This is a genomic window from Kitasatospora sp. NPDC085895 (assembly GCF_040702125.1).
GTDB lineage: Bacteria > Actinomycetota > Actinomycetes > Streptomycetales > Streptomycetaceae > Kitasatospora > Kitasatospora arboriphila.
This window is the reverse complement of sequence record NZ_JBFBJY010000001.1, coordinates 1-95,623: the sequence shown is the minus strand read 5'-3', so window position 1 is coordinate 95,623 and position 95,623 is coordinate 1. Positions and strand designations below refer to the sequence as shown.

Annotated in this window: 89 protein-coding genes, 1 tRNA gene and 1 pseudogene; 74 read left to right on the top strand and 17 right to left on the bottom strand. The window is 71.5% G+C overall.

Going from position 1 to position 95,623, the window contains the following annotated elements; translation table 11 throughout:
- From AB0442_RS00455 to AB0442_RS00410, 10 genes are all read left to right on the top strand, one after another.
- Positions 1 to 2,599, top strand: a 2,599-nt coding sequence (locus AB0442_RS00455) for an SDR family NAD(P)-dependent oxidoreductase (protein WP_366159770.1), incomplete at its 5' end; no start/stop codon positions are given.
- Positions 2,600 to 2,682: 83 nt separating this feature from the next.
- Complete coding sequence (locus tag AB0442_RS00450; RefSeq protein ID WP_366159769.1) at positions 2,683 to 10,008, top strand: beta-ketoacyl synthase N-terminal-like domain-containing protein; 7,326 nt, start codon at positions 2,683 to 2,685, stop codon at positions 10,006 to 10,008.
- Positions 10,009 to 10,037: 29 nt separating this feature from the next.
- A complete protein-coding gene (locus AB0442_RS00445) occupies positions 10,038 to 11,669 on the top strand; it encodes a PfaD family polyunsaturated fatty acid/polyketide biosynthesis protein (RefSeq protein ID WP_366159768.1) in 1,632 nt (543 codons plus the stop codon).
- Positions 11,666 to 13,375 (top strand): acyl-CoA dehydrogenase family protein, encoded by a 1,710-nt coding sequence (locus AB0442_RS00440; RefSeq protein ID WP_366159767.1) that lies wholly within the window; start codon positions 11,666 to 11,668, stop codon positions 13,373 to 13,375. The genes AB0442_RS00445 and AB0442_RS00440 overlap by 4 nt, the downstream gene beginning before the upstream one ends.
- 63 nt (positions 13,376 to 13,438) lie before the next feature.
- Positions 13,439 to 15,238 carry an acyl-CoA dehydrogenase family protein gene (locus AB0442_RS00435; protein WP_366159766.1) on the top strand — a complete coding sequence of 600 codons (1,800 nt, stop codon included), beginning with the start codon at positions 13,439 to 13,441 and terminating at the stop codon, positions 15,236 to 15,238.
- 37 nt (positions 15,239 to 15,275) lie between these two features.
- Complete coding sequence (locus AB0442_RS00430) at positions 15,276 to 15,512, top strand: hypothetical protein (protein WP_366159765.1); 237 nt, start codon at positions 15,276 to 15,278, stop codon at positions 15,510 to 15,512.
- Entirely contained in the window at positions 15,499 to 16,203 is a 705-nt protein-coding gene (locus tag AB0442_RS00425; protein WP_366159764.1) for a 4'-phosphopantetheinyl transferase superfamily protein, read from the top strand. Before AB0442_RS00430 ends, AB0442_RS00425 begins: the two co-directional genes overlap by 14 nt.
- A gap of 17 nt (positions 16,204 to 16,220) precedes the next feature.
- Positions 16,221 to 17,516, top strand: coding sequence for an FAD-dependent oxidoreductase (locus AB0442_RS00420; protein ID WP_366159763.1), 1,296 nt, complete (start codon positions 16,221 to 16,223; stop codon positions 17,514 to 17,516).
- Positions 17,517 to 17,647: 131 nt separating this feature from the next.
- Positions 17,648 to 18,073: a DUF3291 domain-containing protein gene (locus AB0442_RS00415; protein WP_366159762.1), complete on the top strand. Its 426-nt coding sequence runs from the start codon at positions 17,648 to 17,650 to the stop codon at positions 18,071 to 18,073.
- A 128-nt stretch (positions 18,074 to 18,201) separates the two neighbouring features.
- Positions 18,202 to 19,680, top strand: coding sequence for an MFS transporter (locus tag AB0442_RS00410; protein ID WP_366159761.1), 1,479 nt, complete (start codon positions 18,202 to 18,204; stop codon positions 19,678 to 19,680).
- A gap of 85 nt (positions 19,681 to 19,765) precedes the next feature.
- Here AB0442_RS00410 and AB0442_RS00405 read toward each other — a convergent pair whose 3' ends face one another.
- Positions 19,766 to 20,401, bottom strand: a complete 636-nt coding sequence (locus tag AB0442_RS00405; RefSeq protein ID WP_366159760.1) for a MerR family transcriptional regulator — start codon at positions 20,399 to 20,401, stop codon at positions 19,766 to 19,768.
- A gap of 145 nt (positions 20,402 to 20,546) precedes the next feature.
- Between AB0442_RS00405 and AB0442_RS00400 the strand changes: the two genes are divergently transcribed.
- The gene (locus tag AB0442_RS00400) at positions 20,547 to 21,587 is read left to right on the top strand and encodes a UDP-N-acetylmuramate dehydrogenase (protein ID WP_366159759.1); all 1,041 of its coding nucleotides are present in this window, start codon (positions 20,547 to 20,549) and stop codon (positions 21,585 to 21,587) included.
- On the opposite strand, the gene AB0442_RS00395 is transcribed toward AB0442_RS00400, so the two are convergent.
- Both AB0442_RS00395 and AB0442_RS00390 read right to left on the bottom strand, forming a co-directional pair.
- Positions 21,492 to 22,631: an adenosine deaminase gene (locus tag AB0442_RS00395; protein ID WP_363540474.1), complete on the bottom strand. Its 1,140-nt coding sequence runs from the start codon at positions 22,629 to 22,631 to the stop codon at positions 21,492 to 21,494. The genes AB0442_RS00400 and AB0442_RS00395 overlap by 96 nt on opposite strands.
- A 109-nt stretch (positions 22,632 to 22,740) precedes the next feature.
- Positions 22,741 to 23,979, bottom strand: a complete 1,239-nt coding sequence (locus AB0442_RS00390) for a pyridoxal phosphate-dependent aminotransferase (RefSeq protein ID WP_366159758.1) — start codon at positions 23,977 to 23,979, stop codon at positions 22,741 to 22,743.
- Between the two features lie 244 nt (positions 23,980 to 24,223).
- On the opposite strand from AB0442_RS00390, the gene AB0442_RS00385 reads away from it, so the two are divergent.
- From AB0442_RS00385 to AB0442_RS00325, 13 genes are all read left to right on the top strand, one after another.
- Positions 24,224 to 24,296: transfer RNA gene (locus tag AB0442_RS00385), tRNA-Trp, on the top strand.
- Positions 24,297 to 24,440: 144 nt separating this feature from the next.
- Positions 24,441 to 24,791 (top strand): preprotein translocase subunit SecE, encoded by a 351-nt coding sequence (secE, locus tag AB0442_RS00380; protein ID WP_263104914.1) that lies wholly within the window; start codon positions 24,441 to 24,443, stop codon positions 24,789 to 24,791.
- A gap of 229 nt (positions 24,792 to 25,020) precedes the next feature.
- Positions 25,021 to 25,869, top strand: a complete 849-nt coding sequence (gene nusG / locus AB0442_RS00375) for a transcription termination/antitermination protein NusG (protein WP_363540472.1) — start codon at positions 25,021 to 25,023, stop codon at positions 25,867 to 25,869.
- 163 nt (positions 25,870 to 26,032) lie between these two features.
- On the top strand, positions 26,033 to 26,467 hold the full coding sequence (gene rplK / locus AB0442_RS00370; protein WP_030263630.1) for a 50S ribosomal protein L11: 435 nt from the start codon (positions 26,033 to 26,035) through the stop codon (positions 26,465 to 26,467).
- 76 nt (positions 26,468 to 26,543) lie between these two features.
- Entirely contained in the window at positions 26,544 to 27,266 is a 723-nt protein-coding gene (gene rplA, locus AB0442_RS00365; protein WP_263104917.1) for a 50S ribosomal protein L1, read from the top strand.
- A gap of 206 nt (positions 27,267 to 27,472) precedes the next feature.
- Positions 27,473 to 28,300: a hypothetical protein gene (locus tag AB0442_RS00360; protein WP_344621446.1), complete on the top strand. Its 828-nt coding sequence runs from the start codon at positions 27,473 to 27,475 to the stop codon at positions 28,298 to 28,300.
- A gap of 333 nt (positions 28,301 to 28,633) precedes the next feature.
- Entirely contained in the window at positions 28,634 to 29,188 is a 555-nt protein-coding gene (rplJ, locus tag AB0442_RS00355; protein ID WP_095874414.1) for a 50S ribosomal protein L10, read from the top strand.
- Between the two features lie 87 nt (positions 29,189 to 29,275).
- Positions 29,276 to 29,659: a 50S ribosomal protein L7/L12 gene (gene rplL / locus AB0442_RS00350; protein ID WP_366159757.1), complete on the top strand. Its 384-nt coding sequence runs from the start codon at positions 29,276 to 29,278 to the stop codon at positions 29,657 to 29,659.
- Positions 29,660 to 30,472: 813 nt separating this feature from the next.
- Complete coding sequence (rpoB, locus tag AB0442_RS00345) at positions 30,473 to 33,949, top strand: DNA-directed RNA polymerase subunit beta (RefSeq protein ID WP_344621448.1); 3,477 nt, start codon at positions 30,473 to 30,475, stop codon at positions 33,947 to 33,949.
- Positions 33,950 to 34,057: 108 nt separating this feature from the next.
- The gene (locus tag AB0442_RS00340; protein WP_366159756.1) at positions 34,058 to 37,951 is read left to right on the top strand and encodes a DNA-directed RNA polymerase subunit beta'; all 3,894 of its coding nucleotides are present in this window, start codon (positions 34,058 to 34,060) and stop codon (positions 37,949 to 37,951) included.
- 198 nt (positions 37,952 to 38,149) lie between these two features.
- Complete coding sequence (locus tag AB0442_RS00335; protein WP_366159755.1) at positions 38,150 to 38,830, top strand: DUF4097 family beta strand repeat-containing protein; 681 nt, start codon at positions 38,150 to 38,152, stop codon at positions 38,828 to 38,830.
- A 55-nt stretch (positions 38,831 to 38,885) separates the two neighbouring features.
- Entirely contained in the window at positions 38,886 to 40,082 is a 1,197-nt protein-coding gene (locus AB0442_RS00330) for a histidine kinase (RefSeq protein WP_366159754.1), read from the top strand.
- A gap of 17 nt (positions 40,083 to 40,099) precedes the next feature.
- Complete coding sequence (locus AB0442_RS00325; RefSeq protein ID WP_366159753.1) at positions 40,100 to 40,774, top strand: response regulator transcription factor; 675 nt, start codon at positions 40,100 to 40,102, stop codon at positions 40,772 to 40,774.
- Positions 40,775 to 40,816: 42 nt separating this feature from the next.
- Here AB0442_RS00325 and AB0442_RS00320 read toward each other — a convergent pair whose 3' ends face one another.
- Both AB0442_RS00320 and AB0442_RS00315 read right to left on the bottom strand, forming a co-directional pair.
- Complete coding sequence (locus tag AB0442_RS00320; protein ID WP_366159752.1) at positions 40,817 to 42,625, bottom strand: hypothetical protein; 1,809 nt, start codon at positions 42,623 to 42,625, stop codon at positions 40,817 to 40,819.
- Positions 42,622 to 43,686, bottom strand: coding sequence for a MoxR family ATPase (locus AB0442_RS00315; protein ID WP_366159751.1), 1,065 nt, complete (start codon positions 43,684 to 43,686; stop codon positions 42,622 to 42,624). Before AB0442_RS00315 ends, AB0442_RS00320 begins: the two co-directional genes overlap by 4 nt.
- A gap of 112 nt (positions 43,687 to 43,798) precedes the next feature.
- On the opposite strand from AB0442_RS00315, the gene AB0442_RS00310 reads away from it, so the two are divergent.
- The 3 genes from AB0442_RS00310 to AB0442_RS00300 are packed head-to-tail and all read left to right on the top strand — an operon-like array spanning position 43,799 to position 46,827.
- Positions 43,799 to 44,551: a Sir2 family NAD-dependent protein deacetylase gene (locus tag AB0442_RS00310; RefSeq protein WP_366159750.1), complete on the top strand. Its 753-nt coding sequence runs from the start codon at positions 43,799 to 43,801 to the stop codon at positions 44,549 to 44,551.
- 46 nt (positions 44,552 to 44,597) lie between these two features.
- Entirely contained in the window at positions 44,598 to 45,809 is a 1,212-nt protein-coding gene (locus tag AB0442_RS00305; protein WP_366159749.1) for a cytochrome P450, read from the top strand.
- A gap of 19 nt (positions 45,810 to 45,828) precedes the next feature.
- Complete coding sequence (locus AB0442_RS00300) at positions 45,829 to 46,827, top strand: ADP-ribosylglycohydrolase family protein (RefSeq protein ID WP_366159748.1); 999 nt, start codon at positions 45,829 to 45,831, stop codon at positions 46,825 to 46,827.
- Between the two features lie 28 nt (positions 46,828 to 46,855).
- On the opposite strand, the gene AB0442_RS00295 is transcribed toward AB0442_RS00300, so the two are convergent.
- From AB0442_RS00295 to AB0442_RS00285, 3 genes are read right to left on the bottom strand one after another with little or no spacing between them, the layout of a single operon-like run.
- Positions 46,856 to 47,575, bottom strand: coding sequence for a VWA domain-containing protein (locus AB0442_RS00295; RefSeq protein ID WP_366159747.1), 720 nt, complete (start codon positions 47,573 to 47,575; stop codon positions 46,856 to 46,858).
- 4 nt (positions 47,576 to 47,579) lie between these two features.
- Complete coding sequence (locus AB0442_RS00290; protein WP_366159746.1) at positions 47,580 to 48,701, bottom strand: ADP-ribosylglycohydrolase family protein; 1,122 nt, start codon at positions 48,699 to 48,701, stop codon at positions 47,580 to 47,582.
- 29 nt (positions 48,702 to 48,730) lie between these two features.
- On the bottom strand, positions 48,731 to 50,038 hold the full coding sequence (locus tag AB0442_RS00285; protein ID WP_366159745.1) for a DUF2786 domain-containing protein: 1,308 nt from the start codon (positions 50,036 to 50,038) through the stop codon (positions 48,731 to 48,733).
- A gap of 225 nt (positions 50,039 to 50,263) precedes the next feature.
- Between AB0442_RS00285 and AB0442_RS00280 the strand changes: the two genes are divergently transcribed.
- The 6 genes from AB0442_RS00280 (at position 50,264) to AB0442_RS00255 (ending at position 58,124) form a co-directional block, all read left to right on the top strand.
- Positions 50,264 to 50,824 (top strand): DUF1707 and DUF4190 domain-containing protein, encoded by a 561-nt coding sequence (locus tag AB0442_RS00280; protein WP_363540459.1) that lies wholly within the window; start codon positions 50,264 to 50,266, stop codon positions 50,822 to 50,824.
- 407 nt (positions 50,825 to 51,231) lie between these two features.
- Positions 51,232 to 51,603, top strand: a complete 372-nt coding sequence (gene rpsL, locus AB0442_RS00275) for a 30S ribosomal protein S12 (protein ID WP_014144289.1) — start codon at positions 51,232 to 51,234, stop codon at positions 51,601 to 51,603.
- Positions 51,604 to 51,605: 2 nt separating this feature from the next.
- Positions 51,606 to 52,076 (top strand): 30S ribosomal protein S7, encoded by a 471-nt coding sequence (gene rpsG, locus AB0442_RS00270; protein ID WP_030263556.1) that lies wholly within the window; start codon positions 51,606 to 51,608, stop codon positions 52,074 to 52,076.
- 39 nt (positions 52,077 to 52,115) lie between these two features.
- Entirely contained in the window at positions 52,116 to 54,221 is a 2,106-nt protein-coding gene (gene fusA, locus AB0442_RS00265; protein ID WP_263104938.1) for an elongation factor G, read from the top strand.
- Between the two features lie 222 nt (positions 54,222 to 54,443).
- Positions 54,444 to 55,637: an elongation factor Tu gene (tuf, locus tag AB0442_RS00260; protein WP_030263551.1), complete on the top strand. Its 1,194-nt coding sequence runs from the start codon at positions 54,444 to 54,446 to the stop codon at positions 55,635 to 55,637.
- A gap of 564 nt (positions 55,638 to 56,201) precedes the next feature.
- Positions 56,202 to 58,124, top strand: a complete 1,923-nt coding sequence (locus AB0442_RS00255; protein WP_366159744.1) for a hypothetical protein — start codon at positions 56,202 to 56,204, stop codon at positions 58,122 to 58,124.
- 165 nt (positions 58,125 to 58,289) lie between these two features.
- On the opposite strand, the gene AB0442_RS00250 is transcribed toward AB0442_RS00255, so the two are convergent.
- From AB0442_RS00250 to rfbA, 5 genes are all read right to left on the bottom strand, one after another.
- Positions 58,290 to 59,411: an acyltransferase gene (locus tag AB0442_RS00250; RefSeq protein ID WP_366159743.1), complete on the bottom strand. Its 1,122-nt coding sequence runs from the start codon at positions 59,409 to 59,411 to the stop codon at positions 58,290 to 58,292.
- 144 nt (positions 59,412 to 59,555) lie between these two features.
- Positions 59,556 to 60,500: an NAD(P)-dependent oxidoreductase gene (locus tag AB0442_RS00245; RefSeq protein WP_366159742.1), complete on the bottom strand. Its 945-nt coding sequence runs from the start codon at positions 60,498 to 60,500 to the stop codon at positions 59,556 to 59,558.
- Positions 60,501 to 60,544: 44 nt separating this feature from the next.
- Entirely contained in the window at positions 60,545 to 61,444 is a 900-nt protein-coding gene (locus AB0442_RS00240; RefSeq protein ID WP_366159741.1) for a glycosyltransferase family 2 protein, read from the bottom strand.
- Between the two features lie 129 nt (positions 61,445 to 61,573).
- Positions 61,574 to 62,173 carry a dTDP-4-dehydrorhamnose 3,5-epimerase gene (rfbC, locus tag AB0442_RS00235; protein WP_366159740.1) on the bottom strand — a complete coding sequence of 200 codons (600 nt, stop codon included), beginning with the start codon at positions 62,171 to 62,173 and terminating at the stop codon, positions 61,574 to 61,576.
- On the bottom strand, positions 62,170 to 63,045 hold the full coding sequence (gene rfbA / locus AB0442_RS00230) for a glucose-1-phosphate thymidylyltransferase RfbA (protein ID WP_366159739.1): 876 nt from the start codon (positions 63,043 to 63,045) through the stop codon (positions 62,170 to 62,172). Before rfbA ends, rfbC begins: the two co-directional genes overlap by 4 nt.
- A gap of 83 nt (positions 63,046 to 63,128) precedes the next feature.
- Here rfbA and rfbB point away from each other — a divergent pair, with 83 nt between their 5' ends.
- Both rfbB and AB0442_RS00220 read left to right on the top strand, forming a co-directional pair.
- A complete protein-coding gene (rfbB, locus tag AB0442_RS00225; protein WP_366159738.1) occupies positions 63,129 to 64,106 on the top strand; it encodes a dTDP-glucose 4,6-dehydratase in 978 nt (325 codons plus the stop codon).
- A complete protein-coding gene (locus AB0442_RS00220) occupies positions 64,099 to 65,433 on the top strand; it encodes a hypothetical protein (protein WP_366159737.1) in 1,335 nt (444 codons plus the stop codon). The genes rfbB and AB0442_RS00220 overlap by 8 nt, the downstream gene beginning before the upstream one ends.
- Before the next feature lie 62 nt (positions 65,434 to 65,495).
- Here the strand turns inward: AB0442_RS00220 and AB0442_RS00215 are convergent, their stop codons facing one another.
- The gene (locus AB0442_RS00215) at positions 65,496 to 66,800 is read right to left on the bottom strand and encodes an acyltransferase (protein WP_366159736.1); all 1,305 of its coding nucleotides are present in this window, start codon (positions 66,798 to 66,800) and stop codon (positions 65,496 to 65,498) included.
- 148 nt (positions 66,801 to 66,948) lie between these two features.
- Here AB0442_RS00215 and AB0442_RS00210 point away from each other — a divergent pair, with 148 nt between their 5' ends.
- Positions 66,949 to 67,350: a DUF2304 domain-containing protein gene (locus tag AB0442_RS00210; RefSeq protein WP_366159735.1), complete on the top strand. Its 402-nt coding sequence runs from the start codon at positions 66,949 to 66,951 to the stop codon at positions 67,348 to 67,350.
- Positions 67,350 to 68,120: a glycosyltransferase family 2 protein gene (locus AB0442_RS00205; RefSeq protein ID WP_366159734.1), complete on the top strand. Its 771-nt coding sequence runs from the start codon at positions 67,350 to 67,352 to the stop codon at positions 68,118 to 68,120. Before AB0442_RS00210 ends, AB0442_RS00205 begins: the two co-directional genes overlap by 1 nt.
- Positions 68,121 to 68,172: 52 nt before the next feature.
- Here the strand turns inward: AB0442_RS00205 and AB0442_RS00200 are convergent, their stop codons facing one another.
- Both AB0442_RS00200 and AB0442_RS00195 read right to left on the bottom strand, forming a co-directional pair.
- Entirely contained in the window at positions 68,173 to 69,408 is a 1,236-nt protein-coding gene (locus tag AB0442_RS00200; RefSeq protein ID WP_366159733.1) for an acyltransferase, read from the bottom strand.
- Positions 69,409 to 69,525: 117 nt separating this feature from the next.
- Positions 69,526 to 71,127: a glycosyltransferase family 39 protein gene (locus AB0442_RS00195; protein WP_366159732.1), complete on the bottom strand. Its 1,602-nt coding sequence runs from the start codon at positions 71,125 to 71,127 to the stop codon at positions 69,526 to 69,528.
- A 560-nt stretch (positions 71,128 to 71,687) separates the two neighbouring features.
- On the opposite strand from AB0442_RS00195, the gene rpsJ reads away from it, so the two are divergent.
- From rpsJ to glmM, 36 genes are all read left to right on the top strand, one after another.
- Positions 71,688 to 71,996 (top strand): 30S ribosomal protein S10, encoded by a 309-nt coding sequence (gene rpsJ / locus AB0442_RS00190; RefSeq protein WP_012785157.1) that lies wholly within the window; start codon positions 71,688 to 71,690, stop codon positions 71,994 to 71,996.
- A 14-nt stretch (positions 71,997 to 72,010) separates the two neighbouring features.
- Positions 72,011 to 72,658, top strand: coding sequence for a 50S ribosomal protein L3 (gene rplC / locus AB0442_RS00185; protein WP_030263524.1), 648 nt, complete (start codon positions 72,011 to 72,013; stop codon positions 72,656 to 72,658).
- A gap of 5 nt (positions 72,659 to 72,663) precedes the next feature.
- Positions 72,664 to 73,341, top strand: a complete 678-nt coding sequence (gene rplD / locus AB0442_RS00180; protein WP_363540453.1) for a 50S ribosomal protein L4 — start codon at positions 72,664 to 72,666, stop codon at positions 73,339 to 73,341.
- Positions 73,338 to 73,664, top strand: a complete 327-nt coding sequence (gene rplW, locus AB0442_RS00175; RefSeq protein WP_263108062.1) for a 50S ribosomal protein L23 — start codon at positions 73,338 to 73,340, stop codon at positions 73,662 to 73,664. The genes rplD and rplW overlap by 4 nt, the downstream gene beginning before the upstream one ends.
- Positions 73,665 to 73,700: 36 nt before the next feature.
- Positions 73,701 to 74,537 carry a 50S ribosomal protein L2 gene (rplB, locus tag AB0442_RS00170; protein ID WP_030263511.1) on the top strand — a complete coding sequence of 279 codons (837 nt, stop codon included), beginning with the start codon at positions 73,701 to 73,703 and terminating at the stop codon, positions 74,535 to 74,537.
- A gap of 11 nt (positions 74,538 to 74,548) precedes the next feature.
- Positions 74,549 to 74,830 carry a 30S ribosomal protein S19 gene (gene rpsS, locus AB0442_RS00165; protein WP_014136283.1) on the top strand — a complete coding sequence of 94 codons (282 nt, stop codon included), beginning with the start codon at positions 74,549 to 74,551 and terminating at the stop codon, positions 74,828 to 74,830.
- Between the two features lie 66 nt (positions 74,831 to 74,896).
- The gene (gene rplV / locus AB0442_RS00160) at positions 74,897 to 75,244 is read left to right on the top strand and encodes a 50S ribosomal protein L22 (RefSeq protein WP_095874452.1); all 348 of its coding nucleotides are present in this window, start codon (positions 74,897 to 74,899) and stop codon (positions 75,242 to 75,244) included.
- Positions 75,244 to 76,068 (top strand): 30S ribosomal protein S3, encoded by an 825-nt coding sequence (gene rpsC, locus AB0442_RS00155; RefSeq protein WP_030280775.1) that lies wholly within the window; start codon positions 75,244 to 75,246, stop codon positions 76,066 to 76,068. The genes rplV and rpsC overlap by 1 nt, the downstream gene beginning before the upstream one ends.
- Positions 76,069 to 76,073: 5 nt before the next feature.
- Positions 76,074 to 76,493: a 50S ribosomal protein L16 gene (rplP, locus tag AB0442_RS00150; protein WP_030300385.1), complete on the top strand. Its 420-nt coding sequence runs from the start codon at positions 76,074 to 76,076 to the stop codon at positions 76,491 to 76,493.
- Positions 76,493 to 76,717: a 50S ribosomal protein L29 gene (gene rpmC / locus AB0442_RS00145; protein WP_030263491.1), complete on the top strand. Its 225-nt coding sequence runs from the start codon at positions 76,493 to 76,495 to the stop codon at positions 76,715 to 76,717. Before rplP ends, rpmC begins: the two co-directional genes overlap by 1 nt.
- Entirely contained in the window at positions 76,717 to 76,989 is a 273-nt protein-coding gene (gene rpsQ, locus AB0442_RS00140) for a 30S ribosomal protein S17 (RefSeq protein WP_014136278.1), read from the top strand. The genes rpmC and rpsQ overlap by 1 nt, the downstream gene beginning before the upstream one ends.
- A gap of 115 nt (positions 76,990 to 77,104) precedes the next feature.
- Positions 77,105 to 77,476 (top strand): 50S ribosomal protein L14, encoded by a 372-nt coding sequence (rplN, locus tag AB0442_RS00135; RefSeq protein ID WP_145790774.1) that lies wholly within the window; start codon positions 77,105 to 77,107, stop codon positions 77,474 to 77,476.
- 16 nt (positions 77,477 to 77,492) lie between these two features.
- A complete protein-coding gene (rplX, locus tag AB0442_RS00130) occupies positions 77,493 to 77,804 on the top strand; it encodes a 50S ribosomal protein L24 (protein WP_033214113.1) in 312 nt (103 codons plus the stop codon).
- Entirely contained in the window at positions 77,804 to 78,373 is a 570-nt protein-coding gene (rplE, locus tag AB0442_RS00125; RefSeq protein ID WP_030263480.1) for a 50S ribosomal protein L5, read from the top strand. Before rplX ends, rplE begins: the two co-directional genes overlap by 1 nt.
- A gap of 3 nt (positions 78,374 to 78,376) precedes the next feature.
- Entirely contained in the window at positions 78,377 to 78,562 is a 186-nt protein-coding gene (locus AB0442_RS00120) for a type Z 30S ribosomal protein S14 (RefSeq protein WP_030263476.1), read from the top strand.
- A 263-nt stretch (positions 78,563 to 78,825) separates the two neighbouring features.
- Complete coding sequence (gene rpsH, locus AB0442_RS00115; RefSeq protein WP_030263474.1) at positions 78,826 to 79,233, top strand: 30S ribosomal protein S8; 408 nt, start codon at positions 78,826 to 78,828, stop codon at positions 79,231 to 79,233.
- A 22-nt stretch (positions 79,234 to 79,255) separates the two neighbouring features.
- A complete protein-coding gene (gene rplF, locus AB0442_RS00110) occupies positions 79,256 to 79,795 on the top strand; it encodes a 50S ribosomal protein L6 (protein ID WP_344621478.1) in 540 nt (179 codons plus the stop codon).
- Positions 79,796 to 79,798: 3 nt separating this feature from the next.
- Complete coding sequence (rplR, locus tag AB0442_RS00105) at positions 79,799 to 80,182, top strand: 50S ribosomal protein L18 (protein ID WP_030263465.1); 384 nt, start codon at positions 79,799 to 79,801, stop codon at positions 80,180 to 80,182.
- Positions 80,183 to 80,231: 49 nt separating this feature from the next.
- A complete protein-coding gene (gene rpsE, locus AB0442_RS00100; protein ID WP_263104954.1) occupies positions 80,232 to 80,852 on the top strand; it encodes a 30S ribosomal protein S5 in 621 nt (206 codons plus the stop codon).
- A complete protein-coding gene (gene rpmD, locus AB0442_RS00095) occupies positions 80,852 to 81,034 on the top strand; it encodes a 50S ribosomal protein L30 (RefSeq protein ID WP_014136270.1) in 183 nt (60 codons plus the stop codon). Before rpsE ends, rpmD begins: the two co-directional genes overlap by 1 nt.
- Before the next feature lies 1 nt (position 81,035).
- Complete coding sequence (rplO, locus tag AB0442_RS00090) at positions 81,036 to 81,488, top strand: 50S ribosomal protein L15 (RefSeq protein ID WP_095874457.1); 453 nt, start codon at positions 81,036 to 81,038, stop codon at positions 81,486 to 81,488.
- 325 nt (positions 81,489 to 81,813) lie between these two features.
- Positions 81,814 to 83,124 carry a preprotein translocase subunit SecY gene (secY, locus tag AB0442_RS00085; RefSeq protein WP_030263457.1) on the top strand — a complete coding sequence of 437 codons (1,311 nt, stop codon included), beginning with the start codon at positions 81,814 to 81,816 and terminating at the stop codon, positions 83,122 to 83,124.
- On the top strand, positions 83,124 to 83,783 hold the full coding sequence (locus AB0442_RS00080; protein ID WP_344621480.1) for an adenylate kinase: 660 nt from the start codon (positions 83,124 to 83,126) through the stop codon (positions 83,781 to 83,783). The genes secY and AB0442_RS00080 overlap by 1 nt, the downstream gene beginning before the upstream one ends.
- 128 nt (positions 83,784 to 83,911) lie before the next feature.
- Positions 83,912 to 84,748, top strand: a complete 837-nt coding sequence (gene map, locus AB0442_RS00075; protein WP_344621481.1) for a type I methionyl aminopeptidase — start codon at positions 83,912 to 83,914, stop codon at positions 84,746 to 84,748.
- Positions 84,749 to 84,845: 97 nt separating this feature from the next.
- Complete coding sequence (mscL, locus tag AB0442_RS00070; RefSeq protein WP_366159731.1) at positions 84,846 to 85,280, top strand: large conductance mechanosensitive channel protein MscL; 435 nt, start codon at positions 84,846 to 84,848, stop codon at positions 85,278 to 85,280.
- 197 nt (positions 85,281 to 85,477) lie between these two features.
- Positions 85,478 to 85,699 (top strand): translation initiation factor IF-1, encoded by a 222-nt coding sequence (infA, locus tag AB0442_RS00065; protein ID WP_003956442.1) that lies wholly within the window; start codon positions 85,478 to 85,480, stop codon positions 85,697 to 85,699.
- Between the two features lie 35 nt (positions 85,700 to 85,734).
- Positions 85,735 to 85,848 carry a 50S ribosomal protein L36 gene (gene rpmJ, locus AB0442_RS00060; RefSeq protein ID WP_003956441.1) on the top strand — a complete coding sequence of 38 codons (114 nt, stop codon included), beginning with the start codon at positions 85,735 to 85,737 and terminating at the stop codon, positions 85,846 to 85,848.
- Positions 85,849 to 86,025: 177 nt separating this feature from the next.
- Entirely contained in the window at positions 86,026 to 86,406 is a 381-nt protein-coding gene (gene rpsM, locus AB0442_RS00055; protein WP_030263448.1) for a 30S ribosomal protein S13, read from the top strand.
- A 72-nt stretch (positions 86,407 to 86,478) separates the two neighbouring features.
- Positions 86,479 to 86,886, top strand: coding sequence for a 30S ribosomal protein S11 (gene rpsK, locus AB0442_RS00050; protein WP_014136257.1), 408 nt, complete (start codon positions 86,479 to 86,481; stop codon positions 86,884 to 86,886).
- 142 nt (positions 86,887 to 87,028) lie between these two features.
- Positions 87,029 to 88,051 (top strand): DNA-directed RNA polymerase subunit alpha, encoded by a 1,023-nt coding sequence (locus tag AB0442_RS00045; protein ID WP_030263446.1) that lies wholly within the window; start codon positions 87,029 to 87,031, stop codon positions 88,049 to 88,051.
- 129 nt (positions 88,052 to 88,180) lie between these two features.
- On the top strand, positions 88,181 to 88,666 hold the full coding sequence (gene rplQ, locus AB0442_RS00040) for a 50S ribosomal protein L17 (protein ID WP_263104959.1): 486 nt from the start codon (positions 88,181 to 88,183) through the stop codon (positions 88,664 to 88,666).
- 92 nt (positions 88,667 to 88,758) lie between these two features.
- Complete coding sequence (gene truA / locus AB0442_RS00035) at positions 88,759 to 89,658, top strand: tRNA pseudouridine(38-40) synthase TruA (RefSeq protein ID WP_366159730.1); 900 nt, start codon at positions 88,759 to 88,761, stop codon at positions 89,656 to 89,658.
- Between the two features lie 83 nt (positions 89,659 to 89,741).
- Positions 89,742 to 91,400: an ATP-binding cassette domain-containing protein gene (locus AB0442_RS00030; RefSeq protein WP_366159729.1), complete on the top strand. Its 1,659-nt coding sequence runs from the start codon at positions 89,742 to 89,744 to the stop codon at positions 91,398 to 91,400.
- 209 nt (positions 91,401 to 91,609) lie between these two features.
- On the top strand, positions 91,610 to 92,053 hold the full coding sequence (gene rplM, locus AB0442_RS00025) for a 50S ribosomal protein L13 (protein ID WP_030263432.1): 444 nt from the start codon (positions 91,610 to 91,612) through the stop codon (positions 92,051 to 92,053).
- Between the two features lie 48 nt (positions 92,054 to 92,101).
- Entirely contained in the window at positions 92,102 to 92,605 is a 504-nt protein-coding gene (gene rpsI, locus AB0442_RS00020; RefSeq protein WP_263104963.1) for a 30S ribosomal protein S9, read from the top strand.
- 158 nt (positions 92,606 to 92,763) lie between these two features.
- Positions 92,764 to 94,131, top strand: a complete 1,368-nt coding sequence (gene glmM, locus AB0442_RS00015) for a phosphoglucosamine mutase (protein ID WP_344621485.1) — start codon at positions 92,764 to 92,766, stop codon at positions 94,129 to 94,131.
- Between the two features lie 97 nt (positions 94,132 to 94,228).
- Here glmM and coaA read toward each other — a convergent pair whose 3' ends face one another.
- Positions 94,229 to 95,212, bottom strand: coding sequence for a type I pantothenate kinase (gene coaA / locus AB0442_RS00010; protein ID WP_366159728.1), 984 nt, complete (start codon positions 95,210 to 95,212; stop codon positions 94,229 to 94,231).
- Between the two features lie 130 nt (positions 95,213 to 95,342).
- Here coaA and AB0442_RS00005 point away from each other — a divergent pair.
- A pseudogene (locus AB0442_RS00005) lies at positions 95,343 to 95,623 on the top strand (glutamine--fructose-6-phosphate aminotransferase); the annotation flags it as partial.

Here is a 95,623-nt window from a genome sequence, read left to right as displayed (position 1 = left end):
CCTGGGTGTGCTCTCGGAGCGGTTCCCGAGCGAGGTGGCCGTCGGCCCCGAGCAGCTCGGCGAACTGCGCACCCTCGGCCAGATCGTGGACTTCATGACCGGTGCGATCGGCGGCACCGAGGCGCCCGCCGCGCCCGAGGCGTCCACGGTTCCCGCACCCCGCCCGGAGCCCGCCGCGCCCACCGGCGCGATAGGCCGGGCGCAGGCCGCGCTCCTCGAACTCCCCTCCCCGGACGTGCTGGTGGCCGCCTACCCGCAGGGTGCCGCGGCGCTGCTCGTGGACGACGGCGGAGACCTGGTGCCGCTGGTCGCCGAGCGGCTGCTGGCGCAGGGCCGGCCCGTCCGGGTGCTGCGGCTGCCGTCCGTCGCCCGCCGGATCGACGGCGTCGAGGACCACGCGCTCTCCGGCTGGGGCCCGACCGAACTCGCCGAGCGCACCGAGCAGGTGCTGGAGGGACCGGTCGCGCTCGCGGTGGTCTTCGACACCCGTCGGGACACCGAGTGGGCGGACGGCGTCCGCCGGCTCTCGCACGGGCTGCTGGTCGCCAAGCACCTGGTGGAGCCGCTGGTCCGGGCCGCCTCGGCCGGCCGGGCGGGCTTCGTCACGGTGACCCGGCTGGACGGGGCCTTCGGCCTCACCGGCGTCGCCGAGGACCTCGTCCCCGCCGGCGGCTACGGCGGCCTGGTGAAGACGCTGGCGGTGGAGGCGCCCGGGGTGTTCTGCCGGGCCGTGGACCTGGCGCCCGGTGTCGCCGACCGCGCGGCCGCGGAGCTGCTGCTCGCGGAGGTCTCCGACGCCTCGGCCGAGCCGGTGCAGGTGGGCCTGGACGGCCGCCGCCGGGTCGCCCTGACGCTCGCGGAGCGGCCCACCGGCCTGGCCGCCGACCCCGGTTCCGCGACCGCTGCCGAGGTCGGCCCGGACGACCTGCTGGTGGTCACCGGCGGCGGACGCGGCATCACCGCCCGCTGCGTGGCCGACCTGGCCCGCACCCACCGTCCCGGCCTGCTGCTGCTCGGCCGGACCGAACTCGGCGAGGAGCCGGACTGGGCGGCCGGGGTGACCGGCACCGCCGAGCTGAAGGCTGCCGCTGTCGCCCGGCTCAAGGCCGAGGGGGAGAAGCCCACCCCGAAGCGGGTGGAGCAGTTGTACCGGGCGGTGGTCGGCGAGCGGGAGGTCCGCGAGACCCTCGCCGAGCTGAAGGCCGCCGGCTCCGAGGCCGAGTACCTGGCGGTGGACATCACCGACGCCGCCGCGACCGCCGCCGCGCTGGCACCGTACGCGGGCCGGGTCACCGGTCTGGTGCACGGCGCCGGGGTGCTGGCCGACCAGCTGATCGCCAACAAGCGGGCCTCCGAGGTCGAGCGGGTCTTCGCGCCGAAGCTCGGCGGGCTGCGCGCGGTGGTGGAGGCGCTGCCGGCCGACCGGCTGCGGCACGTGGTGCTGTTCTCCTCGGTCGCCGGGTTCTTCGGCAACCAGGGACAGTCGGACTACGCGATGGCGAACGAGGTGCTCAACGCCTGGGCGTCGTCGTTCCGGCGGCGGCACCCCGCGGCCCGGGTCAGCTCGCTCAACTGGGGCGCCTGGGACAGCGGGATGGTCTCGCCGCAGATCAAGGCGGTGTTCCAGGAGCGCGGCATCACGCTGATCCCGGTGGAGACCGGAACGGCGCTGTTCACCGGCCAGTTCGCGGCCGGGCGGGCCGAGGACACCGTCACCGTGCTCGGCCCGACCACCCCGCTGTCGGTGCGCGAGCCGGCCGTGCCCGCCGCCGCGGTGGTGCTGGAGCGCCCGGCGGCCGCGCTGGCCGCCGAGCCGATCGTCGCCGACCACGTGATCGGCGGGGTGCCGGTGCTGCCCGCGGCGCTCGCCCTCGGCTGGGCGGTCGGCGCGGTGGAACGGCTCAGCGGCGGAACCGTCCGCCAGGTGCGGGACTTCGCGGTGCACAAGGGCGTCCTCTTCGACGAGGCGCTGCCGGAGCGACTGCAGTTGGCGGCCACCCCGGCGGGCGACCGGGCCAGCACCGAGGTGGTGATCCGCTCGGTCGCCGCGGACGGCACCGTCCGCCCGCACTACGCGGCGACGGTCGTGCTCGGCAATGACCCGGCGACGGAGCTCAACCACCCGACCCTGGCCGGGCTGCCGGCCGCGGGCGGCGGACGCGACGCCGGCGGGTTCTACGCCGACGGCACGCTCTTCCACGGCGCCGCCCTGCAGGGCGTCCGTCGGGTGCTGGCCGAGGACGAGTTCCGGCTGGTGCTGGAGTGCGCGCTGCCCGAACCGGCCGCGGCCGCAGGGGCGTTCGCCGGCTCGCTGTACCGGCCCGGCACGACCGACCTGCTGCTGCAGGCGGGCCTGGTCTGGATGCGGCTGTTCCGCGCCACGGCGAGCCTGCCGCTCTCGGTGGCCCGCGCCGAGCTGCACCGGGCGCCGGCCGACGGCGAGACCTTCCTCGCCGTGGTCGAACCCGCCTCGGTGAACGGCACCTCGGCGAGCCTGACGGTCACCGCCGTCGGCCACGGCGGACGGGTCCTCGCCCGGCTGAGCGGGGTCAGCCTCGTGTCGACCCCGCAGCTGGCCGCGAAGTTCGCCCGCAGCTGACGCACCCGACCCGGCAGGTCCGGCCGGCCGCACCCCAGCAGGCCGGCCGGACCGCCGCACGGACCGGAGGGACCACCGCTTCCATGAGCACGTACGCCATCGTCGGCCTGTCCTGCCTGTTCCCCGGCGCCGAGACGCCGGACCGGTTCTGGCAGAACCTCGTCAGCGGGACGGACAGCCGGGCCGAGGGCGGCCCGGAGGTCTTCGGACCGCCCGCCGACCCCCGCGACCTCGACCCGCAGCACCGCATCACCTGCACCCGCGGCGGCTTCGTCCGCGGCTTCGCCTTCGACCCGACCGGCTACCGGATCGCCGCCGAGCGCCTCGCCGGCCTCGACCGGGTCTTCCACTGGTCGCTGCACACCGCCCGCGAGGCGCTGCGCACCGGCGGCCACCTCGACCGCCCCGAGCTGCTCGCCCGGACGGGCCTGGTGCTCGGCAACTACTCGTTCCCGACGCCCGGTTCGGCCGACCTCAGCCTGCCGCTGGTCGAGCAGGCCGTCCGCACCGGCCTGCGCCGGGCCGGCCTCGACCTGCCCGGCCGCCCCGACACCGCCCCGCGCCGCGACCCCGCCGACGCCCGGGTCAGCGGCGCGCCCGCCCGGATCGTCGGCGCCGCCCTCGGCCTCGGCGGCCCCCGGTACGCCCTGGACGCCGCCTGCTCCTCCGCGCTGTACGCGCTGAAGCTGGCCTGCGACCACCTCGCCACCGGCCAGGCCGACCTGGTGCTCGCCGGCGGCGTCTGCGCCCCCGACCCGACCCTGATCCACCTCTGCTTCTCCGACCTGCACGCCTACCCCGAGAACGGGTTCAGCCAGCCCTTCGACGCCCGCTCGGCCGGCATCCTCACCGGCCAGGGCGCCGGCATGGTCGCCGTGCGGCGGCTGGAGGACGCGCTGCGCGAGGGCGACCGGATCCACGCCGTCGTCGACGGCATCGGCCTGTCCAACGACGGCGGCGGCCGCCACCTCCTGGTGCCGGACGAGGCCGGCCAGCACCGCGCCTACGAGCTGGCCTACCGGGCCGCGGGCGTCTCGCCCGCCGAGGTCGACTACCTGGAGTGCCACGCCACCGGCACCCCGATCGGCGACACCACCGAGGCCGCCTCGGTCGCCGGGTTCTTCGGTGCGCACGGCGAACTGCCGCTGCTCGGTTCGGTGAAGGGCAACATCGGCCACCTGCTGACCGTCGCCGGCCTGAGCAGCCTGCTCAAGGTGGTGCTCGCCATGGAGCACGGCCACCTGCCGCCGACCGTCGGCGTCACCGAGCCGGTGCCCGGGCCCGGTGGGGCGGCCGCGACCGCCCTGGTCCGCACCGGACGGGACTGGCCCGGTGCCCCCGGCACCCGCCGGGCCGCCGTCTCCGCCTTCGGATTCGGCGGCACCAACGCGCACGTGGTGCTCTCCGACGCCGTCCCGGCGCAGGCCGCGACCGCCCCGGCGACCGCGCTGCCCACGCCCGACATCGTGGGCCTCGGCGCGCACTTCGGCGCCTTCGAATCGGCCACCGCCTTCGAGCGGGCCGTGCACGACGGGCTGGACTCCTTCCGCCCGCTGCCCGAACGCCGCTGGCGCGGACTGGAGGAGAGCACCGACGGCGCCCTCGCCGCGGCCGGGGTCGGCCCCGGCACCCCGCCGGTCGGCGCCTTCGTCGACACCGTCGGCCTCGACCCGGTCGACCACCGGATCCCGCCCGCCGACCTGCGCAACTACAACCTGCAGCACGCGCTGATGTCCAAGGTCGCCGACGAGGCGCTCACCGACGCCGGGTACAGCCGCACGCCCGCCCCCGGCACCTCCGCACCCGAGGCCCGGCGGATCGCCGTCGTCGTCGCGATGGAGATCGAGCCCTCCGCCCACCTGCACCTGGCCCGCCACCGGATCGCCGCGTACCTGCGCGAGCTGCTCGCCGGCACCGACCTGACGGACGGACAGCGCGAGCGGCTCACCGCGATCGCCCGCGACGGCGTGCACGAGCCGATCGTCGCCAACGAGGTGCTCAGCTACATCGGCAACATCATGGCCAGCCGGATCTCCTCGCTGTGGAACCTCACCGGCCCGTCCTTCACCGTCTCCGCCGAGGGCGCCGGCACCGCGCAGGCCCTGGACACCGCCCGGCTGCTGCTGCTCGACGACAGCGTGGAGGCCGTCCTGGTCGGCGCCGTCGACCTCGCCGGCTCGCCCGAGAACCTGGTGCAGCGGACCGCCGCCCACGGCGCCCCCGCCACCGGCCCCGGCCTCGCCTTCGGCGCGGACACCGGCGGCTGGCGGATCGGCGAGGGCGCCGGAGCGGTCGTCCTCACCCGCACCGGTGAGGGCCGCCGCCCCGCCTACGCCCGGCTGGACGCCGTCGCCGTCCGGCACGCCGCCCCCGTCGACGGCGCGCTGCCCGAGGCCGACGCCGGCGCGCTCGCCGAGGCCGCCGCCCTGGCCCACGAAGCCGCCGGGATCACCGCCGCCGACATCGGCTACCTGGAGGCCCACGCGGCCGGCACCGCCGCCGAGGACGCCGCGGAACTCGCCGCGCTGGCCGCCGTCCACCCCGCCGGCACCCCCGGCCCGGCGCTCGGCAGCGCCCGTGCCCACATCGGCGACGCCCAGGGCGCCGCCGCGATGGCCGGTCTGCTGCGGGCCGTCCTCGCCGTCCACCACGGCTACCTGCCGGGCGTCCCCGGCTGGCGGCGGCCCGCCCCCGAACTCGCGGACCGGCTCGCAGCCACCGGCTGCCACCTCGCCGACACCTCCCGTCCCTGGCTGCGCACCGAGCGGACCGGACGGCGGCACGCCGCCGTCTCGTTCATCGCCGAGGGCGGTGCGCACGGCCGGCTGGTGGTCTCCGCGGCGGCCACCAGCGGCGCCGTCGAGGAGCGGGCCTGGCAGCGGGCCGGCGGCCCGGTGCTGCTCGCCCTCGGCGCGGACGACCCGGCCGGAATGCTGGCCGCCGTCGAACGCCACCGCGGCCTGCTCGCCGACGGCGCCGACCCGTACGCGCTCGCCCGGGCCGCCGCCGAGGCCCTGCCCGCCGGCACCCCGCGGGTCGTACTGGTCGGCCGGGACGCCGAGGAACTCGGCCGCCAGCTCGCCGCGGCCGCCAAGGACCTGCCCGGCGCCTGGGAGCGCGGCGAGGAGTGGGCGACCCCGGCCGGCAGCTGCTTCACCCCGCGCCCGATCGGCCCGGACGGCAAGGTCGCGCTGGTCTACCCCGGCGCGGTCACCTCCTACCCGGGGCTCGGCCGGGACCTCTTCCGGGCCTTCCCCGGCCTGCTGGAGCGCTTCGAGGCCGAGGTCGAGCGGCCCGACGACACCTTCCGCGCCGCCCGGCTGCACCCGCGCACCCAGATCGACCCCGGCCGTCGCGAACTCATGGCCCTGGAGGCCGAGCTGGGCGACGACCTGCCGTTCATGCTGGCCACCGGCACCACCTTCGCGATCCTGTACACCGACCTGGTGCGGGACCTGCTGGGCGTCCGGGCGCACGGCGCCTTCGGCTACAGCCTCGGCGAGTCCAGCATGCTGTTCGCCACCGGCGGCTGGCAGCGCGGCGCCCGCCGCGACGACCGGATCAGCGCCACGCCGATCTTCCGGCACCGGCTGAACGGGCGGCGCACCGCCGTCCGCGAGCAGTGGGGCCTGGCCGACTCCGTGCCCGACTCCGCGGTCTGGGCCGGCCATGTGCTGCTGGCCGACGCGGAGCGCGTCCGCGCCGCGCTCGCCCGGTACGACCGGGTGTTCCTCACCCACGTCAACACCCCGGGCGAGCTGGTGATCGCCGGCGACCCGGCGCAGTGCCGGGCGCTGATCGAGGAGTTGGGCTGCCCCGCGGCCAGGTCACCCGTCAACGGGGTGATGCACTGCCCGGTCGTCGACCCCGACCTGGACGGCCTCGCCGGGCTCAACGACCACCCGATGGGCTCCGCCGGCGGCCTGGAACTGCTCAGCGCCTACGACTACGGGCCCGTCCCGGCCCTGGACAGCGCGGAGACGGCCCGCCGGATCGCGCAGACGCTCCGCTCCACGATCGACTTCCCGCGGCTGGTGCGGGCCGCGCACGACCGCGGCTTCCGCTACTTCGTCGAGGTCGGCCCGGGCGCCACCTGCACCCGCTGGGTGCGCGAGACGCTCGGCGACACCCCGCACGTCGCGGTCTGCGTGGACCGGCGCGGCGTGCCGACCGCCCGCACCGTCGCGCAGCTGGCCGCCCGGCTGGTCGCGCACGGCGTGCCGCTCGACCTCGTCGGCCTGCTCGGGCCCGCGCCGGCGGTGCCCGCCCGGCGCCGGGTGCTCTTCCCGGTCGGCGGCGGCGCGTCCGTCCCCGCCGGGATCGCCGCCGCAGCCGCGGAACTGCTGGCCGAGACCGTTGCGACCCCCGTACCCGCCGCCGCGCCGGAGCCCGTGCTCGCCGCGGTCGCCGCCGTTCCCGCGCCGTCCGCCGCCCGTGCGGCGGGCGGCGCAGACCCCCGCCTTCCGCCGCCGGCAGCGCCGCCCGGCCCGCCCGGACCGTCCCCCCTCTCGCCGGAGGAGCAGATGCCCGCCGATCCGACCCTCGCCGACCCCGAGGTCATCGCCTTCGACGGCGAGCCGATCTCCTTCCTGCCGTGGAGCGAGCCGGCCGCCGAGGCCGCGCCCGCGCCACCGGCCCCCGCCGCACCGCCGGTGACCGCACCGCCGGCGACCGCCCCGGCTCCGGCCGCGGAGAGCGGCAGCTACGGCGCCCAGGACCTCGTCCGCGAACTGCGCGAGCAGCTGATGGCCACCCACTCGGTGGTGATGGAGACCCAGCGCGTCCTGCAGGACAGCACCCTGGCCCGCACCGAGGCGCTGCTCGAAGCCCCGCCCGCCGACCCCGCGCCGCTGCCGGAGCCCGAGCGGCAGGCCATCGAGCTCGCCCCGCGGCTCGAACTGCCGCCGGTCCCGCCCGTGCCGGTCCCGCCCGTGCCCGTCCTGCCCGTGCCCGTCCAGGCGCTGCCGGTGCCGGCCGTGCTGGAGCCGACCGCGGTCGTCCCGGCCGGGGAACCCGGCGTCATCTGGGACGAGGACGACCTGCTCGCCTTCGCCACCGGCCGGGTCGCCGACGTCTTCGGCCCCGCCTTCGCCGAGATCGACGGCTACGCCAAGCGCGTCCGGCTGCCCGCCCCGCCGTACCACTTCGTCACCCGGGTCACCGAGCTGCGCGCCGAGACCGGCGTCTACGAGCCGTCCTTCATCCGCACCGAGTACGACGTACCGAAGGACGCCTGGTACGCCGTCGACGGCGGGGTGCCGCCGGCGGTCGCCATCGAGGCCGGCCAGTGCGACCTGCTGCTGATCAGCTACCTCGGCATCGACTTCCGCAACAAGGGCGAGCGGGTCTACCGGCTGCTCGACTCCACCCTGGTCTTCCACGGCGACCTGCCGCGGGCCGGGCAGACCCTGCGCTACGACATCTCGATCAACCGGTTCGTCACCCAGGGCGACACCACGCTCTTCTTCTTCAGCTACCTCTGCTACGCCGACGGCGAGCTGATCCTCGAACTCAAGGACGCCTCCGCCGGGTTCTTCAGCCGGGCCGAACTCGACACCCCGCTCGGCGTGGTCGTCACCGCCAAGGAGAAGGCCGCCCGTGCGGCCCTGACCAAGGCGTGGTTCAAGCCGCTCGCCCGCACCGGGAAGGACCACCTCACCGCCGCCGACCTCGAACTGCTCGCCCAGGGCCGCCCCGGCGAGGTCTTCGGCCCCGAACACGCCCAGGACGAGGGCCTCAACCCCGCGCTGCGCCTGCCCGACGCGCGGCTGCGGATGATCGACGAGCTGCGGATCGACCGCACCGGCGGCCCGCGCGGCCTCGGCGCCCTCACCGCCACCAAGCAGCTGCAGCCCGACGCCTGGTACTTCGAGTGCCACTTCCCCGACGACCCCGTGCTGGCCGGCTCGATGGTCGCCGAGGGCGCCGTCCAGGCCCTGCAGACCTACCTGCTGCACCAGGGCATGCACCTGGTGCTGCCGGACGCCCGCTTCCAGACCATCGTCGGCCTGCAGACCGAGGTGCAGGTCCGCGGCCAGATCACCCCGCAGCACCGGGAGATCCGCTACGAGATCGAGGTCATGGAGCTCACCCTGCTCCCGCGGCCCTCGGTGATCGCCGACGTCCTGGTGTACCTGGGCGACAAGCCGGTGATCCGGATGCGCAACTTCGGCATCCAGATCCGCGAGAAGGAGGGCACCCCGTACCGGCCGGAGACCGGCGGCGTGCCCGCCTTCCTCGGCCGGCGCAACCGCTCCGGCGAACCCGCGATGATCAACGAGCTGCACCTGGCGCACGCCGCCAAGGGCGACCTCGGCACCGCGATGGGCCCCGAGTTCGACGTGTACCGCAGCAGCCGGGCGCCCTACATCCCCAACGGGGACTTCCAGTTCGTCGACCGGATCATGCAGCTCAAGGGCGTCCGCGGCGACCTCGGCCCCGGCTCGGAGATGGTCACCGAGTACGACTCCCCGGCCGACGCCTGGTACTACGCGCAGAACGCGCACCCGCACATGCCGAACTGCGTGTACATGGAGACCTCGCTGCAGGCCGCCATCCTGCTCGGCTACTACCTCGGCGCCACCCTCAAGCAGCCGGAGACCGAGTGCGCCATCCGCAACCTGGACGGGCGGGCCACCCTGGTCAAGGACCTCGACCTGCGCGGCAGGACCGTCCGGCACCACTCCAAGCTGCTGATGACCAGCGCCGTCCAGGGCGCCGTGCTGCAGAAGTTCAGCTACGAGCTCTCCGCCGACGGCGAGGTCTTCTACACCGGCGAGTCCCTCTTCGGGTACTTCAGCGACGCCGCCCTCGCCAACCAGGCCGGCCTGGACGCCGGACAGTACGCCGCCCCCTGGATCGAGCAGGAGAAGCCCGCCGCCGATCGCGTCCGGCGGATCGAACTCCCCGACGACGCGCCGGCGTTCACCGACCCGGCGGGCGGCCTGCTGCACCTGCCCGGCGGCCACTTCCACCTCGTCGACCGGGTCGACCTGGTCCGCGACGGCGGCCGGCACGGCAAGGGCTACCTGCACGGCCATCGCGCGGTGCGCCCCGACGAGTGGTACTTCGACTGCCACTTCCACCGCGACCCGGTGATGCCCGGCTCGCTCGGCGTCGAGGCCGTGCTGCAGGCCCTGCGGCTGTACGTGCTGGAGGAGGGCCTCGCCGAGGGCATCGAGCGGCCGCACTTCGCCCTCGCCACCGACGTCGAACTCGGCTGGAAGTACCGCGGCCAGATCCTCCGCCACGACGAGGAGCTCCGCTTCGACGTGCACGTCCGCGAGGTCCGCCGCCAGGACGGCCGGCTCGTGGTGGTCGCCGACGCCGACCTGTGGAAGCCCGGACTGCGGATCTACGAGCTCACCGGCGTGGCCGTCGAGGTCCGGTCCCAGTCGGCCACCCCCTGACCGCCCGCCCGAGGAGACGGAAGCCCATCATGAACCACCCCCAGACACCACTGCTCTGGCAGGGCGAGCAGTACCCGAGCACCGACCCGGCCGGGATCTACCAGGCCCTCGCCGACCTGGAACGCCCCTGCTTCGTCGTCCGCACCCCGCAGGGCATCGGCGCCGCCGCGGGCGGCCGCGCCGTCCCGTCCGGCGGCCGCGAGAGCGGCCTGCCGCTGCTCGCAGCCGCCGCACCGCTGCCCCCGCAGCGGCTCGGCTCGGCCGCCTTCCTCGCCGCGCACGGCGTCCGCCAGCCCTACCTGGCCGGGGCGATGGCCGGCGGGATCGCCTCTGCCGACCTGGTGATCGCCCTCGCCCGGCAGGGGTTCCTCGGCTCCTTCGGCGCCGCCGGCCTGCTGCCGGAGAACATCGCGGAGGCGCTCGCCCGGTTCGCCGCCGAGATCCCCGGCCTGCCCTACGCCGTCAACCTGATCCACAGCCCCAGCGAGGAACGGCTGGAGCGCGAGGCCGTCGAACTGTTCCTGCGGCACGGCGTCCGCTGCGTCGAGGCCTCCGCCTTCATGGCGCTCAGCCCGCACATCGTCCGCTACCGGCTCGCCGGGCTGCGCCCGGGACCGGACGGCCGCCCGGTCGCCGAACACCGGGTGATCGCCAAGATCTCCCGCACCGAGACCGCCGAGCGGTTCATGCGCCCGGCCCCCGCCGCCACCGTCAGCGCCCTGCTGGAACAGGGCCTGATCACCCCGCTCCAGGCCGACCTCGCCAAGTACGTGCCGATGGCCGACGACATCACCGTCGAGGCCGACTCCGGCGGCCACACCGACCGCCGGCCGCTGCCCGCCCTGCTGCCCAGCATCCTGCGGCTGCGCGACGCCGTGCAGCGCGAGCACCGCTACCCGGCCCCCGTCCGGGTCGGCGCCGGCGGCGGGCTCGGCACCCCGTCCGCCGTCGCCGCCGCCTTCGCCATGGGCGCCGCCTACGTGGTCACCGGCTCGGTCAACCAGTCCTGCGTGGAGTCCGGCGCCTCGAAGGCGGCCAGGGCGCTGCTCGCCGAGGCCGGCATCGCCGACTGCGAGATGGCCCCCGCCGCCGACATGTTCGAACTGGGCGTCGAGCTGCAGGTGCTGAAGAAGGGCACGCTCTTCCCGATGCGCGCCAAGAAGCTCTACGAGCTCTACCAGGCGTACGACGGACTGGAGGCGCTGCCCGAGGCCGAGCGCGCCCGGCTGGAGGCCCAGGTCTTCCGCCGCCCGCTCGCCGACGTCTGGCAGGAGTGCGTCGGCTACTTCGAGCGCCGCGACCCCGAACAGCTCGCCCGCGCCGCCGGCAACCCCAAGCGGCGGATGGCCCTGGTCTTCCGCTGGTACCTCGGGATGTCCTCGCGCTGGGCCGTCACCGGCGACCCCGACCGCACCCTCGACTACCAGATCTGGTGCGGCCCGGCGATGGGCAGCTTCAACGACTGGGTCACCGCCAGCTACCTCAAGGCACCCGGCAACCGCCGGGTCGCCGAGGTCGCCCACCACCTGATGCGCGGCGCCGCCTTCCACACCCGGATCGCCCAGCTGCGCACCGCCGGCGTGCACGTCCCGGCCGCCGCCGCCGACTACCGGCCCGTCCCGCTGGAGTCCGCGGTCACCACCCTGGAGGGCGCCAGATGACCGGCCCGCTCGACGGACTCGGCTCCGCCGCCGCGCAGTTGGAGCAGACGCTCGGCCCCGCCGAGGACCCGGCCAACCCGTACGGCTTCGCCGCCGCCGCCCGCCGCGACGAGGCCGGGGAGTACCCCGAGGCGCTGGCCGCCGCCCTGCGCGGAACCGGCTTCCACCTCGACTACCTGCCCGCCGACTGGGGCGGCACCTTCCGCTCCTTCGACCGCAGCCTGCTGCTCGTCCGCACCGCCGCCCGGCGCGACCTCAACGCCATGCCGGCCACCATGTTCTCCATCACCGCCGCCACCTGCGTCCGGCTGCACGGCTCGCCCGCCCACCAGCAGGAGGTCGCCGAACTCCTGCGCGGCGGCGGCGCGGTGGCCTTCGCGCTCTCCGAGGCCGAGCACGGCAGCGACCTGCTCGCCAACACCGCCCGCCTCGAACGCGACCCGGACGGCCCGGGCCTGCGCCTCACCGGCGAGAAGTGGATGGTCGGCCTCGGGCAGCGCTGCGAGGCCGCCTACGTGGTCGCCCGCACCGGGGAGCGCGGACCGGGCTCCTTCACCGCCGTCCTGCTCGACCTCGCCGCGGCCGGGCCCGAACTCGACCGCGGCCCCGCCGTGCCCACCGGCGGCATGCGCGGCATCGACTTCGCCCACCTGCGCTTCGACGGCCTCCCCGTCCCCGGGAGCCGCGTCGTCGGCCGGCCCGGCGAGGCCCTGGAGGCCGCGGTCAAGGCCCAGCAGGTCGTCCGGCTGATGTCGACCGCCGGCAGCCTCGGCTGCGCCGACACCGCCCTGCGGCTCACCCTCGGCTTCGCCGCCGAACGCCGCACCGGCCGCAGCCGCCTCCTCGACACCTCCCACCAGCGGCGGGAGTCCGCGATCGCCGCCGCCGCGCTGCTCGCCGCCGACGCCGTCGCCCTGACCGCCGCCCGCGGCATCCACCTCGCCCCCGAGCAGTTCAGCATCTGGGGCTGCGCCGCCAAGCACGTGGTCGCCGAGGCCGTCGAGGACGCGATCGCCCGCTGCGGCGCCACCCTCGCCACCCGCGCCGTGCTGCGCACCGAGGGCCCCGGCGGCGGCCTCTTCCAGAAGCTCCAGCGGGACGCCGCCCTCGTCCGGGTCGTCGACACCAGCACCCTGGCCAACCTCCGCTCCTTCACCGGCCAACTGCCCGCCCTCGCCAAGGCCCCGGCCGGCCCGGCCGGGGACGCCGCGACCGTCTTCGCCCTGGACGCGCCGCTGCCGCCCTACGACCCGGCCCGGCTCGACCTCAACGCCCGCGGCCGCGACCTGCCGACCGGCACCCTCGCCGCGATCGCCGGCCCCGCCGCGACCGCCCTCGCGGAGGGCGGCGCCCCACAGGCGGCCGCCCTCGCCGAACGCCTCCAAGGCGCCCTGCAGGACCTGCCCGAGGAGGTCGAGCAGGCCGGCCCCGGCCTCGCCCTGGTCGACCTCGCCGAACGGTTCGCCTGGCTGCACGCCGCCGCCTGCTGCCTCCAGCTGTGGTGGGCGAGCCGCCACCTGCCGCTGCACGGGCAGCCGCCCGGCTCGGCCGGCTGGCTCGGCGCCTGCCTCGGCTACCTGCTCGCCCGCGCCGACGGCACCGACCCGCGCCGCGGGGCCGACCTGCTCGCACCCGCCCTCGACACCGCGCTCGCGCTGCACGACGGCGGGCGGCTGTTCTCCGCCGTCCCCGTCCCGCTGGCCTGACCGACACCCCTGCACCCACGCGACCGATCCACGCGACCGATCCACGCGACCCGGAGGAGACCGGTGCCGAAGCCAGAACTCGACAAGCTCGCCGCCGAGCTGGAGGCCCACCTCGGCGACCCGCACGACCCGGCGAGCCGGATGCCGTTCGAGCGGATCCTCGACCACGACGAACGCGAGGAGTACCCCTACCCCTTCGTCAACCTGCTGCAGCGCTGGGGGGTGCACGAGTACAACATCCCCGCCGCCCAGGGCGGCCGGGCCGGCGACGTGGAGACCGGCTTCAACCTGCTGCGCCTCGTCGCCCGCCGCGACCCGACCACCGCCACCGCCCTGATCATCACCAGCCTGGCCTTCCTGCCCGCCTGGATCGCCGGCACCGACGAGCAGAAGCAGTACCTGGTCGACGCCGTGAAGCAGGGCAGCCGCTACGCCTGGGGCCTGTCCGAGCGCAACCACGGCAGCGACGTGCTCGGCAACGAACTGCGGGCCGACAAGGTCGACGGCGGCTACCTGCTCACCGGCGAGAAGTGGCTGATCGGCAACGCCCGCGTCGCCGACGGCCTCACCGTCTTCGCCCGCACCAAGGAGTCCGGCGGCCCCGCCGGCTACTCGATCCTGCTGCTGGAGAAGCGCCGCACCCCGGCCGGCTCCGTCGAGGAGCTGCCCAACGAGCGGCTGCACGGCCTGCGCGCCATCGACATGAGCGGCATCCGGGTGGACGGGGTGTTCGTCCCCAACTCCGCCCGGCTCGGCGCGGAGGGCGCCGGCCTGGAGATCGCCCTGCAGACCTCCCAGGTCGCCCGCACCCTGATCGGCTCCATCGCGCTCTCCGCGGTGGACACCGCACTGCGCGGCACCCTCGACTTCACCGAGCACCGGGTCATCTTCGGCCGCACCGTCAGCGACATCCCCTACTCCCGGAGGCAGTTGACCGAGTGCTTCGCCGACCTGATGGTCGCCGACGCGGTCAGCCTCGGCGCCGTCCGCAGCCTCCAGCTCGTCCCGGAGCAGGCCAGCGTCTGGTCCTCGGTCGCCAAGTACCTGGTGCCGACCATGCTGGAACGCACCATGTCCCAGCTCAACGTGGTGCTGGGCGCCCGCTTCTACCTCCGCGACGACCCGCACCACGGCATCCACCAGAAGATGCTCCGCGACCTGCTGGTGGCCAACTTCGCCGACGGCAACACCGTGGTCAACCTCAAGAACCTCGCCCTGCAACTGGACGGACTGCTCGCCGCCGCCGTCGAGCCCCCCGCGGGTGCCGCCGACGCGGCCGAGGAGCGGGTGGCCGACCTGTACGGCATGGACCGGCCGCTGCCGCTCTACCGCCCCTGGGACCAGGAGCTGTTCAGCCGCGGCCGGGACGACGCCCTGCTCGCCGCGCCCGCCTCGCTCGCCGCCCTGCGCCGCCTCGCCGACGGGGCCGGGACCGCCGGGAGGGCCGAGGGCGACCGGCTGCGGCGCGCCGCCGACACCGCCGCCGAACTCCTCGGCCGCGCCCCGGCCCTGCACGCGCGCAGCCGCACGCTCAAGACCGGACTCGGCCGCGCGTACGGGCAGTCCGCCGAACTCTTCGACCTCGCCAAGGAGTACTGCCTGCTGCACGCCGTCGCCGCCTGCCTGCACACCCACGTCCACTCCGCCGCCGCGATGGAGGACCCGCTGCCCAGCGGCGCCCTGCTGCTGCTCCAACTGGAACGGCTGCGCCGGCACTGGTACCCGCACGAGGCCGTCACCACGGCCGCCGACGTGGACGAGGTGATGGCCGTGCTGCGACGGCTGCACCGGGGCGACCGGCTGTTCTCGCACTGGCAGTTCCGGCTGGCCGCGCGCACCGGGTCCCGCCCCGGCGCGTGCTGACCCCCGACCGACCGCACCGCAGCGGAAGGAGTGCCGCATGCCACCGCACCCGGGCGCCCGCGCCCTCTGCCCGTCCTGCCGGCGAACCGGCCGGCCCGACCGCCTCGACCCCGACCTCAAGGTCTGCCCGCCCTGCCGGGATCGGCTGCGCTGGGAGATGTCCGAGTGGCTGAAGCAGCTGGTCGGCATGGGCGTCCTCGGCACCGTCCCGGAGCCCGAGGAGCACCGGGAGCCCCGGCAGCAGCGCAGCCGGAGGCGCGATGTCCGCACGTGACGGCCACCTCTGGCTGCTCCCGGAGGCCGCCGCCGAGGCCTTCGCCGCCCGGCACGGCGGGCCCGCCCTGCTCGGCCCCGAGGAGCGGACGCGGCTGGCCCGGCTGCGCGGCGAGGGCGCCCGGCGGCGCTTCCTCGGCGGTCGGGTGCTCGCCCGGTACGCGCTGAGCGCCCGCTCCGGCCGCCCGCTCGGCGGCTGGCGGGTGCGGACCGCTCCGGACGGCCGTCCGGAGCCCGAACCGTCCGCGGACGGCCTGCGGTTCAACCTCTCGCACACCGACGGGATGGTCGCCTGCCTGGTGACCTCCGGCCGCGGCTGCGGGGTGGACGTGGAGCCGGCCGCAGCCGGTGCGGACGCCGTCCGCCACCTGCCGCGCTGGTTCGCCGCGGCCGAGCGGGCCGCCGTGGACGCCGCCCCCGCGGCCGACCGGCCGGCCCGGGTCGCCGCGTACTGGGTGCTCAAGGAGGCCTACCTCAAGGCCGTCGGCACCGGGCTGCGGCGGGAGCTCGCGGGCTTCTCCTTCACCCCGCCGCAGAGCCGGCCGATCCGGGTCACCGACCCGGCCCGGCCGGCCGCCGAGAACGCCGCCTGGCACTTCGAACTGCTCCACCCCGCACCGGGACTCGTCCTCGCCGCCGCCGTGCAGGACGGCCGGGGCGGCCGCATCCACCGCACCCTGATCGCCCCCTAGCCAGCTAAGGACCCCTCATGTCTGCAACCGCCAAGCCCCGGGTCGCGGTCGTCGGCGCCGGCGTGGCCGGCCTGTCCGCCGCGTACCGGCTCCGCGAACACGCCGAGATCACCCTGTTCGAGCAGGACGACCGCGTCGGCGGGCACGCCCACACGATCGAGGTCGAGGACGCCGGCCGCGTGCTCGGCATCGACACCGCCTTCGTGGTCTTCAACGAGCCCAGCTACCCCAACCTCAGCCGCTTCTTCGGCGAACTGGGCGTCGCCACCCGCCGGCACGAGGGCGGCTTCAACTTCTTCGACCTGGACTCCGGCCTCCAGTACGGCACGGCCGAGATGGCGCTACCGGAGGAGGAGGTGCTGGCCCGCTACCCGGCGGAGTTCCGCACCATCTGGAGCGAGGCCCGGCGCTTCCACCAGGAGGGCCGCAAGGACTTCCTGCGCAAGCGCACCGACCTGCCGCTGGGGGAGTACCTGGACCGCGGCGGCTACAGCGACGGGTTCCGGTACGGCTACGTGATCCTGCTGTGCACGGCGGTCTGGTCGGTGCCGGCCGAGCTGATCTGGGAGATGCCGGCCACCACGGTGATCGCCTTCTTCATGGCGCACGACGAGGGCGGCCTCGGCGGGCAGCGGGTCGACTGGCAGACGGTGGAGGGCGGTTCGGTCCGGTACGTGCGGAAGGCGCTGACCGCGATCGATCCCAAGCTGCGGCTCGGCGAGCGGGTGCTGTCGGTCACCGAGCAGCCGGACGGGGCCACCGTCACCACCGCGTCCGGCGCCGAGCGCTTCGACCACGTGGTGGTCGCCGCGCACGGCGACCAGGCCCGCGCCCTGCTCACCGAGCCGAGCCCGCTGCAGCGCGAGACGCTCGCCCGGATCCGCTACAACTCCTCCGTCGCGGTGCTGCACACCGACCCGTCGGTGATGCCCGCCGACCGCTCCCGCTGGGACAACTGGAACTACGGCAAGGTCGCGGTGGACGGCGAGGTCCGCCCGTACGTCGCCTACTACATGAACCGGCTGCACGGCTTCGAGTCCGAGCAGGACTACTTCGTCACCCTGGACTGCCCGCTGCCGGTGCGCGAGGAGTCGGTGATCCGCGAGCTGCACTACGAGCACCCGGTGATCGACCTGGACCTGCGCACCCTGCAGAGGACCATCTACCAGGTCAACGAGGGCACCCGGATCAAGCTCTGCGGCTCCTACTTCCACTCCAAGCGGCTGCACTGGGACCAGATCGGCTCGCACGAGGCGGCGTTCTCCTCCGGGCTGGAGGCGGCGGAGCAGCTGCTGCGGGAGCTCGGGCGCTGAGGGGTTCCCCGAAAAAGAGCTGGCATTGGAAAGCGCCACTCTCTATAGTGGATAGCGCAAGGTTCCACTATCGGTTTCGGCGGGCCCTCGTACGCGGGTTCGCCGATCGGCGGCCGAGGAAGGCTGACCCCATGCCTACGCTCCCCTGGACCACACCCAACGCTCCTCGGCCGCAGACCCGGGCCGTGGTGATGGCCTCCCGCTTCGAGGTCCGCTCGCTCGCCGACGTGCCGCGCTTCTTCTGGAAGTCGCTGGCCGCCTGGCGGCAGGTCCGCACCGCGCCCGGCGCCGTCGGCGCCTCGCTCGTCGCCCAGCCGCTCAAGCGCACCTTCTGGACGCTCTCCGCCTGGGAGTCCCGGGAGGCGCTCCACACCTTCGCCAGGACCGAGCCGCACTACTCGATCATGACTTCGCTGCGTTCGACCATGGACAACTCCACCTTCACCTTCTGGGACGTGCCGGTGGAGGAGCTCCCGATCACCTGGGCCGACGCCAAGCGCCGGCTCGCCGAGCAGCGGCAGGCCGACGCCGCCCCGGCCGAGGGCGCCGGGGCCTGACCGTCGCCGTTCCTCCCGGGCGGGCCGAACCCCGGCCCGCCCGGACCCCGCTGCACCGCGACCGCCGAGCCGCGACCCCCCGCACCACGACAGACCCCGTTGTACCACGACCGAAGGAGAAAGCTGTCATGTCCTCGACAGGATTGCGGTCCGTCCCGGCCGGGGACCTCCCCGCCGACGGCGGCGGCCGCACCGTGCCGCTCTGGCTGTCGATCGTCGCCTGCAGCGTGCCGATGTTCATGGTCGCGCTCGACAACCTGGTGGTCTCCACCGCCCTGCGCACCCTGGCCGTCGACCTCGAGGCCGACACCCGCGACCTCCAGTGGTTCGTCAACGCCTACGTCCTCAGCTTCTCCTGCCTGCTGCTGATCGGTGCCGCGCTCGGCGACCGCTTCGGGCGCCGGAGGGTCTTCGTCCTCGGCATCGCGATCTTCACGCTCTCCTCGATCGCCTGCGGCCTCGCCGACACCAGCGCCGAACTCATCACCGCCCGCACCGTCCAGGGCTTCGGCGCCGCCGCCGTCATGCCGCTCTCGCTCACCCTGCTCTCGCAGGCCGTCCCCGAGCGGCTGCGCAGCCTCGCCCTCGGCCTGTGGGGCGCGGTCAGCGGCCTCGCCATCGCGCTCGGCCCGGTGGTCGGCGGCGCCGTCGTCGACGGCCTCGCCTGGGAGTGGATCTTCTGGATCAACGTGCCGGTCGGCGTGCTCGCCGTCCCGTTCGTCCTCAAGGTGCTGAAGGAGAGCCGCGGCGAGCGGGCCGGCCTCGACCTGCTCGGCATGCTGCTCGCCTCGGCCGGCCTGCTCGCCCTGGTCTGGGGCATCGTCAACGGCAGCGAGGACGGCTGGACGGACGGCCGCATCCTCGGCGCCTTCGCGGCCGCCGCCGTCCTGCTGACCGCCTTCGTGCTCTGGGAGCGCCGCGTCGAGCACCCCCTGCTGCCGCTCGGCTTCTACCGCGTCCGCGCCTTCACCCTGACCAACGTGGTGTCCGCCTCGATGTACTTCGGCGTGTTCGGCTCGATCTTCTTCCTCTCCCAGTACCTGCAGATCGCGCCCTACCGCACCCCGCTGCACGCCGGCGTGCTCACCCTCGCCTGGACCCTGATGCCGATGTTCATCGCCCCGGTCGCCGGCGCGCTGACCGACCGGGTCGGCGGCGGCCGGCTGATGGCGCTCGGCCTCTTCCTGCAGGCCGCCGGCCTCGCCTGGATCAACCTGGCCGCCACCGACGACACCCCCTACTCCCACCTGGTCGGCGCGATGCTGGTGGCCGGCGCCGGCATGGGCTTCGCCATCGCCCCGACGGCGGCCGTGGTGCTGGGCGCGGTCGGCCCCGAGCACCGGGGCAAGGCCTCCGGCGCCAACACCACCGTCCGGGAGATCGGCGGCGCGCTCGGCATCGCCGTGCTCAGCAGCGTCTTCCTGGAGTACGGCAGCCCGGTGAACGCCCAGGAGTTCGTCAAGGGCCTGCACCCGGCGGTCTGGGTCGGCGTCGCGGTGGTGGTGTTCGGCGGCGTCTGCGCCCTGTTCATCCCGCGCCCGCCCCGCCCGGCCGCCGAGCCGGTGGAGGACGTCCCCGCGGACGAGCCCGCCCCCGCCAACGCCTGACGGACCCGCTCCCGGAGGAGCGGTCGTCGAACGCCGGAGGCCCCCGGAACTCCCGGGGGCCTCCGGCGTGCGTCCGTGCGGCCCGTCAGCCGCGGGCGCCCTCGAAGGCGCGGTGCGAGGCGTTCGCCTGGGCCAGCCGGCGCATCGCCCCGATCAGGGCGTCGCCGAGCACGGTGCCCAGCACCGCGCCCTCCACCTTGCTGTCCAGGCCCTCGCGGCGGCCGATCAGCGCCAGCTCCGCCGTGGAGAGCCGCTCCGCGGCGGCCGCGTAGTCGTCGAAGACGTCGAGCAGGTCGTCCTGGCCGAGGTCGCGGAGGGTCACCACCAGCTGGGCCAGCGCCTGCCGGGCTGGGTTGCCCGGCTTCACCTCCCAGCCGTGCCGCTCGACGAGCTCCTCGACCAGCTTCTCCGCGCTCTCCCAGGCGTCCGGGTCGGCCGCGGTCACCGCCGGGGTGACGGCGGCCTGGGCGATGCCCAGCACCCGGTGCAGGCTGTTGCCGGGCTCGTCGATCGCCTGCAGGACGTCGCGGGTCGCGGCCACCGAGAGCTTGCCGACCTCGACCATCGCCCGCACCAGCTTCAGCCGGTGCACGTGGGGCTCGCCGTACTGGGCCTGGTTCGGACTGGTCAGCTCGCCGCCGGGCAGCAGCCCCTCCCGCAGGTAGTACTTGATGGTCGGGACCGGCACCCCGGTCCGCCGGCTCAGCTCTCCGATGCGCATGGCGTCCCGTCTGTTCGAGGGTCGGACGGTCCGCGCGGCGGGCGGCGGACCAATATGGATAGCATACGTCTCCACTATCGGTGTCCGCCCGGGAACCGCGGGCACCCGCACCGGGCACGACGCCGCCCCGTATACCGTGGTGGGCGTGCAGGTACTCCAGAACGCCCCGCTCGCCCCGCTGACCACGCTCCGGCTCGGCGGCCCCGCCCGCCGCCTCGTCACGGCCACCACCGACGACGAGGTCGTCGCGGCCGTCCGCGAGGCCGACGCGGCCGGCGAGCCGCTGCTCCTGCTGGGCGGCGGCTCCAACCTGGTGATCGGCGACGCCGGCTTCGACGGCACCGTGCTGCGGATCGCCACCCGCGGCTTCGAGCTGGACGGCACCCGCCTGGAGCTGGCCGCCGGCGAGGTCTGGGCCGACGCGGTCGCCCGCACCGTCGCCGCGGGCCTCGCGGGCGTCGAGTTCCTGGCCGGCATCCCCGGCTCGGCCGGCGCCACCCCGGTGCAGAACGTCGGCGCCTACGGCCAGGAGGTCGCCGAGACGATCACCGAGGTCGTCGCCTACGACCGGCAGGCGGGGGAGACGGTCGTCCTCGCCAACGCCGAGTGCGCCTTCTCCTACCGGCACAGCCGCTTCAAGGCCGACCCGAACCGCTACGTGGTGCTGCGGGTGCGCTTCGCCCTGGAGGACGCCGCCGGGCAGTCCTCGCCGGTCAAGTACGCCGAGGTCGCCCGGACGCTCGGCGTGGCCGCGGGGGAGCGGGTCGACCTCGCCACCGCCGCCGACACCGTGCTGGAGCTTCGGGCCGGCAAGGGCATGGTGCTGGACCCGGAGGACCACGACACCTGGTCGGCCGGCTCCTTCTTCACCAACCCGGTGCTCACCGCCGAGCAGTACGCGGCCTTCACCGCCCGGCTCGACGGCCTGACCGCCCCCGCCTTCCCCGCGCCCGACGGCCGCACCAAGACCTCCGCCGCCTGGCTGATCGACAAGGCGGGCTTCACCAAGGGCTACGGCACCGGCCGGGCCACCCTCTCCACCAAGCACACCCTGGCGCTCACCAACCGGGGCTCGGCCAGCACCGAGGACCTACTGGCGCTGGCCCGCGAGGTCCGCGACGGCGTGCGCGCCGCCTTCGGCGTGGAGCTGGTGAACGAGCCCGTGATGGTCGGCGTCGCCCTCTAGGGCGGCAGCGCCCGCCGGGCCGGCCAGCCACCCGTCGATGTCGGCCAGCAGTTCCTTGCGCACCGACTCGGGTGCGAGCGAGCCGCGCACCGACTGGCGGGCCAGCTCGGCGAGCTCGGCGTCGGAGAAGCCGTGCACCGTCCGGACGAGGTCGTACTGGGCGGCGAGCCGGGAGCCGAAGAGCAGCGGGTCGTCCGCGCCCAGGGCCATCGGCACACCGGCCTCGAAGAGGGTGCGCAGCGGCACGTCCTCGGCGCGCTCGTAGACGCCCAGCGACACGTTGGACGAGGGGCAGACCTCGCAGGTGACGCCGCGCGCGGCCAGCCGCTCCAGCAGCCGGGCGTCCTCCGCGGAGCGGACGCCGTGCCCGATCCGGCCGGCGCCCAGGTCGTCCAGGCAGTCCCGGACGGACTCCGGGCCGGAGAGCTCGCCGCCGTGCGGGGCCGCCAGCAGCCCGCCCTTGCGGGCGATCTCGAAGGCGCGGTCGAAGTCCCGGGCGAGCCCGCGGCGCTCGTCGTTGGAGAGGCCGAAGCCGACCACGCCGCGGTCGGTGTAGCGGACGGCCAGCCGGGCGAGGGTGCGCGCGTCCATCGGGGACTTCATCCGGTTGGCCGCGACCACCACCCGCATGCCCACCCCGGTGGCCGCCGAGGCCTCCCGCACCGCGTCGAGGATCAGCTCCAGCGCGGGGATCAGCCCGCCGAGCCGCGGCGCGTACGAGGTGGGGTCGACCTGGATCTCCAGCCAGCGGGAGCCGTCCCGCCGCTCGTCCTCGGCGGTCTCGCGGACCAGGCGCCGGATGTCGGACTCGTCGCGGAGCACCGAGCGGGCGGTGTCGTAGAGGCGCTGGAAGCGGAACCAGCCGCGCTCGTCCGTCGCCCGCAGGCTGGGGGGCTCGCCAGAACTCAGGGCCTCCGGCAGCCGCACCCCGTGCTTGTCGGCCAGCTCCAGCAGCGTGGCCGGGCGCATCGACCCGGTGAAGTGCAGGTGGAGGTGGGCCTTGGGCAGGAGGACGACGTCACGCGGGGTTGAAAGGCGATCCATCCACCGATCCTGCCGCATTCCGGCGGCGAACGGGAGCCGCCCCCTGAACATCCCTCGAAAGAATGAGTTTCAACGGGGTGTCAGGGGGCGGTGCGGCAGCCGGGGAGGGTCAGTCGCGGGCCTCGGCCAGCAGCCGCTGGATCCGGGTCACGCCCTCGACCAGGTCGGCGTCGCCGAGCGCGTAGGACAGCCGCAGGTAGCCGGGGGTGCCGAAGGCCTCGCCCGGGACGACCGCGACCTCGGCCTCGTCCAGGATCAGCGCGGCGAGCTCGGAGGAGCTGGCCGGGCGCTTCCCGCGGATCTCCTTGCCGAGCAGGCCCTTGACCGAGGGGTACACGTAGAACGCGCCCTCGGGCTCGGGGCAGAGCACGCCGTCGATCTCGTTGAGCATCTTCACGATCGTGCGGCGGCGGCGGTCGAAGGCGGTCTTCATCTCGTCGACGGCCGACAGGTCGCCGGCCACCGCGGCCAGCGCGGCCACCTGCGCCACGTTGGAGACGTTGGAGGTGGCGTGCGACTGCAGGTTGGTCGCGGCCTTCACGACGTCCTGCGGGCCGATCAGCCAGCCCACCCGCCAGCCGGTCATCGCGTAGGTCTTGGCGACGCCGTTGACCACGACGCACTTGTCGCGCAGCTCGGGCAGCAGGGCCGGCAGCGAGGTGAACTCGGCGTCCCCGTAGACCAGGTGCTCGTAGATCTCGTCGGTGAGCACCCACAGACCGTGCTCCAGCGCCCAGCGGCCGATCGCCTCGGCCTCCTCGCGGGTGTACACCGCGCCGGTCGGGTTGGACGGCGAGACGAAGAGCACCACCTTGGTGTTCTCGGTGCGGGCCGCCTCCAGCTGCTCGACCGAGGCCTTGTAGCCGGTGGTCTCGTCGGTGACGACCTCGACCGCCACGCCGCCCGCGAGCTGGATCGACTCCGGGTAGGTGGTCCAGTACGGCGCCGGGACGATGACCTCGTCGCCCGGGTCGAGGATCGCGGCGAAGGCCTCGTAGATGGCCTGCTTGCCGCCGTTGGTCACGAGCACCTGGGAGGCGTCCACCTCGTAGCCCGAGTCGCGCAGCGTCTTGGCGGCGATCGCGGCCTTGAGCTCGGGCAGGCCGCCGGCCGGGGTGTAGCGGTGGTTCTTCGGGTCCCGGCAGGCGGCGACCGCGGCCTCGACGATGTAGCCCGGGGTCGGGAAGTCGGGCTCGCCCGCGCCGAAGCCGATGACGGGGCGGCCGGCCGCCTTGAGGGCCTTGGCCTTGGCGTCCACGGCGAGGGTGGCGGACTCCGCGATGGCGCCGATCCGGGCGGACACCCGGCGGTCGGCGGGACGGACGTTGGCGGGGGTGGAAGCGCTCATGCCTGCATCGTCGCAGAGTGGGCACCGCCGGGGCAGGAGGGTTCCAGCATGCGTACGGGGCGTCCCACGATGTGTCCCCGCAGGCCCGGCGACGGGGCCGTCGGCAAATGAGGTTCGACCAAACGCCTCGGAACCCGTATGCTCGACCACCGATGGCCCCCGCGGACCGCAACGCCGATGCGTACACCACGCACCGGCACCGATGCGGTAGGTTGGGGTCAACTCCGGGGCCGCGAGGCACCGTAGGGCACTAGCTCAATTGGTAGAGCACCGGTCTCCAAAACCGGCGGTTGGGGGTTCGAGTCCCTCGTGCCCTGCTGCTTTTTTCGTACCGAGCCCGTTCGCTCCACAGAGCGAGCGGGCTTGATGCGGAGAGGGCCCCGTCAGCAATGCACTTCGCCGGACCGGCGCGCCCACCCCGGGCACGCTTCTCGGCAGGACCCGGATTCAGGTGAGGACGAGTGACGGAGACCACGGGCTCCACCGCAACGCCTGAGAGCGGCAACCCCGAGGGTGCCGACGGCGCTGCCGCCACGCCTGACGAGGCGCTCTCCCGCCGCGACCGGAAGCGCGCCCGCAAGGCGCAGGGCGGCGACCGCAAGTCCGGCAAGCGGGCCAAGAAGGGCCTCTTCGCGCGCATGGCGGTCTTCTACCGCCAGATCATCGCCGAGCTCCGCAAGGTCGTCTGGCCGAGCCGCGGCGAGCTGATCCAGTACACCACCGTGGTCGTCGTCTTCGTCGTCACGATCATGCTCGTGGTCTACGGCCTCGACACCGCGTTCGCCAAGCTCAGCCTGCTGATCTTCGGCTGACCCGCGCCCGATCCGGCGCGACTTTCCTCCGCGGACGCCACCGGCCCGACCGGCCGGTGCGCGACGTCCGGACACCCGCCCGACCCGTCCCGCGCACCCGAGACCGGTGCCCCGCCCCTCCGGGACGGGAGACCGGTCCGGGCTTTCGGCGCCGACCGGGCGGGCCAGCTACCGTTGACTCGGTACTGTTGAGGTATCCGTTACACATCCCAGGAAAGAAGCAGCGCCCGTGTCTGAGTCCCCCCTGTACGACGCCGACGCCGACGAGACCGTCCGCGACGCGGACGTCGCGGCCGAGGCCGCCGACGCCGAGGCTGCGGAGCAGATCCTCGACGCCGCCGACGCCGACGAGGACGAGGTCGAGGCTGCGGACGAGGCGGAGGCGGGCGTGCCGGCCGAGGCCGCCGCGCTGCACGAGGTCGCCGAGGCCGAGGCCGCCGCCGAGGAGGCGTTCACCGCCGAGGCGGAGGAGAGCGACCCGGTCGCCGAGTTCCGCGAGAAGCTCCGCCTCGCGCCGGGCGAGTGGTACGTCATCCACACGTACGCCGGCTACGAGAACCGCGTGAAGCAGAACCTGGAGCAGCGCTCCGTCTCGCTGAACGTCGAGGACCGCATCTTCGAGTCGGCCGTGCCGCAGGAAGAGGTCGTCCAGATCAAGAACGGCGACCGCAAGACCATCCGTCAGAACAAGCTCCCCGGCTACGTCCTGGTCCGCATGGAGCTGGACGCCGAGTCCTGGGGCGTCGTCCGCAACACCCCGGGTGTCACCGGCTTCGTCGGCAACGCCTACGACCCGTACCCGCTGACGCTGGACGAGGTCGTCAAGATGCTCGCGCCGGACGTCGAGCGCGCCGCGGCCAAGGAGGCCGGCAAGGCGTCCCCGGTCCGCCCGGTCGAGGTCCAGGTGCTCGACTTCGAGGTCGGCGACTCGGTCACCGTCACCGACGGCCCGTTCGCGACCCTGCAGGCGACCATCAACGAGATCAACCCCGACTCGAAGAAGGTCAAGGGCCTGGTCGAGATCTTCGGCCGCGAGACCCCGGTCGAGCTGTCGTTCGACCAGATCCAGAAGAACTGACGCAGATCTTCGGCTCCGGGGCGGGGCGCAGGCTCCGCCCCGGAGCCGTTTTGGTCCAGGGCCGCATCAGCGGTTAGCCTGGTCCGATGTGTGTGCTGGCGGCCGGGTGTCGCCCCGACCGATGCACACGCCGAAATCACCTCTCGGAAGGACCCGGAGAGACATGCCTCCCAAGAAGAAGAAGGTCACGGGGCTTATCAAGCTCCAGATCAACGCCGGTGCGGCCAACCCGGCCCCGCCGGTCGGCCCCGCACTGGGTCAGCACGGCGTCAACATCATGGAGTTCTGCAAGGCCTACAACGCCGCGACCGAGTCGCAGCGCGGCATGATCGTGCCGGTGGAGATCACGGTCTACGAGGACCGCACCTTCACCTTCATCACGAAGACGCCGCCGGCCGCGCGCCTCATCCTGAAGGCCGCCGGCATCGACAAGGGCTCCAGCGAGCCGCACAAGACCAAGGTCGCCAAGCTCACGGCTGCCCAGGTCCGCGAGATCGCCACCGTGAAGCTCCCCGACCTGAACGCCAACGACCTGGACGCCGCGTCGAAGATCATCGCCGGCACCGCCCGGTCGATGGGCATCACCGTCGAGGGCTGATCAGCCCAGTCGTCCCCGTGGTAGGGCCGAGCGCGGCCCGTTCCCACCACGAACTCCATCACCTTCAGGAGAAGCAGTGAAGCGCAGCAAGGCCCTCAAGGCCGCGGACGCCAAGGTCGACCGCAGCCGGATCTACGCCCCGCTCGAGGCCGTCCGCCTCGCCCGGGAGACCTCCACCACCAAGTTCGACGCGACCGTCGAGGTTGCCATGCGCCTGGGTGTCGACCCGCGCAAGGCCGACCAGATGGTCCGCAGCACCGTCATCCTCCCGCACGGCACGGGTAAGACCGCTCGGGTCCTGGTCTTCGCGACCGGTGACCGTGCCGAGGCCGCGCGTGCTGCCGGCGCCGACATCGTCGGCTCCGACGAGCTGATCGACGAGGTTGCCAAGGGTCGCCTGGACTTCGACGCCGTCGTCGCCACCCCGGACCTCATGGGCAAGGTCGGCCGCCTCGGCCGCGTGCTCGGTCCCCGTGGCCTGATGCCGAACCCGAAGACCGGCACCGTCACCCCGGACGTCGCCAAGGCCGTCAACGACATCAAGGGCGGCAAGATCGAGTTCCGCGTCGACAAGCACTCGAACCTGCACCTGATCATCGGTAAGGCCTCCTTCACCGACGAGCAGCTGGTCGAGAACTACGGCGCCGCGCTCGAGGAGGTCCTCCGGGCCAAGCCGGCCGCCGCCAAGGGCCGCTACATCAAGAAGATCGCGTTCTCGACCACCATGGGCCCGGGCGTCCAGGTGGACCCGAACCGCACCCGCAACCTCCTCGTCGAGGAGGACCCGGCCGCCGTCTGAGCCACCGTGCTCCGGCAGTAGCCGCGTCCTGGGCGCACCGCGCAGTTCGTGACCGACGGGCCCGCACCCCCTTCACCGGGGGTGCGGGCCCGTCGGCCGTGTGCGCGGCCGCGCGGGACCGCGGCCGGCCGGCCGGACGCCGCGGCGGCCGGCATGGCAGGGTGAAGGGCAGCGGACGAGGCGCGGGACGGGCAGGGGAGGCGGGGATGGCGGGACGGGCGGTGCGCCGCGCGGCTGCGGCCGCGGCACTGGCCGCGGTGCTCACCGCCTGCGGCAGCGGCTCCGGGGGCGCCCCGGCGGCCTCGCCGAGCGCCTCCGCCGACCCGACGGTGCTCGCCACCCCGACCGACCGCTCGCCGCACGGCGTGCTGCTCTCCGCCCAGCTGGCCGTGCACGGCGCCCGGCGGGCCCGCTTCAGCGGCAACCTCGGCTCGGACACCGTGGCCGGCCTGCTGTTCTGGGCGCCCAAGACGGTGCTCCAGCTCAAGCGCCCCGGCACCACCGAGGAGGTCGTGGTGCTGGACACCACCGCCTACCGCGGCGGCGACGCGGCCACCGCGAGCCGGCTCGGCGGGCGGCACTGGGAGAAGTTCACCGGCGTGCCCGGCACCGACGGCCAGCGCGCCGTGCCGTACGCCGACACCGTCGACCGGCTCAACCCCGTGGTGGCGCTGACCGCGGCGGTGGCCGCCCCCGCGCCCGAGCGGATCGGCGCGGAGGAGATCGACGACACCGCCGTGGTGCACTACCGGGTCGCCACCACGGTCGCCGACTACGCCGAGGCGCAGACCCAGCTCCCGCCCGCCCGGCGGGCCGCCCTGCGCACCGCGCTGGGCGACGGCGGGGTGATCACCCTCGACGTCTGGCTGAACGACCGCGACCAGCCCGTCCAGCTGCAGCGCACCGGCTCCGGCGCGGCCGAGCGGATCTCCGACACGCTGCGCTTCGACGAGTTCGGCGGGCCGCTGTCGGTGCAGGCCCCGGCCGAGTCGGACACCGCCGACGCGGGCGGACGGAGCCTGCCGCCGCTGTAGCGGATGCCCGAATTTGGTCGAAGTGCCGGGCGTCCAGTACGGTGGTGGCTGCCGAAGACCGCTGGTTGTCGTCCGCTTCCTTTCGGGGGCGAGGCGCCGAAGGATCTGCGATTCGTCGCAGGCAGCCCGCGCAGGAGTGTTTGGAGCTTGGACTTCCGCCCGTCGTGATCCGTCACGTCGGACGTCGAGGTCTTTCAGAGCCCCGTGCGCCTGCGCACCGGGGCTCTCATCGTTTCTGCTGAGGCTTCCTTCGAACCGGCGCGTCGAGGCGTTGAATGGTCGACTGCTCCAAGGTCGGCCCGACTTCGACATCACGGAAGGAGGCGTACGCCTATGGCAAGGCCCGACAAGGCTGCTGCCGTCGCCGAGATCACGGACAAGTTCCGTGGCTCCTCCGCGGCGCTGCTGACCGAGTACCGCGGTCTCACGGTGAAGCAGGTCAAGACCCTGCGTCGCTCGCTGGGTGAGAACGCTGAGTACGCCGTGGTGAAGAACACGCTGACCAAGATCGCGGCCAACGAGGCCGGGATCTCCGAGCTGGACGACCTGTTCGCCGGTCCGACGGCTGTCGCCTTCGTCACCGGTGACCCGGTGGAGTCGGCGAAGGCTCTGCGTGACTTCGCCAAGGAGAACCCCGCTCTCATCATCAAGGGCGGTGTCCTTGACGGCAAGGCGCTGTCCGCCGATGAGATCAAGAAGCTCGCGGACCTCGAGTCCCGCGAGGTGCTGCTCGCCAAGCTCGCGGGTGCCCTGAAGGCCAAGCCCTCCCAGGCTGCCGCGGTCTTCCAGGCCCTGCCGTCGAAGCTCGTCCGCACCGTGGACGCGCTGCGCGACAAGGTCGAGCAGGGCGGTGCCGGTACGCCGGCTCCCGCCGAGGACGCGGAGTAATCACTCCCGCCCTCTAGCGGGCCCGTAGTACGCCCGCCAATCCGTACATCCGGCACCACCTGCCGATTTAGTGGAAGGACGCCAATCATGGCGAAGCTGACCCAGGACGAGCTGCTCGCGCAGTTCGAGGAGATGACCCTCATCGAGCTCTCCGAGTTCGTGAAGGCCTTCGAGGAGAAGTTCGACGTCACCGCTGCCGCTCCGGTCGCCGTCGCGGGCGTTGCCGCCCCGGGTGCCCCGGCCGAGGCCGTCGAGGAGCAGGACGAGTTCGACGTCATCCTCGACGGTGCGGGCGACAAGAAGATCCAGGTCATCAAGGAGGTGCGCGCCCTGACCTCCCTCGGCCTGAAGGAGGCCAAGGACCTCGTCGACACCGCCGGTGCCAAGGTTCTCGAGAAGGTCAACAAGGAGACCGCCGAGAAGGCCAAGGCCCAGCTCGAGGGCGCGGGCGCCAAGGTCACCGTCAAGTGACCCCTCCCCGGCCCTGAGGGTCGGGAGGTGCCTCCACGCCCCCGCTGAGGGGGCGCGCAGGAACACGGGCCGGGCCGGCCATCCGCGAGGATGGCCGGCCCGGCCTTTCGCGTATCCGCCCGCCCGTGCCGCCCGCCCGCCTCCGCGGCGCCCGGGCCTGCCGGATACCTGCACAGGGCCCGCCCGCTGTGCGCTCGGCCACTGTCGGTGGCGGCCGGTAGGGTGATCACTGTCGTCGCGGCGGCTCCCACCACGGGATCTGTAACGCTCCCGGGGCCGCGGACGATGAGGCAGGCGAGGTCCGCACTCCGGTGGGGGCCTTGACGAACGGCAGCAGGCGCGCGATTCTCAAGGCGCGCGCCGCGCTCGGCCCGTCCGCCCCGGTTGGAGCGGCTCCGGATGCATATTCGGTGGCCCCAGCGGGAAGTGACTCCGAGTAGAGGTGCGGTGGCCCGGGAGTTCCCGGGCCGTCGGTTGTACGAGGGCAGGGCACCCCTGCGGCACGGCTCCCCGGCGGGGCCGGAGCGCACGGGATGCGACCGGAGGGAGCGTCCGATTCGGTCTCCGAATCAGGGCTTGTCAGCAGTGTCGCCTTTGGCTACACTGTCCCTTTGCGCTGCCTGTTAGCTGCTCCGTGACTCGTCGCCCGGAGTCTGCGCTGCCCTGAAGGGGTCTGGCTCCGCCTCCGTGAACCGGCATTGACCTGGGGATTCTCCTCCCGGTCGGCGGTGGTCCCCGGCGGTGGCACCGGTCCCGTCTCGGCCCGGCCGGTACGCGCGTAGTGAGCTCCGAGCCCTCGGAAGGACCCCCCTCTTGGCCGCGCCGCGCAACGCCTCGAACAATTCCGCCGCATCCACCGCCCCGCTCCGCGTTTCGTTCGCGAAGATCAAGGAGCCCCTCGAGGTCCCGAACCTCCTGGCCCTGCAGACCGAGAGCTTTGACTGGCTGCTCGGCAATGCGGCCTGGAAGTCCCGGGTCGAGGAGGCGCTGGACAACGGTCAGGACGTCCCCACCAAGTCCGGTCTGGAGGAGATCTTCGAGGAGATCTCGCCGATCGAGGACTTCTCCGGGTCGATGTCGCTGACCTTCCGCGACCACCGTTTCGAGCCGCCGAAGAACTCCATTGACGAGTGCAAGGACCGCGACTTCACCTACGCGGCCCCGCTCTTCGTCACCGCCGAATTCACCAACAACGAGACCGGCGAGATCAAGTCCCAGACGGTCTTCATGGGCGACTTCCCGCTCATGACCCACAAGGGCACGTTCGTGATCAACGGCACCGAGCGCGTCGTCGTGTCGCAGCTGGTCCGTTCCCCGGGCGTCTACTTCGACTCCTCCCTGGACAAGGTGTCCGACAAGGACATCTACTCCGCCAAGATCATCCCCTCCCGCGGTGCCTGGCTGGAGATGGAGATCGACAAGCGCGACATGGTCGGTGTCCGCATCGACCGCAAGCGCAAGCAGTCGGTCACCGTGCTGCTGAAGGCCCTCGGCTGGACCAACGAGATGATCCTCGAGGAGTTCGGCCAGTACGAGTCGATGCGCGCCACCCTGGAGAAGGACCACACCCAGGGCCAGGACGACGCGCTGCTCGACATCTACCGCAAGCTGCGTCCGGGCGAGCCGCCGACCCGTGAGGCCGCGCAGACCCTGCTCGAGAACCTCTACTTCAACCCGAAGCGCTACGACCTGGCCAAGGTCGGCCGCTACAAGGTCAACCGCAAGCTCGGCAACGGCGAGTCCCTGGACTCCGGCGTGCTCACCGAGCCGGACATCATCAACACCATCAAGTACCTGGTGAAGCTGCACGCCGGCGAGACCGAGTGGCGTGACGACGAGGGCCGCGACATCGTCATCGAGGTCGACGACATCGACCACTTCGGCAACCGGCGCCTGCGCAACGTCGGCGAGCTCATCCAGAACCAGGTCCGCACGGGTCTCGCCCGTATGGAGCGCGTCGTGCGCGAGCGCATGACCACCCAGGACGTCGAGGCCATCACGCCGCAGACCCTGATCAACATCCGGCCGGTCGTCGCCTCCATCAAGGAGTTCTTCGGCACCAGCCAGCTGTCGCAGTTCATGGACCAGACGAACCCGCTGTCGGGCCTGACCCACAAGCGCCGCCTGTCCGCGCTCGGCCCCGGTGGTCTGTCCCGTGAGCGGGCCGGCTTCGAGGTCCGTGACGTGCACCCCTCGCACTACGGCCGCATGTGTCCGATCGAGACGCCGGAAGGCCCGAACATCGGTCTGATCGGCTCGCTCGCCTCGTACGGCCGGGTCAACGCGTTCGGCTTCATCGAGACGCCGTACCGCAAGGTCGTCGACGGCGTGGTCACCGAGCAGGTGGACTACCTCACCGCCGACGAGGAGGACCGCTACGTCATCGCGCAGGCCAACGCGCCGCTGACGAACGACCTGCACTTCGCGGAGCCCCGCGTCCTGGTCCGTCGCCGCGGCGGCGAGATCGACTACATCCCGGGCACCGAGATCGACTACATGGACGTCTCGCCGCGCCAGATGGTGTCGGTCGCGACCGCCATGATCCCCTTCCTCGAGCACGACGACGCCAACCGCGCGCTCATGGGCTCGAACATGATGCGCCAGGCGGTGCCGCTGCTGAAGAGCGAGGCCCCGCTGGTCGGCACCGGCATGGAGTACCGCTGCGCGGTCGACGCCGCCGACGTCATCACCGCCGAGAAGGCCGGTGTGGTGCAGGAGGTCTCGGCCGACTACGTCACCGTGGCCAACGACGACGGCACGTACACCACGTACCGCGCCGCCAAGTTCACCCGCTCGAACCAGGGCACCTCCTTCAACCAGAAGGTGCTCGTGGACGAGGGCGCCCGCGTCGAGGCCGGCCAGGTGCTGGCCGACGGCCCGTGCACCGACCAGGGCGAGATGGCGCTCGGCAAGAACCTCCTCGTGGCGTTCATGTCGTGGGAGGGCCACAACTACGAGGACGCGATCATCCTGTCGCAGCGCCTCGTCCAGGACGACGTCCTCTCCTCGATCCACATCGAGGAGCACGAGGTCGACGCCCGTGACACCAAGCTGGGCCCCGAGGAGATCACCCGGGACATCCCGAACGTCTCCGAGGAGGTCCTCGCCGACCTCGACGAGCGCGGCATCATCCGGATCGGCGCCGACGTCGTCACCGGCGACATCCTGGTCGGCAAGGTCACCCCGAAGGGCGAGACCGAGCTGACCCCCGAGGAGCGCCTGCTCCGCGCGATCTTCGGTGAGAAGGCGCGCGAGGTCCGCGACACCTCGCTGAAGGTGCCGCACGGCGAGTCCGGCAAGGTCATCGGCGTCCGCGTCTTCGACCGCGAGGAGGGCGACGAGCTCCCTCCGGGCGTCAACCAGCTGGTCCGCGTCTACGTGGCCCAGAAGCGCAAGATCACCAACGGTGACAAGCTCGCCGGCCGTCACGGCAACAAGGGCGTCATCTCCAAGATCCTGCCGGTCGAGGACATGCCGTTCCTGGAGGACGGCACCCCGGTCGACATCATCCTCAACCCGCTGGGTGTCCCGTCCCGAATGAACCCGGGACAGGTCCTGGAGATCCACCTCGGCTGGCTCGCCCAGCAGGGCTGGGACGTCTCCGGCCTCGCCGACGAGTGGGCCCAGCGCCTGCAGGAGATCGGCGCCGACCAGGTCGTCGGTGGCACCAACCTCGCCACCCCGGTCTTCGACGGCGCCCGCGAGGACGAGATCACCGGCCTGCTGGACAACACCACGCTCACCCGCGACGGCGAGCGCCTGGTGAACTCCACCGGCAAGGCCCGGCTGTTCGACGGCCGCTCCGGCGAGCCGTTCCCGATGCCGATCTCGGTCGGCTACATGTACATCCTCAAGCTGCACCACCTGGTCGACGACAAGCTCCACGCCCGTTCGACCGGTCCGTACTCGATGATCACCCAGCAGCCGCTCGGTGGTAAGGCGCAGTTCGGTGGTCAGCGATTCGGTGAGATGGAGGTGTGGGCCCTCGAGGCGTACGGAGCCGCGTACGCGCTGCAGGAGCTCCTCACCATCAAGTCCGACGACGTCCTCGGCCGCGTGAAGGTCTACGAGGCCATCGTCAAGGGCGAGAACATCCCCGAGCCCGGCATTCCCGAGTCCTTCAAGGTGCTCATCAAGGAAATGCAGTCGCTCTGCCTCAACGTGGAGGTGCTGTCCTCGGACGGCCAGTCCATCGAGATGCGGGACTCCGACGAGGACGTCTTCCGTGCGGCCGAGGAGCTCGGCATTGACCTGTCCCGGCGCGAGCCGAGCAGCGTCGAAGAGGTCTGACGGAGGCCGGGCCGGCTGCTCCTCGTGAGCAGGAACAGCCGGCCCGCCCCCAGGCCCCCCTCAGACCACAGACAAACTCTCGAATCACGAAAGAGGGCTTGACGACCAGTGCTTGACGTCAACTTCTTCGACGAGCTCCGTATCGGCCTGGCCACCGCCGACGACATCCGCCAGTGGTCCCACGGCGAGGTCAAGAAGCCGGAGACCATCAACTACCGCACCCTGAAGCCCGAGAAGGACGGCCTCTTCTGCGAGAAGATCTTCGGCCCCACCCGGGACTGGGAGTGCTACTGCGGTAAGTACAAGCGCGTCCGCTTCAAGGGCATCATCTGCGAGCGCTGCGGCGTCGAGGTGACCCGCGCCAAGGTGCGCCGCGAGCGGATGGGCCACATCGAGCTGGCCGCCCCGGTCACCCACATCTGGTACTTCAAGGGTGTCCCGTCCCGCCTGGGCTACCTGCTGGACCTGGCGCCGAAGGACCTCGAGAAGGTCATCTACTTCGCCGCCTACATGATCACCTGGGTCGACGACGAGCGCCGCCAGCGCGACCTGCCGTCCCTGGAGGCGCACGTCTCGGTCGAGCGCCAGCAGATCGAGAACCGCCGCGACGCCGACCTCGAGGCCCGTGCCAAGAAGGCCGAGACCGACCTGGCCGAGCTGGAGGCCGAGGGCGCCAAGGCCGACGTCCGCCGCAAGGTGCGCGAGGGCGCCGAGCGCGAGATGAAGCAGCTGCGCGACCGCGCCCAGCGCGAGCTGGACCGCCTCGACGAGGTGTGGAGCCGCTTCAAGAACCTCAAGGTCCAGGACCTCGAGGGCGACGAGCTGCTCTACCGCGAGCTGCGCGACCGCTTCGGCACGTACTTCTCCGGCTCGATGGGCGCCGCGGCGCTCAAGGACCGCCTGGAGTCGTTCGACCTGGCGGAGGAGTCCGAGCGCCTGCGCGAGATCATCCGCACCGGCAAGGGCCAGAAGAAGACCCGTGCGCTCAAGCGCCTCAAGGTCGTCTCCGCGTTCCTGCAGACCACCAACAAGCCCAAGGGCATGGTGCTGGACTGCGTGCCGGTCATCCCGCCGGACCTGCGTCCGATGGTGCAGCTCGACGGTGGCCGCTTCGCGACCTCCGACCTGAACGACCTGTACCGCCGCGTCATCAACCGCAACAACCGCCTGAAGCGCCTCCTCGACCTCGGTGCCCCCGAGATCATCGTGAACAACGAGAAGCGCATGCTCCAGGAGGCCGTCGACGCGCTCTTCGACAACGGCCGCCGCGGCCGCCCGGTCACGGGCCCCGGCAACCGTCCGCTGAAGTCGCTGTCGGACATGCTCAAGGGCAAGCAGGGTCGTTTCCGCCAGAACCTGCTCGGCAAGCGCGTCGACTACTCGGCCCGTTCGGTCATCGTCGTCGGCCCGCAGCTCAAGCTGCACCAGTGCGGTCTGCCCAAGGCCATGGCGCTGGAGCTCTTCAAGCCGTTCGTGATGAAGCGCCTGGTCGACCTGAACCACGCGCAGAACATCAAGTCGGCCAAGCGCATGGTCGAGCGCGCCCGCCCGGTCGTGTGGGACGTCCTCGAAGAGGTCATCGCCGAGCACCCCGTCCTGCTGAACCGTGCGCCCACCCTGCACCGCCTCGGCATCCAGGCCTTCGAGCCGCAGCTGGTCGAGGGCAAGGCCATCCAGATCCACCCGCTCGTCTGCACCGCGTTCAACGCGGACTTCGACGGTGACCAGATGGCCGTCCACCTGCCGCTCTCCGCGGAGGCGCAGGCCGAGGCCCGCATCCTGATGCTGTCCTCGAACAACATCCTCAAGCCGGCCGACGGCCGTCCGGTCACCATGCCGACCCAGGACATGGTGCTCGGTCTGTTCTTCCTCACCTCGGACCGCGACAACGTGAAGGGCGCCGGCCGCTCCTTCTCGTCGACCGCCGAGGCGATCATGGCCTTCGACGCCCGCGAGCTGGACGTCCAGGCCCCGATCGACCTGCGCATGCCCGCCGGCACGGTCCCGCCGCGCGGCTGGACGGCGCCGGTGGACGAGGACGGCCAGTCGACCTGGTTCGAGGGCGAGCCGTTCCGCATCACCACCACCCTGGGCCGCGCGCTCTTCAACGAGCTGCTGCCCGAGGACTACCCGTTCGTCGACTACGAGGTCGGCAAGAAGCAGCTGTCGGCCATCGTCAACGACCTGGCCGAGCGCTACCCGAAGGTCGTCGTCGCCGCGACGCTCGACAACCTGAAGGCGTCCGGCTTCCACTGGTCGACCCGTTCCGGTGTCACCGTCTCGATCTCGGACGTCATCGTCCCGCCGAGCAAGCCCCAGATCCTCGAGGGCTACGAGGCGCAGGCGGAGAAGGTCCAGAAGCAGTACGAGCGCGGTCTGATCACCAACGACGAGCGCAAGAGCGAGCTGGTCGGCATCTGGACCCGCGCGACCAACGAGGTCGCCGAGGCCATGGCCGTGAACTTCCCGAAGACGAACCCCATCTTCATGATGGTCGACTCGGGTGCTCGTGGAAACATGATGCAGATGCGTCAGATCGCCGGTATGCGTGGTCTGGTGTCGAACGCCAAGAACGAGACGATCCCGCGTCCCATCAAGGCGTCCTTCCGCGAGGGCCTGTCCGTGCTGGAGTACTTCATCTCCACCCACGGTGCCCGTAAGGGTCTCGCCGACACCGCCCTCCGCACCGCCGACTCCGGTTACCTCACCCGTCGTCTGGTCGACGTCTCCCAGGACGTCATCATCCGCGAGGAGGACTGCGGCACCGAGCGCGGCCTGAAGCTGTCGATCGGTTCCGTGGGCGCCGACGGCGTGCTGCGCAAGGCCGACGACGTCGAGACCAGCGTCTACGCCCGCATGCTCGCCGAGGACATCACCGTCGACGGCAAGCTGCTGGCCACCGCCAACACCGACCTCGGCGACGTCCTGATCGACGAGCTGATCCGGCACGGCATCAGCGAGGTCAAGACCCGCTCGATCCTCACCTGTGAGTCGGCGGTCGGCACCTGCGCCATGTGCTACGGCCGCTCGCTGGCCACCGGCAAGCTGGTCGACATCGGTGAGGCGGTCGGCATCATCGCCGCCCAGTCCATCGGTGAGCCCGGTACCCAGCTGACGATGCGTACCTTCCACACCGGTGGTGTGGCCGGTGACGACATCACCCAGGGTCTGCCGCGTGTCGTCGAGCTCTTCGAGGCCCGTACCCCCAAGGGTGTGGCCCCGATCTCGGAGGCGCAGGGCCGGGTCCGCATCGAGGACACCGAGAAGACCCGCAAGCTGGTCGTCACCCCGGACGACGGCAGCGACGAGATCGCCTACCCGGTCTCCAAGCGCGTCAAGCTCCTGGTGAGCGAGGGCGAGGCGGTCGAGGTCGGCCAGAAGCTGACCGTCGGTGCCACCAACCCGCACGACGTCCTGCGCATCATGGGCCAGCGCGCCGTCCAGGTCCACCTGGTCGCCGAGGTCCAGAAGGTCTACAACTCGCAGGGTGTGTCGATCCACGACAAGCACATCGAGATCATCATCCGGCAGATGCTCCGCCGCGTGACGATCATCGAGTCGGGCGACGCCGAGCTGCTCCCGGGCGAGCTCGTCGAGCGCGGCCGCTTCGAGCAGGAGAACCGCCGCGTGGTGTCCGAGGGCGGTCACCCCGCCTCCGGCCGTCCGCAGCTCATGGGTATCACCAAGGCCTCGCTGGCCACCGAGTCCTGGCTGTCGGCCGCCTCCTTCCAGGAGACGACCCGGGTGCTCACCGACGCGGCGATCCACGCCAAGTCGGACCCGCTGCTGGGCCTCAAGGAGAACGTCATCCTCGGTAAGCTCATCCCGGCCGGTACGGGTCTGCCCCGCTACCGCAACATCCGGGTCGAGCCGACCGAGGAGGCCAAGGCCGCGATGTACTCGGCCGTCGGCTACGACGACTACGACCTGTCGCCCTTCGGCGCCGGCTCCGGCCAGGCGGTCCCGCTGGACGACTACGACTACGGCCCGTACACCGGCTGAGTCCGCAGGTCCTGAACGCCGCAGGGCGGCCACCCCGAAAGGGGCGGCCGCCCTGCGGCGTTCCCGCGTCACCTCGTTCTCCCTCGCGCGGGGGAGTCGGCAGAACCGCTCCGGCGGGGGATCCGCAGGGGCCCTCCGACGGGCAGTGTGGTCCCTGCGGCGATCCGGACGGTCCGGGAGGCCGAGGGGGAGGACCGCATGAACCGTCCACTGGCCAAAGTGCTGCTGTACACGGCCGTGACCGCGCTGACCGGCGCCGCCCTGGTGGGCTGCCTCGCCGAGGACCACCGGCGGGACGTCGGCTACCGGGTCACCGAGCAGGTGCGCACCCTGGTGATCGAAGGGGAGACCGGGGACGTCGAGGTCACCGGCGGGGCCACCGGGATCGAGGTGACCGAGCAGCAGACCTACCGGGGGTCCGCACCCGAGGCGAGCCACACCGTGGCCGACGGCACGCTGACCCTCTCCTACCGCTGCCCGGACGGCGACTGCGGGGTCGGTTACAAGGTCCGGGTGCCGGCCGGCACCGTGGTGAAGGTGCACGACTCCACCGGCAGCATCCGGCTGACCGGCCTGAGCGGAGAGGTGGAGGCCCGGACCGGCACCGGCGGGATCACTGCCGCACTGAGTTCGCCGGTGGTCCGGCTGGCCGCCGAGACGGGTGACGTCGCGGTGTCCCTCGACGGCGGGGTGCGCCGGGTGGAGGCGGTCAGCAGCACCGGCGACGTCCGGGTCCGGGTGCCCGGGGGCCGCCCGTACGCGGTGGACTCCGCCAGCGACACCGGCGCGGTGAAGGTCTCGGTGGACCGCTCGGCGGGCGCCGGGAGCACCATCACGGCCCGCACCGAGACCGGCGACGTGACGGTGGAGGGTGTTTGAGCCGCCGCCGGTACGGCATGATCGTTCCGGGACGGGTCACGGGGGAGGTCCGGCGGTGGGGGAGTGGACGGTGCACGTCCGGGCGCGGGCGGCCGCGCTCACCGACCGGTGGCGGGCGGGGCCCGGCCGGGCCGGTCCGTACGTGGTGGACACCGGCCTCGCGCTGGCCGCGGCGGCGATCTCGGTCTGGGCGGTGTTCTGCGACGACCGGGGCTGGCCCTGGTGGGTGTACCTGCTGGTGGTCGCCGCGGCCGCGCCGCTGCCCTGGCGCCGTCGGGCGCCGTTCACCGTCTGGCTGGTCAGCGGGGTGTTCTCGCTGACCCAGTCGATCGTCGCGCACTCCGTCGCGCCGCAGCTCCCGCTGCACCAGGTGCTGACCGTCTACACGGTCGCCGACCGCGGCCGGGACTGGCAGCGCTGGCTCATGCTGGCGATCCTGGTGCCAGCCAACATCCTGGGCACCCGCTCGCCGAACGGCATGCTGTTCAGCCTGCTGATGTCGGTGGGCAGCTTCATCCTCGGCTCGCTCACCCGCGAACTGCACCGACGGGCCCGGGTCGAGGCCGAACGAGCCGCGGTCGAGGCGGAGCGCGCCCGGGAGGCCGCGCTGCGCGCCGCCGGCGAGGCCGGCCGGGCGGTCGCCGAGGAGCGCGGCCGGATCGCCCGGGAGATGCACGACATCCTCGCCCACGCCGTCTCCCTGATGGTCATCCAGGCCGAGGCCGGCCCGCTGGTCGTCCGCAGCGACCCCGGCCGGGCGATCCGGACCTTCGACACCATCGCCGACTCCGGACGGGACGCGATGGTCCAGCTCCGCCGGGTGCTCGGCGTGCTGAAGGAGGACGGGGCCCGGCCCGAACTCGCCCCGCAGCCCACGCTGGCCGAGCTGCCGACGGTGGTCGACCGGGTCCGCGACGCGGGCATCGCCGTCCGGGCCGAGATCGAGGAGCACGGGCCGGCAGACGTGCAGGCCGCCGCCTACCGGATCGTCCAGGAGGCGCTGACCAACGTCCTCAAGCACGCCGAGGCGCGGCACGTCGGCGTCCGGGTGGGCGTGCGGGGCCCGGTACTGGAGGTCGAGGTCACCGACGACGGCCGGGGCGTGCCCCCGGCCCGGGCCGGCGGGCTGCCCGGCGGGCGCGGACTGATCGGCATCCGCGAACGGGCGGCCGCCTGCGGCGGCAGCGCCGAGGCGGGGCCGCGGCCGGACGGCGGCTTCCTGGTGAACGCCCGCCTGCCCCTGGACATCTGACGGAAGGAGAGCACGCAGTGGTGATCCGTGTGGTCGTCGCGGATGACCAGGAGCTGGTCCGGGCCGGCTTCGGCATGATCCTGGACGCCCAGCCCGACATCGAGGTGGTCGCCGAGGCGGCGGACGGCGCCCAGGCCGTCGAAGCCGTCCGGGAGCACCGTCCCGACGTGCTGCTCCTGGACGTCCGCATGCCGGTCATGGACGGGCTGGAGGCGGCGCGCCGGGTCTGCGCCGAGCACCCCGGCACCAAGGTCGTCATGCTGACCACCTTCGACATCGACGACTACGTCTTCGACGCGCTCTACGCCGGAGCCAGCGGTTTCCTGCTGAAGGACGTCCGGCGCGACGACCTCACCCACGGCGTCCGCACGGTCGCTTCCGGCGAGGCGCTGCTCGCGCCCTCCGTCACCCGACGGCTGATCGGCGAGTTCACCGCCCGCAGGGCCGGACCGGCGAGCCCGGCGCGGCCGCCCTCCCGGCTGCTGCAGCAGCTGACCGGCCGCGAGGCCCAGACGCTGCGGCTGCTCGCCCGCGGACTCTCCAACGCCGAGATCGCCGCCGAACTCACCGTCAGCGAGCACACGGTGAAGACCCACGTCTCCAACCTCCTCGCCAAGCTGCAGCTGCGCGACCGCGTGCACGCCGTGGTCTTCGCCTACGAGTCCGGGGCGGTGGTCGCGGGGGAGCCGTGACGGGCCGTCCGCGACCGTCGCCCCGAGCCGCCGCCGGGAGCCCTAGCGCATGCGGAAGACCGGGCCGCGGGGGGTGAAGGGGAGGGTGGCGCCGCGGGGGACGAGGTAGGCGTGCTCGCGGCGGATCCGCAGGACGTCGCACTCGGCGTCGGTGATCACCAGCAGCGGAGCCCCCGGCGGGAAGTCCTCGGCGCGTTCCAGCAGGTCGACCCCGGGCTGCAGCACCGTGCCGCCGCGGCCCCGGACGCGGACCCGGCCGGCGATCTCCTCCGGCGGCAGGTAGCCGGCGTCGTGCGGTGCGGCGTCGCAGAACACCACCCGGGCGGCGGCCACGTCGCGGGCCGCCGCGTACGAGGCGATGGCGCCGAGGGCCTTGCCGAGCAGCGGCCGGCTCATCGAGCCGGAGGTGTCGAGCACCACGCCGAAGGTGCACCGGGCGACCTCCTCCTCGGGCCGCCACCGCCCCGCCCGCGGGATGTCCGGGGTGGCGGACTGCCGGCGCGAGGGCCGGGCGTAGCTGCGCACGGTCTGCGGGGACGGCACGAACTCGTCGAACCAGCGGGCGAGCTGCGCGTCCCAGGGCAGGGGCGGGTGGGCGAGCGCGCGGATCTCCTCGACCAGTCCGGCGGGGAGGGTGCCGCGCTCCCGGGTGTGGAGTTCGAAGCCCTGCTGCAGGCCGCGCCGGTAGAACCCGTCCAGGTCGACGTGGTCGCGCGGGTTGCCGAGCGGCTCGCCGAGCACGTCCGGCCGGCCCTTCCCGGCGAGGGTGGCGAGGCGGCGGATCCGCCGCTGGTCGCGGACGATCCGGTCGTACACCTCCTCGGCGGAGAGCCCCTTGAGCTGCGGGTCGTGCAGCAGGCCCTCCGGCATGTCGCCGACGCCCATCTCGACCAGCCAGCCGTTCACCACGAAGTCGCAGGCGACGTTGAAGAGGTACGGGTCGCGGGCGCCCGTCCGGTCGCCGTGCCGCAGGGCGGCGTGCAGCATCTCGTGGCCGAGGACGAACCGCCACTCCTCGTCGGTCAGGTGCAGCAGCGGGTTGACGTAGAGCTCGCCGGCCGCGGCGTTCACCGCGGCGACGGAGATCCCGTGCGCGCGGACGAGTTCGGCGTCGGCGACGACGGTCATGCCGGCCGCGATGCCGCCGAGCAGCGGGTAGGAGGAGACGAACCAGTTCAGCGCCCGCATCCAGGGCCGTTGCGGTTCGCGGGCGTCGGTGAGGCCGGCCCGGCGGCCGCCGGCGACGTCCATCGCGGCGGAGACCGTCCGGGTGAGGGCCGCGGCGAACGCGGCCGTCCAGTCCTCCGGGTCCCGGTACCCCTGCCAGGGCACCAGCAGCTGGTCGGCGAGGCCCGGGCCGCAGGCGCTCGGGACGTCCGGCACCCCGTCGCGGCGCCAGCGGGCGGCGAGTTCGTCCTCGTCGCCGGCGGGCAGCGACCGCGGCAGGTCGAACGGGCAGCGCCCGACGTGGAAGGTGGCCTGGAAGCGGTGGACGGCGGTGCAGCGGGCGGCCTGCAGCGCGTCGTCGGCCGGTGTGCGCCGGCCGCGCGCGGCGGGCACGTGGCCGAAGCCGAGGTGGAGCAGGCAGTGCGTCAGCACCCAGGCCCACTCGGCGGGTTCGGCGCGCCGCCCGATGTCGGCGTGCACGGTGCCGTCGGAGTCGACGACCGCCCAGCCGCCGGGCGGGACGGCTTCGCAGTCGGGGGCGGTGCAGATCCGGGCGTCGATCGCGTTCAGGGCGTGGTTGGCCCCCACCAGCGCCAGTCCCGCCCGGAAGGCCTCGGCGGCCGGGTCCGGACGTTCCTCGGGATCACGGCCGGCGGCGCGGCGCTTCGCGGCGGCACGGCTCACCGCCGGGCCTCGACCAGCCGGGGCATGTCCCGGGCGGCCTCGACCAGGAACCAGGACGGCAGCACCGGGTTGCCGTCCTCGCCGTCCGCGATGACGGTCTGGGCGACCTCGACGGAGATCTCGGCGAGCTGGACGAGCAGCGACTTCGCCCGGTACGCGGTGCGCCGCAGCTGCTCGGAGGCGTGCTCCTTGCGGGCCGGGAGCACCTTGACCAGCCTCCCGCGGAAGGCGTCGGCCAGGTAGTACAGCAGGTCGCGGTCCTCCAACCGGGCGGGCCAGCGGGCGTCGCCCTTGAGGATGGCGTCCAGCCCGTACGCGTTGCGGACGATCTTGGCGTAGCCGCAGAAGGCCACCGCGTGCTGCGGGGTGAGCAGGCCGTGCGCGACCACCTGCAGCGCCGCCTCGTCCAGGGCCGGGCCGAAGGAGTGCAGCGCGTCGGAGAGCATGTGCCAGGAGCGCGGGGTGGAGAACGGCTCCTCGGTCTTCGGCGGCGCCGACCACAGGTGGTCCGGCCGGTCGGTGAGGTGGTCCAGCACCCACGGGTGGATGCCCGCGTCGGCCGCCCAGGCCAGCCAGTCGGTGGCGCTGGCCCGCAGGTGCACGTGGACCAGCCGGTTGACCAGCGCGGAGGCCATCGGCCGGGCCAACGCACCGTCGGTCGCCCGGTTGCCCGCGCCGATCACGATCGAGCCCGGCGGCAGCTCGTAGGAGCCGATCCGGCGGTCCAGGATCAGCGAGTAGAAGGCCTTCTGCACGTCCGGCGAGGCCGCGTTGAGCTCGTCGAGGAACAGGCAGTACGGCTCGTCGCGGGCGATCGACTCCGGCGGGCAGAACCGGGACCGGCCGTCCGCGGTCAGCTGCGGCACGCCGACCAGGTCCTCCGGCGCCAGCTGGGTGCCGATCAGGCTCACGCACTCCAGACCCAGCGAATCGGCGAACCCCCGCACCAGCGAGGACTTGCCGATGCCGGGCGCACCCCACAGGAAGACCGGGCGGACGGTCGCCAGACCCAGCAGCAACTCCGGTACCCGGGACGGCGAGACGGTGACGGCACCCTGCACAGGACTCCTTCGACACGGTGGGCTTCCCGGCCAGTGTGCGCAGCCGCCGCCGCGCGGCGCACCGGGTTTTTCCGGTGGCGCCGGCCGCGGCCGTCCGCGTACCGTCCCGGCCATGAACGCCAAGCGGCCCCTGATCGCCGTCCTCACCGGCGCGGGCATCTCCACCGACTCCGGCATCCCCGACTACCGCGGCCCGAACGGCCTGTGGCAGCGCGACCCGAAGGCGCAGGAGCTCGTCACCATCGGCCCGTACCTCGCCGATCCGGACGTCCGCCGGCGGTCCTGGCAGCTGCGCAAGGAGGTCGGCGCCGTCGGTGCCGAACCCAACGCCGGCCACCTCGCGCTCGTCGAACTGGAGCGCTCCGGGCTGCCGATGCGCGTCCTCACGCAGAACGTCGACGGCCTGCACCGGCGTTCGGGCCTGCCCGAGCGCAAGGTGCTCGAACTCCACGGCACCGCCGACCGGGTGCAGTGCGTCCGCTGCCGCCTGCGCACCCCGATGGCCGAGGCGCTGGCCCGGGTCGACGCCGGCGAACCGGACCCGGCCTGCCTCGCCTGCGGGGGCGTGCTCAAGCCGTGCACCGTGATGTTCGGCGAGGTGCTCGACGAGCGGGTGCTCGCGGACGCCGCGGCGATCGCCAAGGCCTGCGACCTGTTCCTCGCCGTCGGCACCCTGCTGCAGGTCCACCCGGCGGCCGGTCTCGCCCGGGTCGCGGTGGAGCACGGCGCCCGGCTGATCGTCGTCAACGCCGACCCGACCCCCTACGACGACGAGGCCGCCGAGGTGATCCGCGAACCGATCTCGCAGGCGCTGCCCGCGCTGGTCGCCCGGATCACCGCAGGGGAGTTCTCCACCCCGGCCTGACCGGCTGCGTAGCATGGGCCCTCCCCGGACGCGTGGGAGGCGGACGATGGCAAGCGGTGGCTTCGACCCGTGGTCGGCGGCGTTCGTCGCCCACCCCTACGACGCGTACGCCGAGCTCCGGGCGAAGGCGCCGGTCACCCGGTACGAACCCAGCAACCAGTGGCTGGTCGCCCGGTACGCCGACGTCTCCGCCCTGCTGCGCGACCGCAGGCTCGGCCGCACCTACACCCACCGCTACACCCACGCCGAGTTCGGCCGGCCCGAGCCCGACCCCGCGCACGAGCCCTTCCACACCCTCAACGACAACGGCCTGCTCGACCTGGAGGCCCCCGACCACACCCGCATCCGCCGCCTGGTCTCCAAGGCCTTCACCCCGCGCCGGGTCGAGTCGCTGCGCCCCACCGTCGCCCGGCTCGCCGACGGACTCGTCACCGGCCTGCTGGCCGACGGCGGCGGCGACCTGATCGCGACGGTCGCCGAGCCGCTGCCGGTCGCCGTCATCGCCGAGATGCTCGGCGTCCCGGAGGGCGACCGGCACCTGCTGCGGCCGTGGTCCGCCGACATCACCGGCATGTTCGAGCTCAACCCGGGCGAGGAGACCGCGCGGCGCGCCGTCCGCGCCAGCACCGAGTTCTCCGACTACCTGCGCGCCCTGATCCGGCGGCGCCGCACCGACCCCGGCGACGACCTGATCAGTGCCCTCGCCCTGGTCGCCGACGAGGGGGAGGTGCTCAGCGAGCAGGAGGTCGTCTCCACCTGCGTGCTGCTGCTCAACGCCGGGCACGAGGCGACCGTCAACACCACCGGCAACGGCTGGTGGGCGCTCTTCCGCAACCCCGGCGAACTCGCCCGGCTCCGCGCCTCGGTGGACGAACTGCTGCCCACCGCCGTCGAGGAACTGATGCGCTGGGACACCCCGCTGCAGATGTTCGAACGCTGGGTGCTGGAGGACATCGAGGTCGGCGGGGTACGGATCCCGCGCGGCTCCGAGGTCGCGCTGCTCTTCGGCTCCGCCAACCGCGACCCCGAGCGCTTCGCCGACCCCGACCGGCTCGATCTCGGCCGCACCGACAACCCGCACATCACCTTCGGCGCCGGAATCCATTTCTGTCTCGGCGCTCCGCTCGCCAGACTGGAGCTCAACGAGTCCTTCGGCGCACTGCTCCGCCGGGCACCCGGCCTGCGCCTCGTCCGCGAGCCCGTCTGGCGGCCCGGCTACGTGATCCGCGGACTCGAAGAACTGCTGGTCGAGGTCTGACACACCGCTGGAGGTGGCCGTGGGAGCGGCAACGGGGGCACTGCTGGGGCTGGCGATCGGCGACGCCATGGGACGACCCACCGAGTTCGACACCATGGCGGGCATCACCGCCGGCTGCCCCGACTGGCGCCGGCTCCCGCTGCCCGACCCGGCCAGGGTCACCGACGACACCCAGATGACCCTTGCCCTCGGCCGCGCCCTGCGCACCGCCCTGGAGCGCGGCCCGCTCACCCCGCTGCGCCTGGAGCGGCCGCTGCGCGAGGAGTTCGTCGACTGGTGGCGCTCCCCGGAGAACAACCGCGCCCCCGGCCGCACCTGCATGCGCTCCTGCCACCGCCTCAGCAGGGACGGCACGTCCTGGCAGCAGGCGAGCGACGTCGGATCCAAGGGCTGCGGCGCCAACATGCGGGTCGCCCCGCTCGGCCTCGTCCGCGGGCTGACGCCGGCCCAGCTCTCCGGCGCCGCGCAGCTGCAGTCCGGGCTGACCCACGGCCACCCCACCGCGCTCGCCGCCAGCGTGCTCACCGCGCACACCGTGCGGCTGCTCGCCGACGGCACCGCCCCGGCCGAACTCCCGGGCCTGCTGCGCGCGTACGCCACCGGGCAGCGCGGCCGCTACGACGCGTTCTGGCTCGGCGACCTCGCCGCCCACGCCCAGGACCCGTCGCCGGAGACCTTCGCCACCCGCGGCTGGGACGAGTGCCTCTTCGTCCTCGACCGGCTGGACGCCGCGCTCGCCCGGCCCTCCCTCGACACCGACCCGTGCGAGATCACCGGCGCCGGGTGGATCGCCGAAGAGGCCTTCGCCACCGGCCTGCTGTGCTTCCTGCTGCTGCCCGACGACCCGGTCGCGGCCGTCCGCCGGGCCGCCTTCTCCTCCGGCGACTCCGACTCCATCGCCTGCCTCACCGGCGCCTTCGCCGGCGCCCGGCACGGCAGCGCCGCCTGGCCCGCCGAGTGGGCCCAGCGCATCGAGTACCGCGACGAACTCCTCGCGCTCGGCGCGCTCTGGGACTGACGCCCGCTCGGCCGACCGGGACGCCGACTCAGCCGGCCAGGACGCCCGCCGCCCGGGCGGCCGCCAGCCACGCGGGGAAGCCGTCCAGCAGCCGGTCGTACAGCTCGGCGTCGGAGTGGGAGCCGGGGTCGCGGCCGGCCGGGAAGAAGCCTGCGTTGTCGACCGGCCGGGCCGCGGGCACCGGGAGCTCGTCCAGCCGGTGCAGGAAGGCGAACTCCTGGTCGGCCGGGTCGCCGAAGCCCACGAACTGCCAGTAGAGCGGCAGTTCGGCGGCCAGGCAGAGCAGCTCGCGGGCCGCGCCGCGGGCGGTCGGGCCGCCGTCGGTCTGGAACACCACCAGCGCCGGGGCGTTCGCCCCGGACAGCTGGTGGTGCCGGATCACGGCCTTCATCGCCAGGTGGTAGTTGGTGCGGCCCATGTGCCCGAGCCCGGCGTGCAGCGCGTCGATCCGGCCGCGGTGGTCGTCGAGCGCGAGCTCGGCCACCCCGTCCACCTCGGTGGAGAAGAACACCACCGGCACCCGCCCGTCGTCGTCCAGGTGCGCGGAGAGCGCCAGCACCTGCTCGGCGAAGCGCTGGACGGCACCCGAGCGGTAGAACGGCCGCATCGACCCGGACCGGTCCAGCACCAGGTACACCGCGGCCCGCACCCCGCGCAGCCCGGACTTCTCCAGGCTGACCCGCGCCGACGCGTAGTGGCCGACCAGCCCCGGCGCGGCGGCCGCCACCTTCTCCGGGCTCAGGCCCACCGGCTCAGTCCCTGGTCCGGAAGCGCTGCCGGCCCGCCTGCGGTGCCGGGGGAGCGACGGGAGTCGAGAAGGCGGGAGCCGCGGGAGCCTCCACCGGGGGCAGCAGCGGGTACCGGTCCGCCAGTGCGGCCCGGTCGCCGTCCGCGAAGGCCGCCACCAGGTCGTCCGCGACCTGCAGCACCACGTCCAGGCCCTCCACCTCGGCCGTCCAGTCCGCCGGCAGCCCGGCGGTGCCGTACATCGCGCCGACCAGGTTGCCGCAGACCGCACCGGTGGAGTCGCTGTCCCCCGAGTGGTTCGCCGCCAGCACCAGCGCCTCCCGGGCGTCCGCGCCCGTCAGCGCCGCGTACACCGCGATCGCCAGGCACTCCTCGGCGATCCAGCCGAGGCCCACCTGCTCCACCCGCTCGGGGCACGCCGGGCCGAGCCCGGCCACCCGCACCGCGTGCCGCAGCGCCGCCACCGTCTCCTCGCCGCCCGGGTACGCCGCGGTCTGCTCGACGGTCTCCTCGACCGCCCGCCGCAGCTCCGTCCCGTGCACCAGCCGTTCGACCAGCGCCGCGAAGGCCCCCGCCGCCAGGTACCCCGTCGGGTGTCCGTGCGTCAGCTGAGCGCAGTCCGCCGCCAGTTCGAAGGCCCGCCGCACCCCCAGCCGGGCCAGCCCGAACGGCGCCGAGCGCATCACCGTGCCGCAGCCCTTGGACTGCGCGTTCACCTCGCCGTGCAGCCCGTACGCCACCGCCGGCAGGTAGCCGTACCCGGCGAGCCCGCTGGTGCAGGCCGTCCCCGGCGCCCGCGAGGCGTACAGGAACTCCCGGCCGAGCAGCCACCCGTCCGGGTGGCGCTCCGGCCCGGGCAGCCGCTGGGTCAGCATCCACCGCCGGTACGCCCGGTGGACCTCCTCGCGGGTACCGCCGCGCAGCAGGCCCTCGGCGGTGAACAGCGTCATCTGGGTGTCGTCGGTCACCTCGCCGTGCCGGCCGCCGGCCGCCGGCGAGCGCAGCCCGTCCGGGCCGAAGCGGTCCCGGATGTCGTCCAGCCGCTGGAACTCCACCGGCCAGCCCAGCGCGTCGCCGAGCGCCCCGCCCACCAGTGAGCCGCGCACGCGGTCCCGGTACTCCACCATCGTCTCCCCCTCCGCGGCCGCCCCGGCCGTCAGTCCTCGATCGCCCCGGCGCGCCCGTGCAGCGCCGCCCGGTCCGCGGCGGCCCGTCCGGCCGCCCACCCCTCTCCGTCGCTGACCCGCACCCGCTGCGAGACCAGCTTCGGGAACATCCGCCCGACCGTGTCGTCCACCGCCTGCCCGCGGGCCGCCAGCACCGGCAGCAGCCGCTCGTCCGGCGCCAGCTGCTCGGAGGTGCCGTCCTCGCGCAGGTGCCGTCCGGCCGCCGCGTCGGCGGTCGCCCGCTCGGTCGCCTCGGTGAGCCGCTCCCGGATCCGCGCAGCATAGGAGATCAGGAAGGACTGACGGAACGCCTTCGTCCGCGGCGCGCCGTCCTGGTGCCGGCGGCTGCCCGCCCGGTGCATCGCCGCGGTGCCCTGCACCAGCAGCGAGGTGTAGAGCAGCTCCGCCGCGTCCAGGTCCGCGTCGAAGCCGATCACCGTGCAGAAGCCGAACTCCTTCGCCCACACCACCCGGCACCGGTTCGCCGCCGCCACCGCGTCCAGCAGCATCGCCTTCGGGCTCTCGTACGGCTGGTCGACCCCGATCCGCAGCGCGGCCGGCGCGTCCTTCGCCGGGCCGCCCGCCGCGAGCAGCGCCTCGTCGATCGAGTGCTGCGCCATCAGCTGCTGGGCCTTTTCGGTCAGCGCCTCCGCCTCGTCGGGGAACTCCGTCGACTCGGCCTTCGCCAGCAGCGCCCGGATCCGCCCGAGCATCCGCGGCTCGCCCGCCGCCGGGCGCGCGGCCGCCGGGTCGAACGCCCGACCGCCGCCCTGCTGCCCGGGCACCGGGCCGACCGGCGCGATCGGCGGCAGCAGCGACCAGGCCCGCAGCAGCTCCAGCGCGGCCGTCGCCAGCGCGAACCGGTCCTGCCGGTGCCGGGCCGCGAACTCCGGCAGGTACGCCTCGTCCGACCCCCACCACACCTCGGCCGCCAGCTCCCGCAGCTGCTCCTGCCAGCGCCGGTCCAGCGAGGCGGCCGGGTGCCGCCTGCCCTCCGCCGCGATCAGGTCGACCGCCAGCGCCAGGTGCACCGGCCCCAGCTCGCGCCGCACCACCCGGACGAGGTCGGCGGGCCGCCACCCGGCCGTCCAGCACCGGCCGACCGCGCGCTCCGCGAACGCCAGCAGCGCCCGGCCGACCTCCGGCCACTGCTCCGCCGAGGCGGCCAGCAGCGAGGCGCCGCCGTCCAGCGCGTACTCCAACGTCTCCGCGGGCGCCGCCACGACCTGCTGCACCGCCGAGGCCAGCAGCCCCTCGACGGCGGAGTCCTGCCCGGCCCTGCCGCTGCGCCTGCCCACGATGCCTCTTCCGTCCGCGTCCGCCGGCCCGGCCACGACCGGCCGGACCCCGTCCCATGATGCAGGAGCGGCTCCGACGGGCGGGCGGGCCGCGGGCGGCGCGTGGCGGCCGCCACGTGAATCGGTCTTCGTGGCGGGCAACTACTCGGGGGCGCCGCTCGTCCTGCATTCTGTAGGGGCAGCACGCGCAGCCGACGCGCGACGGGGTGTCAGGGAGGTGGCCGCATGGCCGTTGAGCCGTGGAGGCATCCGCAGCAGTCGTACGGCCCGCCGCCGCAGCCCTGGCAGCCGGCGGCCACCCCGCAGGCCGCGATGCGCGCCGCCCACGCGGACCGCGAGCGGACGGTCGACGTGCTGAAGGCCGCCTACGCCGAGGGCCGGCTGACGGCGGAGGAGTACTCGCAGCGCTTCGACCACGCGCACCGCGCGCAGACGTACGGTCAGCTCGCGCAGCTGGTCGCCGACCTGCCGTCCGGGCCGATGGTGGCGCCGATGGGCGCGGCCGTGCCGGTCGTCCCGCCGACCTTCATGCCGCCGCCGGCGCCGTACGCGCCGCCGCGCACCAACGGGATGGCGATCGCCTCGATGGTGCTGGGCCTGCTCTGCCTGCCGACCTTCGGCGCGCTCGGCATCCCGGCCGTGGTCACCGGGCACATCGCGAAGTCGCAGCTGCGGGCCGGCCGCGAGGAGGGCGACGGCATGGCGACGGCCGGTCTGGTGATCGGCTGGCTGTCGGTGGCCGGGTGGGCGCTGATGATGCTGCTCGCCGTGGTGTCCGCGGGCTGACCTGCGGTTCCGTCCCGTTCCGCGGGCCGGGACGGCGGCCGGGCAAGGTGGCGGTCCCGTCCGATGTGTGGTAAGACGGCTCGAACGTTCCCGCACCGTTCTGGTTGTCCAGGCTCGCCCGGGTGAGCAGCGGCGTTGCATTTGTTTTGACCGCCGCCGATGCGCTAGGTACGCTCTGATTCGTGCCTGGGGTGTCCCCGGGTCCTTGTGCGTGCCAGTTGACCGGCCGCCGTAGCGGAGCGCTGATCCCGCTCTCGCCGTGCGAGCGCCGTCGCTGTCCATCAGCTCATGGGATTCCGCGATTCCTCCGCCGGGAGACTCGACACACCCGACCGCGTGGGTCGGTGGGTCGAGGGGCGCCGCAGGTTAGTTTTACGCAGCCTTGGCACACAGAAAACGGAGAAACGGTGCCTACGATCCAGCAGCTGGTCCGAAAGGGCCGGCAGGACAAGGTCGAGAAGAACAAGACGCCCGCCCTGAAGGGCTCCCCGCAGCGTCGTGGCGTCTGCACGCGTGTGTACACGACCACCCCGAAGAAGCCGAACTCGGCGCTTCGTAAGGTCGCCCGTGTGCGCCTCACCAGCGGGATCGAGGTCACCGCCTACATCCCGGGCGAGGGCCACAACCTGCAGGAGCACTCCATCGTGCTGGTCCGCGGTGGCCGTGTGAAGGACCTTCCTGGTGTCCGCTACAAGATCATCCGCGGTTCCCTCGACACCCAGGGTGTCAAGAACCGCAAGCAGGCTCGCAGCCGCTACGGCGCCAAGAAGGAGAAGTAAGAATGCCTCGTAAGGGCCCCGCCCCGAAGCGCCCGGTCATCATCGACCCGGTTTACGGCTCCCCGCTGGTGACCTCGCTGGTCAACAAGATCCTGCTGCACGGCAAGCGCTCCACCGCCGAGCGGATCGTGTACGGCGCCCTCGAGGGCGTCCGCGAGAAGACCGGCGCCGACCCGGTGGTCGCGCTCAAGCGCGCCCTGGAGAACGTCAAGCCGACCCTCGAGGTCAAGTCCCGCCGTGTCGGTGGCGCGACCTACCAGGTGCCGGTCGAGGTCAAGCCGGGCCGTGCCAACACCCTGGCGCTGCGCTGGCTCGTCGGTTACTCCCGCGCCCGTCGCGAGAAGACCATGACCGAGCGTCTGCTGAACGAGATCCTCGACGCCAGCAACGGCCTCGGCGCGTCCGTGAAGCGTCGCGAGGACACCCACAAGATGGCCGAGTCCAACAAGGCCTTCGCGCACTACCGCTGGTAGTCCGAACCCCGTCACTAGACAGAGAGAGAACGAGCCACCATGGCTGCAACCTCCCTTGACCTCGCCAAGGTCCGCAACATCGGGATCATGGCGCACATCGACGCGGGCAAGACCACCACCACCGAGCGGATCCTGTTCTACACCGGTGTCTCGTACAAGATCGGTGAGGTCCACGATGGCGCTGCCACCATGGACTGGATGGAGCAGGAGCAGGAGCGCGGCATCACCATCACGTCGGCCGCGACGACCTGTCACTGGACGCTCGACGGCGTCGACAACACCATCAACATCATCGACACCCCGGGCCACGTCGACTTCACCGTCGAGGTGGAGCGCTCGCTGCGCGTGCTCGACGGTGGCGTGACGGTGTTCGACGGCGTCGCCGGCGTCGAGCCCCAGTCCGAGACCGTGTGGCGGCAGGCTGACCGCTACGGCGTCCCGCGCATCTGCTTCATCAACAAGCTGGACCGCACGGGCGCCGACTTCTACTTCTGCGTGCAGACCATCGTGGACCGCCTCGGCGCCACCCCGCTGGTCATGCAGCTCCCGATCGGCGCGGAGTCCGACTTCGTCGGCGTCGTCGACCTGGTGAAGATGAAGGCCCTGGTCTGGTCGCCCGAGGCCACCAAGGGCGAGATGTACGACGTCGTCGACATCCCGGCCGACCTCGCCGACAAGGCCGAGGAGTACCGCGAGGCCCTGCTCGACACCGTGTCGAACGTCAGCGACGAGGTGATGGAGCTCGCCCTGGAGGGCGAGGACATCCCCGAGGAGCTGCTGGTCGCCGCGATCCGCAAGGGCACGCTGAACTCGGACTTCACCCCGATCTTCTGCGGCTCGGCGTTCAAGAACAAGGGCGTTCAGCCCCTGCTCGACGCGGTTGTGAAGTACCTGCCGTCGCCCCTCGACATCGAGGGCATCGAGGGCACCAAGCCGAACAACCCCGAAGAGAAGATCGTCCGCCAGGCCTCGGACGACGAGCCGCTGGCCGCCCTGGCGTTCAAGATCATGTCTGACCCGCACCTGGGCAAGCTCACCTTCGTCCGCGTGTACTCCGGCCGCCTGGAGTCCGGCACCTCGGTGCTGAACTCCGTCAAGGGCAAGAAGGAGCGCATCGGCAAGATCTACCGCATGCACGCGAACAAGCGTGAGGAGATCGACTCGGTGGGCGCCGGCGACATCATCGCCGTCATGGGCCTGAAGCAGACCACCACCGGTGAGACGCTGTCCGACGAGAAGCAGCCGGTCATCCTGGAGTCCATGGACTTCCCGGCCCCGGTCATCCGCGTCGCGATCGAGCCCAAGTCCAAGGGCGACCAGGAGAAGCTGGGTGTCGCCATCCAGCGTCTCGCCGAGGAGGACCCGTCCTTCCAGGTCAACACGGACGAGGAGACCGGCCAGACCATCATCGCGGGTATGGGCGAGCTGCACCTCGAGGTGCTCGTCGACCGTATGCGCCGTGAGTTCAAGGTCGAGGCCAACGTCGGCAAGCCGCAGGTCGCGTACCGCGAGACGATCCGCAAGGCCGTCGAGCGCATCGACTACACGCACAAGAAGCAGACCGGTGGTTCGGGTCAGTTCGCGAAGATCCAGATCGCGATCGAGCCGCTGGAGTCGGGCGAGGGCTACGAGTTCGTCAACAAGGTCACCGGTGGCCGCGTGCCGAAGGAGTACATCCCCTCGGTCGACGCCGGTTGCCAGGAGGCCATGGAGTTCGGTGTCCTCGCCGGCTACCCGCTCCAGGGCGTCCGCGTGACCCTGCTCGACGGCGCGTCGCACGACGTCGACTCGTCCGAGCTCGCGTTCAAGATCGCCGGTTCGATGGCCTTCAAGGAAGGCGCCAAGAAGGCCGGTCCGGCCCTCCTGGAGCCGATGATGGCCGTCGAGGTCACCACGCCCGAGGACTACATGGGCGACGTGATCGGCGACATCAACTCCCGCCGTGGCCAGATCCGGGCCATGGAGGAGCGTCACGGTGCGCGCGTCGTCAAGGCGCTCGTGCCGCTCTCCGAGATGTTCGGCTACGTCGGTGACCTGCGCAGCAAGACCTCTGGTCGCGCAAGCTACTCGATGCAGTTCGACTCGTACGCCGAGGTTCCGCGGAACGTGGCGGACGACATCATCGCCAAGGCCAAGGGCGAGTAAGGCCGGCTCCGCCGGTCAAGGTTCGGCCCGTTATTCGGGACGAATCCGACCCCTTAGGCTAGAAGGAGGTAACCCGGGGCGAATCCCCACGGATTCCCCCGGGCCCTCCCGGCACCCCACCCCGCGGGACGGCATGGAGCGCTACCGGCGCCCCGTTCCCAATCCCGATCAAAGACCAACTGACGTCGTACGGCGTACAGAACTGTCCTCAGGAGGACTGCAGTGGCGAAGGCGAAGTTCGAGCGGACGAAGCCCCACGTCAACATCGGCACCATCGGTCACATCGACCACGGTAAGACCACGCTGACCGCGGCGATCACCAAGGTGCTGCACGACGCGTACCCGGACATCAACCCCTTCACGCCGTTCGACCAGATCGACAAGGCGCCGGAGGAGCGGCAGCGCGGTATCACCATCTCGATCGCGCACGTCGAGTACCAGACCGAGGCGCGTCACTACGCCCACGTTGACTGCCCGGGTCACGCTGACTACATCAAGAACATGATCACCGGTGCGGCCCAGATGGACGGTGCGATCCTCGTCGTCGCCGCCACCGACGGCCCGATGCCGCAGACCAAGGAGCACGTCCTCCTGGCCCGCCAGGTCGGCGTCCCCTACATCGTCGTCGCCCTGAACAAGGCCGACATGGTGGACGACGAGGAGATCCTGGAGCTCGTCGAGCTCGAGGTCCGTGAGCTCCTCTCCGAGTACGAGTTCCCGGGCGACGACCTGCCGGTCGTGCGCGTCTCGGCGCTCAAGGCGCTCGAGGGCGACAAGGAGTGGGGCGAGAAGCTCCTCGGCCTCATGCACGCCGTCGACGAGTCGATCCCGACCCCGGCCCGTGCCACCGAGCTGCCGTTCCTGATGCCGATCGAGGACGTCTTCACGATCACCGGTCGTGGCACCGTCGTCACCGGCCGCATCGAGCGCGGTGTCCTCAAGGTCAACGAGACCGTCGACATCATCGGCATCAAGACCACCAAGACCACCACCACGGTCACCGGTATCGAGATGTTCCGCAAGCTGCTCGACGAGGGCCAGGCCGGTGAGAACGTCGGTCTGCTCCTCCGTGGCATCAAGCGCGAGGACGTCGAGCGCGGCCAGGTCATCATCAAGCCGGGTTCGGTCACCCCGCACACCGACTTCGAGGCCCAGGCCTACATCCTGTCGAAGGACGAGGGTGGCCGTCACACCCCCTTCTTCAACAACTACCGCCCGCAGTTCTACTTCCGTACCACGGACGTGACCGGCGTCGTGACCCTCCCCGAGGGCACCGAGATGGTCATGCCGGGCGACAACACCGCCATGACCGTCGCGCTGATCCAGCCCGTCGCCATGGAGGAGGGCCTCAAGTTCGCCATCCGTGAGGGTGGCCGCACCGTCGGCGCCGGCCAGGTCACCAAGATCGTCAAGTGACGATCTGACCCTGGTCTGTCGTAGACAGGCTCGCCGCAAGGCAAACGGAAGGGCCCGCCCCCTCCGTCCGCGAGGACGGGGAGGGCGGGCCCTTCCGCCGTTGGGCCGTGGTCTCCCGTGCTGACCTCGTCAGTGGGAAGCCCGCCACCACGGGATCGGTCCGTGCATGAGGGCATCGCCGCCGTGGAGCGATGACGGAGAGCGGGCCCTTGTGCGGCCCCCTCCTCCGACCGAGGTGCGGCCCTGGGAAATCCGTTCGAGGGCGGCTGGCATAATCCTGCGGGGGGATCCGCCCGCCGACCCAGGGAGAGCGGTCGGTGTTCGACGTCTGAAAGCCGATGGGCCGCGACGCGGTCGACGCTGAGGTCGGGGCGGTGAGCAACGGTGCCTGCGTCACGGACGACGCCCGGGCTCCTGCCTCGGACACGCATCGCACTGGGTCGATTTCAAGGAGAGGCCGGAATGGCAAGCCAGATGTTGGCCTGGAGAGTCCGGGGGAAGGAGCCCGCACCCGGCGGGATCCGGCCCGGCCGCAGTGCGGACGACCGCCGGTGGCAGGTTCTGGTGGCGGTGCTGGCGGCGTCGTGGGCGACGCCGGTCGCACTGAACGCCGTGCGACTCGATCTCGTCCTCCTCCCGATCCTCGTCCTCTCGATCGCGTCCACTGTCCGGATCGGCGGCGTGCTGCTCGATCGACTGGTGGCCTCCGGTCTGCTGCTCTGCGGCGCCCTGTTGATCCTCGGCCTTCTCGCCTCGGTGTGGCCGTGGGGGCTGTCGCCGGTGCCCGTCTCCGGTGTGCTGCTGTCCGCGGTCGGCGGCGCCGCCTGGTGGAGCGGACGGAAGCCCAGCCTGCCCTGGCGGGTGCGCGGTACCGACGCCGTGGTGCTCGGCACCGCCGCGGTGGTCTGGCACTACGTCCACCACCCGATCGCGGGGAAGAGCCCCGTCGAGCGCTTGGGCGCGCTGGTCACCGCCGAGGACCGCCTGACCCATCTCTCGATCTTCGACACCATCCACCGGGTCGGTGGTTACGCCTTCCTCCACCAGGATGCAGCCCGGGTCTCGTTGCAGCCGCCGACCGAGGCGGTGTATCCCGAGGGATCGCACCTGGTCCTCGCCTGGCTGGATGTATTCCGGACTTCGAGCACCGAACTCGGCTCGATGATCGCGGCCGACAACCGGTACTTCACATACGTCCTCGCCGCGTACGCCCTGTTGTGCGCCGCGGTGGTGTGGGCCGCCCGATGGGTCGGCGGGCCCCGGTTGCGCGGGTGGCGGGCGGCGGTGGTCTGCAGCACGGTCGCCGCCGTCATGATCGCCACCCCGGCCGCGATCATGATACCGGCGGGCTTCGATTCCGAGCTGATCGGGCTGCTCTTCCTCGTGGTGGCCGTGGCCCTTCTCGTCCGATCGGCGATGGGCCGGACGGAGTTCGTGCTCGTCGGCGTCGCCGGCATGGTGACGGTCGCGTACACCTACAACATCTACGCGGTGTACATCGGTGCAGCCCTGCTGGCGGCCCTGGTGGTCGACCGGCGTCGGTTCCGTCCTCGTCGGACGGCGATCTGGTTGAGTCTGGTGGTCGGAGGCGCCGTCGCCCTGGTGCCCAGCGTCATCATGGTGCTGTCGGACTTCGACGTGAAGAAGCAGGCCGTCACCGGCGGCGCGATGATCCCGATGGACCGATCCACCCTCGTGGGGCTCGGACTGCTCGGGCTTGTGGCCGGTCTGATGCCGCGCAACCGGCGAATCGGAGCCGTTCAGAGTCTCCTGCTGACGGTGGTCTCCGCCTGGGGCCTGCTGCTGGCCTTCGCCGCGTTCCAGATCTACGAAACCGGCAAGCTCTCCTACTACTTCGAGAAGATGGCCGTGGGCGGGTTGATGCTCGCGCTGGTCGCGCTCGGCGGCGCCGGCTATGTTCTGCGGCCGATCGCTCGGAATGGCTTCGCGTCGCGCTCGGTGCAGCGGTGGACCGAGCCGGTGGCGGCCGTTGCAGCTGCGGCTGCCGCACTCAGCCTTTTCGGTGGGATCCAGTGGGGTGTGCCCTCCGTGGGAGGGAAGCCGTCGGCCTGGCACGAGTCCGAGCTGGCGCGGTGGGGTCGTGGCGAACACACCGGGAAGCTCGGCCCGGCTGCTGAAGCCTTCGCGACCAGGGACATCCAGCGGGTCAGTACTCCGGTGCTCACCCTGTACACCAACGACGGCTACTCGAACTGGCGGATGACCTTCTTCGCCCAGACCCTGCTGCACCGTGCAGGCGTGGTGCCGCAGTTCGACGAGATGCTCAAGGTGCAGATCGGCGGCCGGCCGGAGGACGAGCAGAAGTACCGTGACTCGCTCGCGCACCTCCGGATCGCCATCGGCCGTTCGCCGGTTCCGCCCACCCTTCTCGTGGGGGACAAGCAGGTCGCCGACCGTCTGGACCGGGATCTCAACGGGACCGGTACGAGGACGGCGTCCGTTCTGTACGCACCGCTGGAGCCCTAGTACTGCAACGGTGTTCACCGCGATGAGGCATCAGCTCTCCGGCTGGTGCCTCGTCGCTTGTCGTGGCCGCTGCGTGCCTGGCGTCGGCGGCTTCCGGACTGCCGCGGCCATCGCCAGGACCTGTCGGGGCGACCCGGCGTGTGAGCCCTCGCATGCTTGCCCGTTTTACCGGTCCGGGTTGCATCGGCCGTTGAACTGGCGTGACGACTCGGGAGGCCCAGCGGTGGGCGGTCCTTCCGTCCGGCGGTGGAACCCGTCCCTGAGCCGCAAGGCCGGCGCCTCCACGACGTGCCACGAGAGGAGGGCCAGTCCCGCGGTCGTCACCGCGGCCGAGACGAGGTAGCAGAACAGGCCCGCTCTCGGGACCCCGAACACCGCGAGCCCTTGCTCCACAGCGAAGCCGTAGATGTAGACACCGTAGGAGTAGTCCCGCCGGCGCCCGATCCTTCGAAACGGCTCGGGCAGGCGTACGGCCAGCCACACCGTCAGATAGGTCAGCGCCGGGAAGCCCACGGGGAGCAAGCCGCCCCACCTCAGGGAGGCCGCAAGCGCCGCCACGCAGACCACCGCGAGACCGTCGTGCACCGGCAGGCGCCGCTGGTGGACCTGCGCGGCGGCGCCGAGCAGGAAGGCGTACGCGAGGTCGACCGCCAGGCCCAGCGACACTTCGCCGACCACCGGAACGGCGAGGTGGAAGGGGGCGCCCCCGAGGTTCCGCCCGAACAGCCATCCGGCCGACTCGGCGAACCAGAGCAGGGCGGCGGGCACCGCCAACATCGCCGGTGCCCGCCGCAGTACCCCCGCGACGGCGAGCAGCGCCACCAGGAGGTAGCAGAGCGCCTCGTACTTCAGCGACCAGAGGGCGCCGTTGATGTTCGCGTTGTGGTTGGTGCCGCGCTCGATGCCCTCGACGAGGACGTCCGAGACGTCCCAGCTGCCGTCGGCCGGAGACGCCCCGAGGAGGTAGCGCAGCGGACCGTGAGGGTGCTCCCAGAACCCTCCCAGGCTCCCGTGTTCCCGCCAGTACAGGACAGGCATGATCACGAATCCGGTCACCAGAACCGCCGCAAGCAGTCCCGGGGTGATGCGCAATGCCCGGTTCCTGAGGAATTGGAAGGGTCGGGTACGGCGGCCACTTGCCGTGATGAGGAAGCCCGAGAGCACGAAGAAGCCGGTCACCGAGAGTCTGCCCAGGTCCGTCTGCCCGCCGCTCGCGGCCCACAACGGGTCCCGTCGGCCGTAACCGAGCGGAAAGAGGTGCGAGACGAGGACGGCTCCGGCGAGCATCAGCCGAAGGGCGCCGAAGGCGTTCGCCGGCCCCAGCGACTCGGCCAGCCCGCCATGGGACCTGCTCCAGCTCCATGCACGCATGCGACCTCTTGCGTCCGCTGAGGGGGGACCTGCCGTGGGACCGCTACCGGGCGCGGACGGTCAGCCGGGCAGGCCGTCCGCCCACAGCGATGCGACCGACTGCCGCAGCGTGCGCTGTGGAACCCAGCCGAGCTGTTCCCGTGCGGCGGAGATCTCCAGCTGCTGCCACTCCGACTCGGGACCCGTACCCTCGGGGGCCGGTACTTCGGTGACCTCCACCGGGACGCCGCTCACCTCGACGAGCAGGTCGACCAGCCGCCGCGCCGGGGCCGCCGAGCCGGTTCCGATGTTCAGCACGGTGCGGGCCGTCCTGGTGGTCGAGGCGGCCACCACGGCGTCCACCGTGTCGTCCAGGTCCACGAAGTCGCGCTGGGCGGTGAGAGGCTGCAGCGTCAGCTCGGCCGTCCCGCCGGAGGCGTGCGCGGTGGCGAGCTTGGCGCCGATGACGCCCAGCAGGCTGTGTCCGGGCTGTCCGGCCCCGGTCACGTTCCCGAGCCTGAGCACGACGGCGTCGAGGCCCTCGCGCTCCACCGCGTCGACGACCCGCTCGGTCGCCGCGAGCTTGAGCCGGCCGTAGGCCATCACCGGCGCCGGGACGTCGTCCTCGTGCTGGCTGGCGCCGACGGGCACCAGGCCGTACTCGTGGACGGTGCCGAGGTGCACCAGCCGGGCCGGGGCGGCCATGGCGCCGATCGCCTCGACGAGCCGGTCCACCAGGACGACGTTGGCGACGTGCATCTGCTCGTCGTCGAGCCCCCACATGCCGCCGGCCGCGTTCACGACGACGTCGACGCGCTCGCGCTCCAGCAGCGCGGCCAGCTCGGACGCCGGGGACGCCGTCAGGTCGAAGGGGACGAAGCGGCCGGCCACGGGCACGGCGGAGGGCTTGCGGGCCAGCGTGAGGACCTCGCTCCCCGTCGCCTCGAACCGCGCGGCGACGGCCCGGCCTATGAATCCGGTGCCGCCCAGGACGGCGACGCGCTGCGGTGTGTGCGGGGTGCTCATGGCGGAGCGCTCCTTGAGGAGAGGGGGACCGGGTGCCGCGCGGGTCAGCGGACCCGGCTGGTGGCGGAGGCGTTCCGCAGCAGGGTCCGGGCACCGTCCCACTGGCGGTTGCGCACGGCACCCGGCACCAGCGTGAGGGCGTGGATCCTGGCGGAGATGTGGCTGCGCGCGGCCTTCGCTGCCCGCGGCCAGCCGTGCGCGTCCAGCCGGTCGGCGACGTCGAGGAAGTAGCGGCGGGCCTCGGTGAACCGGCTGCCGCTGAAGGCGGACTTCGAGGAGATGCTGACCGTGTGCCGGCGGTACTGGAAGCACAGCGTGTCGCTGACCGCCATCCGCTCGCCGGCCTGGAGCAGGTCGACGATCAGCGCGAGGTCCTGGATGATCTCCAGGTTGTCGCGGAAGCCCATCGTGCGGACGGCGTCGGTGCGCCAGCAGATCGACGGGAAGTACAGCCAGTTCCCGCGCAGCAGGCTGACGGCGAGCTCCTCGCCGCCCATCAGCTCCAGACCGCGGGTCCGCGGCGCGTACAGCCGCCGCTTGGCCTCGTCCACCAGCGTGCGGCTGACCGCGCCGTCGCTGCCGATGACCTCGACGCCCGGCTGGATCATGGCCACGCCCGGGTGGGTCGCGAGCACACCGCGGATCGTCTCGATGTAGTTGGGCAGCATGATGTCGTCGGTGCCCATGAACACGAGGTACTCGTGCTCGGCGAGGCCCAGGCACTTGCGGTAGTTGCCGGTGACGCCGAGGTTCTGCTCGTTGCGCATGTACCGGACCCGCGGATCGCCGAGGGCGGCGAACCACTCCGGCACGCCAGGCTCGCGCCCGTCGTCGACGACCGTCAGCCGCCAGTCCCGGTCGGTCTGCGCCAGGACACTGCGCACCGCGGCCTGCATCAGTGCCACGTCGCCGTAGTAGGGGAGCAGGACATCCAGAGTGGTCATGGCGGTTATCCGGTGGTTGGGGGCGGCTGCCCCGGTACGGAGCACGGCCACGGACGTGGCGGCCACATCATATGACCGACGTGTCGGTCGTTCGGGCGGGTGCCGTCCGGGACGGCACCCGCCCGGCGGTCAGACCGAGCGGAGTCCTGCGGTGTACGTCCGGCAGGCCTCGTAGTCGGGCAGCAGACCGGACGCCTTCGCCTCGGCCAGCGAAGGAGCGGCCTCGTCGCGCGCGGACAGCTGCGGCTCGGCGGCGCCCCAGTCGATGGCGAGGTCCGGGTCCAGCGGGTGCACGGTGTGCTCGCCGGAGGGGTTGTAGGTCTCGGAGCAGACGTACGAGAGGGTGGCGTCGTCCGTCAGGGCGCAGAAGCCGTGGCCGAGGCCCTCCGGGATGTACACGGCCCGGCGGTCCACGTCGTCCAGCCGGACGGAGTCCCAGCGGCCGAAGGTCGGCGAACCGACCCGCAGGTCCACCACCACGTCGAGCACCGCACCGCGCACGCACGTGACGTACTTGGCCTGGCCGGGCGGCACGTCGGCGAAGTGGACGCCCCGCACCACGCCGCGGGAGGACACCGAGAGGTTGGCCTGGGCCAGCCGCAGCGGGTGGCCGACCACCTCGGAGAGGCGGTCGAAGCGGTACCACTCCATGAACAGCCCGCGCGGGTCCCCGTGCTGCTGCGGAGTCATCTCGAACGCACCGGCGATCGACAGTTCGCGGAACTTCATCGGTTGCCCTCCTCGACGAGCAAGTCCAGCAGGTACTCCCCGTACCCGCTCTTGCGGAGCGGCTCGGCCAGCTCGCGCAGCTGCGCCGAGTCGATCAGGCCGGCGCGCCAGACCGCCTCCTCGATGCAGCCGATCTTGAATCCCTGGCGCTCCTCGATCACCCGGACGAACTCGGAGGCCTGGACCATCGACACGAACGTGCCGGTGTCCAGCCAGGCCGTACCGCGGTCCAGCACGGTGACCTGCAGTTCGCCGTTGCGCAGGTAAACCTCGTTGACCGCCGTTATCTCCAACTCGCCCCGGGCGCTCGGCTCCAGGCTCTCGGCGATCTTGACGACCCGGTTGTCGTAGAAGTACAGGCCGGGCACGGCGTACCGGGACTTCGGGTGCTCGGGCTTCTCCTCGATCGAGATGACCTGGCCTCCGCCGTCGAACTCCACCACGCCGTACGCGCGCGGATCGGCCACCGGGTAGGCGAACACCCGCCCGCCGGCCGGCTCGGTGTGCTGGGCGAGCCGGGTGCCCAGGCCGCTGCCGTGGAAGATGTTGTCGCCGAGGATCAGCGCGACAGGCTCGTCCCCGATGAAGTCGGCGCCCAGCACGAAGGCCTGGGCGATCCCCTCGGGACGTTCCTGGACGGCGTACTCCAGGCGCAGGCCGAGCTGGGAACCGTCGCCGAGCAGGCGCTGGAACTGCTCCTGGTCCTGCGGGGTCGTGATGATGAGGATCTCGCTGATGCCCGCCATCACCAACGTGGACAGCGGGTAGTAGACCATCGGCTTGTCGAAGACGGGGAGCAGCTGCTTCGACACCGCCCGGGTCAGCGGCCACAGGCGCGATCCGGTGCCGCCCGCCAAGAGAATTCCACGCATGACGGGCAGCTTATGCGAGGCGCCCGGCGGGGTCGTGGGGCAGGGCGGGTCTTCGGACGGGTCTGGGTAGACTGCGCCCTACTATGCGCATCCTCGTCACCGGCGGCGCCGGCTTCATCGGATCCGAGTTCGTCCGCTCCCTGCTGGGCGCCGACGGGTCGGCCCAGGTCACCGTCCTCGACAAGCTCACCTACTCGGGCGTCGAGGCCAACCTCGCGCCGGTCGCCGGTCACCCCGGCTACCGGTTCGTCCGGGGTGACATTTGCGACACCGAGGCCGTCGAGCAGGTGATGCCCGGCCACGACGTGGTCGTCCACTTCGCCGCCGAGTCGCACGTCGACCGGTCGATCGAGGGTGCCGGGCCGTTCGTCCTGACCAACGTCGTCGGCACGCAGGTGCTGCTCGACGCCGCCCGCAAGCACGACGTCGGCCGCTTCGTGCACGTCTCCACCGACGAGGTGTACGGCTCGATCGCCGAGGGCTCCTGGACGGAGGAGTGGCCGCTGGCCCCCAACTCCCCGTACTCCGCGTCGAAGGCGGGTTCGGACCTCCTGGCGCTGGCCTACCACCGCACCCACGGCATGGACGTCGTGGTCACGCGGTGCTCGAACAACTACGGCCACTACCAGTTCCCCGAGAAGGTCATCCCGCTGTTCACCACCAACCTGCTCGACGGCAGGAAGGTCCCGCTCTACGGGAACGGCGGCAACATCCGCGACTGGCTGCACGTCTCCGACCACTGCCGCGGCATCGAGCTCGCCATGCGCAAGGGCCGGCCCGGCGAGGTCTACAACATCGGCGGCGGCACCGAGCTCACCAACAAGGAGCTCACCGGCCTGCTCCTGGAGGCCGCCGGGGCCGACTGGGACATGGTCGAGCCGGTGGCCGACCGCAAGGGCCATGACCTGCGCTACTCGCTCGACATCACCAAGATCAGCGAGGAGCTCGGCTACACCCCGCAGGTGCGCTTCGAGGACGGCCTCGCCGCCACGATCGCGTGGTACCGCGACAACCGTGACTGGTGGGAGCCGCTGAAGAGCAAGGCCGCGCTGCGTGGCTGACCGGGCGGGCGGCCGCGCGAACCCGCTGGCCCGGCTGTTCGACGCGCTGCCGCCCGGCACCCGGCTGGTGCTGGGCGGCACCGTCGTCCTCGGTGTCTCCTCCTACATCTATCTCGCCCTCGCCGGCCACACGCTGGACCCCACCTCCCTCGCCGGCGTCTCCGTGCTCTGGACGGTCGTCATGTCCGTCGGGTACGGCCTCTTCTCGCCGGTGGAACTGGAACTGAACCGCCTGGTCGCCGCCCGCGACGTCGGCGGCCAGGGCCCGCACGGGGCCCTGCGGCGGACGGCCCTGCTCACCGGCGCGGTGCTGGTGGCCGTCCTCGCCCTGCTCGCGGTGGCGGCCCGGCCGATCGCCGACCGCCTCTTCCACGGTGACCTCACCCTGGTGGCCGGACTCGGCGGCGCCCTCGTCGGGCTCGCCGTCAGCTCGCTCACCCGCGGCGCCCTCGCCGGCCTCGGCGACTTCAAGGCCTACGGCGCCCAGCTGGCCGTCGACGGCGGCCTGCGGATCGGCCTCGCGGCCGCCCTGCCGGCGCTCGGCCTGCACTCGGTGCTGGCGTTCGCCCTGATCCTGGTGGTCTCCCCGCTGGCGGCCTCCCTGATCGGCCTGCGCTCCACCCTGCGCGACCGCCGGCCGGGCCCCGCCGTGCCCTGGCCGGCGCTCACCCGCGGTCTCGGCCTGCTCGCCGCCTCGACCCTGCTCGCCCAGCTCATGGTCAACGCGGCCGTGGTCAGCGTCCAACTGCTGTCGCCCGCCTCGACCGCGCTCGTCGCGGCCCTCCTGAACGCCGTGGTCATCGCCCGCGTCCCGCTCTTCGCGTACGCGGCGATCCAGGCATCCCTGGTCTCCGCCCTGTCGGGGGCCGCCGCCTCCGGCCGGCACGCGGAGTTCCGCAAGGTGCTGGTGCGCACCGTCGCCGTCGTCTGCGCGATGTGCCTCGCCGGCGGGGTGCCGGCCGTCCTCCTCGGACCCTGGATCGTCCGGACGATGTTCAACGCCCAGGACGTCCTGGGCGCGGCCGACTTCCTCTGGCTGGTCCTCGGAACCCTCTGCTACATGGTCGCGACCGTCGTCGGCCAGGCCCTCATGGCGCTCTCCCGCCACCAGCGGCAGCTCCTCGCCTGGGCGGTCGGCACCGCCGTGCTCGCCGCGGTCACGCTGCTCCCCGGCGACGTCGGCACCCGCGCCGAACTCGGCTACCTCGCGGGATCCGCTGCGACCGCCGGGCTGATGCTGTGGTCGTTGCTGCGCCGCTTCCGCGCAGCACCGGCGGACGCCGGTAACGTTCCCGCCGCTCCGGAGGCCGCAGCACCGGTCGCATGACGGCATCCGGGCCCCACGCGCACGGTGCGTCGGGCCCGGATCGTCCGAGGGGTGCTCAGCCGTCAGGCGCCGCCGTTGGCCCGACGCTCGACGAGGGCGGTGACCCGCCGACCCAGCCGCTGCGCAGGCCGCTCGACCACGGTGAAAGTCAGCTGGCTGACCGCCAGGACCACGGCGATGAAGGCGATGCCGATCCCGAAACGTGACCACAGCGGGATGTCCCTCACCGCAGTGGGACTGATCAACCAGAGCAGGACGCACAGCAGCACCGCGTGCACCAGGTAGATCGAATAGCTGACCGACCCCAGCCAGGTCAGGAACCTCGGAACCGTACGGCCGCGGAGGAGCATCCCCAGGCCGAAGACCGCCCAGGTGGCAAGCATCGCCGCAACCCACTGCCACTGGACGTGCTGCGTCATCCGCGCACGCTCGTCCCAGCACGCACCGGCTGCCACGACCGCTCCCAACGCCACCACGCAGGCGACGGCGCACTTCCGACGGCTGATCTGCCCCTGCTCGGCACGGTAAATCGCCGTGCCGCCGAACATGGTGGCCAGGATCGACAGCCCGAACCACCCGGGCATCCGCCCGTTGACGGTGACCAGGACGAGCGCCAAACCGGTGAGTAGAACGGCACCCGTGACCGACAGGGCGCGGCGACGGGACAGCAGGCAGGTCAGCCCCACCGCCATCGCAGCAGCGGACACCGCCACGGTCACCTTGGTGCTGTGCAGATCGCGAGAGAACAGCAGCACCGGGAACAGACCCGCTGCCAACGCGCCGATCACAGCGAGACCCGCCGAGATCTCCGCGCTGCGCCGGTGCAGCCCGAGCACGAACAGGCCCGCCACCAGGAGGTAGAACACCATCTCGTAGGAGAGGGTCCACATGACGAACAGGGACCCTCCCACCCCGACGAAGTCGTGCAGCATCGTCAGGTTGGCGAGCGCGGCGACAGCGGGGTTCTTCGCCGGGAACGGGCTGACCGGGGAGAGCACCGTGTACGCACCCGCCGCCCAGACACCGATGCCCGCCAGCACCACCACGAGGCAGAGCGGGTAGATCCGGAAGAACCGGCTGATCCAGAAGCCGCGCACGCTCCCGCGCCGCTCCAGGGACGCGGGCACGATGTATCCGCTCACCAGGAAGAAGAGGAAGACACCGAAGGACGCCACGTCGAAGCGGTGGGTGACCCGGGCATACAGCTCCGGGACCACCATCTGCACGAAGTGCTCGCCGGCGATGGTCAGCGCGGCGACACCGCGCAGCAGATCCAGCCAGCCGAGCCGATTGCCCGGCGAGACGACCGGCGCCTCGGCAGAGCCCGACAGATCAGGCCGGGGCCGTGCCCGGGAGGTGAGAGACATCCGGCGAGAGTAGCCCACGGCTCCCTCGCCGCAGGCTCCAGCCCCGGCTCCCGGGACGGCTCCGGGGCGGACCGGCTGCCGCTGTCGTCCGTTCTCCGGCGGCGGCTACGATGGCCCTCGCCACCGCGGCTGAAAGGCGTCTCTCGTCGTGCAACTCACTGTCATCACATCGGTCACCGGTGTACTGGTGCTCGTGTACATCCTCGAACTGCTGCGTCGGCAGCAGCTCCGGGAGAAGTACGCGGCGATATGGCTCGGCATCGGTCTGGTAGTGGCCCCGCTGGGCTTCGTTCCCCGGGTGCTCGACTCCACCGCACGGCGCCTCGGAATCGCGTCCGGGGTGAGCCTCGTGCTCTTCGCCGGCTTCGTGCTCGTGCTGCTCGTCTGTCTTCACCTCAGCTGGGAGGCGAGCAGGCTGGAGGCCGAGACCCGCACGCTGTCCGAGGAAGTGGCGCTGCTGCGCGCCCACCTGGTCGCGCACCACGGCTACCCGGAGCCCCGCCCGCACAACCAGGTCGAGGATTCGGTCGATTCGGAGGTCGGGGCGTGATGGACGGGCGCAAGATACTGGTCATCCTGCCGGCTTGGAACGAGGCCGAGGGCCTCCCCGGCATCCTGGGTGAGATACGGGCCCAACTGCCAGGCGTCGACACACTGGTGGTCGACGACGGCTCGACGGACCGCACAGCCGAGGTCGCCGCCGCGGCGGGTTCGGCCGTCGCGAGGCTCCCGTACAACCTGGGGGTGGGCGGGGCCATGCGCCTCGGCTACCGGTACGCCCACCTGCACGGCTACGACGTCGCGATCCAGATCGACTCGGACGGCCAGCACGACCCGTCCTACGTCCCGCTGCTGCTGGAAAAGCTGAACGAGGCCGACCTGGTCATCGGCGCCAGGTTCGACGGCGAGGGCGACTACAAGGTGCGCGGCCCCCGGAAGTGGGCCATGGGTCTGCTGTCCACGGTCCTGTCGCGGATCACACGTACCAGGCTGACCGACACGACCTCGGGCTTCCGTGCCTGCAACCGCAAGCTCATCGAGTTCTTCGCCACCTGGTACCCGGTGGAGTACCTCGGCGACACCGTGGAGAGCATGGTCGGTGCCGCCCGCTGCGGTTTCACCGTCCGCCAGGTCCCGGTCGCCATGCGGGAGCGGACCACCGGACGACCGAGCGCCTCGCCGTTCAAGGCCATGATCTACTTGGCCCGGGCCGGCCTGGTCCTGCTGCTCGCGATGATCCGGAGGATGCCGGACAATCTGCGGGCCATCGCGGAGTCGGAGGACGAATCGCCCGTACGGGAGTTGGCCCTGAAGCGCTGACGTCCGGGAATTGTTGAAGCCGCCAGGGCAGAGCCCCGGCGGCTTCAACCTGTCACGCCTCCTGCAACTGCGCTTCCGGCGCCGCGTCTGCGACCACAGCCTCGGACTTCCTGCGGCGCCGCAGGAACGGAGGTGTCAGGTCGTCCAGGTTCTTGTCCTTGAGCCGGAGCGTGGGCCGTTCCACCAGGTACCACGAGCAGGCAGCCATGCCGAGGGCAATGGCGGTCGACAGTGCCACGTAGGGCCAGAAGCCCCACCGCGTCCCGTGGAACAGCACGAGGGTCTGCTGCACGGGGAAGGCGTAGATGTAGAGGCCGTACGAGAAGTCGGCCTTCGCCCCGATCCGGGTCAGCGGTGAGGGCGTTCTGACGGCTGCCCAGACGATCAGGTAGGCCAGCGCGGGCAGTCCGATGAGCGTGAAGCCGCCGAACCGCATCGATCCGCCGAAGAGCACTGCGCAGACAGCCGCGATCGCCCAGTGGATCGGCAGCCGCTCCCGGTACAGCTCGGCTGCTGCGCCCAGGCCGAACATGAACATCAGCGGAAGCAGGTTGTTCAAGGAGATCCAGCCGATCAGCGGCAGGATGTAGGCGCCGTGGCCGGTCTCCGCATAGATGTTCGCCCGCAGGTGAGGGGCTTTCACGGCGAGGGACGCCATGAACAGGAAGGCGCCGGCCAGCATCACCAGGACGACGGCCCGGTTGCGGCGCAGGATTCCCAGCGCCGCCAACCCGCCGACCACGAGGTAGCAGAAGACCTCCGACGAGAGGGACCACAGCGAGCCGTCGAACGCCTTCGGATACGGGTTGTCGGCCAGCAGCCCCGACAGCCCGAACTGGTTCATCGCCAGTGCGCAGTTCTTGCGGAGGTACCTCCAGGGTCCCTCCGGGTGCGTGAAGTAGTCGTGCAGCGACATCCCGGAACGCCATGCGACGACCGGGCCGATCACCAGCACGGTCGCCAGGAGGCAGGCCCAGAAACCCGGCAGGATCCGGACGGCGCGCGCCCAGAGGAACCGCCGCAGGTCGGTGCGCATGGCGCTGCGGGTGATGAGGAGGCCCGACAACAGGAAGAAGCCGGCGACACACAGGGCACCCAGGTCCACCTGGTGACGGCTCAGCGACTTCAGCGGTTCGGGCTGATGGAAACCGAGCGGCCTGGCGTGCTCGATGATGACGCCGACCGAGAAGACGAGCCGCAGGAGTCCGAAACCGTTCCGGCGGCCCGACCACACGTCGGCCAGCGTGGGGAGTGACGAGAGGCGCGCTCTCACAGCGAGGGCGGACATGAACAGGTCTCTTCCGATCGTGGGTTGAGGTCGGTCGCGCCGGGGGACTGACGCGGTGCGTCGTACCGCACAGAGCACCGCGGAGCCGTGCAGGAGCGGGGTCGCCTCACCCCGCCGTCACCGCCGAACCATGAGGGTGACCGTAACATCGCGCAGTTGAACGGTTCGTTCGACCTCGTAGGCCTGGTTCAGCGCGTCGATCTCCGGCTTGATCAGCTTGATGTCGGGCCCGTCCAGCCGACGGTCCGTGCGCTCCGGCACCGAGCCCAGGGTGACGACCCACACCCGGGGCTCGTCGCCGAGACACTTGGCGCTGTTGCTGCACTCCAGCGTCCACAGATCGCGGCGGTGCGCGGCGCTCTCCGCCAGGAAGACGTCGCGCATGGCGAGGGACCGGGGGAGTGCGTACCGCACCCCGGCATCCAGGTAGTGGTCGAACCACGGCCCGCGCGAGTAGACGATTCCGTCTCCGGGGCGGTGGCCCTGCGCGATCACGTCACCCGCACCCATGAAGTCGGGCGTCGACGGCGACCCGCCGTACGGCACGGCCACCGGATAGCTGTACCAGCTGTGCGAATCCGCCTGCCGCACGAAACGCTGGTCGGGAACTCCCACCGCGGCGGCCAGGACGAGGGCACCCACGGTCAGCAGCCGGGGCCTGAGTGCCGCCGCGCCCGCACCGGCCAGCACCGCCCAGGCCGGAACGGTGAAGAAGAGGTACCGGTTCAGCCAGTAGGAGATCTCGCCGTGGGAGACCGCCCACAGTACGGCCAGCGGGAGGACGGCCAGCAGCGCGGCCTCGACGGCGGGCCGCCGCCGGCGCTGCAGCAGCGGGAGGAGCGCCAGCACCAGCAAGACGAGACTGACCGGCACGGAGTAGAACAGCTCGGGCCACATCCGCCACGTCTTGGCGAACGTGGGCCGCTCGATCCAGCCCAACTGTCGGTGGAGCTGCCGCTGGCCGATCAGAACGAGGGGCAGCAGGCTCGCTGCCGCAGCCGTGACCGAGACCAGCCACCGAAGCGGCAGGCGACCGTCCCGTCCGTCCCGCCAGCGCAGCAGCACAACGGCCGCATGTCCAGACAGGAAGGTCAGCGAGGCGAGGTGGAACGCCCCGGCGGTGGTGAGGCAACAGGCGTAGCCGAGCCACCTCGGCCAGGTCCCCCGCTCCAGGGCGCGGAACAGGAACAGCGTGGCGGCCGCGACGGCGCCCGCCACCAGGGCGTACGAGCGAACCTCCTGCGCATATCTGCTGACGGCGGGGACCGCCGCGAACAGCAGGCCGGCGGTGAGCCCGGAGCGGGGTCCGAAGAGCCGCTGCCCGGTGAGCGCCACGCAGACGGCGGCTCCGGTGACCGCCAGCACTCCCGGCATGCGCATGCTCGTGAGCGAATCGCCGAACACCCGGATCCATTCGTGGATCAGGAGGTAGTAGGTGCCGTGGACGGCGTCCACGTTGTGCAGCATGCCGAGCAGGTCCCGGGTGCTGCGCGAGGCCGAGGCCCAGGTTGCCAGCTCGTCCTGCCACATTCCCGGGCGGCTCGCCCCGTACGTACCCAGGGCGAAGGTGAGGAGGGCGGGAACGAGCCAGGAGCTCCGCAGCAGCCGGGCGGAGCGGGCACGTGCACCCCGGGAGTCCCTCCGGGACCGTGCGTCGGTGGGCTCCGGCGGATCTGCGCGGACCGGCCCGCGGGCGGCCGCGTGAACAGGGCGAGTCATGGGTGGCCCAACGGTGGGAGCGGGTGTGCGTGCTGCATCGTACCGGTGAGCGAATCTTCTGCAGCAGGGGCGGGCGGGCGGGCCGGGCCGGCTCGGAACAGCCTCCCGATTGGCTTTCCGCCTGCTCCATGTGGCAGTATGTCCAAGTTGCTCGGTTGAGTGCCGATGCTGCGCGCCTCCCGCCGGGAGGACCGGAAGCGAGTCCCACGTACTCGTCGTTCCCGTGATGGCCGTTCATGCGTCCGCGTTCACCGCTCCTGCGGTGGGCGTGTGGGCGCAGTGGTGTGTAAGCGACACCGCGGCAGCTGCGGGGCGGACGTACGGGAATCTTCCGGGAAGCGTGGGCGGGGCCTCGACCCGGCGCCTGGTGGGTGCAAGACCTCACCGACCGAGAGCGGGAACCGAAGAGGGAGACCTCTTTGGTTTTTTGCAAGCGGTAGGGCGACACGCCCGACCGCGGGGGTCGGAGAGGGTAACCATCCGGAGGCGCCGCCGGACCAGTCCGCCCGGACGAAGCCGGTCGTGGAAGCAACAGACCACAGAAGGACTACTGAGTAGCCATGGCGGGACAGAAGATCCGCATCCGGCTCAAGGCCTACGACCACGAGGTCATCGACTCCTCGGCGAAGAAGATCGTCGAGACGGTGATCCGTACTGGTGCGCAGGTCGCGGGCCCGGTGCCGCTGCCCACTGAGAAGAACGTGTACTGCGTCATCCGCTCGCCGCACAAGTACAAGGACTCGCGCGAGCACTTCGAGATGCGTACTCACAAGCGTCTGATCGACATCCTCGACCCCACGCCGAAGACGGTTGACTCGCTCATGCGTCTCGACCTGCCGGCCGGTGTCGACATCGAGATCAAGCTCTGAGAGGCGCACCGAAGATGGCTAAGCAGATTAAGGGCATCCTGGGCGAGAAGCTCGGCATGACCCAGGTCTGGGACGAGAACAACCGGATCGTTCCGGTGACCGTCGTCAAGGCCGGGCCGAATGTCGTGACCCAGGTCCACACCGCCGACAGCCCGGCCGGCTACGACGCCGTCCAGATCGGCTTCGGCGAGATCGACCCCCGCAAGGTGAACAAGCCCCTCGCGGGTCACTTCGCCAAGGCCGGTGTCACCCCGCGCCGCCACCTGGTCGAGCTGCGTACCTCGGACGCGTCCGAGTACACCCTGGGCCAGGAGATCACCGCCGAGCTGTTCGAGGCGGGTGTCAAGGTCGACGTGACCGGCACCTCCAAGGGCAAGGGCTTCGCCGGTGTCATGAAGCGTCACAACTTCAAGGGCCTCGGCGCCGGTCACGGCACCCAGCGCAAGCACCGCTCGCCCGGTTCCATCGGTGGCTGCGCCACCCCGGGCCGCGTGTTCAAGGGCCTGCGCATGGCGGGTCGGATGGGCCACGAGCGTGTGACCACCCAGAACCTGACCGTGCACGCGGTCGACGCGGAGAAGGGCCTGCTCCTCATCAAGGGCGCCGTCCCGGGCCCGAACGGCGGCCTCGTCCTCGTCCGCACCGCGGCGAAGGGGCTGTGAAGGATATGACCACCATTGACATCCTGTCGCCGGCCGGCGACAAGGCCGGCAGCCTCGAGCTGCCCGCCGAGATCTTCGACGCCAAGGTCAGCATCCCGCTGATGCACCAGGTCGTCGTCGCGCAGCTCGCCGCTGCCCGCCAGGGCACGCACAAGGTGAAGCGCCGCGGCGAGGTCCGTGGTGGCGGCAAGAAGCCGTACCGCCAGAAGGGCACCGGCCGCGCCCGTCAGGGCTCGACCCGTGCGCCGCAGTTCGCCGGCGGTGGCGTCGTGCACGGTCCCGTGCCGCGCGACTACTCGCAGCGGACCCCGAAGAAGATGATCGCCGCCGCCCTCCGCGGTGCGCTCACCGACCGGGCCCGCCACGAGCGCATCCACGTGATCACCGCGGTGACCGCGACCGATGCGCCGTCGACCAAGGCCGCCAAGACCCTGTTCGGCAAGATCTCCGAGCGCAAGAACGTCCTCCTGGTCGTCGAGCGCGAGGACGAGCTGGGCCTCAAGTCCGCTCGCAACCTGCCGAACGTCCACATCCTGGACGCCGGTCAGCTGAACACCTACGACGTGCTCGTCTCCGACGATGTGGTCTTCACCCAGGCCGCCTTCGAGCGTTTCGTGGCCGGTCCGGTCGCGTCCGCCAAGGCCGTTGCTGCTGAGGGCGAGCTCGAAGGGAGCGCCGCCTGATGGCTGCCGAGATCACGAGCAAGACGTACACGGACCCGCGTGACGTCCTGATCAAGCCGGTCATCTCCGAGAAGAGCTACTCGCTCCTCGACGAGAACAAGTACACGTTCGTCGTGTCGCCGGACGCCAACAAGACCCAGATCAAGCAGGCCGTCGAGGCGGTCTTCTCGGTCAAGGTCGAGGCCGTCAACACGCTCAACCGCCAGGGCAAGCGCAAGCGCTCCCGCACCGGTTTCGGCAAGCGCAAGGACACCAAGCGCGCCATCGTGACGCTGGCCGAGGGCAACCGCATCGACATCTTCGGTGGTCCGGTCTCCGCCTGACGGAGAGCGTGATCGTCGTTAAGGACGAGGACGAAAATGGGTATCCGCAAGTACAAGCCGACTACGCCGGGCCGCCGCGGCTCCAGCGTGGCCGACTTCGTCGAAATCACGCGGTCCACGCCGGAGAAGTCGCTGGTTCGCCCGCTGCACAGCAAGGGCGGCCGTAACAACGCCGGTCGTGTCACCGCCCGCCACCAGGGTGGCGGTCACAAGCGCGCCTACCGCGTGATCGACTTCCGTCGTCACGACAAGGACGGCGTGCCGGCCAAGGTCGCTCACATCGAGTACGACCCCAACCGCACCGCGCGCATCGCGCTCCTGCACTACGCGGACGGCGAGAAGCGCTACATCATCGCCCCCCGCGGCGTCGCGCAGGGTGACCGGATCGAGAACGGCCCCGGGGCCGACATCAAGCCGGGCAACAACCTGCCGCTGCGCAACATCCCGGTCGGTACCACCATCCACGCGGTGGAGCTGCGTCCCGGTGGCGGTGCCAAGATGGCCCGCTCCGCCGGTTCCGGCATCCAGCTGCTCGCCCGTGAGGGCCGCATGGCGCACCTGCGCATGCCCTCCGGTGAGATCCGCCTGGTGGACGCGCGCTGCCGCGCGACCGTCGGCGAGGTCGGCAACGCCGAGCAGTCGAACATCAACTGGGGCAAGGCCGGCCGCATGCGCTGGAAGGGCGTCCGCCCGACCGTGCGTGGTGTCGCCATGAACCCGATCGACCACCCGCACGGTGGTGGTGAGGGTAAGACCTCCGGTGGTCGCCACCCGGTCTCGCCGTGGGGCAAGCCCGAGGGCCGTACCCGTCGCCCGAACAAGGCGTCGGACAAGCTCATCGTGCGCCGCCGCAAGACCAACAAGAAGCGCTAGGAGCAGGTCAGATGCCGCGCAGTCTCAAGAAGGGCCCCTTCATCGACGACCACCTTCAGAAGAAGGTGGACGTGCAGAACGAGGCGGGCACGCAGAACGTCATCAAGACCTGGTCCCGTCGTTCCGTGATCTCCCCGGCCATGCTCGGCCACACGATCGCGGTTCACGATGGCCGCAAGCACGTCCCGGTGTTCGTCACCGAGTCGATGGTCGGCCACAAGCTCGGCGAGTTCGCTCCCACGCGCACCTTCAAGGGGCACGTGAAGGAAGACCGCAAGTCGAAGCGTCGCTAGTCGCTCCGCGGGCTTGAGCTCAGCGCCAGACAGACTTAAGTGACTTACTCCATTAAGGGGACAACCATGGAAGCCAGGGCCCAGGCGCGGTACATCCGCGTCACGCCCATGAAGGCCCGCCGCGTGGTGGACCTCATCCGCGGCCTTCCGGCCACGGAGGCCCAGGCCGTCCTGCGTTTCGCTCCGCAGGCAGCCACCGTGCCGGTCGGCAAGGTGCTCGACAGCGCCATCGCCAACGCCGCGCACAACTACAACCACTCCAACGTGGACGACCTCTACATCTCCGAGGCGTACGTTGACGAGGGCCCGACCCTGAAGCGGTTCCGTCCGCGCGCCCAGGGCCGTGCCTACCGGATCCGCAAGCGGACCAGCCACATCACCGTGGTCGTCAGCAGCAAGGAAGGGACCCGGTAATGGGCCAGAAGGTTAACCCGCACGGGTTCCGCCTCGGCATCAGCACGGACTTCAAGTCCCGCTGGTACGCCGACAAGCTGTACAAGGACTACGTCAAGGAAGACGTCGCCATTCGTCGCATGATGACGAAGGGCATGGAGCGCGCCGGCATCTCCAAGGTCGAGATCGAGCGCACCCGCGACCGCGTCCGCGTCGACATCCACACCGCTCGCCCCGGCATCGTCATCGGCCGGCGCGGCACCGAGGCCGACCGCATCCGCGGCGACCTCGAGAAGCTGACCGGCAAGCAGGTCCAGCTGAACATCCTCGAGGTCAAGAACCCCGAGCTGGACGCCCAGCTCGTGGCTCAGGGCGTCGCGGAGCAGCTGTCCTCCCGCGTCTCCTTCCGCCGTGCCATGCGCAAGTCGATGCAGGGCACCATGAAGTCCGGCGCCAAGGGCATCAAGGTCCAGTGCTCCGGTCGTCTCGGCGGCGCCGAGATGAGCCGTTCGGAGTTCTACCGCGAGGGTCGCGTGCCGCTGCACACCCTCCGTGCGAACGTCGACTACGGCTTCTTCGAGGCCAAGACCACCTTCGGCCGCATCGGCGTGAAGGTCTGGATCTACAAGGGCGACGTCAAGAACATCGCCGAGGTCCGCGCTGAGAACGCCGCTGCCCGCTCGGGCAACCGCCCGGCCCGTCCCGAGGGTGGTCGTCCCGCCCGCGGTGGCGAGCGCCGTGGTGGCGAGCGCGGTGGCCGCGGCCGTCGTCCCGCCGCTGCTGAGGCCCCCGCGGCCGCTGCGGTCGAGGCTCCGGCTGCCGAGAACACCGGAACGGAGGCCTGACCCCCATGCTGATCCCCCGTAGGGTCAAGCACCGCAAGCAGCACCACCCGAAGCGTCGCGGCGCTTCGAAGGGCGGCACCGAGCTGGCGTTCGGCCAGTTCGGCATCCAGGCCGTGACCCCGGCCTACGTGACGAACCGTCAGATCGAGTCCGCTCGTATCGCGATCACCCGTCACATCCGCCGTGGCGGCAAGGTCTGGATCAACATCTACCCGGACCGCCCGCTCACCAAGAAGCCGGCCGAGACCCGCATGGGTTCCGGTAAGGGTTCGCCGGAGTGGTGGATCGCGAACGTGCACCCGGGTCGGGTCATGTTCGAGCTGTCGTACCCGAACGAGAAGGTTGCTCGCGAGGCGCTCACCCGTGCCGCGCACAAGCTGCCGATGAAGTGCCGGATCGTCCGGCGCGAGGACGGTGAGAGCTGATGTCGGCCGCTACCAAGGCTGCTGAGCTTCGTCAGCTGGACAACGAGGGCCTCGTTGCCAAGCTGCGTGAGGCCAAGGAGGAGCTGTTCAACCTCCGCTTCCAGGCGGCGACCGGGCAGCTCGACAACCACGGCCGGCTGAAGCTGGTCCGTAAGGACATCGCGCGGATCTACACCCTGATGCGCGAGCGCGAGCTGGGCATCGAGACGGTGGAGAACGCCTGATGACTGAGAACACCAACGAGACGCGCGGTTTCCGCAAGACCCGTGAGGGTCTCGTCGTCAGCGACAAGATGGACAAGACCGTCGTCGTCGCCGTCGAGGACCGCGTCAAGCACGCGCTGTACGGCAAGGTCATCCGCCGTACGAACAAGCTGAAGGCGCACGACGAGCAGAACGCGTGCGGTGTCGGCGACCGTGTCCTCCTCATGGAGACCCGGCCGCTGTCCGCGACGAAGCGCTGGCGCGTCGTCGAGATCCTCGAGAAGGCCAAGTAACGAAGCCGATGAGGTACGGCCGTATGTGCACCGGGTTCTCGCAGGCCCCCTGCGGGAGCTGCCGGTGTGAGCAGCGGCCGGCCCGTCGACTCTCGTTGACGATCAGGAGAAAGCTGTGATCCAGCAGGAGTCGCGACTGCGTGTCGCCGACAACACGGGTGCCAAGGAGATTCTCTGCATCCGCGTTCTCGGTGGCTCCGGTCGCCGCTACGCCGGTATCGGGGACGTCATCGTCGCCACCGTCAAGGACGCGATCCCCGGCGGTTCGGTGAAGAAGGGCGACGTCGTCAAGTGCGTCATCGTCCGCACCGTGAAGGAGCGCCGTCGTCCGGACGGTTCCTACATCCGGTTCGACGAGAACGCCGCCGTCGTCCTCAAGAACACCGAGGGTGACCCCCGCGGTACCCGCATCTTCGGCCCCGTGGGCCGCGAGCTGCGCGACAAGAAGTTCATGAAGATCATCTCGCTGGCGCCGGAGGTGCTCTAATCTCATGGCGAACAGCATGAAGATCAAGAAGGGTGACCTGGTCCAGGTCATCACCGGCAAGGACAAGGGCAAGCAGGGCAAGGTCATCCAGGCCATCCCCGCTGAGAACAAGGTCCTCGTCGAGGGTGTCAACCGGGTCAAGAAGCACACCAAGCCGGGCCCGGGCACCCAGGGCGGCATCGTGACCGTCGAGGCCCCGGTGCACGTCTCCAACGTCCAGCTGGTCGTGGAGAAGGACGGCAAGAAGGTCGTCACCCGCGTCGGCTACCGCTTCGACGACCAGGGCAACAAGATCCGCGTTGCCAAGCGGACCGGTGAGGACATCTGATGTCTGAGACGACTGTTGAGAAGGTGGCCCCCCGCCTCAAGGAGCGTTACAACTCCGAGGTCAAGGGCCAGCTGCAGGAGCAGTTCTCGTACGAGAACGTCATGCTGATCCCCGGCCTGGTCAAGGTCGTGGTCAACATGGGTGTCGGCGAGGCCGCCCGTGACAGCAAGCTGATCGAGGGCGCGATCAAGGACCTGACCGCGATCACCGGTCAGAAGCCGGCCGTGACCAAGGCCCGCAAGTCGATCGCGCAGTTCAAGCTGCGCGAGGGCCAGCCGATCGGCGCCCACGTCACCCTCCGTGGTGACCGCATGTGGGAGTTCGTGGACCGTCTGGTGTCGCTGGCCCTGCCGCGCATCCGCGACTTCCGCGGCCTCTCCCCGAAGCAGTTCGACGGCCGTGGTAACTACACCTTCGGTCTGACCGAGCAGGTCATGTTCCACGAGATCGACCAGGACAAGGTCGACCGTCAGCGCGGTATGGACATCACCGTCGTGACCACCGCTCAGACCGACGATGAGGGCCGGGCGCTCCTGCGCGCTCTGGGCTTCCCGTTCAAGGAGGCGTGAGCCATGGCGAAGAAGGCCCTTATCGCAAAGGCCGAGCGTAAGCCGAAGTTCGGTGTCCGGGCGTACACCCGGTGCCAGCGCTGCGGCCGTCCGCACTCGGTGTACCGCAAGTTCGGCCTGTGCCGTGTCTGCCTCCGTGAGATGGCGCACCGCGGCGAGCTGCCGGGCGTGACCAAGAGCTCCTGGTAGTCCAGGCGCCCTAGGCACACCACTGCGAAGCAGCGTGCCCGACTCCACCGCTTTTTGGGCTTCCGGGAGGATTCCCGTAAGGTGGTGGGGTCGGGCCCCTGCCGCGGCATCTCCACAGGTGCTCGCGGCTCTCTTGTGAGGGCTCGCACCCATGTCTTACTACGTCGCAGGTCCCCTGCGCTTGTGCCCCTTTCGCACTCCCCGGAGTGCGCGGAGGGGGACCTGGCGCGGAGAAACCACGGCGAGAGAGGCCTGAGGCCACCATGACCATGACCGACCCGATCGCAGACATGCTCACTCGTCTGCGGAACGCGAACTCGGCGTACCACGACTCCGTCGTGATGCCGTCGAGCAAGATCAAGGCGCACGTCGCCGAGATCCTGCAGCAGGAGGGTTACATCTCCTCCTACAAGGTTGAGGACCCGACCGAGGGCGAGGTCGGCAAGAAGCTGACCATCGAGCTCAAGTTCGGCCCCAACCGTGAGCGCTCCATCGCCGGCATCAAGCGCATCAGCAAGCCGGGTCTGCGCGTTTACGCAAAGTCCACCAACCTGCCGAAGGTGCTCGGCGGCCTGGGCGTGGCGATCATCTCCACGTCCTCCGGCCTCCTCACCGACAAGCAGGCCGCCAAGAAGGGCGTAGGCGGAGAAGTTCTCGCCTACGTCTGGTAATTCGGGAAACGGAGGTACAGCAATGTCGCGTATTGGACGGCTGCCCATCCCGGTTCCCGCCGGCGTGGACGTCACCATCGATGGCCAGGCGGTCTCGGTGAAGGGCCCCAAGGGCACCCTCACCCACGTCGTCGCCGCGCCGATCGAGATCAGCAAGGGCGAGGACGGCACCCTGGTCGTCTCCCGCCCGAACGACGAGCGTCAGTCGAAGGCCCTGCACGGCCTCTCGCGGACGCTGGTGGCGAACATGATCACCGGCGTGACCGCGGGCTACCGCAAGTCGCTGGAGATCAGCGGTGTTGGTTACCGAGTCGCCGCGAAGGGCTCCGCGATGGAGTTCTCGCTCGGCTACAGCCACCCGATCCTGGTCGAGGCCCCGGAGGGCATCTCCTTCGTGGTCGAGTCGCCCACCAAGTTCCACGTGGACGGCACTGACAAGCAGAAGGTCGGCGAGGTCGCTGCCAAGATCCGCAAGCTGCGCAAGCCCGACCCGTACAAGGCCAAGGGCGTCAAGTACGCGGGCGAGGTCATCCGCCGCAAGGTCGGAAAGAGTGGTAAGTAAGCGATGAGCGTCTCTGTCAAGATCGGCAAGGGCAACGCCTACAAGAACGCCGCCCGCAAGCGCCGCGCCATCCGCGTTCGCAAGCGCGTCACCGGCACCGAGGTGCGTCCGCGCCTCGTCGTGACCCGCTCGAACCGCCACATGGTCGCCCAGGTCATCGACGACGCCAAGGGTCACACCCTGGCGTCGGCGTCCACCCTCGACGTGTCCATCCGCGGCACCGAGGGCGACAAGACCGAGCTGGCCAAGAAGGTCGGAAGCCTGGTCGCCGAGCGCGCCAAGGCCGCCGGCGTCGAGACGGTCGTCTTCGACCGTGCGGGCAACCGGTACGCCGGCCGCATCGCCGCCCTGGCGGACGCGGCCCGCGAGGCCGGGCTCGACTTCTAAGCCCGCTCGTCGACTCTGTCGACGGACGTAAACGAGAGAGGTAATTCCAATGGCTGGACCCCAGCGCCGCGGTAGCGGCGCCGGCGGCGGCACCGGCGGCGAGCGGCGTGACCGTAAGCGTGACGACCGGGGCAACGCCCCCGCCGTCGAGAAGACCGCTTACGTCGAGCGCGTCGTCGCGATCAACCGTGTCGCCAAGGTTGTCAAGGGTGGTCGTCGCTTCAGCTTCACCGCGCTGGTCGTGGTGGGCGACGGTGACGGCACCGTGGGTGTCGGTTACGGCAAGGCGAAGGAGGTTCCGGCCGCCATCGCCAAGGGCGTTGAGGAGGCCAAGAAGAACTTCTTCAAGGTCCCCCGTATCCAGGGCACCATCCCGCACCCCGTCCAGGGCGAGAAGGCCGCCGGCGTCGTGCTGCTGAAGCCGGCGTCCCCCGGTACCGGTGTCATCGCCGGTGGCCCGGTGCGTGCCGTCCTGGAGTGCGCCGGCGTTCACGACATCCTGTCGAAGTCGCTCGGCTCGGACAACGCGATCAACATCGTGCACGCCACCGTGGCCGCTCTGAAGGGCCTCGTGCGCCCCGAGGAGATCGCCGCCCGTCGTGGCCTGCCCCTGGAGGACGTGGCTCCGGCTGCTCTGCTCCGGGCCCGTGCGGCTGGGGTGAGCGCCTGATGGCTCGCCTCAAGGTCACCCAGACCAAGTCGTACATCGGTAGCAAGCAGAACCACCGTGACACCCTGCGTTCGCTCGGCCTCAAGCGGCTGAACGACACCGTGGTGAAGGAGGACCGCCCGGAGATCCGCGGCATGGTCCACACCGTTCGTCACCTCGTCACGGTCGAGGAGGTGGACTGACATGGCGGACTCGCCGATCAAGATCCACAACCTGCGGCCCGCCCCCGGCGCCAAGACCGAGAAGACCCGTGTGGGTCGCGGTGAGGGTTCCAAGGGCAAGACCGCCGGTCGTGGTACCAAGGGCACCAAGGCCCGTTACCAGGTTCCGCAGCGCTTCGAGGGTGGCCAGATGCCCCTCCACATGCGCCTGCCGAAGCTGAAGGGCTTCAAGAACCCGGCCCACAAGCAGTTCCAGGTCGTGAACCTGGACAAGCTGGCCGAGCTCTACCCGCAGGGTGGCGAGGTCACCGTGGCCGACCTGGTCGCCAAGGGTGCCGTTCGCAAGAACGAGCTCGTCAAGGTCCTCGGCCAGGGCGAGGTCTCGGTCGCGCTGCAGGTGACGGTCGACGCCGTCTCCGGCTCGGCCGCCGAGAAGATCGCCGCCGCCGGCGGCTCCGTCACCGAGCTCCTCTGAACTCGTTGACCTAAGTGGGCCCGTACCTCTCTCGGGAGGTGCGGGCCCACTGCTTTTCCCCGTTCGTCCGTCGACCCGCCGGGTCGGCGTGGATCTGACGTGTGCTCAACACCGGCCAAAACCGGGCATCCCGGCCGGTCGGCCGGTACCGGCGCCGGGACTCGCTTCTCGACCGTTGCCGCACACTGTTAGAGTCCGTTGGGTTCCCTTGTAGGCTGCGGGTCAGGCGTGCCTGTGCAGTCGTCCGGCAGCCGACAAGAGCCCCACACCCCCCCATCAGGACCGACCCTCCCGCCGCCAACGCGCGGGAGGCGCAGGAGGCACCGTGCTCAGTGCGTTCGCGCGGGCGTTCCAGACGCCCGACCTGCGCAAGAAGCTGCTGTTCACGCTGGGCATCATGGTGCTGTTCCGGCTGGGCGCACACGTCCCGATCCCGGGCGTCAACTTCGTCGCCGTCAACCAGTGCATCAAGGACACCTCGTCCAGTGGCATCTTCGGCCTGGTGAACCTGTTCAGCGGCAATGCGCTGCTGCAGCTGACGATCTTCGCGCTCGGCATCATGCCGTACATCACGGCCAGCATCATCCTCCAGCTCCTCACCGTCGTGATCCCGCGGCTCGAGGCGCTGAAGAAGGAGGGCCAGGCGGGTACGGCGAAGATCACGCAGTACACCCGCTACCTGACCATCGCGCTCGCCGTGCTCCAGGGCACCGGCATCGTCGCGACGGCCTCCAGCGGTGCGCTGTTCTCCGGCTGCTCGGTCGCCAACCAGGTCGTGCCGGACACCAGCGTCTTCCGGGTGGCCGTGATGGTCATCACCATGACCGCCGGCACCACGGTGATCATGTGGCTCGGCGAGCTCATCACCGACCGCGGCATCGGCAACGGCATGTCGATCCTGATCTTCACCTCCATCGCGGCCGGCTTCCCCGGCTCGATGTGGGCGATCAAGCAGTCCGGCAAGATCGGCGGCGGCTGGGTCGAGTTCTTCAGCGTCATCGCGATCGGCATCGTGGTCGTCTGCCTGGTCATCTTCGTCGAGCAGGCCCAGCGCCGGATCCCGGTGCAGTACGCCAAGCGCATGATCGGCCGCCGCGCCTTCGGCGGCACCTCGACCTACATCCCGCTCAAGGTCAACCAGGCCGGTGTGATCCCGGTCATCTTCGCCTCGTCGCTGCTCTACATCCCCGCGCTGGTGGTGCAGCTCACCAACAGCAAGGCCGGATGGGCGAACTGGATCAGTGGCCACTTCGTCAAGGGTGACCACCCGATCTACATGGCGACCTACTTCGTCCTGATTGTCTTCTTCGCGTTCTTCTACGTGGCCATCTCCTTCAACCCCGAAGAAGTTGCGGACAACATGAAGAAGTATGGTGGGTTCATCCCGGGCATCCGGGCGGGCCGACCGACGGCCGAGTACCTGAACTACGTGCTCACCCGCATCACGTGGCCGGGATCGTTCTACCTGGGCCTTATCGCGCTGATCCCGATGATCGCCCTGGTTGCCTTCAACGCGAACCAGAACTTCCCGTTCGGCGGCACCAGCGTGCTCATCGTCGTCGGCGTCGGACTCGAAACTGTGAAGCAGATCGAGAGCCAGCTCCAGCAGCGCAATTACGAAGGGTTCCTCCGCTGATGCGTATCGTCCTCGTCGGACCTCCCGGGGCCGGGAAGGGTACTCAGGCGCACGTGCTCGCCAAGACCCTGTCCATCCCGCACATCTCCACTGGCGACCTGTTCCGCGCCAACATCAGCCAGGGCACCCCGCTGGGGCTCGAGGCCAAGGCGTACATGGACGCGGGTCGGTTGGTGCCGGACGAGGTCACCATCGGCATGGCCAAGGACCGGATGCTGCAGCCGGACGCCGCGGGCGGCTTCCTGCTCGACGGCTTCCCGCGCAACCTGGGCCAGGCCAAGGCCCTGGACGAGATCCTCGCCGAGGAGGGCATCGTCCTCAACGGCGTGCTCGACCTGGAGGTCCCCGAGGACGAGGTCGTCAAGCGCATCGCCGGTCGCCGGCTGTGCCGCAACGACGGCAGCCACGTGTTCCACGTGGTGTACAACCCGCCGAAGGCCGAGGACGTCTGCGACGAGTGCGGCGGCGAGCTGTACCAGCGCTCGGACGACACCGAGGAGGCCGTGCGGGTCCGCCTGGAGGAGTACCACTCCAAGACGGAGCCGATCATCGGCTACTACGCCGACCAGGGCCTGCTGGTCACCATCTCCGCCCTCGGCAAGGTGAACGAGGTGACGGAGCGCGCGATCGGCGCCCTGGAGCAGAAGAAGTCCGCCTGAGACGGCCCGCAACGGCCGGGAAGCCCCGCGACGGGGCTTCCCGGCCGTTGCGGCGTCGTACGGTGGTAACGAGTGCACGGCCGCCCGGCAAGGACCGGGCGGCGTCCGACAGTGGAAGGCGTGACCAGATGGTGGAGATCAAGACCCCCGAGCAGATCGCGAAGATGCGGGCGGCCGGGCTGGTCGTCGCCGAGGCGCTCAAGGCCTGCCGGGAGGCGGTCGCCCCGGGCATCACCACCCAGGAGCTGAACGACATCGCCGACAAGGTCATCACCGACCACGGCGCGACCTCCAACTTCCGCGCCCACCACGGCGGCCTCTGGTTCCCCGGTGTGATCTGCGCCTCGGTCAACGACGAGATCGTCCACGGCATCCCGGGGGAGCGGGTGCTGCAGGAGGGCGACCTGATCTCCATCGACTGCGGCGCCATCCTCGACGGCTGGCACGGCGACGCGGCGATCACCGTCGCGGTCGGCGAGACCGCGGCGGAGCACCTCCAGCTGAGCCGGGTCACCGAGGGCTCGATGTGGGCCGGCATCGCCCAGATGAAGAAGGGCAACCGGCTGGTCGACGTCTCCCGCTCGATCGAGTCGTTCATCCGCCGCCAGCCGCTGCCCCCCAAGGGCAAGTGGGGCATCGTCGAGGGCTACGGCGGCCACGGCATCGGCACCGCGATGCACATGGAGCCGCACGTGCTGAACTACGTGGCCGGCCGCGGCAAGGGCCCGAAGCTGATCCCGGGCACCGTGCTGGCGATCGAGCCGATGGTGACGCTCGGCACCCCGCACTCCGCCGTGCTGGAGGACGACTGGACGGTCGTCACCACCGACAAGAGCTGGGCCTCGCACTGGGAGCACTCGGTGGCCGTCACCGAGCAGGGCCCGCTGGTGCTCACGGCCTTCGACGGCGGCCGCGCGGAGCTGGCCAAGCTGGGCGTCACCGCGGCCCCGGACCCGCTGGCCTGACCCGGACGGACAGGAGCGAAGGACCCGGAGGTTTCGCCCTCCGGGTCCTTCGCCCTATTTTTGTCTGCTGACAGCCGTACGAGGAGAAGAGAGAACAGTGCTCAAGGGCTTCCGTGACTTCATGATGCGCGGGAACGTCGTCGACATGGCCGTCGGTGTGGTCATCGGTGCGGCGTTCACCGCCGTCGTGACCGGCTTCGTCACGGCGTTCCTCACCCCGCTGGTGGGCGTGGTGGTCGGCGCCGCGGGCGACTTCGCCAGCTACAAGGCGACGATCGGCGGGGTGACCTTCCCGTACGGGCAGTTCCTCAACGTCCTGATCGCCTTCGTGCTGACCGCCGCCGTGCTGTACTTCTGCGTCGTGCTGCCGGTGACCAAGGCCACCGCCCGCTACATGCCGAAGAAGCCGAAGACCCCGAAGCGCCCCTGCCCCGAGTGCCTGACCGAGATCCCCGAGGCCGCCCGCCGCTGCGCGGCCTGCACCGCGGTGGTCCAGCCGGTCGTGCCGGTGCCCGCCCAGTACCGAGCGTGACCGGCCGAGCCGTTTTGGCGTCCGCTTGGAGCCTGTCGTAGACTGATGCGTCGGCTCACTCGTAGCGTGCTTCGGCACGCCCTCTTCCCAAGCAGGAATCCCGCGAGGGCTCTTTCCAGGCAGGGGTGGGGTGGACCCAGGCTCGCACGAGCGTGCCGCATGCGGTAGCCGGCCCCGGAAGGTGGATCTCGCAGTTCATGGCAAAGAAGCAAGGCGCCATTGAGATCGAGGGCACCGTGATCGAGTCTCTTCCGAACGCCATGTTCAAGGTCGAGCTGCAGAACGGTCACAAGGTCCTCGCGCACATCAGCGGCAAGATGCGGATGCACTACATCCGTATCCTCCCGGACGACCGGGTCGTGGTGGAGCTGAGCCCCTACGACCTGACGCGTGGTCGGATCGTCTACCGCTACAAGTAAGCAAACCGTCAGATCTAGACCCGGAGAACCTGAACATGAAGGTCAAGCCGAGCGTCAAGAAGATCTGCGACAAGTGCAAGGTGATCCGCCGCCACGGCCGGGTCATGGTGATCTGCGACAACCTGCGCCACAAGCAGCGCCAGGGCTGATCTCTCCCAGCATTTCTCGTAGTACTTCGCGCGACGCGCACAACGTCATACGCGGGCTGCCCGATCCGACCCCCCGAGGGACGGACTGCCACCCCCGGTCAGAGGCCGGGGCTCCCTCGCCGAGAGGCGACGGAGTAGGCGGCACGCAAGACCTCTGAAGAACCACAGGAGCCATGAATGGCACGCCTCGCCGGCGTTGATCTCCCCCGCGAGAAGCGGATCGAGATCGCCCTCACGTACGTGTACGGCATCGGCCGCACCCGCGCCCAGCAGACCCTCGCCGAGACCGGCGTGAGCCCCGACGTCCGGGTTCGCGACATCTCCGAGGAAGACCTCATCAAGCTGCGCGAGTACATCGACGCCAACTACAAGGTGGAGGGTGACCTCCGCCGTGAGGTCGCCGCCGACATCCGCCGCAAGGTCGAGATCGGCTGCTACGAGGGCCTGCGCCACCGCCGCGGTCTGCCCGTCCGCGGCCAGCGCACCCACACCAACGCGCGTACCCGCAAGGGCCCGCGTCGCGCGATTGCCGGCAAGAAGAAGCCGGGCAAGAAGTAGTCCGTCCCGTAACCGGACATCCCTCCGGCCCGCGGGTTAGCGGACCGACCACCTCATCAGGAGAACAGACTTATGCCCCCCAAGGGTCGTCAGGCTGCCGGCGCGAAGAAGATCCGCCGCAAGGAGAAGAAGAACGTCGCTCACGGGCACGCCCACATCAAGAGCACGTTCAACAACACCATCGTTTCGATCACCGACCCCTCGGGCAACGTGATCTCCTGGGCCTCTGCCGGCCACGTCGGCTTCAAGGGCTCGCGCAAGTCCACCCCGTTCGCCGCGCAGATGGCCGCCGAGGCCGCCGCGCGTCGTGCGCAGGAGCACGGCATGCGCAAGGTCGACGTCTTCGTCAAGGGTCCGGGCTCCGGCCGTGAGACCGCGATCCGCTCCCTCCAGGCCACCGGCCTCGAGGTCGGCTCGATCCAGGACGTCACCCCCACCCCGCACAACGGCTGCCGTCCGCCGAAGCGCCGCCGCGTCTGACGCTGCGCCTTCGGGCCCCGGCGGCCCCGCACGGGTCCGCAGTAGCACGTGCGTCGGCCTCCCGCCTGGTGCGGGAGGCCGTACGCTTGAGTCCATCGGCATCAAATAGTGGGTGCCGAAGACAACTGGAGGAACACCTCTCATGCTGATCGCTCAGCGTCCCTCGCTGACCGAAGAGGTCGTCGACGAATTCCGCTCGCGGTTCGTGATCGAGCCGCTGGAGCCGGGCTTCGGCTACACCCTCGGCAACTCGCTCCGCCGCACCCTCCTCTCCTCGATCCCCGGTGCCGCTGTCACCAGCATCCGGATCGACGGCGTCCTGCACGAGTTCACCACCGTGCCGGGCGTCAAGGAGGACGTGACCGACCTCATCCTCAACATCAAGCAGCTGGTCGTCTCCTCGGAGCACGACGAGCCGGTCGTGATGTACCTGCGCAAGCAGGGCCCGGGTGTGGTCACCGCCGCCGACATCGCCCCGCCGGCGGGTGTCGAGGTGCACAACCCCGAGCTCGTCCTCGCCACGCTCAACGGCAAGGGCAAGCTGGAGATGGAGCTGACCGTCGAGCGCGGTCGCGGCTACGTCTCCGCCGTCCAGAACAAGGCCTCCGGCCAGGAGATCGGCCGCATCCCGGTCGACTCGATCTACAGCCCCGTGCTGAAGGTCACCTACAAGGTCGAGGCCACCCGAGTCGAGCAGCGGACCGACTTCGACAAGCTCATCGTCGACGTCGAGACCAAGCCCGCCATGCGTCCCCGCGACGCCATGGCCTCGGCCGGCAAGACCCTGGTGGAGCTGTTCGGCCTCGCCCGCGAGCTGAACATCGACGCCGAGGGCATCGACATGGGCCCGTCCCCGACGGACGCCGCCCTGGCCGCCGACCTGGCGCTGCCGATCGAGGAGCTGGAGCTCACCGTCCGCTCCTACAACTGCCTCAAGCGCGAGGGCATCCACACCGTGGGTGAGCTCGTCGCCCGCTCGGAGGCCGACCTGCTCGACATCCGCAACTTCGGTGCGAAGTCGATCGACGAGGTCAAGGCGAAGCTGGCCGGCATGGGCCTGGCCCTCAAGGACAGCCCGCCCGGGTTCGACCCGACCGCCGCCGCCGACGCCTTCGGCGCCGACGACCTGGACGACCAGGGCTACGCGGAGACCGAGCAGTACTAAGAAGAATTCGGGACGGGGGCGGCCCTTCGCGGACCGCCCCCGCCACCGTGCAAGTCGTACGGGCACGGTGCCCGTACGCCCGCTGCGGTACCTGGTACGGCCGCAGTCGGAGATACGAGGAGTCATTCCATGCCGCGTCCCACCAAGGGTGCCCGCCTCGGCGGCGGCCCGCACCACGAGCCCCTGCTGCTCGCCGGTCTGGCCCGTGAGCTGTTCCAGTACGGCCGCATCACCACCACCGAGGCCAAGGCCCGCCGCCTGCGCCCGCTGGCGGAGAAGCTGATCACCAAGGCGAAGAAGGGCGACATCCACAACCGTCGCCTGGTGCGCAAGACCATCACCGACGTCTCGGTGCTGCACACCCTCTTCACCGAGATCGCGCCGCGCTTCGAGAACCGTCCCGGCGGTTACACCCGCATCACCAAGATCGGCACCCGTCGCGGCGACAACGCCCCGATGGCCGTGATCGAGCTGGTCGAGGGCGAGATCGCCACCAAGGCCACCGTCGCCGAGGCCGAGGCCGCCGCCAAGCGCGCGGTCAAGGAGGCCGAGGAGGCCAAGGTCGAGGAGACCAAGGCCGACGAGGCCGAGGCCGCGGAGACCACCGAGGCCTGACGCCCCCAAGGTGTCACCCGGGCCCGCCCTCCCCATCCGTGGGGAGGGCGGGCCCGAGCACTTCCCGCAGGCAGCCCTCCCAGGAGAACGAAGTGGCCAACGACTGTGCCGAGCAGCCCCCCGTCAAGGACGGCCCGGCCGAGGGCTTCCGCCGGATCCGGCTCGACCTCGCCTACCACGGCGCGGACTTCTCCGGCTGGGCCCGCCAGCGGGGGCGGCGCACCGTCCAGGAGGAGATCGAGAACGCCCTGCAGGTCGTCACCCGCAGCGCCATCGGCTTCCCGCTGACCGTGGCCGGCCGCACCGACGCCGGTGTGCACGCCCGCGGCCAGGTCGCCCACGTCGACCTCCCCGAACAGCTGTGGGCCGAGCACGGCGAGAAGCTGCTCCGCCGCCTCGCCGGCCGGCTCCCCGCCGACGTCCGCGTCTACCGGATCTCCGAGGCCCCGCACGGCTTCGACGCCCGCTTCGCCGCGGTCTGGCGCCGCTACGCCTACCGGGTGGCCGACCACCCCGGCGGCGTCGACCCGCTGCTGCGCGGCCACGTCCTGTGGCACGACCGCCCGGTCGACGTCGAGAGGATGAACGAGGCCGCCCGGCTGCTGCTCGGCGAGCACGACTTCGCCGCGTACTGCAAGAAGCGCGAGGGCGCCACCACCATCCGCACCCTGCTCGAACTGCACTGGGAGCGGGTGCCGATTGACACCTACGCCGCCCAGGAGGGCAGCCTCGCCGTCGCGACGGTGCGCGCCGACGCCTTCTGCCACAACATGGTCCGCTCGCTGGTCGGCGCGATGCTGCTGGTCGGCGACGGCCACCGGCCGGTCGACTTCCCCGGCCAGGTGCTCGCCGGCCGGGTCCGCAACTCCGCGGTCAACGTTGTCCGCCCGCACGGCCTCACCCTGGAGGAGGTCGGCTACCCCGCCGACGGCGAGCTCGCCGAACGCAACCGCCTCGCCCGCCGGATGCGGACCCTGCCCGGCCAGGCGTGACGCCGGTGCGGCGGTGAACGTCACGCCGGCCCGGCGGTAAAACGGTTTGGGGCCCGGCGCGCCCGCTTGGCACAATCCGACGCATGGGACACGTCGAGATTTCGCACCTTGAGTACTACCTGCCGGACGGGCGGGTGCTGTTCGACGACGCGTCCTTCCGGGTCGGCGAGGGCGCCGCGGTCGCGCTGGTCGGCGCCAACGGCGCCGGCAAGACCACCCTGCTCCGCATGATCGCCGGCGACGTGCAGCCGCACGGCGGCACCGTCACCGTCACCGGCGGCCTCGGCGTGATGCGCCAGTTCGTCGGCACCACCGGCCGCGAGGACCACCGCGAGACCCCCGGCGCCCTGCCCGCCGACGCCTCCGTCCGCGACCTGCTGGTCTCCGTCGCCCCCGAGCGGATCGCCACCGCCGCCCGCGCGGTGGACGCCGCCGAGCTCGCCATGCTCGCCCAGGACGACGAGAAGACCCAGATGCGCTACGCCCAGGCGCTCGCCGACTGGGCGGACGCCGACGGCTACGACTACGAGACGGTCTGGGACGTCTGCACCACCGCCGCCCTCGGCATGCCCTTCGACCGCGCCCAGTTCCGCGGCCTGAACACCCTCTCAGGCGGCGAGCAGAAGCGGCTCGTCCTGGAGGCGCTGCTCCGCGGCCCCGAGGAGGTCCTGCTGCTCGACGAGCCGGACAACTACCTCGACGTGCCCGGCAAGCGCTGGCTGGAGGAGGCCATCAAGGCCACCAACAAGACCGTGCTCTTCATCTCGCACGACCGCGAGCTGCTCTCCCGCACCGCCGAGAAGATCATCAGCGTCGAGACCGGCGCGGCCGGCAGCAGCGTCTGGGTGCACGGCGGCGGCTTCGACTCCTTCCACGACGCCCGCCGCGCCCGCTTCGAGCGCTTCGAGGAGCTCCGCCGCCGCTGGGACGAGGAGCACGCCAAGCTCAAGAAGCTCGTCGTCACCCTGCGCCAGGCGGCCGCGGTCAGCCACGAGATGGCCTCCCGGTACGCCGCGGCGCAGACCAGGCTCAAGAAGTTCGAGGACGCCGGCCCGCCGGAGGCGCCGCCGCGCGAGCAGTCGATCACCATGCGCCTCAAGGGCGGCCGCACCGGCGTGCGCGCCTTCACCGTGAAGGGCCTGGAGCTCAGCGGCCTGATGAAGCCCTTCGACCTGGAGGTCTTCTACGGCGAGCGGGTCGCGGTGCTCGGCTCGAACGGCTCCGGCAAGTCGCACTTCCTGCGGCTGCTGGCCGGCGACGGCACGGTGAAGCACGAGGGCGACTGGAAGCTCGGCGCCCGCGTGGTGCCCGGCCACTTCCGGCAGACCCACGCCCACCCGGAGCTGTTCGGCCGCACGATCCGCACCGTCCTGGAGGAGGAGCACGCCCTCGGCCGCGGCGCCGCGATGGCCGCGCTGCGCCGGTACGAGCTCGACCGCCAGGAGGAGCAGAAGTTCGAGTCGCTCTCCGGCGGCCAGCAGGCCCGGCTGATGATCCTCAAGCTGGAGCTGTCCGGCGTGACGGCGCTGCTGCTCGACGAGCCCACCGACAACCTGGACCTGGAGAGCGCCGAGGCGCTGCAGCAGGGCCTGGAGGCGTTCGACGGCACCGTGCTGTGCGTCACCCACGACCGCTGGTTCGCCCGCAGCTTCGACCGCTACCTGGTGTTCGGCTCGGACGGCCGGGTCTACGAGTCGCCGGAGCCGGTCTGGGACGAGACCCGGGTGGTGCGCGACCGCTGAGGCGTTTTGACCCCCCGCGGGGCGCCCGGTAAGCTGGCGACTTGTTGTGCGTATTGGCTCGCTCTATCTCACGTGAGAGGTCGGTACGCCGGAGACATCTGGCCGACGATCAGCGGCTCCCCTTGAATTGCGTCCAAGGTGGGTCGAGCTGTTCTCATCGTCCGGTGCTCCTGTCAGGACCCACTCACTGAAAAGCGAAGGCTACGACCGTGCGTACGTACAGCCCCAAGCCCGGCGACGTCCAGCGTCAGTGGCACGTCATCGACGCGACCGACGTCGTGCTCGGCCGCCTGGCCTCCCAGGCCGCCAACCTCCTGCGGGGCAAGCACAAGGCGATCTACGCGCCGCACGTTGACACTGGTGACTTCGTCATCATCATCAACGCCGACAAGGTGCACCTGTCGGGCAACAAGAAGACCCAGAAGATGGCCTACCGCCACAGCGGCTTCCCGGGCGGTCTCCGCTCGGTGCGCTACGACGACCTCCTGGACAAGAACCCGGAGAAGGCCGTCGAGAAGGCCATCAAGGGCATGATCCCGAAGAACAGCCTCGGCCGTCAGATGCTCTCGAAGCTCAAGGTCTACTCGGGCGACCAGCACCCGCACGCTGCCCAGCAGCCGGTGCCGTTCGAGATCACCCAGGTCGCGCAGTAATTCCGGCCGCAAGACCCCATCACTGAGTAGCGAGAGCTGAGGAACACCGTGGCCGAGACTGCCATCGAGAACACCCTCGAGGTCGACTTCGACGAGAACGTCGAGGAGTACACCTCGGAGACCGAGTACACCACCGAGTCGCTGGCCGGCCGCTTCGGCGAGGCCACCCCCGGCGCCGGCCTCGGCCGCCGCAAGGAGGCGATCGCCCGCGTGCGCATCGTCCCGGGCACCGGCCAGTGGAAGATCAACGGTCGCACCCTGGAGAACTACTTCCCCAACAAGGTGCACCAGCAGACCGTCAACGAGCCGTTCAAGCTCCTCGAGCTCGACGGCCGCTACGACGTCGTGGCCCGCATCGCGGGTGGCGGCGTCTCCGGTCAGGCCTACGCGCTGCGCCTCGGCGTGGCCCGTGCCCTCAACGAGGCGGACGTGGACAACAACCGCGGCCCGCTCAAGAAGGCCGGCTTCCTGACCCGTGACGCCCGCGCCGTCGAGCGCAAGAAGGCCGGTCTCAAGAAGGCCCGCAAGGCGCCGCAGTACAGCAAGCGCTAATTGCACCCCGGGGGTGCGTGCCGCTCCGGTGGTGCGCCCCCCGGTGCAACCCGTACGCCCCGGAGTACCTCGTGTACTCCGGGGCGTCGTGCTCTCCCGCCCGGTGCGGACGGCGGGAGGGTAAAGGAACAACGAGCAGGGCGAAAAGGACGGGAACAGTGGGACGACTCTTCGGTACGGACGGGGTACGCGGCGTGGCCAACGAGGGCCTGACCGCCGAACTGGCCCTCGGCCTGTCGGTCGCTGCGGCACACGTGCTCGGCGACGCCGGCGCCTTCGAGGGGCACCGGCCGGTGGCCGTGGTCGGGCGCGACCCGCGCGCCTCCGGAGAGTTCCTGGAGGCCGCCGTCATCGCGGGCCTGGCCAGCGCCGGCGTGGACGTGCTGCGGGTCGGCGTGCTGCCGACCCCGGCCGTCGCCTACCTCACCGGCGCGCTCGGCGCGGACTTCGGCGTCATGCTGTCCGCCAGCCACAACGCCATGCCCGACAACGGCATCAAGTTCCTCGCCCGCGGCGGCCACAAGCTGGACGACGCCATCGAGGACGCCATCGAGGAGCACTACCGCCGCTACGGCGTCGGCGGCAGCGAGGACTGGAAGCGCCCCACCGGCGCCGCCGTCGGCCGCGTCCGCCGGTACACCGAGGGCTTCGACAAGTACGTCGCCCACCTCGTCGCCGTCCTCCCGAACCGGCTCGACGGCGTCCGCGTGGTGATCGACGGCGCCCACGGCGCGGCCGCCCGGGTCGCCCCCGAGGCCTTCGCCCGCGCCGGCGCCGAGGTCGTCTACACCCTGGGCGCCGAGCCCGACGGCCTGAACATCAACGACGGCGTCGGCTCCACCCACCTGGACAAGCTCCGTGCCGCCATGAAGGAGCACCGCGCCGACCTCGGCATCGCCCTGGACGGCGACGCCGACCGCTGCCTGGCCGCCGACGCGGACGGCAACGAGGTCGACGGCGACCAGATCATCGCCGTCCTGGCCGTCGCCATGAAGGAGGCGGGCACGCTGCGCGGCAACACCGCCGTCGTCACGGTGATGTCCAACCTGGGCTTCAAGCTGGCCATGGAGCGCGAGGGCATCGACCTGGTGCAGACCGCGGTCGGCGACCGCTACGTGCTGGAGGCGATGAAGCAGCACGGCTTCGCGCTCGGCGGCGAGCAGTCCGGCCACGTCATCCTGCTCGACCACGCCACCACCGGCGACGGCACCCTCACCGGCCTGATGCTGGGCGCGCGACTGGCCGCCACCAAGCAGCCGCTGGCCGACCTCGCCACCGTGATGACCCGTCTGCCGCAGGTCCTGATCAACGTCAAGGGCGTCGACCGGAGCCGGGTCGCCAGCTGCGCCGAGCTGACCGCCGCGGTCGCCGAGGCCGAGGCCGAACTCGGCACCACCGGCCGGGTGCTGCTGCGCCCGTCCGGCACCGAACCGCTCGTCCGCGTCATGGTCGAGGCCGCCGACGAGGCCCGCGCGAAGGCCGTCGCCGAGCGGCTCGCCGCGGTGGTGAAGACCCACCTGGGCTGACGCCCCGTCGCCCGGCGCCGAGGGGCGGGCAGGACCGGAGACCGGTCCTGCCCGCCCCTCGTGGTTCCCCGTCAGGCGGCGCGCCGCCAGGGCGGCGTCAGAGCTTGCGGAGCCGGGCCCGGCGGACCTTGTGGTCCTGGCCCTTCTGGAGGATCAGGGTGGCCCGGCCGCGGGTCGGCAGCACGTTCTCCAGCAGGTTGGGCTTGTTGATGGTGCGCCAGACCTGGCGGCCGTAGTCCATCGCCTCCTCCTCGGGGACCTCGGTGAAGCGCCGGAAGTAGGAGTTCGGGTCCTGGAAGGCCGTTTCGCGGAGCTTGCGGAAGCGGTCGAGGTACCAGCGTTCGATGTCGTCGGTGCGCGCGTCGACGTAGATGGAGAAGTCGAAGTAGTCGGCGACGGCCAGCCGGGTGCGGCCGTCGGTGCCGGGGAGGGCGGGCTGAAGGACGTTCAGGCCCTCCACGATGAGGATGTCCGGGCGTTCCACCGTCAGCCGCTCGTCCGGCACGATGTCGTACACCAGGTGCGAGTAGACCGGGGCGGTGACCCTGTCCTTGCCCGCCTTCACGTCGGCGACGAACCGCATCAGCGCCCGCCGGTCGTACGACTCGGGGAAGCCCTTGCGGGCCATCAGGCCGCGCCGGCGCAGTTCGGCGTTGGGCAGCAGGAAGCCGTCGGTGGTGACCAGTTCGACCCGTGGGTGCTCGGGCCAGCGGGCCAGCAGCGCCTGCAGCAGCCGGGCGGTCGTCGACTTGCCGACCGCGACCGAGCCGGCCACGCCGATGACGAACGGGGTCCGGGAGCGCTCGGTGTCCGGCGTGTCCAGGAAGGTGCCCACCGCGCCGCGCAGCTCGTGCGTCGCGTGGATGTAGAGGTTCAGCAGCCGGGACAGCGGCAGGTAGACGTCCCTGACCTCGTCCAGGTCCAGTGCGGTGCCCAGGCCGCGCAGCCGCTCGACCTCGTCGGCGGTCAGGGGCAGCGGGGTGCGCTCGCGCAGCGCGCTCCACTCGGCCCGGTCCAGATCCACGTACGGGGAGGGGGTGGGCGCCTGGGCGGCGCCCCTCGTACAGAGTTCGGTCAGCACATCCCCATTGTGGTCCGTCCGGGCGCGGCGGGATGCTGTGGCATCGGTCACGCGCGGTGTCGGCAAGGCGTGACCGGGGTGAGCGGTGAGCGTGACCTGGGTGAACGAAACGCCGCATATGCTGGCACGCATGTGCGGAATCGTTGGATATGTGGGGTCCCAGTCGGCCCTGGACGTAGTGATCGCAGGCCTGCAGCGGCTGGAGTACCGGGGGTACGACTCCGCCGGTGTGGCCGTGCAGACCCAGGGGCTCGACGGGCAGTGGAGCCTCGCCACCGACAAGCGGGCCGGCAAGCTCGCCAACCTCCAGAAGTCCCTTGCCGAGACCCCGCTGCCGGCGGGCACCACCGGCATCGGCCACACCCGGTGGGCCACCCACGGCGGCCCCACGGACGCCAATGCCCACCCCCA

What these genes read in the sequence shown, in the direction of transcription:
- rpsG (WP_030263556.1), top strand. Translation starts at nt 51,606, where the DNA reads ATGCCTCGTAAGGGCCCCGCCCCGAAGCGCCCGGTCATCATCGACCCG.
- rpsK (WP_014136257.1), top strand. Translation starts at nt 86,479, where the DNA reads ATGCCCCCCAAGGGTCGTCAGGCTGCCGGCGCGAAGAAGATCCGCCGC.
- rplR (WP_030263465.1), top strand. Translation starts at nt 79,799, where the DNA reads ATGAGCGTCTCTGTCAAGATCGGCAAGGGCAACGCCTACAAGAACGCC.
- rplJ (WP_095874414.1), top strand. Translation starts at nt 28,634, where the DNA reads ATGGCAAGGCCCGACAAGGCTGCTGCCGTCGCCGAGATCACGGACAAG.
- rplD (WP_363540453.1), top strand. Translation starts at nt 72,664, where the DNA reads ATGACCACCATTGACATCCTGTCGCCGGCCGGCGACAAGGCCGGCAGC.
- rplL (WP_366159757.1), top strand. Translation starts at nt 29,276, where the DNA reads ATGGCGAAGCTGACCCAGGACGAGCTGCTCGCGCAGTTCGAGGAGATG.
- AB0442_RS00080 (WP_344621480.1), top strand. Translation starts at nt 83,124, where the DNA reads ATGCGTATCGTCCTCGTCGGACCTCCCGGGGCCGGGAAGGGTACTCAG.
- rpsJ (WP_012785157.1), top strand. Translation starts at nt 71,688, where the DNA reads ATGGCGGGACAGAAGATCCGCATCCGGCTCAAGGCCTACGACCACGAG.
- AB0442_RS00215 (WP_366159736.1), bottom strand. Translation starts at nt 66,800, where the DNA reads ATGTCTCTCACCTCCCGGGCACGGCCCCGGCCTGATCTGTCGGGCTCT.
- rpsE (WP_263104954.1), top strand. Translation starts at nt 80,232, where the DNA reads ATGGCTGGACCCCAGCGCCGCGGTAGCGGCGCCGGCGGCGGCACCGGC.
- rpmD (WP_014136270.1), top strand. Translation starts at nt 80,852, where the DNA reads ATGGCTCGCCTCAAGGTCACCCAGACCAAGTCGTACATCGGTAGCAAG.
- AB0442_RS00390 (WP_366159758.1), bottom strand. Translation starts at nt 23,979, where the DNA reads ATGAGCGCTTCCACCCCCGCCAACGTCCGTCCCGCCGACCGCCGGGTG.
- AB0442_RS00195 (WP_366159732.1), bottom strand. Translation starts at nt 71,127, where the DNA reads ATGACTCGCCCTGTTCACGCGGCCGCCCGCGGGCCGGTCCGCGCAGAT.
- rplP (WP_030300385.1), top strand. Translation starts at nt 76,074, where the DNA reads ATGCTGATCCCCCGTAGGGTCAAGCACCGCAAGCAGCACCACCCGAAG.
- infA (WP_003956442.1), top strand. Translation starts at nt 85,478, where the DNA reads ATGGCAAAGAAGCAAGGCGCCATTGAGATCGAGGGCACCGTGATCGAG.
- AB0442_RS00030 (WP_366159729.1), top strand. Translation starts at nt 89,742, where the DNA reads ATGGGACACGTCGAGATTTCGCACCTTGAGTACTACCTGCCGGACGGG.
- AB0442_RS00450 (WP_366159769.1), top strand. Translation starts at nt 2,683, where the DNA reads ATGAGCACGTACGCCATCGTCGGCCTGTCCTGCCTGTTCCCCGGCGCC.
- AB0442_RS00445 (WP_366159768.1), top strand. Translation starts at nt 10,038, where the DNA reads ATGAACCACCCCCAGACACCACTGCTCTGGCAGGGCGAGCAGTACCCG.
- rpsQ (WP_014136278.1), top strand. Translation starts at nt 76,717, where the DNA reads ATGACTGAGAACACCAACGAGACGCGCGGTTTCCGCAAGACCCGTGAG.
- rpsC (WP_030280775.1), top strand. Translation starts at nt 75,244, where the DNA reads ATGGGCCAGAAGGTTAACCCGCACGGGTTCCGCCTCGGCATCAGCACG.
- AB0442_RS00045 (WP_030263446.1), top strand. Translation starts at nt 87,029, where the DNA reads ATGCTGATCGCTCAGCGTCCCTCGCTGACCGAAGAGGTCGTCGACGAA.
- rplV (WP_095874452.1), top strand. Translation starts at nt 74,897, where the DNA reads ATGGAAGCCAGGGCCCAGGCGCGGTACATCCGCGTCACGCCCATGAAG.
- rpsS (WP_014136283.1), top strand. Translation starts at nt 74,549, where the DNA reads ATGCCGCGCAGTCTCAAGAAGGGCCCCTTCATCGACGACCACCTTCAG.
- rplF (WP_344621478.1), top strand. Translation starts at nt 79,256, where the DNA reads ATGTCGCGTATTGGACGGCTGCCCATCCCGGTTCCCGCCGGCGTGGAC.
- AB0442_RS00310 (WP_366159750.1), top strand. Translation starts at nt 43,799, where the DNA reads ATGAACGCCAAGCGGCCCCTGATCGCCGTCCTCACCGGCGCGGGCATC.
- AB0442_RS00205 (WP_366159734.1), top strand. Translation starts at nt 67,350, where the DNA reads ATGGACGGGCGCAAGATACTGGTCATCCTGCCGGCTTGGAACGAGGCC.
- rfbA (WP_366159739.1), bottom strand. Translation starts at nt 63,045, where the DNA reads ATGCGTGGAATTCTCTTGGCGGGCGGCACCGGATCGCGCCTGTGGCCG.
- rfbB (WP_366159738.1), top strand. Translation starts at nt 63,129, where the DNA reads ATGCGCATCCTCGTCACCGGCGGCGCCGGCTTCATCGGATCCGAGTTC.
- map (WP_344621481.1), top strand. Translation starts at nt 83,912, where the DNA reads ATGGTGGAGATCAAGACCCCCGAGCAGATCGCGAAGATGCGGGCGGCC.
- rpsM (WP_030263448.1), top strand. Translation starts at nt 86,026, where the DNA reads ATGGCACGCCTCGCCGGCGTTGATCTCCCCCGCGAGAAGCGGATCGAG.
- AB0442_RS00440 (WP_366159767.1), top strand. Translation starts at nt 11,666, where the DNA reads ATGACCGGCCCGCTCGACGGACTCGGCTCCGCCGCCGCGCAGTTGGAG.
- AB0442_RS00425 (WP_366159764.1), top strand. Translation starts at nt 15,499, where the DNA reads ATGTCCGCACGTGACGGCCACCTCTGGCTGCTCCCGGAGGCCGCCGCC.
- rplB (WP_030263511.1), top strand. Translation starts at nt 73,701, where the DNA reads ATGGGTATCCGCAAGTACAAGCCGACTACGCCGGGCCGCCGCGGCTCC.
- AB0442_RS00245 (WP_366159742.1), bottom strand. Translation starts at nt 60,500, where the DNA reads ATGAGCACCCCGCACACACCGCAGCGCGTCGCCGTCCTGGGCGGCACC.
- rplK (WP_030263630.1), top strand. Translation starts at nt 26,033, where the DNA reads ATGCCTCCCAAGAAGAAGAAGGTCACGGGGCTTATCAAGCTCCAGATC.
- AB0442_RS00200 (WP_366159733.1), bottom strand. Translation starts at nt 69,408, where the DNA reads ATGTCCGCCCTCGCTGTGAGAGCGCGCCTCTCGTCACTCCCCACGCTG.
- AB0442_RS00305 (WP_366159749.1), top strand. Translation starts at nt 44,598, where the DNA reads ATGGCAAGCGGTGGCTTCGACCCGTGGTCGGCGGCGTTCGTCGCCCAC.
- AB0442_RS00335 (WP_366159755.1), top strand. Translation starts at nt 38,150, where the DNA reads ATGAACCGTCCACTGGCCAAAGTGCTGCTGTACACGGCCGTGACCGCG.
- AB0442_RS00360 (WP_344621446.1), top strand. Translation starts at nt 27,473, where the DNA reads ATGGCGGGACGGGCGGTGCGCCGCGCGGCTGCGGCCGCGGCACTGGCC.
- fusA (WP_263104938.1), top strand. Translation starts at nt 52,116, where the DNA reads ATGGCTGCAACCTCCCTTGACCTCGCCAAGGTCCGCAACATCGGGATC.
- rplC (WP_030263524.1), top strand. Translation starts at nt 72,011, where the DNA reads ATGGCTAAGCAGATTAAGGGCATCCTGGGCGAGAAGCTCGGCATGACC.
- AB0442_RS00120 (WP_030263476.1), top strand. Translation starts at nt 78,377, where the DNA reads ATGGCGAAGAAGGCCCTTATCGCAAAGGCCGAGCGTAAGCCGAAGTTC.
- rplQ (WP_263104959.1), top strand. Translation starts at nt 88,181, where the DNA reads ATGCCGCGTCCCACCAAGGGTGCCCGCCTCGGCGGCGGCCCGCACCAC.
- rpmJ (WP_003956441.1), top strand. Translation starts at nt 85,735, where the DNA reads ATGAAGGTCAAGCCGAGCGTCAAGAAGATCTGCGACAAGTGCAAGGTG.
- AB0442_RS00395 (WP_363540474.1), bottom strand. Translation starts at nt 22,631, where the DNA reads ATGGATCGCCTTTCAACCCCGCGTGACGTCGTCCTCCTGCCCAAGGCC.
- AB0442_RS00410 (WP_366159761.1), top strand. Translation starts at nt 18,202, where the DNA reads ATGTCCTCGACAGGATTGCGGTCCGTCCCGGCCGGGGACCTCCCCGCC.
- AB0442_RS00415 (WP_366159762.1), top strand. Translation starts at nt 17,648, where the DNA reads ATGCCTACGCTCCCCTGGACCACACCCAACGCTCCTCGGCCGCAGACC.
- AB0442_RS00240 (WP_366159741.1), bottom strand. Translation starts at nt 61,444, where the DNA reads ATGACCACTCTGGATGTCCTGCTCCCCTACTACGGCGACGTGGCACTG.
- rfbC (WP_366159740.1), bottom strand. Translation starts at nt 62,173, where the DNA reads ATGAAGTTCCGCGAACTGTCGATCGCCGGTGCGTTCGAGATGACTCCG.
- rpsH (WP_030263474.1), top strand. Translation starts at nt 78,826, where the DNA reads ATGACCATGACCGACCCGATCGCAGACATGCTCACTCGTCTGCGGAAC.
- rpmC (WP_030263491.1), top strand. Translation starts at nt 76,493, where the DNA reads ATGTCGGCCGCTACCAAGGCTGCTGAGCTTCGTCAGCTGGACAACGAG.
- AB0442_RS00290 (WP_366159746.1), bottom strand. Translation starts at nt 48,701, where the DNA reads ATGGTGGAGTACCGGGACCGCGTGCGCGGCTCACTGGTGGGCGGGGCG.
- AB0442_RS00250 (WP_366159743.1), bottom strand. Translation starts at nt 59,411, where the DNA reads ATGCTCGCCGGAGCCGTCCTCGTCTCGCACCTCTTTCCGCTCGGTTAC.
- AB0442_RS00280 (WP_363540459.1), top strand. Translation starts at nt 50,264, where the DNA reads ATGGCCGTTGAGCCGTGGAGGCATCCGCAGCAGTCGTACGGCCCGCCG.
- AB0442_RS00420 (WP_366159763.1), top strand. Translation starts at nt 16,221, where the DNA reads ATGTCTGCAACCGCCAAGCCCCGGGTCGCGGTCGTCGGCGCCGGCGTG.
- rplO (WP_095874457.1), top strand. Translation starts at nt 81,036, where the DNA reads ATGGCGGACTCGCCGATCAAGATCCACAACCTGCGGCCCGCCCCCGGC.
- rplX (WP_033214113.1), top strand. Translation starts at nt 77,493, where the DNA reads ATGAAGATCAAGAAGGGTGACCTGGTCCAGGTCATCACCGGCAAGGAC.
- rplE (WP_030263480.1), top strand. Translation starts at nt 77,804, where the DNA reads ATGTCTGAGACGACTGTTGAGAAGGTGGCCCCCCGCCTCAAGGAGCGT.
- AB0442_RS00405 (WP_366159760.1), bottom strand. Translation starts at nt 20,401, where the DNA reads ATGCGCATCGGAGAGCTGAGCCGGCGGACCGGGGTGCCGGTCCCGACC.
- AB0442_RS00430 (WP_366159765.1), top strand. Translation starts at nt 15,276, where the DNA reads ATGCCACCGCACCCGGGCGCCCGCGCCCTCTGCCCGTCCTGCCGGCGA.